Below are 115343 nucleotides of genomic sequence, written 5' to 3' on the forward strand. Positions count from 1 at the left end.
GTGTGTAACCCTCAACTCTGATAAAGTAAGTGAGGAACACACCGTCCTGTTCTGCTGAGTCAATTGAACCAATACTGAGTGACATCTGAAAATACGGAGCCGGATAGATAGAGGCAGTAAATTCTGCTACATCCGGGGAAATGCATATCAATTGGCCCGAGTGAGTAAATAAATGCATCCCCTCGTTTCCGTTGCCTGCAATGACTATCCTTTCTTGTCCCCAGAGGGAGAAGCGATAGGTGCCGAGGGCTTCCTTGCGGTTTAAGGTGAGGAGGGTAAAGGTTCTTCCATCCTTCATGGTGATATTTACTTGATTGCTTTTACCGACCGCAGGGGCAATGATCCATCGATCTCCGTTAAGCTCCGCAGATCCCTCGCCTGAATCGATGCTCAGAATCTCCTCAGCGTGAAGAATGATCTCTGCTTTCATTCCTTCATGCGCAAACAAAACAATGGTGGTATGAACTCCATCCTTCAGGCTGGTAAGCAATTGGGTTGTAGCGCTGACCAGCCGCAGCCCGTCCAGGTTGAGATTGAAGGGAAGGGTTACCCCCAGGCCATTTCCCAGATTGAAGGTGCCGCTGTGAGGGAAATTAACGGGTCCCTGTTTGGTAAGCAACTCAATACGCAGATCCCTATTAGGCATTTCTACATGATCCTGAAAGTTATTCAGAAACACAAAACCAGAGCCGTTTTTTTGCCGCAAACACCAGCGGAGAGAAGAGGTATCTGTCGGATGAAGTTCATTTTGACCTTCTGGAATAACCGTACCCATAGGAGCAAGGAGTTCTCCAAAGGCTTCAAGAAAGAGAGAGAGCGTGCGGATACGATGATATGAATTACCCACTCGTCCGAATTCGCCAAGCGGCGACTGATAGTCATAAGTGATCTTGGGCAGGGAAGTTTCATTCATATAGGAATGTTTGCCGACGGGATTAGAGCCGCCATGATACATATAATAGCCCAGCATATTGCTGCCACTGGCCAACTTCACTAGAGTCATCGCTTCAATGCTTGCCTCAGGTACATAAGGACGCGCAGTGTAGCTTACTTGCATCCCCCCCGCCATCTCACAATAAGCAACCGGGTAATCCGTCGTTTCGAAATCCATAGATTCCACTGGGGTAAGGTGAAGATCCTGATAGATGAATTCTCTGCTTGGCGGCTGATTGGGAATCCATGGAGTGTAGGCGTAACCTGCAAGCATGGGAAGCGCACCCTCCTCAGGAACTGCTGCACCGCCCCAGGCGGTAACGGTGAATAGAAACGGAGAAATTCCGCTTTCCAGTGCAATCCGTTTGAGTTCGCTCAGATGCTCTCTGCCACCAGTTCCCGATGACAAGTAAACGCCGCCCTTATAACCCCAGGAGTCAAAAGGTGCTCCGCAGTGCATGAACTCATTATCGAGTTGAACGGCAATGACAGGACCGCCCTCTTGAAAATAAAGGCCTTTAATTTGTCTGGCAATTTGCCGGTAGAGACGGGTAGCTAATGCGAGATATGCAGGATCGTTGGAACGGATTTGGATAGGAGAATGAAATACCCAGTCAGGGATCCCTCCATTACGCACCTCACCATGGCAGAAGGGACCAATTCTTAGAATCAGCGGGAAATCAATTTTGGAGCAAAGATCTACAAAATGTCTAAGGTTGCGGTTCTCAGACCAATTGAACTTGCCCTCTTCCTCTTCATGGAAATTCCAGAATACATAGGTGGCAACGATATGTACGCCGCCCGCTTTCATCTTCAGCAATTCTTCTTCCCATTGTAGATAGGAGAACCGGGAAAAATGGAATTCACCGACGACTGGGATATAAGGAAGTCCGTTCTGCGTCATGTAATAATTCGTGAAGCCGAAGGATTTCCCAGCCGGATTACTGCCTCCTTGGTTCGACAATTTTCCGGGAGTAATCTGCTTGTCTGGGGTATCAAGCGTATAGGATACGGTTTGGCGGATAGTGTTCATACCTGTTTCTTCCTCCTTGATGTCATGGGTGGTTTTCGGTATATTCTCTTGTGTGAACAAGAGGACTATAATTCGTTATGTCTTTATTTAACCGTATTATTTGATGAGGAGGAAGTGCGGATATGGCTAAAAAACCGACGGATTATGCTATAGAAGAATTTCGCCCTTATGGGATTCTCGTGTCCGGACATTACACGGAACAAAGTCCATATTATATTCACAGGCCATCGGGGAGCATCGATTGGCTGCTGATGTATACCCACTCCGGCAGCGGGGAAATTGTAATCAACCAGAAGACTATGAAGTGTCACGAAGGTGAAGTTGTCATTCTGCTTCCGGGAATTCCTCATCACTATGGAGTCAGCAGTGAAGAGTGGTCCTTCACTTGGGTGCATTTCATCCCCAATCCGGAATGGAGCAGTTGGCTTCGCTTGCCGGGACAAGCCGGCCGGTTTGTTCATCTGCCTGCTCATTCTTCCCCTAAGGATCAGGCTTTCCCGGAAGCCATGGGACGGATGCTGTATTATGGTGAACACAGCGGAAGGGAGCTCAGCCGAAGACTTGCGCTGAATGCTCTGGAGCAGGCATTGTTGCTCTTGTGCGCCGACTGTTCGGAAGAGCAGCATCAGATGGATCCCCGTATCATAGAGGTTATGGAGTATTTGCGGCAATCCTTCCGTGAGAAGCCCACACTGGAAGAACTGGCGAGAATTAGTTGCCTGTCCCGCTCACGCTTGTCCCATCTGTTCAAAGAGCAGGTTGGTGATACGATTGGAAATACACTCAGTAAGCTTCGTTTGGAGAAGGCAGCAGAGCTCTTACTGTATACCAAACGGCAAGTCAGTGAAATTTCAGAGGATGTAGGCTATGAGAGCAGCGACCACCTTACACGCATGTTTCGTTCGCATTTCGGAATAACTCCTGTGAAATACAGACAACAAAATCGGAATTAGTACATATTTCTTGCAGAACCACGGCGCTCACTTTTGGACGTAGACAATTAGGTTATGTGAATTTTAGCCTTTCGGGATTTTCCGGTAACCGGAGGGGGAGCAACCCGAAATCTTCTTGAAGAGCCGGGAGAAATAGTAGGGATCACTAATGCCCACTGCAGAGCTGATCTCCTTAATGCTCATCTCGGTAAGATCAAGCAGATGACCTGCTCGCTGAATTTTGAGCCGCAAGAAATATTCGATTGGGGAGACTCCAGTTTCGGAATTAAATAAATAGATCAGATGCTGTTTGGATACCCCGACATGATTAGCCAGTTCGATAAGAGAAATGGAGCTGCTCATATGTCCATTCATGTATTGAATCGCCTGCTCCAAATAAGATTCGCGTTTCTTCCCCTGTGTCGATTTCCCTGCATTTAAGCCGATTCCAGAGAGCAGCTGTCTTGTGGTCTGGGCCACATGTACATGGGTAGTCAAGGCATATGTCCGCTCGGCCAGCATTTCAAAGGCAGGTACGAACCATTCAATTAAACGGGCTTTGCCGCTTGGTGATAAAGAGGTTGGAGCGTTAGACAATCCAAACAGCTTCACCAGTCTATTCGCGTGGTTGCCTTTGAAATGAAACCAGTATATGCTCCAGGGTCTCTCCTGCATTGCCCCATAACGGTGTGCGATTTCGGGAGGAATAATCATCATGTCTCCCTGCTGCAGGTTCATCCGTTCTCCATGGTTCAGCTCAATCCAGCCCTCTCCTGCTTCGCAAAAGATGAATATATGCGACGAACTGCCTTCCAGGCGTTCCCTGAAATGATACTTAGCATTAGGGAAATAGCCAATGTCTGTAATAAACAAAGAAGAAGTCAGTTCCTCCTGTTCCAGTTCCTTCATCCAGTATTCCGGGAGCACGTATAACTTCTCCTCGACAAACCCTTCAGGCTTGCGAATATGGTCAGGACTCATTCCTGTCACCTCTTAAATGAAAAATATGAATAAGAATATAATCCATCACTTTCCGCATTTCGTCAATTGGAACCTTCCCTGTCAGAAGATAAAGTATAACTATCAAGACTAGGGAGGCAGTTTAAAGATGAAGAATGAAGCTATGGACCATACACGGCAGGCGGCTTCAACTGGATCTGACCAAGTAAAAGTATGGGAAACAAGTATGTTGATTCCAACATATGATGCGGGTGAAGCAGACCCTAATCCTATGTTTCTTGAGAAAAGAGTCTACCAAGGAAGCTCCGGCCGTGTGTATCCGCATCCGGTGATCGAGAGCATCTCGGATGTGAAGCATGATAAGAACTACAAGTTGGTTATTCTGGAGAATGAATATATCCGTATTGAGATCATGCCAGAAATCGGGGGCAGAATCTATCGCGCGCTCGACAAGACGAACAATTACGATTTCGTCTATTATAACCGCGTAATTAAACCTGCGCTGGTCGGTCTTGCCGGCCCTTGGATCTCCGGAGGGATTGAATTTAACTGGCCGCAGCATCACCGTCCGAATACGTTTGGTCCGGTCGAATACAAATTCGAAGCAACCGACAATGGCAGCGCTACAGTATGGGTGAGCGAGATTGACCGGATGTACGGCACGAAAGTAACTGCCGCATTCAAGCTCTATCCGGGCAAGGCTTACTTGGAAATCAACGCTCAATTGTACAACCGGACACCTGAGTCGCAGACTTTCCTGTGGTGGGCAAATCCGGCGGTAGCGGTTAATGACCATACGCAATCCGTGTTTCCTCCGGACGTAACTGCTGTATTTGACCATGGTAAGCGCGATGTTTCCCGTTTTCCTATCGCTACCGGAACCTATTACAAACAGGATTATTCGGAAGGCGTAGATATTTCCCGCTACAAGAACATCCCGGTTCCAACCTCATATATGGCCTATAAATCCGATTATAATTTCGTCGGCGGATATGATCACGGCGTAGAAGCCGGTTTGCTGCATGTGGCGAATCATCATATCTCTCCCGGCAAGAAACAATGGACCTGGGGGAACGGAGAGTTCGGCCAGGCGTGGGATCGTCAATTGACAGATGAAGATGGCCCTTACATTGAACTCATGACTGGAGTGTACACAGACAATCAGCCTGACTTTACCTGGCTGCAGCCCTATGAGGAGAAGACATTCACCCAGTATTTCATGCCTTACAAAAACATTGGTGTCGTCAAAAATGCATCAATTGAAGCAGCCATCAATCTGGAGGTTGATGCTGAAGCAGGGCAGGCCGTGATCAAGGTGTATGCGACATATGTACTTGAACATGCAGTCGTGGAGTTAAGCGGAGCAGCAGGCAGGTATCTGCAGGACACAGTTGATTTGTCCCCGGTGGATGTATACCAGACTGTTGTAACGCTAAATAGCGGGGAGCAGGAGTCTGATTTGAAGCTGTCTGTCCGGAATGCAGAAGGCAGACTGCTGATCTCCTATCAACCGAAACGGCCGGATATTGAGAGGGTCCCGGAAGCTGCTAAACCACTAGCAACGCCTGAAGAGCTGCGTTCGACGGAGGAACTATATCTGGCTGGCCTGCATCTGGAGCAATACCGGCATGCTACATTTGAGCCCGAAGCCTACTATCTGGAAGGGTTGAAGCGGGACAACGGCGATATCCGGCTTAATGTAGCTTATGGAACCTTGCTGCTTCGCCGTGGATTATATACCGATAGCGAGAAGTATTTCCGCAAAGCGATCGAGCGTCTGACCTGGCGTAATCCTAACCCGTATGACAGCGAGGCATATTATCAGTTGGGAGTGGCGCTCCGTGGGCAGAAGCGGTTCGATGAAGCATTTACTGTTTTTCACAAAGCGGTATGGTCGGCAGCCTGGCAGGATGCAGGATACTTCTCTCTTGCTCAAATTTCCAGCCTTAAAGGCCAGTATGCCGAGGCACTGGAGCAGGTTGAGCGCTCGCTCATCCGCAACTCACGTAATTACAAAGCGCGGAATCTTAAAACAGCTATGCTGCGTAAGCTTGGTCAAGTTGATAATGCCAAGAGATATGCGCTTCAAACGCTCGAATTGGATGTCGCTGATTTCGGAGCTTTTAATGAGCTGGCGCTGGCCCATATAAGCTTGGGAGATAGTCTCGCTGCGCAAGGCATTCTGTCTGAACTGCAGCTTCTGATGAGAAATGACGCTCACAACTATCTTAATGTCATCGCGGATTATATGAACTGCGGTCTTTACGAAGAAGCCATTGCCGTAGGGGAAAGATTGAGTCAGGAAGATTCTTTCTATCCGATGCTGCACTATGCCCTAGGTACATTATATGAGCATACAGGACAACATGAACAAGCTCAGGCCGCCCGTCGCAAAGGACAATTGGCTAATCCGGCGTATTGCTTCCCGAACACCCTGTTTGAAATTGAGCTGCTGGCAAGCGCAGTTCATACAAATCCGGAGGACGATAAGGCCCATTACTATCTCGGGAATCTCTATTATGACAAGAAACGGCCGGTTGAGGCCATTGCAAGCTGGGAGCAGTCACGCAGGCTGCGTAACGATTATCCGACGGTACACCGCAACTTGGGTCTGGCCTATTACAATAAGCAGAACAATCCGCAAGCGGCGTTAGCCTCGCTGGAGCAGGCGTTTGCCTGTGCACCGGAGGATGTGCGTATCCTGTTTGAACTGGATCAGTTGCGCAAGAAGCTGGCATGGTCCACGGAGGAGCGCCTTCATATCCTTGAAGAACGGCGAGGGCTGGTTGAGAAGCGGGACGATCTGTATGTGGAATATGTAACCCTGCTGAACAATCTTGGACGTTATCAAGACGCTATTGCTGCCCTGTCTCAGCGTAATTTCCATCCGTGGGAAGGTGGAGAGGGGAAAGTGACCGGACAATATAAGTTTGCCCATACCGAGTTAGGTAAGCAAGCGCTGCAAGAGGGGCACTATGAAGCAGCAACTCAGTATTTACACCAAGCGCTGGTCTATCCGCTAAATCTGGGTGAAGGTAAGCTGGAAGGAGCCCAGGAGAATAATATCTATTATTATCTCGGCATGGCCTACGAAGGTCTTCAGAAGGAAGAAGAAGCCGTCGCCAGCTACACGATAGCTTCACGGGGACTGGCTGAGCCGACAAATGCGATGTTCTATAATGACCAGCCGCCGGAGCTGATTTTCTATCAAGGGCTGGCCTGGTTGAAGCTCCATAATGAGAAGGAAGCCAAGCGCCGATTCAATAAACTGATTGATTATGCCGAGAAGCATATTTTTGACGATATCAAAATCGATTACTTTGCCGTATCCTTGCCGGACTTCCTAGTATTCGAGGATGACCTGAACCGGCACAATGTCATCCATTGCCGGTACATGAGAGGGCTGGGACTTCTGGGGCTAGGCCGCGACGAAGAAGCAGGAACCGAACTTGAATTAGCTCTGGAAATGGAACCTAATCATCAAGGGGTGATGGTTCATAGACGAGTAAGCAGCAGTACGGCGAATTAGGGAGATTTCGAACAAGGAGGAGGACTGAATATTTTGCTTACTAACGGGCGTCAAGTGGTGAGTATGGACGAAGGCTGGAGATTTCAACCGGACGCTGCAAATTTGGGGGAACAAGGTGAGTGGCAAGCCATAGGCTTGCCTGCTCCTTTGAACGTTACCGTTCCGCACACATGGAATGTGCAGGAAGGTCTGGAGGATTACCGGGGAACCGGGTGGTATGAGTATACCCTTAGTATTCCGGAGGAATGGCAGAGCTGCCGGATCCGTATACACTTTGAAGCTATATATCGCGATGCAGTGATCTGGGTTAATGGACATCAATCCGGTTCGCACTTCAATTCGGGTTATACCGCATTTGAAATAGACCTGACAGCAAATATTCAGTGTGGCGTGGAGAACCGGATTACGGTAAAAGTGAATAATTCGAATAGTGATCAGGCGCTTCCTCTAGGGAATAGCTTTGATTGGGCGGATGACGGCGGGATAATCCGGCCCGTAAAGCTCATAGTAACCGGGCAAACAGCAATTAAACACATAAAAGTCAGCCCGGAAGTCCAATTCGGACAAGGTGATAATAAGGCTACTGGAAAGGTAAATGCAGAAGTATATCTGTGTGAACCATCCGCTGCTGCGACTGTGGAGATCGGGATATTTAAAGATGGAGAGAGAATCTGGTATGAGGTACGGCCTTTACCTCCCCAAACGATGACCTGGCAGCTTACTGATGTTCAGTTATCTCCGGTGGATCTATGGCACTTTGATCATCCGCATTTGTATCGGCTTGAGCTCACGCTTCGGGAGAAAGAGCAGATTAAAGACCGGGTGGCTGTGAATTTTGGTTTCCGTGAGATCCTGGTTAAGGGGCGTGAGCTTTGGTTAAACCGTGAGCCTGTCCGCCTGATGGGAGTAGAATGGATGCCAGGTTCTAATCCGGTGACAGGATTGGCCGAGAAGCAGGAAGACCTTATTGCAATGCTTGAGATGCTAAAGGAAGCCAACTGTGTGATCACACGTTTCCACTGGCAGCAAGGCAGCGAGCTGTTGGATTGGTGTGACCGTAACGGGATTCTGGTGCAGGAAGAGATCCCGCATTGGCAGCAGCCTGATGAGCCGGATCAGAACACTTTTACATTAGCGTTATCACAAGCGAAGGAGATGATTGCGGATCATTCGCACCACCCTTGTATATTTGCCTGGGGTATGGGAAATGAACTGAATGGCCAATCGGAGATCACACTTCGGTACATGGAGCAGCTGAAGCAGGAGATTCTGCAACTGGACTCAAGCCGGCTCGTCAACTATGTAAGCAACACGATTCACTTCCAGCCGGGCACTGATGCTACCGGAGCAGGGGACTTATTAATGTGGAATGATTATATCGGAACATGGCATGGTGATTTGGACGAGCATGAGGTGATTAAGAAGATTATTTCCGATTATCCGGATAAGCCCATTGTTGTGGCAGAGTACGGACTCTGCGAGCCAATTTATGAGGGAGGAGATCCTAGACGAACCGAGATACTTTTGGGGAAAACAGAAATTTACCGTCAATATCCTCAGTTCGCAGCGTTAATCTTCTTCAGCTTAAATGATTACCGTACGCAAATGGGAGAAGACGGTGAAGGGAAATTGAAACAGCGGGTACATGGTTCGCTGGATATCTATAACCGGGTGAAGCCTTCATTTGCAGCCTTGCGTGAGATTTCTTCACCGCTCTTGCTGGCGGGAGCACCTGTGTGGCACGAAGGTGAGCTTGAGGTAACACTGAAATGCCGGAATGATATTCCCAGCTATGCCGTACAAGACTACTACTTAACTGTGTCTTCGGCAGATGAAAGGGTAGTCCAGCAAGTAATTCCTGAGATGCAACCGGGAGATATTCTGACAATGAACATCACTGTATCAGTACATCCTCTGCCGGAAGAAGTGCTTGTCATCTATCGTCCGAATGGATTCAGTGTACTTGAACAGGAATTGAACAAATAAATCTAGCAAACTACCTGGTGATCGCGAAGATCCGCCGGGTAGTTTGCTAGGGCAACAATACTCTTATAATGTGACAACGCTCCCGAGTGTGATATCCTGCTGCTCATTTGTCACAGTATTCTTTCTTTGCTTGTTCTCCCGGTAATCAAACGCTAAGGAGTGATAAAAATGAATTCAGTACATAACAATTTGCCGCGCAAACTGACCATCACGATGTGGGATTTCTCCTGGTATACGATGACTTTGCCTGGAGAGCCTTACAGTGATCTTGCAGCAAGATTTAAGGAAGCGGTGGATCGAGGATACAATACAATTCGGATCTGTGCGATGCCTTTCTTATTGTTCACTGCGGAAGGCAAGCGGCCGGGGCCGCTACATTTTGGGAGTCTGGGGGAAGTGGGGCAGCGGACTCGATGGTACAACTGCCGCGGCGGAGCTGAGCTGGACGGACATGCCCATTTGCTGGAGTTGTTCAGACAGGCCAAAGCGCATGGGTGTTATATTATGCTGTCTTCATGGGAATATCAGCAAAGCCCCAGCTTCCTGGCCTATCCCGCTCTGCGCGACGAACTGGCCTCCATTGCTCCTAAGGAACGTTTTATGTCAATTGCCAGGTCTATGGATCAGCTCATCCGGTATATTAAGCATGAAGGGTTAGCCAGTCAAATCGTTTATGCCGAGCTTCATAATGAGGTGGAATTCGGCCAGCTTACCGCAGTGGGCGTTGAACAGGGTATCGGGGAAACAGATACGCCTAAGCAGGTTGAAGCCATGCAGCCTTATATAGAGGAAGCGATTGATTATCTCCGGAAGCAGCATCCCGATATACTGATGACGGCCAGCTACACGCTAAACGAAGCTTATCCGAAGGCTTATGTTGCCCGCAATATGCAGGTTGCTCACTATCATCTCTATATAAAGGGCGTATTGAATGAACTCATGGATGCGGCAGGGTTAAATGATGAGCGAATGTCATTTCCTAACACCTTTGTCCAGTCTTTATTAAGAGAGGATGCGCCTCCATTTGAGGAGTGGACGCTGCCGGAAGGGCAGGAATGGAGAATGGAGGGCAACCCGGTCGGGATGAAGCTCATATACTTGCATGACTGGGCTGATCCTGATCAATGGGACCTATATTTATATGATCGTTACGGTGCCCATAAGCTGGCTATGCTGCAGAAGATCGATTTCCGCTTTGAGGAAATTCATGACTGGGTACGTCATTCAGGAATTCCAGTCGTTATCGGTGAGGGTTATGTCGGCTACACGCCGCTGCATACTGGTTTCGAGGAAGGTCCTGTCGGGAAATTCATTGCCGAGTATGCACTGCGAAAAGGGAAGTCACTTGGCTTCTGGGGAATGACGTTATGCTCCAACTGTGCTCCGCATCATCCGTTCTGGGACGATATTGCATGGCAGCAGAAATGGAACCGGTTTATTCTTGAAGCGGAATAATAAGTAGAAGAGAAAGGTTTACTATTCAAACTGACTGTGTAATGTTAGGAATTCTAAGTCTATCGTAACTTTGACTGGTACCCTCCCCACGCAGGAATCACTAGAATTAAATTGTAAGGAGAATTAAGAATATAAAGGGAGGTTTCAAAGTGAAAAGGTTAAAGAAAAACACAGTTTTCTCTCTTGTAATCGCTTTAATGTTCGTGCTCTCTCTTTCCGGATGTGGTGGCAACAACAACAATACGAATAACTCGGCTAGTGAAATGTCAGAACCAGAGGCAACCAATTCAGCGGCATCGGCAGACGAGCTTCAACATACAGCTGTTAGACGATGGTATTGGTATGGATTCTGAAGAACTGGGTGCCATCTTCAAAGGGGACAACAGAAAACGAAAAGGTGGAGGGTACGGCGTCCGCAACATTGATGAGAGGTTAAAGCTTGCCTATGGTACAACATACGGATTGAAATTCGAGAGTATTTCCAAACAGGGTACTTGTGTGTATGTGCGTATTCCTCTAAAGAGTGATAGGCTTAAAGCTTAAATTCGGCGCCAATTTTGTGATAGGACGATTGGAAATTTAGAGACTACACACAAAATAACCCGTCAGACATTAACCTGACGGGTCAACTTACCTATTAAGGGATATAATTGAAGTCCATAGTTGTATATAAATATGTTTGATTATAAGTATCATAAACTATTTGATCAACTAGTGGTTGGGTATACTGAGCATCGTCGCTATTCTTCTTATGAATCCAGGAAAACTTACTCAAATCTAAGGTTCCGCCAGCTTTTTTAATTGGAACAGCAATTGAAAATTCTGCGCCGTAAAAATATGCTCTTTTGGTACTGTTAGTGTTTGTTAATTTATGATAAAAGGTTGAGGCATATTCGGCTTTGGGAACTAGGTTTAATTCATACCCAACGGTATTGAGTCCAGCATAATATGGATTTTCTGCCAGCCATCCGAGTGGCGCATCACCAGCTATTGAGTTTTTGTCGAGGGAAATACTGTAATTAGTTCCATCCACAGTTAATGTTAGTTTTACGATATATTCCCCTCTATTATCTACTTCCCCTCCAAATTTGAGATCTACCGTTTTTCCGGTGATATTAGGTAGAGATTTTGGCCACCATCCACTATGCCCGAATATAACTAACTCCCATTCATCACCATCGTAGATCACTCCTCCATCAAAGGTAACTCCGTTTTTTGAATTAATTGTAATGAAATATTCAGCAAGTATTTTGTCTTTTATTGGGTTGAGATTTGAAGCACTCGGTATTTTTAGTTTTGCCTGGCCACCAACGACAGTTTCTTGAAAATCTTTTTGCGTAATTGCTGATCGGAATCCATCTCCAGTATCTTCTGCAGACGCTACTGATGCAGTTGATGCAAAACATACGATTAAAAGTAAAACCAATAAAATCCTTTTCATTGTATACCTCCCAAAATATAGAAAATATATAACAACACTAAACATACAACTATAAGGTAAATTTGGCAATAAATTTAATTATATGGATTGGACAAAAGGGAAGAACCTTACAATAAATGAGCATCGGCCAAATAGTTGAAATTCTGTAACAAGATCAATCTGGCAAAATCACACAGCAGAGTAAAATCGAGCAGCAATGGAGGGATCGTACAAATCCAGTGCGGATACCCAGGCGTTGAATCTGTTTAATCAGGGCCTGAACTACTCTCTACAGCAGAAGGAGTAAATCACGATTACCTTGTTCAGACCTGCAGGAAATGTTAAGCTACGTAGAGTAGTTGTTAGAATAGCTCCTTATGCGAAACAGCTGAAGTTCGGTTGGAGGAACATAATCACTACGCTCTTTTCACCGCTTAAGTGTAATTGCTATAATTAACTCGATAACATCCATGAGCGAGTAAAAATGACATTCACTTTATATGGAATAACACATGGAAACAGTCTTATTTTAACGGAGGAATAGTGTGGCAAAAGCGAAGGTGGCCAAACGGCCGACAAGAGATGAATTTGTGCTGGAGGAAATCGGCAATCAACTGACGGAAGCGATGCAAGAGGCCTCTGAAGTGCTATTGACGGTTTGGGGCAAGGAAGATCAGGTCCGGGGGCAGATTGTCGGCATGGACTCGCGTACGGGCAAGGTGCATCTCAGCTGTAAGGAAGAGCTGGTCAAGGTGCCTTTTATGGATATAATGGCAATGGATTATCCAAGAGATTAAAGCATGCGAAGATAGATTTCCAGAACTGGCACTCCGGCTACAGCAGGAAAGCCGTGCTTAAGCCGTCTTGGCAACAGAGAAAAGAGCATTCGGGGAGAGTCCTGGTGCTCTTTTTTTTCGGATATATAGGATCTGCCTACAAAAAAGAGCATCCCAAAGGATGCTCGATAATCTAGTTCGCAGGATGCCTGCTACTGCACTAGCTTTAGCATAATCCGGTTACAGCACACTGCGCAAAAGCCGAATGGCGATGGCATTTAAACGCAATGCTTCTCTGATGGCTACTCTCGCTGCCAAAAGTTCCCGTCTGGCCCGGCTGGGATTAGGCACTCTGCGTAGATTCTCATTAATTTCTTCCAGCTGTTCACGCAGAATGGCTCTTTGCGCACGCAGTGCAGCAATGGCCCTGCGAATTCTTGCACGTTCCGTCATAGTTAACACCTCTTTCCGGTTGGATAGTATAAGAGATGCAATGACTATCATTTCTGTTTGTGTGAATGGGTAGCTTTATAACTTTTTGATGAAAGTATCTTCCTTGCCCAGCGGCACAATTCGTTGTTCGCAGGGATGCCCGTAACTGAAGCCCGGGTGTAAGCTTGAAGAGATGTAGAGGAGGTATTAAGCATTATGAATAATATCGAAAATATTGCGCATGTCTGGACTCCGGCTTCACTGGGTGGAGGCGGATACATCACGGGGCTTATTCAGCACCCGGACATAAGCGGGATTGTGTATGCCCGCTGCGATGTAGCGGGTGTCTTCCGCAGCTCTGATGGCGGGGAGACATGGGAAACGCTGAATGGCGGGCTGACGAAGGCGTATCACCATCAGGTGCAGAGCTTTGCGATCAGTCCGCATCACCCGGAGGTGCTGTTTCGCTGCTCCGGGGAGGTCAGGAGCCGGAAGTTCTACGGATCGGTCCATAAATCTGCTGATGGCGGGCACAGCTGGCGGGAAGTCTGCACGGGTATGGGATTCTATGGCAATGGTCCCACCAGGATGTACGGTGAGGTGATCGCGGCAGACCCTCATCACCCGGACATAATCGCTGCCGGAGGGTATACCGGCGGCTTCTGGATCAGCCGGGATGAAGGCGAGACCTGGAGACGCACGGGGCTTCCAGAGGAACGGTTTGGCTGCGTTGCGTTTCACCCGTCTGTTCCCGGTGTCTTGTATGCCGGAACAATAAGCGATGACGATTTGAACATGGATTATGTTGAAGTTGGCGAAGGCGGCGTATTGGGTCTGCTTCAGGATCAGCCCCGGGGCAGGTCAGGCAAGCTGTATGTCAGCTCTGATCTGGGAGAATCCTGGGAGCTGCTGCAGGAAGGGGCCAGCTTTGCCGAGCTGACATTCGACAGTCTTGATGACCAGCATCTGCTGGCGGCTACGATCTGGGGCGGAATCCGGAGCAGCACCGATGGCGGCAGGACTTGGGCTTCCACGGAAGAAGGTCTGCTGCCTGGCAGACAGAGATACGGGACCGTTGTGCAGGACTGCCATCACACGGAAAGGTGGTACACGGCCCCGGATCTGCGGCCGCATATGAAGGAGTGTCCACCGATTCCACTGTATGTTTCCTGTGACGGGGGTGGACATTGGCAACTGCTCCATCATCATTCCGATGAAAACCTCAGCGGCTTTCCGGCGTATATGGACCATTTCAGCGGAGGATCCCGGGCGGCGGCAACAGGCTGGGCGATCTCCAAAATCATCGTTGACCGCTTCAGCAAGGACCGCCTCTATCTATGCAACTGGTATGGAGTTGCAATCAGCGAGGATGGGGGGAAGAGCTGGCGGGCGAATCATTTCCGGGGGCTGGAAACGACCTGCATGGAAGCGGTGATCGCTGACACGGTGCAGCCGGGGAAGTTCTGCGTCACGATGGCAGACCATCCGCCCAAGATCACGGAGGATGGCGGGCAGACCTTCCGCAATTTACCGGGACTGGATGGCTACTCAGGCAGTACTGCTGCCGTCATGTCCGGAACAGACTCCAAGCATTATCTGTACGGGCTTGTCGGGCATGGGCGAACGGCCTGCATTGCACGGAGCCGTGACGGAGGTGACAGCGCGGCAGCCGTACTTTCCCTTGGTCCGGGGCTGTTCGTCCAGGCATTGCGGGAAGATAGGGGCAACCCAGGAACTTTTTATGCTTATGTGGACGGTGAGATGGCCGCCGGAGCTGGAATCTACCGCTCCAGAGATGGGGGAGAATCCTGGGAACAGACGTCATTCCGTCCTCCGTCGCATCTAGCAACTTTGCCGCATCAGAAGAAGTGGATTGAAGCCGAGCTGCTGTCAGTGGTTGTCTATCAGGTCAAAAATGCCTGTGGAGCCAATCAACTGCTGGACACAGATTACAATCAGGCAGGACATCTTATGCTCGGGGAATGGACGGAGGGAATCTGGAGGTCGGAGGATAGCGGGGACACTTGGCAATCCATCGGTACAGGACTTCCTTTTCAGTACAGCAGCCCGTCCTCTGTATTAAATGCAGTGGCGTTTTCGCCCACTCATGCAGGCACCCTGTATGCGGGATTTATTTCGGAAGGGTTATGGCGCAGCGAAGATAACGGGCAAAGCTGGAGCAAGCTGTTCCCGGCCGGGGAGGGAGAACGGTTCAATGTTTCGGCGCTTGCTGTGGGGAAGGGAAACTCCGGCAAAGACCTGCTGATTCTGGCCTGTGAGCCGATGGTTCGTACCGGAACGGAGGCCCGGGTCGTCTGCAGCCGGGATGGAGGTTTGTCCTGGGAGGAGTGGGAAAATCTATCTTTTGGTGCCCCACGCTGGAAGGGGATTGCTGTCGATTGCGCAGGTGGACAGGTGCTCGCCGTCTCCTGCGGCAACGGAGCTTTTCGTATATCGGCAGTTACGGACAGGGATAAACAGCAGCAGGGGTGACCTTTTCAAATTAGTCGTTGCTAAAACAAACTTTTCGTTGCAAATGCTTCTTGTTCAGTTAAATGGTAACGCTTACATTGAAGGGGCCGGACGATGCCAACATCGAATATAAACCGGCTTTTTCAAATGGAGGCCTGAACAAAGTGGTTGCACAAACGGGCAAAAAATGGTTCCATGGTTGGCTGGCCGTCGCTCTGTTTATTGCATCGATCGCTGTGTTTCCTGCTCCATCGCGTGCGGCAGGAGAGAATCTGCTCGGTAATCCGGGTTTTGAGTCAGGTGATGTCGGGTGGGAGAAGTGGGGTAGCCCTGTAGTGACTGCCAGTGAAAAGCATGGAGGGGATAAAAGTCTTCAGGTGAAACGGAATACCGGGGGAGCCTCGGCGTCTGTGGCGGTGCAGCAAGGCAAAACCTATCGTGTCGGTTTATGGGTCAAATTCGCCGGAACAGGAGTGACCCATGCTGTAATTGATATGAATTCATTCGGCACGCAGCAGGGCAAACAAAGTCTTCAGTTCTCGGGTTCGACGAGTTGGGAATACCGTCAGCTGCTGTATACCCCCGCTCCCGGGGATCAGCATGTCCGTCTATCGTTCTGGAACAGCACCAGCAAGGATTACTATATTGACGATGCAGTCATTCGTGAAAATGTGGATATCGAACGGCCGACAACGCCTGGTGTCTGGCAGGCCGAGCATGAGCCGGAAGCGTTGAAGCTGACTTGGGCGGGATCAACGGATGATATGGGCGTAGCATCCTACCAGCTGTCGTACAAAAAAACAGACGCGCCGGACTGGAGCACAGTGACCGTACCCCATCAGGAGACAGTCACAATGCACACTTATACGCTAAGTCAGCTGGATCCATTTTCAGTGTACGCCATTATGCTGCGCTCCAAGGATGCGGCAGGCAACATTTCAGATGCGGTGATGGGACTCGAAGCAACTCCGGGGACAAACCTTGTCTCTAATAGCGGTTTCGAGAGCGGAAGTACAGAACCTTGGGAAACCACGGGGACCGTGCAGACGGTAACTTATGACACGTACTCGGGAGGGTATGCGCTGAAGCTCCTGAACCAATCAGGAATTAAGACCGCTGAGATGGCTGCCGAAGGCGATGCCTCTTATCTGGTTTCGTACTGGAGCAGATCTTCAGCTGAGGCGGCAGTCCCGCCGGCTACAGTAAGTCTTGCCGTCTATCAGGACAATGACACAATTACGCACCCGCTGCCAGCGGAGGCGTCTTTAGGCTGGAAACGGCTGGAGCAGCAGGTACTCACCGGCGCAGAAGCCCAGTCCATGCGGTTTGCAGTGAGTAACACTACTGGTGCGGAGCTGTTCCTTGATCAGGTTGTTATCGGCAAACTTCCGCAGCTTCCGCTGGAGCTTGCACCCGGGGCACCCGCGGGATTCTCAGTGACCGGTAAGGATGGTGTATCCGCCAATCTGGAATGGGAAGCTTCTTCAGGTCCTTTTGGCGTAAAGTCTTACAAGATTTCGTATAAAAAAGCAGCTGATACCGAGTGGCAAAATGTAACGGTGCCGTATGTTCCCGGTCAAGCACTGTATGCATACAAATTGGAGGGCTTGTCGCCGGAAGGTTTGTATGACGTCGAGGTGAAGGCGGTCAGCGAAGGTACTGCGGTGTCAGCTGCTAGTGCGCTCCAGGTGACCACAGAAAAGATGTATCCGGTGAATCCGAATGCTTCGGAAGAGGCAGTGGAGCTGCTGGACCGGCTGTACGCCACGGTGGGCAATGCCGTTTATACGGGGCAGCATAATTACTACGAACAACCCAGCCTGTGGTATGACACGGCAGCAGAGCTGACCGGATATTACCCGGCATTGTGGGGTTCGGATTTCGCCTATTACACCGGCGGGGACTTCAGCGCATTGCGCCAGGCGATGATCGACGAGGCCATTGTGAAAAGCGAATCGGGAGCCATGGTGACGCTGACCTATCATGAGCCTAGGCCGATGGATGCGCCAACGGCTGGCTGGGAAAGTGTCACGGGCGATGTTACGGTTGCCCAGATGACGGATATCGTAACTCCCGGTACAGCCTTGTATGATCAGTGGGCGGCACAAATGGACGAAGTAGCCTGTTATCTGCAGCAGCTAAGGGATGAAGGGGTCCCGGTGCTGTGGCGGCCTTATCACGAGATGAACGCTGAATTCTTCTGGTGGGGGGCGCGTCCCGAGCTGTTCCGGCAGCTGTGGCACAATATGTACGACCGTTTCACCAATCTGCATGGGCTGGACAATTTAATCTGGGTGTGGAGCCCGAATGCGGAAAGCTCCTGGGCCTATGATTCCGCCCCTTATTATCCCGGACATGATGAGGTGGATGTGCTGGCGATGGATATTTACAACAACGATTACCGTGATACGTATTACAACAAGCTGGTGCAGCTGAGCGGCGGCAGACCCATTGCGATCGGGGAGAACGGGGAGCTGCCGGATATGGAGATGCTGCAGGAGAAACAGCCGCGGTACGTATATTTCATGACCTGGTCCGGATATTTGACCGATAAAAATTCTCTCAGCGGCATTCAATCACTTTACAGCCATCCCCGCGCATTAAACAACGGTGAAACCGGCAACGGTCCGTTTGTTCCTCCGCCGGTGGACAGCTATGTGATTGATGATTTCGAGGATTACGGCGGTTCGAACAGCAGTCTGCGTGCGAAATGGCAGCGCAACGTCTCAGGCAACGCAGCGACGGTAACACTCGACACCTACCATACGAACAGCGGAACCTACGGCCTGAAGCTGGATTATACGATTGGGAATCCCGGTTACGCGGGGGTCTACCGCAGCATGGGCAAGGAATGGCCGGGGATGGAAGCGATATCCTTCTGGCTGCAGCCGGATGGCTCGAACCGTCAGCTGGCTGTCCAGTTCCATGAGACGAACGGTGAAGTGTGGGAAACCAGCTTCAAGATCCAAGGTACTGCACCGGTGCTGGTCACTCTTCCATTTACCGGTTTTGCCAAACCGGGGTGGGCTACCAGCGGCAACGGTGTGATTGATCTGGGCTCTATCAAGGAATTTGCTTTCTATGTGGCCCAGGGCAGCGGAACCCAAGGCAGTGGTACGTTGTACATTGACAACGTGAAGGCCATCAAGCTGCCGGAGGAAGAGGAATAGATGATTGGTCCGCATACAAGCTGCTGATTGTCATCATTGCCAGACCACATTTTTCGTTGACCACGGTACTGGTACGTCCTTCCTGTGCGACATAAGATTAAGGTGTAAAGCAAAGACACAGGAAGGATGACAATTGTGGAAATCGAACCAAGGGCCTTATCTTACAAGAAAGGGAATTCTGTTTCTTCCTGGTCCAGATGGATCAGGCAATGGGATCTTCAGCTGATGGTTGTACCGGCAATGATCTTTATCTTCGTATTCAGCTATCTGCCGATGTATGGGGTGCTGATGGCCTTTCAGGATTATCAGCTGTTCGGCGGTTTTTTTCAAAGTCCTTGGGTCGGGCTGAAGCACTTTGAAGCATTCTTCAATTCGCCCGACTTCTGGACGGTGATGCGCAACACGATTGTCATCAGCCTGCTGAAGCTATGCTTCGGATTCCCGGCACCCATCCTGCTGGCGCTGATGCTGAATGAGGTGCGGAGGATGGCGTTCAAGCGGATCATTCAGACTGTCAGCTATTTGCCGCATTTTCTCTCCTGGGTCATAGTCGGCGGGTTCGTAGGGTCGATGCTTTCGACGGATAATGGAAGCGTAAACATGCTGCTGATGAGCCTGGATCTTACCTCAGAGCCGATCAGCTTTCTGTCAGTGCCGGAATACTTCTGGGGCATACTCGTTGGAACGGGGGTGTGGAAAGAAATCGGTTTTGCGGCGATTGTCTATCTGGCAGCCATTGCCGGTATTGACCCGCATTTGTATGAAGCCGCTTCCATTGACGGGGCGGGCCGCTTCCAGCAAATTAGGCTGATCACGTTGCCCTGCATCCGGCCGGTTATTATCATCTTTATGATTCTGGCAGTGGGCAACATTCTGAATGCCGGTTTTGAGGACATTCTGATTCTGGCTACCAATCCGATCCTGCGGGATGTATCGGATGTTATCGACACTTATGTCTACCGCATGGGGATTCTGAACAGCCGTTTCTCTTATGCGGCGGCAGCAGGCTTGTTCAAAGCGGTTGTCAGCGTCAGCTTGCTGGCTATCGCCAACAAAGCGGCCAGAAAAATGGGCTCAAGCCTATGGTAAGCAAAGGGACGGCGAATGGGCTTTTGGAAACTTGGTCTAGTATCGGTACAGTCTATCGAAAAGCGGGGAACAGGTTATGATGAAGCTGTCGCGGGGAGATAAAGTGCTGCAAGTGATCATCTATTTCCTGCTGATCCTGCTGGGCTTCGTCACCCTGTATCCCTTCTGGAATTCACTGGTGATCTCCTTCAATACGGGCGCGGATACGGCGTTTGGCGGCATTACATTCTGGCCCCGCAGCCCGACGCTCGACAATTATGAAGTGGTGTTACATGACAGCCGGATTAGTCAGGCGTTCCTGGTCTCCGTTCTGCGGACAATAGTCGGGACGATTCTGTCGGTGCTGTTCACAGCCATTCTGGCTTACGGGTTATCCAGGCAGGAGCTGATGGGCCGGAAATTTTTCATGGTGTTCTGCGTCATTACAATGTATTTCAGCGGCGGACTGATTCCAACTTACTTGCTGCTGCGCGAGTTTGGCATGATGGACACCTTCTGGGTACTGGTGATTCCCGGATTAATCAGCGTATATAACATGATTATTTTCCGGACGTTTTTTCTGGGGCTGCCCGCAGGTCTGGCCGAGTCGGCACGGATTGACGGCTGCAATCACATCGGTGTGCTGATCCGGATTATTTTACCGATTTCCGGACCTGTTGTGGCGACTCTGTCACTGTTTACGGCGGTATGGCATTGGAATGACTGGTTCTCCGCCAGTATTTATATCAATAATCCGAATCTCATTCCGATCCAGACTCTGCTGAAGCAAATTTTGAATTCCAATATCGTGACGGATCAGCTGCAGTCCATCGGTGCCAATGCGGCGGCTCAGGACCGGCTGGCGCTGATGAAATCGGTCACATCCAAATCACTGATCATGGCCACAACCATGGTGGCTACCTTGCCGATAATTATGGTCTATCCGTTCCTGCAGAAATATTTTGTCAAAGGTGTGCTGATCGGTTCATTAAAGGAATAGGCGGCTTCATATGAAGTGAATGGTTTGCTTATGATTCAGAGTTTGCGTGCGTATAGTAAGCATTAGAGAGGGGTTACTCATTTGAAGCGTAACAAGAGCTTGCCGGTAATGACGGCTGTATTGTGTTCGGTGCTGCTGATGTCGGGTTGTGGCGGAGGAAACAATGCAACTGTTCAAAGCACCGCTGAACCGACAAAAGAACCTGTAGCTGCGGAAACTGCCAAAGCTACTGATACTGCGCCTGCCGTAGCGGTAGGAAGCACCGTAAAGCCGGTCACGTTCAGTTACTACAGCAATTACGATTGGGACACTACAGAGCCGTGGGGCAAGGATTCCACAACCGCCTGGATTAGAGATACCCTTAAGGTAAATATGACACCCATCCAGTCCAGCGGTGCCGCAGAAACCAAGTTCAGCACGATGATTGCCTCGGGCAGTCTGCCGGATGTTATTATGATGGACCGTGGTGCCAATGTGGAGCGTTTGCGGCAGGCAGGAATGCTTGTGGCGCTGGATGAATACCTTGATCAATATCCGAATCTGAAAAATAATGCCGGTGAAGCCACGCTGGGCATGCTCCGCTCCGACGACGGCAAGCTTTACCAGTTCCCGAATTGGTATACCTCAAGTCCCAATGGCAATGGCGGGTGGATTATTAACCGGAAGATTTATAAAGAGCTGGGTTCCCCGAAGCTGGAAACCTATGATGACCTGTATGCCTACCTGAAGCAGGTCAAGGAGAAATACAGTGATGTGATCCCGCTGGAGATTGGGGCTAAGGGCCGGGGCATTGATACGATGTATGGCGGCTTTGCCGAGAATAAGCCTTATCTGCCTAAAGCGAATCCGGTGGGAAATGCACTGGAGTCAATTTTTGAGGATCCGATATTCACCGAGAACATGCTGTACGCCAGCAAGCTGTTCCGCGAGAAGCTGATCACCCAGGATGCATTCACACAAACGGGCAATCAAGTGACAGAGAAGCTTGTGACGGGCCGGGTTGCTGTATTCGTGGAGGGTGATGTGGTCAATCCGGGCCGGGATGCGAATAACGCGCTGCGGACCCTTGATCCGGAGTCCGGGTACGACATCATCTGGCCGATTCATAAGGCAGGGCTTGACGCGAAGAAGATCACTCCGAACAATTACAGCTCGCTCGGCTGGAATGTGCTTGTGATTACGAAGAAAGCGAAGGACCCGGAAGCGATCTTCTCCTATTTGGACTGGGTAACGGGTGAAGAGGGACAGCGTATCCTGAATTTTGGACGCCAGGGCCTGTACTGGGATGAATCGGATGCTGATGGGGTGCCGATTCAGAATGAGGCCGGGCTGAATACTCCACAGGCTGATAAAGACAAGGAGAGAATCGGCCGTTTCAATTGGGTGGGCAACACCACCTTCATTGATCAGACCAAGGCTTTGATGGATGCGCAGCTGCCGGAAGAGAAACAAAATTGGACGACATTGGCCCAGAAAAAAGTCACATGGAATACTTCGAAGAACTTTACGGAGTTTGCGAATCTGGACCCGCTGCCGGATTCCGAAGAGGGAACGATTGCGACGGCTGTCAACGATATCTATCAGGAGGTTTTTGCTAAAGCGCTGTATGCCAAAAGCGATGACGAAGTGCACTCCCTCTTAAGCAAAGCCAATGAGGACGCTAAACGTGCCGGCTACGGCAAGCTGCTTAAATTCCAGACGGAAAGATGGCAAAACAACCTCAGCAAGATGAAATAAATAACGCTAGAGTCTGCTGTACCTGTGGGGTATACTGTAACCAAGTATACCCTTTTTGCTAAAAAATGTAAGGTTGGATAAGGAACTGCGGGCAGAGTATGGGTTAAGCTCATCTATACAGATTTGAAGGATGGGATGATATGTACAAGGTGCTGCTGGTTGACGATGAACTGCTGGATTTGGAAGGACTGCAGCGCTTCATGAACTGGGAGAGCCTGGGCATGGACGTTTGCGCAGCCGCAAGCAGCGGCTTTGAAGCACTGGAGGTGCTGAGGTCACAAACCGTGGATATTATCGTCACTGATATCAGAATGCCGATCATGTCGGGGATGGAGCTGGCCCGCAGAGCACTTGCCCTGGAGCTTAACCCAAAGCCGAAGATCATTTTTGTTAGCGGCCATGAGGATTTTCAGTATGCCAAGCAAGCGATTTCGATGAGTGCTTCCGGCTATGTCCTGAAGCCTGTAGATGATGCAGATATGCGCAGGACGCTTGAAGAGGTGCGGGGCATTCTGGACCGGGAACAGGCGCAATCCCATTTGCAGCGCTGCTTCTCAGATTCGGAGCCCCTGTTGAAGCGGGAGCTGTTCATGCAGCTGCTGGATGACGGCATGGCGGATGCAGACAAGATGCTGCCCTTGCTGCAGCAGGTTGGGATTACCTGGCATCGGACCGTGCTGTACACCGCGCTGCTTGAACCGGATGATTTATCCTGGAAACTAAACGGCTTTGGGGAAGAAGTCAAGGCGGAGATGGAGAAAAGGCTGGAGACAGCGGTCGAGCAATTTTGTGCACAGGAACGGATACAGTTCTGCCGGCTGGACCGGTTCCGGTTTGCCCTTATCGTGGAAGAACGGGTGGACAGCAGCCGGCTGCAGGGACTGATTGCTATGGCGGTCAGCGGGACACCGCTTACAGTGACTATTGGGGTTGGTCCGCCTGTGACAAGTCTTACCAAGCTGCATCTCTCCTTCCGGCGGGCCAAAGAGGCGCTGGGACTGAAGCTGTTTCTGGGCAAGGGCAAGCTGATTCTCCATACCGATGCCAAAGGTCCGATCTCGGCCACGGCGAAGGATCTGGATGATATTCTGCAGTCTTTATTTCTGGCGGTATCTTCTTACCGTCTGGTCGCTGTCGACGATTGCAATGAGGAACTGTTCGTATGGGTCGGCAAAATGGAAACCAAGCTGGAAATCTACCAGTTGTTTCTGCACATTGTCTCCAAACTGGATGCTTTTTTGCATACGATTAACGAGGACTTTTATATTCTGCTGGGGCTGGACAGAAAACATCTCAGCATTTTATATCAATTTGAGACAACCCAGGATATGAAATCCTGGCTCCGCCGCCGGATGTTCGAGCTCTCTGAACGGCTTCAGCGGAAACGGCAGGGCAAGAAATACAAGCTTATCGAGGAAATTAAAGCCTACATCGAGGTGGAGCTGGAAAATAACGTCATGCTGCGGGATGCGGCGATCCACTTCTCGTTCTCCCCTAATCACCTGGGTCAAATCTTCTACGATGAGACAGGCATTTATTTCTCCGATTATGTCTCTATAAGGCGGCTGGAACGTGTCAAGCTGCTGCTCGGAGATCCCAAGCTGAAGGTCTATGAAGCTGCACACCAGGTCGGATATAAGAATCTGTCTCATTTCAGCAAGCAGTTCAAGGATTATTATGGCGTCAGTCCGGGCGATTACCGGAGGCATCTATAACATGCGCCGTATGCTGAATGTGCCTTTTGGATATAAGCTGATTGTACCTTATGTACTCTGTCTGCTGGTTGCCGTCCTTACCGTCGGGATGTTCGCCTATGCGCATTCCGTGAACTCACTTAGAGAGAAGACACGGGAAAATATACAAGGCACGCTGCAGCAAATACGGGACAATATTCGTTACCGCACGGATGATGTTGAACGGATTTCCAAAATGCTGTATTACAATTACAGTCTGCAGAGCGCTCTGCGCCGTTACGAGCAGGGATGGTACAGCTATGAGACGATGACGAAGACACTGATGCCGGCGCTTGAAAATCTTCTGAATTACACAGCCAGCAATATCGGCTTGTCCCTTTACCTACAGAACGATACCCTTCCGGAATTATACTACACAGATATTGATCAGAATCCGCTGCTTTCGATTAAACGTTATGAGATTTATCATCTGAAACGGATACAGGAGACAGACTGGTACCGTGGATTGGAGTTCTCCGGTAGCATGGCGGACCAAAGAATCTGGCGCCAGATTCTGCGCGATGAGAGCTATGGCAATATCTCGCTGCTGCAGCGGCTGGACGATGTCCATCGGGGGCAGAACATCGGGCTGGTTCGCGTGACCGTCCAAATAAGCGACCTGCTGGACTCCGTGGATTACCACAAGATTGGAGAGTACACGACTCTTGAGGTGCTGGACGGCAGCGGAAACGTGGTGCTGGAATCAGCCCCGGAAGCGGAGGGATTGAAGGGTTCCCGGACCGGAAACCGGCTGCTGCTGAGTGAACCGCTGGACGGCCTGGGATGGGAGCTGCGGGCCTACATTCCGAACAGCCTGTTCGACGAAAGTGCGAATAACGTGCGGAGGATGACATTGATCGTCTGCCTGATCAGCGCTTTTGTGCTGGCTTTCCTGGGTATTGGTGTTTCCAGTTATTTTTCGCGGCGAATCCAAAAAATTGTAGGTTCACTGAATGCTTTTCGCGATGGCGACTTCCAGAAAAGAATCCATTATAAAGGCAACGATGAACTGGCACAGATTGCTGCAGCGTTTAACCGGATGGGCAGCAATATCGAAGAGCTGATCCACAAAAATTATGTTGCCGGTCTCCAGAAAAAAGAAGCGGAGCTGGAATCGCTCCAGGCGCAGATCAATCCCCATTTTCTATATAATACCCTGTCCTCGATCAACCGTCTGGCACAATTCGGAGATATTCAGAAGCTGCATATTCTCGTTCAGGAATTGGCGAAATTCTACCGGCTCTCCTTGAACCGCGGGGAAATTCTCACTACGGTCGGCAAGGAAATTGAACATGCCAAAGCCTATATTGCCATTCAGTGCATCAAATACGGCAACCGGCTGTCCGTCTATTACGATATTGATCATGCGGCGCTGGATTATATGACCGTCAAGCTGATTTTGCAGCCGATGCTTGAGAATGCGCTAGAGCATGCCTGGTTCGGAAGTACGATCGGAATCCGGCTTGTCGTGGAGAAGCGGGAAACGGACATTGTATTCAAAATTATTGATAATGGTGTGGGCATGAACGCAGACACCATAGAGCAGATTCTGGCACCGGAAGGACCCCGGATCGGCTACGGCATCCGCAATGTCGATTCCCGGATTAAGCTGCATGGAGGGAACGGGTATGGCGTAGCCATCGCCAGCCGATCTGGAATCGGCACCTGTATACAGATCACCATTCCCTGCCGGATGTAGCCTCCTGATGGCTTCATCCGCTATGAAGGAGTTCGGATTTCATTGAAGATCATAACCACGGATTGTTATGAAATTACACTGGATGGCTATGCTGACGGTTTCCATACTTCGCTTGCTCTTGAGAGCGGGGAAGACGGCCTGCAATATGTCCGCCTAACGCTGCAATCTCCCGTTCCGGCAGTTCCCACTGCTCTTTCACTGCGCTGGAGCTGTCCCGCGCTGGATGTTCAAGGCTTATGGCATCCGGCAGCCGGACGCAGCAGAGAACTGATTCCCGACTGGCTCGAAGGTTTTCCTTCGAGGTCCACCTCTTCTGCGCCAGTTGTATGTCTGTACGGTAACAAGGGTAACAATGTCCTGAGCTTCGCTTGCTCAGATGTCTTGCATCCGCTGCGGCTGCATGCGGGTCTCCATGAGGAGACGGCCAGCTTCCATTGCGCTGTGACGCTGTTCACGGAGCCTTGCTCTCCCTTTACAGATTATGAGGCTGTCTTGCGTCTGGATTCCCGCAGCATCCCCTATTATGATGCGCTGGCGGGGGTGGCAGAGTGGTGGGCTGGCCTTCAAGGAAACAAGCCGTCATCGGTGCCGGATGTTGCCAGGGAGCCGATGTACTCCACCTGGTACAGCTTTCATCAGCAGCTGACGGCAGCAGAGATAGAAGCCGAGTGTAGAATTGCGGCAGAATTGGGCTGCAAGGCAGTTATCGTAGACGACGGATGGCAGACCGAGGATGAGGCAAGAGGTTATGCCTATTGCGGAGACTGGCGAATTAGTTCCGGCAAAATACCGGATATGAAAGCCCATGTGGCCGTGGTCCATGAGCTGGGACTGAAATATTTGCTGTGGTATGCCGTGCCATTCATCGGCAAGCATAGTGAGGCTTGGCAGACCTTCGGTGACAAGCTGCTGTATTACGACGATGGGTTTGGCGCCGGAGTTGTCGATCCGCGCTATCCGGAAGTGCGGGCTTACCTGACCTCCATCTATGAACAGGCGCTGGTGGACTGGGATCTTGATGGCTTTAAGCTCGACTTTGTAGATAGCTTTTATGCGGTACAGACCCTGGATGCTCAAGCGCAGAACGGGGGCGGACGGGACACCTATTCTGTGCCGGAAGCCGTTGATATGCTGCTCAGCGGCGTGATCTCCCGCCTGAGGCAGCTGAAACCGGAGATTATGATTGAATTCCGCCAAAATTATATCGGACCGCTGATGCGCAAATACGGCAATATGTTCCGTGCCGGCGATTGCCCGAATGATGCTCTGCAGAACCGGATCAAAACACTGGATATCCGCCTGATCTGCGGCGGCACTGCGGCTCATGCCGATATGCTGATGTGGCATCCGCAGGAGTCTGCGGCAAATGCCGCGCTGCAGTTTATCAATGTGCTGTTTTCTGTTCCGCAGATTTCTGTCCGGCTGGATCGGCTCCCGCAGCCGCATTTGGAGATGCTGGCCTTTTGGCTGTCCTTCTGGCGCGAGCATCGGGATGTGCTATTAGCCGGATCTCTTGAACCGTATCATCCCGAACTGCTGTATCCGCTGGTCATTGCCCGCACGCCTCAGAAGTGGGCAATGGCTGCCTATCAGGATACGGTTATTCCCTTGAGCGGGGACCTGCCAGATCTGGTCTTGATTATAAACGGTACCTTGCTCTCCCGTATCGTAGTGGAACTGGACCGGGAATCCGGTCAGCGGGAGGTCATTGTCCGGGATTGTCAGGGAAACGTGGTTTCGATACAATCAATGGCTTGGAACAGCGGGGTTTACGCCATGGAGGTTCTGGCGGCAGGGGTTATCACGATTCGTGCTGTTCTGGCGGAATGACGAGCAAGTACACGGTACAGTCCATAGGGATAAAATCGTATTATAACCGCTGATCGAATCAATGCCGTGGAATGAGCATCGATGCTGCCGATCCAGTCAATGCGGTGGAATGAGCATAGATGCTGCCGATCCAGTCGATGTGGTGGAATGAGCGTGGATGCTGTGATCCAGCTGGAGTGGTGGAATGAGTGTGGTTGCCTTGATCCAACCGATGTAGTGGAAAGAGTGTAGAAGCCGCTGGCACAGCCCTTTGTAGCTGGGCAGCGGTTTTTTGTTATACGGAGGCGGTTGGGAGGCAGGCATGCGATGTGCGGTTGTATAACATCAAACTACTGTCTCATAACACATTTAAGCATTGAGTTATGATGTCTATGGTTTGTATATCTGTACAATAGATAGCTTTCGAAGAGCCCGTATTGGCCTTCAGGCACAGACTTTATCGCTTCATACATACTGCTCGGGTATCGCTACCGATCTTTTTAACGGGAAAAGTTACCGCTAGGTAAAACCGAACAATCTGAATTGAGTGACTAGCGGGAATTTTGCTGTTAGAGTTAAAAGTGGACACTCGTTAAGAGAACAGGAATAATGAGATTAACGAGGAGGTGTCCACATGAGTGGAACACGAAAAAGCTACAATGATGAATTTAAAAAACAGACGGTAAAGTACATCCAGGAGCAGACTAAGACGGTGGCGGAACTGGCCCAGGAGCTGGATATCCCCGCTAAAACCCTGCATCAATGGCTGGGCAAGTTCCGGCAGTTCCCAGACGAGCCCGTGGCCAGCGCCGAAAGGGTACGAGAACTGGAGCGACAGTTGCGGGAAAAAGAACAGCAACTAGCCGATATGGCGGAGGAAATGGCCATCGTAAAAAAAGCAGTGCACATCTTCAGCAATCCAAAGAACTGAGATTTCAGTTCATCGAAGATCATCGCTCCCGGTTTCGTGTGGAGAAGATGTGCAGTGTCCTTGAGGTATCGCGGAGCGGCTATTACAAATGGAGAACGGCAAAACCAAGCCCACAAGCGACCCGAAAGGCGTTGCTTCTTCAGCGAATTACGTATCATTTTGGCGATACAGGAGGCTGCTACGGCAGTCCTAAAATCACGATTCTTCTCCAGCGCGAAGGCCACAAGATCAGTGAGCGTACCGTAGGGAAATACATGAGAGAGCTGGGCTTGCGCTCCTGTGTAGCAAAGAAATTCCGCGTAAACACGACCGACTCCAACCACACCTTACCGGTTGCACCTAATCTGCTAAACCAACAATTCTCCACCGAAAAGCCAAATCAAACTTGGGTCGCGGATATCACCTACATTCCCTGCCGGGAAGGACGGATGTACCTCGCCAGCGTGCTTGACCTATGCACCCGGGAAATCGTAGGCTGGCGGCTGGACGACCGGATGACCACAGATCTGGTAATGAGCGCTCTAGAAGACGCCTACAAGGCCAAACGCCCAAAGAAAGGTCTCATTCACCATTCGGATCGAGGCTCACAGTATGCCTCAGCCGACTACCGTAAACGTTTGGTGAAATACCGCATGAAGGCCAGCATGAGCCGCAAAGGCAACTGCTACGACAATGCTTGCATTGAATCTTTTCACAGCCTATTGAAAAAAGAGTTTGTGTACTGTACCCGATTCAAAACGAAGAAACAAGCCTATGATGGCATCTACCAGTACATTGAATTTTTTTATAACCGCAAGCGAATCCATGGTGCTCTGGGCTACGTATCGCCGGTTCAGTTTGCAGCTAGATTCAAACGAAAAGCAGCCTAATTTCATTTTTTAGTGTCCACTTTCTTGACGGAGGTCCATTTTGCCTGCTAATAATTCTTATAACAATGGAATTCGAATATTCATCAATATTAGCGGTACGGATTCCCGCTAAATTGTTCAGAAGAAGGATATATACATAATTAGCGGGAGGTATTCCCGCTACAAATGTATAAGCAGTTTTGATTGGGTGGTGGATGATTTTTACAGGTTGGACCTTATCTATATTGTTGTTTTTGACAATTGGTGTTGTTAATGTTCGAAGTTATTGATGAAGTTGATGAAGTTAATAGGTTGATGAAGTTAATAGGTTGATGAAGTTGATGAAGTTGATGTCCATGATATAATAAATAGAAGCAATTACGCTGCAAAAACTCGGTAGCTATGAGGGGCTGCCGGAAAGGCTGATGAAGGATGCAAATAACCAAAACGAATGCCATGCGGATGCTGGATGCCAAGGGAATTGGCTATGAAATACATACCTATGATAATGAGGACGGGGCCATCCACGGAACTGCGGTAGCGGAGAAGATTGGCAGACCGCCGGAAACCGTATTTAAGACGCTGGTCTCGCATAGCGGAGCAAACCTGTATGTGTTTGTCATTCCGGTTGCCGAAGAGCTCGATCTGAAGAAAGCCGCAAGAGCTGCGGGTGAGAAGAAGATTGAAATGCTTCCGCTGAAGGATCTGCTGAAATGGACCGGTTATGTCCGGGGCGGCTGTTCGCCGGTCGGGATGAAAAAGCTGTATCCGACCTATATCGAGCAAAGCGCGGAGGAATTGGAGAGCATAGCGGTTAGTGGCGGCAAGATCGGCATGCAGATTGAGCTTGCACCGGACGAACTCGCCGGAATGGTCAATGCGAAGTATGGCGATTTGATTAAATAAATGAAGCAGAAAAAGCAGCGGCCCGGGGAAGCTTGGGCCACTGCTTTTTTGTGTCTGCTCTTAAAAATGCGCTGCCAGTATCCCCAAGTATTCCTTCAGCGCGATTCCGGAGTTCTCCGCTGAACCGGGGGAAGGGGAGAACTTGCCTAGATAGAAGGAAGATTCCCGGCTGGCAATGTAATCAGTGGGAAAGGCCAGCGGAGACAGCCCGGCATGTTCAAACTCGAGCATGGCACGCGCCATATGGAAGCCTGAGGTTACGAGCACGGGACGGCTAAAGCCGTGAGCCTTCATCAGCGCAGCCGTATTTACGGCATTTTGCTCTGTGTTCAGCGACTGGTTCTCCGCCAGTACATCAGCCTCGGGGATTCCTAACCCGATTAACTGGCGTTTGGCGATGTCAGCTTCATTCCCGCTATCGGTATAGACCTGTCCGCCGGAGAATAGAATCGGCAGCCCGGTCTCGCGGTGCAGCCGCGCGGCGGTCAGCAGCCGGTTCGCTGCCGGTCCGAGCAGGTTGCCTTCACCGTCCAGATCCCGGTTACCGGAGGAAGCGCCGCCGCCCAGCACCACAATAACATCGCCGTCAACGGTGTTTGGCTGGTCATATTTCCGCTCCAGACTGCCGATTAACGGATCGGCAACCAGGCTGGTCATGGACAGATAGAGCAGCAGCGTGATGCCCAGCAGTACCAGGGCGGGGCGGCGGTTTTTTCGCCATAACCACACGGCTACCGCGGCGAACAACAGTACAAACAGGCCCGGCGGCAGAATGAAGCTGTAGACGAATTTAATAATATAGATCAGCAGGATCAACCTCCGTTCCCTTTATATGTATACTCTATAGCCGTATTGTACCACGTAAGCTCTCCATATAGATGCTTAAGGCAGAAGGATGATGCCTCGCCGAGCCCCTTTTTGAATACGTGACTAAGTTGATAAAGTTTCCCCTATAATCCCATGTTCGAACAGGCATTTGCAATAGGTAGATTTTGAAGTGCACATATACATATTTCTTAAAAAACTGCGCTTATCTGTTAAAAAAGCGGCACCCGGTATTCCTTCCTTCCGTGGTAAAGTATAGGTGGATCAATCTGGTTATAATGACACTGTACAATAGGGGAAGCTAGTCTGCTAAGATGGGAACTAACGAACGAGTATACAAGCGGAGGGAAAGCGATGAACAGAAATATTCGGGTGCTGCTGGCGGATGATGAACCGGTAATTCTGCGCGGGCTCAAAAAGCTTATTTCATGGGATGCGCTTGGTCTGGATATTGTCGGAGAAGCGTGTGACGGCATTGAGCTGAAATCAATGATAGCTGTCTGCAACCCCGATCTTGTAATTAGCGACATCAGCATGCCGGGATTTACCGGAATTGATATTATACGCGATATTCATGAGTCCGGGCTTTCGATCAAGGTGGTGTTTATCAGCGCCTATCAGGAGTTTTCGTATGCGCGTCAAGCCCTGCAGTACGGGGCTCTTGATTATCTGGTAAAGCCGGTGAACACCGGTCAGCTGGAGCAGGTCGTGAGCAGAGCCGTCGCTGTAATCCGCCAGGAAACGGAAGAAGAGCGGAACAAGGAAATGCTCAAATCCTATGAACGGAAGAATCATTCCGTAACCATTGAAGAATTGCTCGAACAGATTACCGACGGCAGCAAAGGAGCGGCGGCGGCACTGGCCCGCATGGGCAATATAGCCATCAGCCGTTATGCCACCGTATGTGTCGTGGAGATTGACGAATACAGCGGGATGCCCACCCGCTGGGAGGAACGTGAACGTAAGCTGGTAGAATTCGCTTTGTCCAACATTATCAAGGAAACCGTCGAAGAGGCTGGCAGCGGTTATGTGTTCCGCAAAGGAGAGCGTTTCGGGATTCTGCTTCAACACGAGCATGAAGGGGAGCCGCAGCGGTTGATGGAAGATCTTCACCACAAGATCAACAGCTTTCTGAAGCTGCAGGTGTCTATCGGTGTCGGCAAGTCCGTGAGTGGCATCGAAGAGGCGGTGGAATCTTACCGCAGTGCGCTCAAAGGCCTCAAGGCCCGATATTTTGCCGGATTAAACCGGGTTATCCCGGATATTGAGGAGCGCCAGGAAACCTCGTTCCCATTATCCGAATTGATCTCCCTACAAGGTTCACTTTCGGAAGCGCTTAAATCGCTGGATAAGGAGCAGCTTGCTGCAAGCTCCGGGAAACTGCAGGAAGCGGTACAGCTTCTGTCGGGAGACAGCCGGAATCAGGCGGTTTCCCATATCTACAATGCCATTATTCAGCTGGAGCAGGAGCTTGCCGACTACGGTGTGGACGCCGGGCTGCTGGTTCAGGACGACAAGCCGCTGCTGGAGAAATTGACCGATGCGCCAACCTATGCTGAGCTGCAGCAGGCATTTGAGGATGTCGTCAATAAAATGTATGACCAGCTGGCCTGTAAGGCGGGCGGGAAAGAGATGCCCCAGCTCATGCAGGTGAAGGCTTATGTGGAAGAGCATTATGCGGAGAACATCACTCTGGAGTCAACAGCGTCACTGGTTTATATGAATCCGTATTATTTCAGCAGTTTCTTCAAAAAGCATACCGGGCAAAATTTTAAATCCTATCTCACAGAAGTCAGAATGGGCCATGCACTGCGCCTGCTGCTGCAGAGTGACCTGATGGTGTATGAAATTGCCGAGCTGGTGGGCTATAATAATGCCCGGCATTTCAGTGATATGTTCAAGAAGAAATACGGCAAGCTGCCGCAGGAATATAAATATTCACTCAGAAATTAACAGACATTTTTCTTAGGGAAAAGAGGGGTGTTCGTGCTGATCTGGGGACGCAGATCCAAGAGCATTTTCGTGAAATTTTCCGCTTCCTTTTTATTGGTCGGGCTGATACCGCTGCTTGCACTCAGCTTCTTCTCCGTGAAGACCTTCTCCGGCTATGTGGAGCGCTATACTACCAGTAATTTGCAGCAGATGGTTCTGTACATGAGCTACAATCTGAATACCGCATTTAATCAATATAATGAAACCTCCAAGCTGATGTATACCGGCCGTTATGAAGGTTTTATTGAGAGCTATACACAGAACCAGGCGACCAATGTCAATGAGCGGGAGCAGATCAACACCATACCGATTGACTCCTTTCTGAAGACGCTGCTATTCAGCGATCCTTATATTACAGGAGTGCAATTTGTCCGCCAGTCTGACGGCAAGATTTATTCCCAGGAGAAAGAGAACCGCTCGTTGTCCGGTGAACCGGTCCCAATCCCGGCCTGGCTGGCGAAGATGGAAGAGAACCCCTCGAAGGTGGAAATCTTCCCCACACATACAGATAATTATTTCTTCCAGTCGCAAAGACAAGTGTTCACCATCGGGCGCAGTCTGATTGACACCTCAGGGCGTGTGACCAAAGAACCGAAGGTTGTAGGAACGCTTTTTCTCGATATCGATACCGCTTTGTTCCAACAGTTCTTCAGAGAGCTGAATCTTGGGGAGAAGGATGAACTGTATTTGCTGGACGGTGAAGGCAGAATCTATTTCAGCAATCAAAAAGAGACTTCAGGCATCATCGCACAGCCAGACAAGCAGAACAATGAAATGATTATCCTCAGCGAGGATATCCCTTTTTTGCAGGGGAAGCTTATCGCCAAGATCCACCGGGGCAGCTTGTTCGAACAGCTTCTGTCTGCCAGAACCACCGTATACATCGCCATTCTGATCTGTGCCTTTGTAATGATTATTATGGGGGTCTGGTTTTCCCGCAGGCTTGCCGCTCCGATCCGTGAGCTCATAAAACAGATGACGGTGGTGGAATCGGGCAAGCTGGACATTCAGGTCAGCGTGAATACCAATGATGAAATGGGCCGGCTGGCGCATGGATTCAACCGGATGGTGGAGCGGCTTCAGGTCTATATTGATGAGGCGTACGTGGCTCAGATCAAGCAGAAGCAAACAGAGCTGAATGCGCTGAAAAGCCAAATCCGCCCTCATTATTTATATAACACGCTTGAAGTTATCCGTATGAATGCGGTGGACAAGGAAGCCGGAGAAGTGGCCGATATGATTCTTGCCCTCTCCAACCAGCTGAAATATGTCATTGATTACGGGGAAGACCGTGTAAGTCTTGGCAGTGAGCTGGAGCATTTGCAGAATTACTTTTATATTATTTCCGTACGTTTTGAGAACCGGTATGAGCTTCATCTGGACATCGCTGCTGACATTCAGATGGATTGGCCGATACTGAAACTTTCGCTGCAGCCCATTGTAGAGAATGCAGTCCAGCATGGCCTGCGGCTTAAAGGGAAAGGTACGGTAGGCATCACGGTGGAACGTCGGGAGAATGTCCTTGCGGTCACCGTGTACGATGATGGCATCGGCATGAACAGGGAAGAACTGGCGCGTATTACCCAATCATTGAATGACGCCGAGGCCCCCAGCAAAAATGTTGGTTTGAAAAATGTGCATGAGCGGATCCGTTCCAGCTTCGGTGAGGCGTACGGGTTGTCCGTCAGCAGCCGCGAGCATATCGGAACCTCCATTACACTGCTGTTTCCGATTAGCGAATAATCCCACATTATACCCGGGAGGTCACTGCTTATGTTCTGCAAAAAAATGTTTACTCTGCTGTCTTTACTGCTGCTAATGACCACCGGCATACTAACAGCTTGTGAAAGTAATCGTGGCTATAACGGTAATTCTGCGAATCATGGGGCTGACGTTACAGGAGCTGACGATATTGAAGCAGACAGCGGGAAAAAGGTTCAATTCAGCATCGCTTATGCAGCCGGCGACCCGGCAACCAGACAGGCCATTGCGGCGGCGATCAAAAGCTACATGCAGCTTCATCCCGATGTGATGATCAATGATGTGGCCGAGATGTCCTCAAACGCTTACCTGGATTGGCTGAAAATCAAGGATGCGGTGGGCGAGTTTCCGGATTTGGTTGAAATGCGCGATACCGAAGCCTTTGCTGCTGCCGACAAAATTGTCCCGCTGCCGTCCGATTTAGTGGAACTGTTCGATCACCCGCCGCTGGTAGACGGCAAGGTCTGGAACGCACCGCTTTTCATAAACGTGCCAGAAGGGATTATCTATAGTAAAAAAGCCTATGCCGCTGCCGGGATTACCGAGCTGCCGACAACCTACGATGAATTTCTGGACAGCCAGGAAAAGCTGAAATCGAGCGGCATTACTCCCCTGGTTGTCGGCGGTAAGGATATATTCCACATGGGCTTCTGGGTGAATAAATTTCTGATTGATGAGGTGTACGCCAAGGACCCGGACTGGAACTCCAAGCGTACTGCGGGAATCGTCAGCTTCACGGATGATAATGTGATTCAGGCGATGAGTGATTTTAAGGATCTGTTCACTAATTATGTGAATAAAGACTGGCTCAGCACCGGAGATAACCAGACGGCTTCCATTCTCGTATCCGGCAAGGCGGCGCAGCTTTTCTCCGGAACCTGGATGTTCTCGCAGATAGAGGAAGCCGATCCAAGCTTCGAATACGGCTTTTATGCTGTGCCTGACCGTGAAGGCAACATAAATGTTGTGGGACTGCCGTCTCCCTCAGGCTGGTCCTTGTCGGCGGAAGCTGCAGGTGACCCTGACAAAAGAGAGGCGATTAAAGACTTTATCCGGTTTTTCTTTGCCCCGGAACAATATTCCAGCTTCCTGGCCCGGCTGAACGTGATTCCCTCTACCACAGACAAGATTACCTACAATACGGGTGAACAAATGAAGGCAGCGCTGGACCTGATCAAGGATCCGAAGGTGACCAAGTCACTGAAGATCAACAACTGGTGGGGCAGCAACCTTATTCCTCAGCAGTTCCGCAACTGGTACTACAAGCTGTTGCAGGATATGATAGTGAAGGGTGGTAGTGTAAGGGATTATATGAAGCTAGTGGATGCAGAATACGACAGACAGGTAAAGGAAAACTAGCCTTAGTGAGGGGTAAGTCTCTTGAAGAAACTTGATGATAAAGTAGCCTTTTTATACAGACGGAGGTCCCCGGACCTCCGTTTTTTTGTACTTTTTGAGAATGCCCAACCACTTCTGCTTGGGTTTTTCTCTTAAATTTACCGCACATGAGCCTTAAGAAACTTCATTCTAACCCGAATAGGCGGGTGCTATGCTAGTAGCAAGGAAACGCTTTCGAAAAGATGATGCGCACATCAAACCCCAGTTTCCAGTCAGTAACCAACTTACGGTTCCACAGCAGTGTTCCCAAAATTCATACTCCGTTTTGTACGAAGGTACGAAGTGTTTTCCCGTAGTGATGCTAACAAAATTTTAGGGGGTTGTTCTACAGATGATTACAAAAACAATGACAAAGCTGTCTGTGATGCTGCTTGCTGCTACGGCTATCCTGTCGGCTTGCGGCAGCAACAACAATAATAACGGAAATGCCAATACCGGTGATAAGACAGCGGCATCCAATGCTCCGAGCGCGGCAGCGGCAGATACGAAGAAAGAGGTTAGTTTCACCATCGGTTACGCCGCCGGTGACCCTGCAACGAAACAGGCGATTGCCAATACGGTCAAAGCCTTTATGGCAGCTAATCCGAATGTGAAGATTAAAGATCTTAGCGAAACGACCTCTGCCGCTTATCTCGATTGGCTGAAGACCAAAGATGCGGTAGGCGAATTCCCGGATTTGGTGGAAATGCGTGATACCGAGGTTTTTGCCGATGCCGGTAAAATTGTTGAGCTGCCAACCGACCTGCTGGATTTATTCGATAATCCTCCGCAGGTAGAAGGCAAGGTCTGGAACGCTCCGCTGTCCGTCAACGTGCCTCAAGGCATTATTTACAGCAAAAAAGCTTATACCGATGCCGGAATTACTGAACTCCCCAAAACCTATGATGAGTTCCTGGCGATCCAGGAGAAGCTGAAATCTGGCGGAATCACCCCGCTGGTGGTTGGCGGTAAGGATATTTTCCACATGGGCTTCTGGGTGAATAAATTCCTGATTGACGATGTGTTTTCAAAGGACCCGGATTGGAACTCCAAACGTACGGCCAAAACAGTCAGCTTTACGGATGCCAATGTGGTTCAGGCCATGACGGATTTTAAAGACCTGTTCAAGAATTACGTCGACAAGGGCTGGCTAAGCACCGGTGACAACCAGACGGCATCTATTCTGGTCTCCGGTAAAGCCGCTCAGCTCTACTCCGGCACATGGATGTTCTCGCAAATTAAAGAGGCCGATCCAAACTTCGATTTCGGGTTCTATGCGATTCCTGACCGCGAAGGTAAAGTGAACGTAATTGGCCTTCCGTCACCTGCCGGCTGGTCTCTGTCCGCTGAAGCCGCCAAAGACGCCGACAAAACACAAGCCATTAAAGACTTTATCCGGTACTTCTTTGCACCTGAACAATATTCACCGTATCTGGCCAGCGTCAATGCCATTCCATCCACAAAAGAGAAGGTAACCTACGAGACGGGCGAGCAAATGAAGATAGCCCTGGATTTGATTGCTGATCCTAACGTTACCAAATCCCTGGCGATCAACAACTGGTGGGGGGATAACCAGATTCCGCCGCAGTTCCGCAACTGGTACTATAAATTGCTGCAGGATTTAGTTGTGAATGATGAAGAGGTTGCTAGTTATATGAAACAAGCCGATACCGAATACGATGCACAAGTGAAGGCTAACCAACAGTAAAGAAAGAGCGTCCGGAAGAGGAGTGCCTTCGTTCAAGGTGAACCACTCCTCTTTACCGGCGCATCTCCGGGAGGGAGAGTAACTATGGCTACAGCAATAGAGAGAGCAGACAAGCCGCTGGCGGCAGCCGTTCCGAAGAAAAAGAAGAAGTGGCAGTCCTATGCATTCATGTTTATTTTGCCATCATTTTTGATTTATACATTGTTCGTTATTGTTCCTACTGTAGGAAGTATATATTTAAGCTTCACCTCATGGGATGGCATCAGCGAAGATGTGAGGTACATCGGGTTCGCTAACTTTGTGGAAATCTGGAATAGCCCCCGCGTTCACAACGCGCTGAAGAATACTTTGCTTATGACGGTCAGCCTGGTAGTGCTGGAGAATATCGCCGCTATTGCCTTGGCCATTCTTGTAGATAAAGTGCGCTGGTTCCGCAATCTGTTCAGAAGTATTTTTTATTTCCCTACTCTGCTCAGCGGGATTGTAATGGGGTTTGTCTGGGCCATGATTTTGAACTACAACTTTGGTGTGTTTAATCAGATTCTGGATAGTGTCGGGCTGGGAAGCTGGATGGTAGACTGGCTCGGGAATCCGAAGTATGCGATGATTTCGATCATTTTGTCCACGGTGTGGAAAGGTGCGGGGTATTACATGATCATCTATCTGGCGGGGCTGCAGGGCATTCCTGCTGAGCTGAATGAAGCGGCGAGCATTGACGGTGCGAACGGCTGGCAGCAATTCCGCCACATTACCTTCCCGCTGTTAGCTGGATCGATGACCGTATGTATGGTGCTTTCCATGATCAGTGCGCTGAAGATTTTTGATCAGATTGCAGTAATGACCGATGGAGGCCCCGGCTTTGATACCGAGACATTGACCTATATTATTTATAAAGTCGGCTTTGGCGAACTAAGGCAGGGCTTTGGTACGGCGCTGGCAATGGTGCTGTTCCTGATCATTATGATCATTACGGTCATCCAGGTTAAATTCCTCCGGAAACGTGAGGTGCAGATGTAATATGACGATTCATACGAAAAAAAGACTCTGGGAGATTTCCCTGTTTATTGTAACGCTGCTGCTGGCGATCATTTTCTTTTTCCCGATCTTCTTTAACCTGATGTCCGCCTTTAAAAGCAACGCCGAAATTATGAGGGACGCCATCGCGTTCCCTAAGGGATTATATCTGGACAGCTTTAAATACCTGCTCACAGAAACCGAATTTCCCCGGGCGATCCTGAACAGTCTGATTCTAACACTGGTTTCGATTGTTGCTCAGGTCTTGATCATTCCTATGGCGGGTTACGCCATCGAACGCAGAAATGTCCGCTGGACTAAATTTATGTTCCTGTATTTCCTGGCCGGGATGATGATTCCGTTTCAGGCTTACATGATCCCTTTGTTCAAAGAGCTGAGAATGTTCGGATTGTACGGAAGTCTTGCCGGTCCGATTCTGGTCTATGTTGCCGGGGCTGTCGGCTTTGGCTGCCTGCTCTACACCAGCTTTGTCAAAGGCATTCCGCAGGAAATTGAGGAAGCGGCAGAGATTGACGGCTGCTCCCGTTACGGAATCTTCTGGAAAATTGTCTTCCCGCTTATGGGACCGGTTACGGCAAGCATGGTTGTGCTTAACGGTCTGGGAATCTGGAATGATTTCCTGCTGCCGATGCTCGTGCTTCCTTCAGGCGAAGCCAAGACGATGGTCGTGGAAATCTACCGCTATATCGGTGAATTTTCCTCCCGCTGGGATATGATTTTTGCCGGAACAGCGATGTCCGTTGTGCCTGTGCTGATTGTCTTTGTATCGCTGCAAAAGTATTTTGTAAAAGGCATCGCCGCAGGTGCTACCAAAGGTTAAGCATAATCTGTTGTTGAGGCTGCCCCTAAATCACAGGGGCGGCCTTGCTGCATTTTCATATATGCTCCTGATGTTTAGCTTAATTTATCTTTTGACAGCTCTGGATCAGCTGTAAGCCTGCGGTAGCCCATTGGAGGCAGGCTGGTCCAGCGCTTAAATTGTTTGCTGAAATGGGAGACGTCGCGGTAACCGAGCCGATGGGCAATCGCTTCGACGGACAGGCTGTTGTCAAGCAGCAGCAGCTTGGCATGGCGGATAATCAGATCGGAGAGATATTGTCTCGGAGACATCCCGTAGATCTGACGGAAGGCCCGGTTGCAGTGATTCGGGCTATAACCCAGCTGCGCTGCAATGCCTTCAATACCTTCACCACGGCTGCCTGTAGCTTCTGCCGTGAAGACGGATTCCTGCAGCAGGCCTTCGATGGCATTCGCCAGGGCAACGGTATTCTCCGTGACTCCCGGAAGTGCGCTTCCAGAAACAACAGGCATTTCGGCCAAGACCCAGCCGCTGAGTGCGGTGAATAGCTGCAATGAGGCGTTCAGTATCATCAACCGGTTCAACTGTGAATCGCTGGCTTCGGAGAGAATCACCCTGCTGATGATAATGTCCAGCGCAGAGCGGATAGACCGCAGCTCCGGGCTGCTCCCGCTGAGACTTACAGTATCCATCGTCATTAGGGAACGCCGCAGAATCAGATCATCAATATCAAAATGCAGGCAGAAATAAGTCATTTCATTGCCGGAATCCGCGCCGAGGCTGGAATGCTGCACGCCGGGGCGGATGAATAGAATATCTCCGCTTTCCTGAACGTAAGCGCGGCCGCCGACCGTCATTTGCTGCCTGCCTTGCAGAACTACATTGATTTCAAACATTGGGTGGGTATGTACTGGATACTGCCACTGCGTATTTACTTTGCGCCAGTGGGCGGCAAAAATATGAAAAGCTGCCTGGATGTCTGGTGACATCCGGCCGTCGAGGGAATGCTGAATGCCGGGATCATTTGACTTCATTGCCATCCTCATTTTCGAATAGAATATGGGTTTATTATAGCATAGCTTGCTCCAGGCGATTGATTTGCCCAAATAATAGGCGGCTTTGGCCCTGTCGCACCCAGGGCGGCATAGATAACATAGAGATAGAGCCCGGCCGCCGCCGGGAATCAGCCTGGAGGGAGTGTTTTTACGATATGCCGCAGAATCAGTTTTTTAACGCCCATCATTCACCAATCGGCTCTTTTGCCAGCTTTACATTAGGATTTAAGGGGGCTGGAGGCGGCTTTGATCTGGAAGCCGGGAAGCCGCCCAGACAGAATATATTTATCGGACTGCAGCGGAAGGATGGCAGCGACTTTGATACGCTGCCGTTTCACGAGCATGACGGAGAGGATGAGAGCAAGCGCTACGATATCGAGAATCCTGATCCTAAACCGTCTAAGCCGCGGATCCTCTTTCCGTTTGCGGACGGGGAAATTGTCCGGGATTTCAAGCTGACTACAGACAGCTGGCAGGCCGGTGATTTGACCTTCCGCATTTATTCGCCGGTGCGGTCCGTGCCGGACCCGGAGACGGCTTCGGAAGAAGAGTTGAAGGGGATTTTGCTGCCGGCACTGCTGGTGGAATTTGAAGTAGATAACACTGCCGGTGAAGTTGAGCGGCGTGCATTCTTTGGCTTCCAAGGCAACGATCCCTATAGTGCGATGAGAAGACTGGATGATTGCTCTGCAGAGCTTGCCGGTGTCGGGCAAGGAAGATTTGTGGCGATTGCCGCAGAGCAGGGAACGGCAAGGTCGGCCATGCATTTTAAATTGGAGGATATTCTGCTGTCAGAGCTGGAGGAGAATTGGACCTTTGGCCTTGGCCGGGTAGGAGCGCTTGTTATGGATGTTCCGCCTGGCGTCCGGAAGACATACCGTTTCGCTATCAGCTTCCACCGGTCAGGTTACGTTACCTCCGGTATGGATGCTTCCTATTACTACAACCGCTATTTCAGCAATGTGGAGTCCGTGGCGGAATATGCGTTGTCGCATTTTGATGAATTGAAGCAGCAGGCGCTGCAGGCGAACAGCCTGCTGGAAAACACCGGCCTTAGTAGGGATCAGACCTTTATGCTGGCCCATGCTATCCGCAGCTATTACGGCTCGACGCAGCTGCTGGACTACAAGGGCAAGCCGTTCTGGATCGTAAATGAAGGCGAATACCGGATGATGAACACCTTCGACCTTACCGTCGATCAGCTGTTCTATGAACTGAAGATGAATCCATGGACGGTGCGCAACGAGCTGGATATGTTCGTAGACAGATTCAGCTACACCGATACGGTCCGCTTCCCTGGCGACCAAACGGAGTACCCTGGAGGTCTCAGCTTTACCCATGATATGGGGGTGGCAAATGCTGTATCACGTCCCGGTTATTCCGCCTATGAGATGTACGGCATTGACGGCTGCTTCTCGCATATGACTCATGAACAGCTGGTCAACTGGGTTCTTACGTCGGCCGTTTACCTGGAGCATACAGGCGATCTTTCCTGGATGGAGCGGAATCTGACCGTGCTGGAGAGCTGCCTGCAAAGTATGCTGAACCGCGATCATCCGGACCCGGAGCAGAGAAACGGAGTTATGGGCCTCGACAGCTCGCGCACAATGGGTGGTGCCGAAATTACCACCTATGACAGCCTGGATGTTTCGCTTGGCCAGGCCCGCAACAACATCTATCTTGCCGGGAAGTGCTGGGCGGCTTATCTGGCCATGGAGAAGATTTTCCGGGAGAATGGAAACACGGAACTGTCAGAAACAGCCGGAGCTCAAGCAGAACGCTGCGCGGCAACTATTGTTGCCAGCGTGACAGAAGATGGTTATATCCCGGCAGTGATTGGGGAAGGGAATGATTCGAAGATCATCCCGGCGATTGAAGGTCTGGTCTTCCCGTATTTCACAGGCTGCAAGGAAGCACTGGAACGCGGAGGCCGGTTCGGCGCTTATATCGCGGCATTGGAGCGGCATCTGGAGGCGGTTCTTGTGTAGGGTGTCTGCCTGTTCGAGAACGGCGGCTGGAAAATCTCCTCCACCAGCAACAACAGCTGGCTGAGCAAAGTGTATCTCTGCCAATTTATCGCCAGACAAATTCTCGGGCTGGAATGGAATGAAGCCGGCCGGGAAGCGGATCGGGCGCATGTGGAATGGCTCACGCATCCGCAGCTTTCCATCTGGAGCTGGAGCGACCAGATTATCTCCGGGGAAATTACCGGCAGCAAATATTATCCTCGCGGGGTAACAGCTATCCTGTGGCTGGATGAACAATAAGCAGAGTGCTCCAGCACAAAGCGAATACTTGATATAGGGAATACCAGAATAAGCGGTTCCTCCGGTTAGCTCATGACCGGGGGACCGCTTTTTAATCATTTTGAGATACGGAAATCCTGTGAGAAAAATAAAATTCCCAAAAACTACTGCAGTAGTCTTGAAATGTGCAGACTATCGTAGTAGTATGAATTTACAAACTATTGCAATAGTCTGGAAGGAGATGATCCATATTCAAATTAAACTTTTTGACTCTGAGCTCAAGGTCATGGATGTCTTATGGAAGGAAGGGACTATAACCGCCAAGCAGCTTGCTGAAGTCCTGGGTGAGCAGGTGGGCTGGAACAAGAACACCACCTACACTGTGATCAAGAAATGCATCGACAAGGGCGCCATTGAACGACTGGAGCCTAATTTTCTCTGCCGGGCTATTCTCCCTAAAGAGCAGGTACAGGAACAAGAAACGGCTGAATTGATTAACAAGGTCTTTGACGGCTCCACCGAGATGCTGTTTGCTTCTCTTTTGAACACGAAGAAACTATCCGCTAAGGAGATCGCAAGACTCAAGCAGCTCGTGGAGCAATTGAAATGAGCTGGCTGATGGATATTTTTCAAATGAGCCTGACCGCGGCTGTACTTATTATTGCGATTGTGGTTATTCGTGCGCTGACCTTGCATAAGCTCCCGAAGAAAACATTTCTCGTACTTTGGGGCGTGGTGCTCTGCCGCTTGCTTATTCCGTTCTCGATCCCGTCTCCCTTCAGCTTCTACACAGCTTTAGAGAGGCTGGAGCGGGTATTTAGGACAACATCCTCAACTCCGCCTCCTGCGGAAGCATCAAGAATCTTACATACCGTGAATTTTTCAGGGACAGCGGAGTCAATTGGAAATGTCGCGTCATCGGGATCGACATCAGCATCAGCATCAGCATCCATTTCACCTCTTGTCATCATTGGGCTGCTAGGGATGTGTGCCTTTGCCCTGTTTTTTATCGTGACCTATATTAAATGCCGCAGGGAGTTTCAAACCTCTCTGCCGGTCGGGAATGATTTCACCGCCCGTTGGCTGCAGGAACATCCCCTGCGCCGGCAGGTACAAATCAGGCAATCGGATCAAATTAAAGCGCCGTTGACGTATGGCATTCTCCACCCTGTAATACTCATGCCTAAAGATATGGATTGGACTGATGAAACGAGGCTGCGGTATATTTTCACCCATGAATTTGTGCATATCCGGCGGTTTGACGCATTGACCAAGCTGGTGTTGACATTTGCCCTGTGCCTGCACTGGTTCAATCCAATGGTCTGGGTGATGTACATCCTGGTCAACCGTGATATTGAACTCTCCTGTGATGAAACCGTCGTGCGGACATTTGGGGAACCCGTAAAAGCGGCTTATGCTATGACGCTGATTGGGATGGAGGAGAAGAAAAGCAAGGTGACTCCGTTATTCAATAGCTTCAGTAAAAATTCAATTGAAGAGAGGATCATTGCGATTATGAAAATGAAAAAAACGACAGTTTTTGGATCTGCAGCGGCATTGCTGCTGATTGCGGGTACAGTCACTGCTTTTGCAACCAGTGCTGCTAAGCCGGTTTCTGGCAGTGGTTTTGAAGAGAATTCGCTGGCGGTTTATGAACCCTACGGTCTGGTCTACGATGCAAAAAGCCACGAATTAATGTATCAAAATGAAGAAGTCCGTGATTTCTTTGATGAACAGGCCGGAGTCGGCCAGTCCATGATGGATGGAACTGTGGATGTATATGCAGTCTATAAGAATGGCAAGCTGGCCGGAATCGAAAAGCGGAGCCCGGAAGAGTTCAGCAAGACAACAGCCGAGAAGAAAGCTTTGCAGAAGGAGTTCGCTGAGAAAAGAAAGGAACTCGGTATTGCGGACAATGAAGACTTCGCTTATTCGGATAATTCCGAGGGCCAGTCTGGCACAATGGGTGAGTCGTCTGATGCTGTGTATTCCTATAGCGATGAAACTGGCGCAGTTCAAATCAGCAACGATGACGGGAAAACGTGGATGAGTGAAGAAGCATATGAACAAGCGAATCCGACGCCAAAAGTTGTATGGTGGACCTATGAAGAATATAAAACATGGCTTGCGGAAGAAAAGAAATCGCTGCAATCCATCATCGGCGGAAAAGGCTGGAACCCGACCGACGGCTGGTATGAATGGACCCCCGAGAAGGTTAATGAGGCCATAGCCATGTATGAAGGAATATTGGAGGATATTAAGAAGGGAGTGAAGGTCTCAAAATCGGTGGACGGAAAAGATGACGTGATATTGTCGTATAACCCTGGAGAAATAGAGGTATCTTCAGCCCACGGAATGACAATTTCCGATGACAACGGAAATATATCAGACATCGGGCCCTATGACACCAAAGAAGAATTGCTGGCTGCAATAAAGCTTTATTGCGAAAGACAGGTGAAAGCTGGAAAGTTAACTCCAATAGAAGCTGAAAAACTGATCAATGAAGCGAATACTCAGCATAAATAAACTGTACGTATCAATACAAAACGCCTTGTCCTCTTAGGGAGAGCAAGGCGTTTTCTATGGTCACATGCTTCATTCTCAAGCTTATAAAATGCGATGTTTCCATCCGTTCAATTTCGAGACAGCTTCCACATAGTAGTAGTCTCCGTAAATCAGAGACACGTCGATGAAGGAGGTTCCGCTGCCCGTACCATGCAGCAGAATGGCTTCATGCTCCGGCTGGTCCCAGGTGGCGTAGTTCTCTGTCAGCGAGCGCAAGATCCGTTCTGCAGCATTAGCGTAAAGGCTCTTCTCGCCGGGCGGAACAACTTCAGCGAGTTCCAGCAATCCGGAGGCAGCGATGGATGCAGCCGAACTGTCTCTGAACATCCGCTTGTCATCCTCCAGACGGAAATCCCAATACGGCACCTGATCCTCAGGCAATGCCGCGATGAAATAATGGGCAATCCGCTTGGCCGTATCCAGAAAACGCTCATCCCCGGTGTGGCGGTAAGTGTTGATGAAGCCATAAAGTCCCCAGGCTGCCCCGCGGCTCCAGCAGGATTCGGCGGAATAACCCTGTCCGCCAAAGTTCTCGATGTATTCTCCGGTCTCTGCGTCGAAGGAGAGAATATGTTTGGTCGATCCGTCTTCATTGACGCCATATTTCATCGCCGTTTCGGCATGGCTCACAGCAATATGCTTGTACCGCGGATCGCCGCTGACCTTGCTCGCCCAGAACAGCAGAGAGATATTCAGCATGCAGTCGATAATCACCCAGCCGTATTTATCCTCATTCCACGCACGGATGAATTTGCCCACCGGATTGTAGCGTGCAGCGAGGAAATTGGCGGCTTCAAGTCCTCTGCGCAGCCCATCATCATCTCCGGTCAAAGTATTCTTAATTACGGCTGTCGGCAGAAATTGAAAACCTACATCATGATGCAATTCAACGGTCGGTTTAACAAACCATTCCTCGAGTTTGCCATCCCAATGCCAGGCGGCCTCCTTGTACAGGTCCTTTCCGGTCATATCATGCATAATCCACAGGAGACCCGGCCAAAAGCCCGTCGTCCACCAGTCTGAGCCGATATCGTCAAATTTGCCGTCTGCTCCGGCGAAATGCGGACATTTGCCGCCGATTTGCTCCACCATGCGCGTTACCTTTGTATCGAGTCTGTCCATGATTTCCTGCCAATACGTTTTACTCATCGCGAATCCTCCAATGGTTTAGATGTGCCCCCAGTATATCGCTATCCGTATTGTCAAAGTTGCGATTTGATATTCAAAAATATCGAAATATTGTCATGATCATAACTGAATAAAGATCATTCGTGAATTCCACAACTACTGCTAACGCGACAAAATATAAACATTTCCTTATAACGTTGCCAAACTTTTGTGCGCCCCCTGAACTTTATAATATGAATAGGAAAATTACAGGGGGGACTCAGGTCAATGAACCAAGTGCAAATTTATAACGCTCCCAATAACATACCGCTCAGGGAGGATTTCAGGGTTAAGGTTCGTCCGGTTGGAGGGGAATGGCAGCCGCTTTTGATTTACGAGGTCAAAGTGGACATGCATCAGGTCCGCCCGGCATCGCTCGCTTTTTTTGATCTGCAGGGTGTGGCTGAAGTGGGAATTACATGCCTCTATACAGAAATTACTCATGTGAACATTGCTCCGGCAGCAAGAAATATCAAATTTGAGCAGGATGGCCGCAAACTCTCTTTCCTGTTGAACGGCCCGCAAAAGCTATCGGTGGAAATAAACGGCGACCGTTTCCGTAATCTGCATCTGTTCGCGAATGAGCTGGAGGAAAATGTGCCTCAGCCTGAGTATGCCAGCGTGCACCTGATTCAGCCGGGCATTCACCGGACTCCCGATCTGTTAAACCTGCTCGAAACGACCAGAGAGGCCGAAGGCGGAATGCCGCAAACACTCTATTTTGCACCAGGCACTCATTACATCGAAGAAACGGCATTTCCGGTTCCCTCAGGAACGACCGTATATCTTGCCGGAGGGTCAGTCCTAGTAGGTTCACTGGTGTGTGAAGGAGTAGAGGATGTAACCATCCACGGGCGGGGTGTCATTTATTTGGCGGATTTCCACCGGTTTTCGGCTTTTCGCGGTGTACGAATTGTCTTCTCGCAACGGGTGAATGTGGAAGGGATTACAGTCATTGATCCGCCGCATTACAGTGTGTTTATCGGGCAGTCTGCTAAGATTTCGATCAACAACCTGAAGTCATTCAGCACACGGGGCTGGAGCGACGGAATCGACATCATGGCGAGCAGCGATATTGACATCCGTGATGTCTTCATGCGGAATTCCGACGACTGCATCGCCATTTACGGCTCCAGATGGGATTTCTATGGAGACAGCCGGAACATTAGCTTACGGGACTCCATTCTATGGGCCGATGTGGCTCATCCGCTGATGATTGGCACCCATGGAGATCACCAGCACGACGGGGATTTGATCGAGAACATTGTGTTCGAGAATATCGATATTCTGGAGCATCATGAACCTCAGGAGAATTATTGGGGAGCACTGGCGATTAATGCCGGGGACCGCAATATGGTGCGGAATATCCTGTATAGCGATATCAGGGTGGAACGGATAGAGCAGGGTCAGCTGCTGGATCTGCGTGTGGTGATGAACAAGGATTATAATCCGGAACCGGGCTCGGGCATCGAAAATATTACGTTCCGCAGTGTCCGTTATGACGGAGCTGACATCCAACCTTCCCGTATTTATGGATACGATGGAAAACGGGGCGTAGACGGTGTATCTTTTATCAATTTGCAGATCAATGGCGAAGTGATAGGAGAGGCGCGCACAGACAGAATGCTGATCAATGAATATGCGCGCAATATTGTTTTTGTGAGCGAAGATTCCCGTTAATTACTCTTCCGGTATTTTAGGGGAGTGGTGCCGAGGACTCTTTTGAACAGCTGGTTGAAATAGGAGGCATTCGGGAAACCCACCGTGATACCGATCTGCTCCACAGGCATATCCGTTGTGCTGAGCAGGCGGCAGGCTTGCTTGATCCGCCGGGCGGTCAGGTAGTCGACCAGGCGGCTTCCCGTTTCCTGGTGGAAGATCCGCGAGACATAAGACTTCGATAAATGGGTCTCCGCTGCGAGCTGCTCGAGGTTCACCTCTTCCTGGTAATGCTCCTCGATCCAGTTCATGATCTGCTCGGAATAGCGGAGATTCCGCCGTTCCTCCGGTTGGATCAACATGTTGCCGCCGGTTCCCAGGCAGCTCAGTAATTGCGTAAGCAGCATAGTAATATCCTCCGAATCCTCCACCGGGGAATGGGTCCGGCACTGATCATACTGGGTATAAATCCATTGTATGGCCTCATTCTGACTGCCGAGATCAAACCCGCAATAGGTGTTCTTACCCTGCCATAAGGCAGAGAAGAGCGCTTTGCGCTTGGGGAAGTTCTTCAGCAGATTCTCGGCGGAATGCGGGTCCACATAGAAAATGCTGCGCACGAATGGGCATTCCGCAGAGACCTCTGAATAAATCCGGTGCAGCTGATAAGGCTGGAAAAAAAACAGCATGCCGGAGCGGATATCATACATTTGCTGATTGACGACAACATTGCCCTGACCGTTGTGGATATACATGATCTCGCAGCACTGGTGCCAGTGGTAGTAGCCCTTGTAATAGCCATCAGTGTATAGCTGATAGTCCCAGATGAGCGACTTGTGGTCCGTGAAAATAACAGGTTCGAACAGCTGCTTCATAGTTCCTCCATCATGACAAAATACAAACATTTTATAATAACTCATTATAACTTTCAACCGCTGCAAGCGCTACAATATTAACTGTAAATCCAAATTTTAAATAGACAATCTTATTATCCCTGGAGGTTTAGAATTTATGGCGCAACCGATTGTGAATCCGGTATTGACCGGTTTTCATCCCGATCCGTCTTTTTTACGGGTTGGGGATGATTATTATATTGCTACATCCACTTTTGAATGGTTCCCGGGTGTCGAGATCCACCATTCACGCGATCTGATTCACTGGCACCCGCTTACCCGTGTACTGACGGAGTCTTCGCAGGTTGACCTGCGCGGCAACGTAAGTTCCGGCTCCATTTGGGCACCGGCGCTTTCATTTGATAACGGGTTGTATTATTTACTATTTACGGATGTGAAATCCCGCAGGAGTGTGTATAAGGATCTGCATAACTACCTCATTACAGCGCCCGATATTAGGGGGCCATGGAGTGAGCCGGTCCGGCTGAACGGCAGCGGATTTGATCCCTTTCTGTTCCATGATACAGACGGCCGGAAATGGCTGCTAAATATGCGCTGGGATTTCCGCAAGAGCCACAGCAATTTCTCCGGCATTATTATGCAGGAATATGATTTCTCAACCGGCAAGCTGACCGGTCCGGTGCACGAAATTTATAAGGGGACACCGGCCGGTGTTACGGAAGGTCCGCAATTGTACAAACGCAATGGTTATTACTATCTGCTTGTTGCGGAAGGCGGCACAGGTGTGAACCATATGGTCACCATGGCGAGAAGCCGCAGTTTGACTGGACCTTATGAAACGGATCCTGATTATCCGATAATGACGACGGCCCATGATCTGACCTATCCCTTCCAGCAGGCCGGTCATGGGTCACTGGTGGAAACACAGAATGGCGAATGGTATATGGCCCATTTGTGCACACGCCCGATTCCCGGGACAGGGACGATGAATCCGCTCGGCAGAGAGACGGCGATCCAGCACTGTGTATGGACCGAAGACGGTTGGCTGCGGCTGGCGCATGGCGGGAAGCTGCCTGCCCTTGTGACAGAGGCGCCGGACCTGCCGCCGCATCCCTTTGAATCATTGCCGGAACGCGATGAGTTCGATGGCGAAGAACTGGGGTATCCCTATCAGGGACTTCGTATTCCTTTTGATCCTTCATGGGTAAGCTTGACGGAGCGTCCGGGTTTTCTGCGTCTGACTGGCAGAGAATCGCTGGCTTCCCTGCATAATCAGAGTATGATCGCCCGCCCGATCCAGCATTTTGCCTGCAGGGTGTCCACCTGTATGGAGTTTAGTCCTGTTAGCATGTTGGAAATGGCGGGCCTGGTGCTCTATTACGATGACAGTGACTATTATTATTTGCGGGTGACGGCCGATGAGATCCGCGGCGTAAGCCTTGGCGTTGTGCTGTGCAGAGCTGGCAAATACGATGAAATCTCCTCCATGCAAATCTCGGTGAAGGCTTGGGAGCGTTATTATCTCAAGGCAGAGATCAACGGGCGGGATATCGTTTTTTACGCTTCTCTGGATGGAGAGGTCTGGACAGCGATGTGCACACCGCTTGATTTCGGCACGCTGTCCGATGAATACGGCGGTAAACTTGGGTTCACCGGCTCCTATGCAGGAGTCTGCGCCCAGGACCTGGACCAGCAGAGTAAAAAGGCGTATTTTGACTTTTTTGAATATAAAGCTCTGGAAGGATAATGGCGTAGGTAATAAGAGGAAATGGGGCTTGTGAATGAAACAGGAAGCTGAACGCTGGGGTTTGTTTGAATTGGAACTGAACGGGCCTTGCAGCGGTAATCCATTTGTGGATGTTGACCTGACCGCCGAGTTTAAATACAACAACCGCGTGCTCCGGCCAGATGGTTTCTATGATGGTGAAGGGCGCTATAAAATCCGTTTCATGCCTGACACCGTGGGGACTTGGACATATAGAACCCGCAGCAACATCGCGGAGCTGAATGGTATCAGTGGAGAATTTGTCTGCGTGGAAGCTGGAGAAGGTAACCATGGGCCGGTATGTGTGAGCAATCAATACCATTTTGCCTATGCGGATGGGTCGCCACATTTCTCCTTCGGCACTACTTGCTATGCCTGGACTCATCAGAGGGAAGATCTGCAGGAACAGACCCTGGCAACGCTGAAGCCCGGGCCGTTCAATAAAATCCGCATGTGCATTTTCCCCAAGCATTATGACTATAATCTGCTTGATCCAGCGGACTATGCTTTTCAGGGCTCTGTATCCGGGGGCTGGGACTTCCGCAGATTTAATCACGTCTTTTTTGCCAATCTGGAGCGGCGTATTCTGGATTTGCAGCAGCTGGGGATTGAGGCGGATATTATTCTTTTCCATCCGTATGACCGCTGGGGTTTCTCCACAATGGACCGGGAAAGTGATGACTTCTATTTGCGTTATGTCGTTGCCCGGCTGGCGGCTTTCCGGAATATCTGGTGGTCGATGGCCAATGAGCATGATCTGATGCGGGCGAAAAAAAACGGAAGACTGGGATCATTATTTTCAACTGGTGCAGGAGCTTGATCCATACCAGCATTTGCGTTCCAATCATAACTGGCAGGGCTTCTATGATCACGGCAAACCGTGGGTGACTCATTGCAGTATTCAGCATCCCGATCTTCTGCGGGTCAAGGAATGGCGCAATCTCTACCGCAAGCCGGTAGTGGTTGATGAATGCTGTTATGAAGGCAATATCAACTATGACTGGGGCAATATCACAGCCCAGGAGCTAGTGCGGCGTTTTTGGGAGGCGGCGGTGCGGGGCGGATATGCCGGGCATGGCGAAACCTATGTGCATCCCGGAGATATTTTATGGTGGTCTCATGGGGGAGAACTTCACGGGGACAGTGCGGAGCGGATCTCCTTTCTCCGCAGTATCATGGAGGAGGGACCTGGAGAGGGTATTGACCCGCTCCCCATGCCCATGCTGGATGGAGGCGCAGGGAAGGCGGGCGAATATTATCTCTATTACTACGGCAATCAGCGGCCGGCTTTTAAGAAGCTAATTTTGCCACCCGATCATGACTACCGGATTGAAATTATCGATACGTGGAATATGACCATCACCGCTGTGCAGGAGTTAGTAAGAGGAGACTACCGCGTCGAGCTGCCTAATAAGCAATATATGGCCTTGCGGATTACCGTAGTGAATTAGCTCAAGGACCTCCATTACTTGCGGTAAGCAAGGTGAGTGCAGTCTTCGCGTTTTTTAGATTCTGTACATGGATAGTTATCAAAGAAGCCTGCATGCGCATTTGTGCCTGCAGGCTTCTTTGATATAGCGATGACATGAATGTTTCCGTAATTATTTATTGCCACCTCGATCTATAATTGTCATCGGTTTTTGCTTATTTCTTCGATGAATCCTTTACTGAAGCGGATCACAGCGGTTCATTTCATGGTTTTTAATTTGCTGATGATTAATATCAATATAAACATAAAACGATTCATTTTAATATAAAATTCTAATTGACTAATTGCCGAATGTACCGTTAAAATAAAACCGTTCAAGCCGATTTATGATGGTTTAGTTTTTATTTATATGAAATAAACAAAACCTTACGGCGGAACATTTTTTTAATGACTACATGAAAGCGTTTTATTTATGGGCGATAAAAGGGGAGGTGCTGCATACCAGAAAGAAGTCCGCTAATTTCTTGATATTGTAATCGCAAGGCTAGGCATGACTATTTTTTAGAATCGGAGGATCTCACATTTGAACAAGATGACTGGCAAGCTAACGTCTTCGTTTCTTGCGCTGCTGCTGCTTGTACCTTCGCCGATCATGGCGGCTTCTGGGGCTGTGAACGATAACAACAAGGTGGGACAGCTTACCGCCAAAATCTCAGCACCTGACTATACAGGCCACTGGGCACAGGATGATTTTCAGACATGGGTAGATAATGGTCTGCTCACGGGTTATGGGAACGGTGTTTATAAACCGGAGCAGAACATTACCCGCGCAGAGTGGGTTTCACTTGTAGGCAGAGTATTTAATCTGCAGACTCTGAGCGAGAGCAGGTTTAGTGATGTTGCGGATGGAAGCGTTTATTATAATGATGTTATGAAAGCGGTATCAGCCGGTTTTGTGTCGGGTTACAGCGACGGGACCTTCCGCCCTGCCCAAACGGTCAGCCGGCAGGAAGCGGCCGTGATGCTGTACCGGTTGTTCCAGCTTGATGCTTCAACCGCCGCTGCCGCGCCGAAGGATGCCGCTGAGCTGCCGGAGTGGAGCAGGGAAGCTGTACTTACTTTGCTGGGAGACGGTTTCCTCAGCGGGTACGAGGATGGCAGCGTTAAGGGGAAACGTGCAGTAACGAGAGCTGAGGCACTGCGGTTAATCAGTAAACTGTCCGGGCAAATCATCCTCAAGAGCGGAACCTACAGCGATTTGACTGCCCGGAATGTTATTGTCAGCACAGCCGGAGTGGAGCTCAAGAACGCAAGCATCGCGGGCAACTTGTATCTTACCGAAGGGATTGCTGAAGGGGACGTTACCCTCGACAACGTAAAGGTCGCAGGCAAAATAGTTGTCACTGGTGGCGGTGAAAACAGTGTTGTCATGCACAATTCGACGGCTTCCAGGCTGGTGGTGAACAAAAAGAACGGGAAGCTGCGAGTCATAACCAAAGGCAGCAGCGCTGTAACGGACGTCATTGTTCAGTCTGGCGTCAAGCTTGAGGAAGATGCAGCTGCAACCGGGACGGGCTTCAGTAAAATTACAGTGGAACAGACATTGTCCAAAAATTCGGTGGTACAGCTTAGCGGCAGCTTCGACTCGGTAGTCATGAATGCGTTGGGTGAGCCGGCATTGGTATTAAATAGAGGCAGCATCACGGACATGACGCTTAACCGTAAGACGGGACTGCGTGTTGAAGCTGGCACAGAGATCAAAAATCTCAAGGTCGGCGTGAAGGAGCAGATTACTGTCCAAGGCAGCGGCAAAGTGGTTTTTGACCCGGTCTACAGCTCCCTGATCAAGCTGGAAACACCAGCGGCAACGGCAACTGCTACAGCGACTGCGGGCAGCGGGGGAGGGACCCCGATACCACCGACAGCGACACCAAGTCCGATGCCAAGTGCGACACCAAGTGCGACACCAACGCCGTCACCAACGGCTACACCGGTGGTTTCGCCGGAAGCGACCGCGCCGGTGTTCAGCAATGTATCTGTGCATGATCCCTCAGTTGTGAAGGACGGCGACACGTATTATGTCTTCGGTTCGCATATCGAGGCGGCTGAGTCGCAAGATTTGATGAATTGGAGCACTTTCACCAACGGCTATAAAACGCCGGATAATGTACTCTACGGTGATCTTTCCGCGAATCTGGCGGAATCCTTCGCCTGGGCCGGGGAGAACGATTCCGACAGCAAAGGCGGTTTCTCCGTTTGGGCACCGGATGTTTTCTGGAATGAGGACTATGTTAACGAGGATGGAACCAAGGGCACTTATATGATGTATTATTCCACTTCCTCCACCTATATTCGTTCAGCCATTGGCTACGCCGTTTCGCAAAATATTAAAGGACCTTACACCTACGGGGGAACCGTCCTGTATTCCGGCTTCACGGCAGGCGAAGCTTATGATGCGAACAGTGATGTCAACAAAAAATGGACGAATACCAACATTCAGACGCTGATTGATGATGGAACACTGGAGGCAATGAATCCGGCCTGGTTTAATACCGACGGTACGTATAACAATAAAATGTACACAAACGCAATTGACCCTACGCTGTTCTATGATAAGGACGGCAAGCTGTGGATGACCTACGGATCATGGTCGGGCGGGATTTTCGTGCTGGAGGTTGATCCTGCAACCGGCGGGCCCAAGTATCCCGGAGAAGACGGGACGACAGCGGACGGCAGAATCATCGACCGCTATTTTGGGACCAAAATCTCGGGAGGTAATTATAAATCCGGTGAAGGCCCGTATGTAATGTACGACAAAAATACGGACTACTACTATCTATATGTAACCTATGGCGGTCTTGCGGCAGATGGCGGCTACAGTATGCGGCAGTTCCGTTCCAGCAGCCCAAGCGGTCCGTACAAGGATGCAGCAGGGCAGGATGCGGTGCTCACCACGGATGGTGACCACTCGGCATACGGCAACAAGCTGCTGGGCAACTTCCTGTTCACGAACGTGAACGGCGATCCGGACTTCCCGGTCTATGGCTATGTCTCATCCGGCCATAATTCGGTATATTACGATGAAGACAGCGGGAAGACGTTCAACTTCTTCCATACCCGGTTCCCTTACCGGGGCGAAGCTCATGAGCTTCGCGTACACCAGATGTTCATGAACGAGGACGGCTGGCCGGTGGTCGCGCCGCACCGTTACTCCGGCGAAACTATCGGCAAAGTAGCGGCGGAAGACATCGCCGGTGCCTACCAGTTCATCAACCATGGCAAGGATATCAGCGCTAAAATCAAATCAAGCGCCGATATTGAACTCCTGGCAGACGGAACCATTACAGGACCGGTGACCGGGACCTGGAAACTGAAAGGCGATTATTATGCCGATCTGCTCATCAACGAGACACAGAACGGCACTGCCGTTGAACGGCTGTACAAAGGTGTCTTCGTCAAGCTGTGGGATTCCACGCGCCAAGATCATGTCATGACCTTCACTGCCATGTCGGATCAAGGTATTGCCGTCTGGGGCAGTGCGCTGGAAACACTGAGCGATGAGCAACTGGTGGCCAATGCTACAAGCGGCCTGACACTTGGCAACACAAGTAAAGTGTACAGGGATCTAACCCTGCCGAGCGAAGGTGTACGCGGTATTGCGATAACTTGGTCTTCGTCCAATGAAGCCGTTGTTGGAAATGACGGGAAGGTAACACGGCCGGAGGTTGGCAGCGGTGACACGTCTGTGGAACTGACGGCTACGATTCGGCTTGGCAATGCGAGCGCTACCAAAACCTTCACAGTAGGTGTTGTAGCACTTAGCGGCAGTCAACTGGAGGACGGTTTAGTAGGCGCCTATGACTTTGAGGGCAATCTCGAGGAAAGCGGCGGACGGCTTGAAGCGGGGACGGAAACGGGGAACCGGGTGAACAACACCGGCGGTACGGTCACTTATGTAAGCGGTGAAGACGGACAGGCAGCACAATTGGATGGCAGCTCCGGCATCCGTTTGCCAAACGGCCTGATTTCCGGAAGCTCCTATACCGTGGGCATGTGGCTGAACCCGGATGAATTGACCGCCTTTACGACTGCGTTCTTCGGAGCAAAGTCCGATACGAACTGGATCAGCCTGCTTCCTTACGGCAACGGTGTCACAACAACCCGCTTGTGGTTTGGCAGTGAGGCCTGGATGGATGCGGATACGGGCCTGCAGATTAAGGCAGGTGAATGGTCTCACGTGGCCTTTACCTACGATGCCGGCACAGTCAAAATGTATGTGAATGGCGTACTGAAATCAACGAAAAGCGGATTTACCAACGTATTTACAGATGATTCCGGCGTGTTTGCCCTCGGCGTCAACTATTGGGATATTCCGTACAAAGGCCTGGTTGACAAGTTCCGGGTCTATGAAAAAGCATTGTCTCCGGAAGCCGTGGGCTGGCTGGTGAATGGTGAGTCGGAAACGGATACGAAGGTGACCTCGATATCCTTCGGTACAGCAGTCCAACAAGTAGCTGCAGGCAACAGTTATACCCCGGTGGTCAGCATACTGCCTGCCAATGCCGGTAACCAGCAGCTGGAGTGGAGCTCAAGCACTCCCGAGGTCGCAGTTGTCGATGCTGTGACAGGTGTAGTAACGGCTCTGAAGGTCGGGGATGCAAGTATTACTGCAAAGGCGACAGATGGCAGCGCGGTTACTTCCAGCTATCAAGTGAAGGTTACAGATGGGAAAATAGCTTATTATGCGTTTGACGGAAGTTTACAGGATTCGCTGCAGCTGTCTGCGGCGGGCAAGGTAACCGGTGACAAAGTGGACAGTGCAACGGTCGGCAGTATTACCTATGGGACAGGTGTTGCCGGACAGGCGGCTGTCTTCGATGGTACTTCCGGTATCCGGCTGCCTGACGGGCTTTTGAACAGCAGCACCTACTCTGTCTCCATGTGGTTAAATCCTGCGCAGCTGACGGATTTCACGACCACCTTTTTCGGTGCAAGCACCATGGACAGCTGGATCAGCCTGGTCCTGCAAAATGCCGGCGGCCAGACGCTGCTATGGTCAGGAACGGCCTGGTATGATGCTTTGACCGGTCTGCTAATCCCGCTGAATGAGTGGACACATGTCGCTTTTACAGTACGTGAAGGTGAAGTCAAAGTGTACATCAACGGATCGGAGAAATTCTCCGGCACGGGCTTCCCGGATGTGTTTACCAATAAGAATGCCGTATTCACTCTGGGCATTAATTACTGGAATCCACCGTTCAAAGGGTTGATCGACGAACTGAAGGTCTATAACAATACGCTTTCGGCGGAAGACGTGCTGGCAGAGTACAATCTGAACAGTAATTAACAATTAACAGACATTTGCAAACAATAGTAACCCGAAAAGAGGGAGAACCGGAAGCCGTTAAGGCTTGGGTACTCCCTCTTTTTTACGGTAAGGGGCTGGAGTTATAACCATTTCATCGCCCATACCTCCACATGGCAGAGTGCTGCTCCAAGCTCCTGCCCTTTTTCCGTTAACGAATATTCCGTTTTTACGGGGCGGTCAGGGATGACCACACGATTTAGCAACCCGCACTCTTCAAGCTCCTTCAAGCGTTCATTCAGCATTCGTTTGCTTAAATCAGGGATGATGGCATGCAGCTCACTGAAGCGCTTGGGTCCTTCCATTAAAACGTGGATGATAAGATTAACCCATTTCTTCCCGATGATATGATAGGCATGTTCCACCTTGGCGAGCAACGGTTTGAAATCCTGCTTCATTGCCTTTCCCACCCCTCACAGTTATTATTAATATCCTCCTTACTATAGCATAGTGAAGAGTTCGTGAAAATAAGTACTTTTCGTAAATGTCAGAATGAGGTTGACGAATACTTTTTGCAGTCGTATGATGGGTGTTATAAAAGTTTGCGAGTAATAATAAGTAACCTCATAAACATTTGACAACAACGGGAGGAATGAAAGTGGAATCATCAACCTTTGTACTTTTTGGCGCCACAGGAGATTTAGCAAAACGTAAAATATACCCTGCATTATATAACTTGTTCGCAGATGGCAAGCTTTCCGGTCCTCTCTCGGTCATTGGTCTCGGCAGAAGAGAGCTCAGTAACGAAACCTTCCAGGCGCAAGTGCTGGATTCGCTGCGCACCTTTTCCCGGCGGAAGGTAGAAGAATCGGCGGAGCTGCAGGATTTCCTGCTGGCTTTTGAATATAGCGTGCTGGACGTTGGACGTCCGGAGGATTATAAGAAATTGCTGGCGCATGTGCAGCGCCGTGAGGAACTGCTGAACATTCCGGAGAACCGGATGTTTTATTTGTCTGTAGGTCCTGAATTTTTCGGGCCGATTGCCGGCAACATTAACACAAGCGGACTAGGTGACACCAAAGGCTGGAAACGCCTGATCATCGAGAAACCGTTCGGCAGAGATTTGAAATCGGCGCGGGAGCTGAATGACAGCCTGAATGCAGCTTTTACAGAAGAGGAAATCTTCCGGATCGACCACTTCCTGGGCAAACCGATGGTCCAGAATCTCGAAGTGCTGAAATATTCGAATCCGGTGCTGAGAGCGTTATGGCAGAACCGCTATATCGCTAATGTTCAGATTACAGCCGCTGAGACGGTTGGGGTAGAGGAACGGGCAGGTTATTATGACAAAGCCGGTGCTCTGCGCGATATGTTTCAGAACCATATGCTGCAGCTGTTGATGATGATGGCGATGCAGCTTCCCAAGGGCAGTACGCCGGAAGATGTCCGCAGCAAGAAGCGGCATGTGATCCGCTCGGTGCGCCCCTTGCTGAAAGAAGACGTGGCCCGGCATGTGGTCCGTGGACAATATGCCGCCGGTGAAATCCGGGGCAGGGAGGTAGCCGGCTATACTTCCGAGCCGGGAATTGAAGCTTCTTCGCAGAATGAGACTTATATCGCGGCCCGCCTTTGGATTGATGATCCATTATGGAGTGAGGTGCCATTTTATATCCGTACCGGTAAACGGATGAAAGAGAAATCAACAAGAATCGTTATAGAGTTCAAAGAACCGTTTAATGATTTGCATAACAAAAACAGAGGGAAGCTGGATCTTGATCCTAACCTGCTGGTGATCGAAATCGGTCCCGGCGAAGGTATCTCCCTGCAGCTGAACACCAAAAATCCGCGCCAGCACGGGCAGCTGGAGCCGGTCAGCATTAAGCATGAATCGGGTAATCCGGATCTGCCGGAAGCTTACGAGAACCTGATTTACGATGCTTTGCTTGGAGATGCTACTTTCTTTGCCCATTGGGAGGAAGTCGAGCTGTCCTGGCAGTGGGTGCAGCCGATTATTGAAGCCACTGAGGAAGGCACTCTGCCGCTTCATTCGTATGCTGCGGGTTCCTACGGACCGGATGCGGCCGATGAGCTGCTTGGAGAGGACCACTGGTGGTTGGATGATGAGCTCCCTGCGGAGCAGCATGAGCCGAATGGTGTTCATGAGACCGATCCTGTGGCCATCCGGCCGGGTGCTTGATTAAGCCCTTTGTAACTACTTGCCCACTTGGTTTTATAAGATCCAATTAATAATTTTCGGAGGGATATCTAATGAAAGTAGGATTAGTCGGTTTAGGAAAAATGGGCTTCAATCTGGGCCAGAACCTGCTGGAGCATGATCATGAAGTTGTAGCGTTTGATGTGAATGCCGCTGCGGTGGAGGAGATGGGTTCTAAAGGTGCGGCTATGGCAAAGAGTCTCGCCGAGCTTGTTAATCAGCTGGAAACCCCGCGGGTTGCCTGGATTATGGTGCCGCATCAGTTTGTCGATTCTGTTATTGCTGAGCTTACACCGCTGCTGTCTAAAGGCGATATCATTATTGAGGCCGGAAATTCACACTACAAGGAATCGATCCGCCGCCATGAGGCGTTGAGCAAGGAGGGGATCTATTTCCTGGATGCGGGAACCTCCGGAGGAATGGAAGGCGCCCGCAATGGCGCTTGTTATATGATTGGCGGAGACGAGGAAGCCTGGGCAGTGGTCGAACCGCTGTTCCGTGATACGTCTGTGGAGAACGGGTATTTGTACGCCGGAAAGTCCGGCAGCGGCCACTTCCTGAAGATGGTGCACAACGGGATTGAATACGGCATGATGGCTGCGATCGGCGAAGGTTTTGAGGTGCTGGAGAAAAGCGGTTATGACTTCAACTTTGAAGAAGTAGCCCGCGTGTGGAACAACGGTTCCGTCATCCGCTCATGGCTGATGGAGCTGATAGAACGCGCCTTCTCCAAAGACGCCAAGCTGGACGAGATCAAAGGGATTATGCACTCCTCGGGTGAGGGCAAATGGACACTGGAAACGGCATTTGACCTGCAGGCTGCGACACCGGTCATCGCCATGGCGCTGCTGATGCGCTACCGGTCGCTTGAAACCGATACGTTCACCGGCAAGGTGGTCGCCGCACTGCGCAACGAATTCGGCGGCCATGCAGTGGAGAGCAAATAAGAAGTTCTGGAAACACATAGGATAACAATAGGCAGCAAGACTTAATACCATCGTGGTATTGGGACTTGCTGCTTTTTTTGTAATGCCAAACAGGTTAAACCCGCCAGAGAAATAGCATGAGCCGGACAATTTCCAGAGAAGAAGGGTCGATCTCTCGGCAATATTCCTGTACTATATAAGAAATGCTCCGACAACAAGAGGAAATGGTGATATCGAACATGGTTAATTTATTGGATGTTTTGAAAAAGGAAGTAGTTCCGGCGGAGGGATGTACGGAGCCGATCGCCGTCGCTTATGCAGTCTCCTTAGCAGCGGAGCTGGTTCAGGAAGAAATCACGTCGATTCAGCTGTTTCTTAGCGGAAATATTATTAAAAATGCTATGGGTGTAGGCATTCCGGGTACCGGACAAAACGGTCTGCCCATTGCAGCTGCCTTGGGGGCGGTGATTCACCGTTCCCATAAGAAGCTCGAGATATTGTCAGGGCTGTCCCAGGCAGAGCTTAGTAAAGCCAACGAGATCATTGACCGGAAGCTGCTTGAAGTGGAGCTGAAAAACACGCCCGAGAAACTGTATATTGAGGCGCGGGTACACAGTGAGAGCCACACAGCTACAGCGATTATTGCCAAAGAGCATACACATGTGATCTTTCTGGCCAAGGATGGGATCGCACTTGATCTGCCAAAAGACAAGGCGGATTGTGAGAGATCCGAGGAATTGGACCCTGAGGTTTATGCGGTTTCACTGGACGGAATTTTTGAGTTCGTCAGGACTGTCGATTTCTCCAGCCTTCAGTTTCTTTTGGAAGGTGCGGTAATGAACAAGGCCATCTCCGATGAGGGATTGCGGGGAGATTACGGGCTGCAGGTGGGTAAAAAAATGTTGCAGCAATCGGCGGTCAATCTGTTTGGCAATGATGTGGCCAACAAGGTCATCGCTGCTACAGCTGCAGCCTCCGATGCGCGGATGGACGGCAGTGCAATGCCGGTGATGACAACGGCAGGCAGCGGGAATCAGGGCATAGCGTGTACGCTGCCGGTGATTGAGCTCGCCCGGCTCATGAACAAAGATGAGGAGACGCTGGCGCGGGCACTGGCCCTCAGCAACCTGATCACCGTCCATGTCAAACATTATATCGGGCGTCTGTCCCCGCTATGCGGATCGGGCATCGCAGGCGGAGTAGGGGCCAACAGCGGGATCATCTATCTGATGGGCGGGAGCCTGGAGCAGATTAAGCACGGGATACAGAATACGATAGCCTCATTGTCAGGCATGATCTGCGACGGTGCGAAATCCACCTGCGCGCTGAAAATCTCCACGGCTACTAATGCAGCAATTCAGGCAGCTACACTGGCCATGAACAATATTTCGCCCACCGATAGGGATGGGGTGATTTTTGAAGAGGTGGAAGATACGATCCGCAACATGGAGAGGCTGGTCCAGGAAGGCCTTGCCGCAACGGATACGACAATTCTTAACATCATGCTGTCTAAGGGAGAGGTAATGTAATCAGGCAGATTAGATAGTGAAGCGAGGCTGCTGTCTAACGTTATGGATGCTGCGAATGGTGTGTCTGTTGTGACTGACGTGGATTGATGCGACTGACGCGACTGATGCGATTGACGTGACTGGCGTGACTGGCGTGACTGGCGTGGATGATGCGACCAACGTGTCTGACGTGTCTGATGTGACTGACGTAGATGATGCAATCGACGTGAATTGATGTGACTGACGTGACTAATGTGACTGAAGAGAAGTGTGACTGATGTGACCGACGTGACTGACGTGAATTGATGCGACTGACGCGACTCATGCGACTATTGTTTAAGTTCAAACGATACAGCATTCTGCGTTGCCCAACCGGCTAACGGACCGTAAAGCCGCTATTCTATAATAATAGGCCGTAATGTCTTTCTTACGGACCGTATAGCCGTTATTCCTGGAAAAAACGGCGAAATGGCGCTGGGAATGAAAAATAACATCTCTGGAGTCCGCTTTGTGACCGGAAACAGGGTATTTTCCGAAATAACGTCACTGGAGTCCGATGCACATTGTATAGAACCGCCGCCATGCACATATTGCGCTGCAATTAGAATAAATAGTGGACACCCGTTAACGGACGGACTGATAATGATAGCAACGGAGGTGTGTTCACATGGGAGAACAAAGACAACGGTATAACGAAGAGTTTAAGAAGCAAACCGTGAAGTTCATTCAAGAACAGACGAAGACCTTAGGTGACTTAGCGGAAGAGCTTAACATCCCGAAAAGTACGCTGCATCAGTGGATGGGTCAATATCGGGAGCTAAAGAATGAACCGGCGGCGAGTATGGACCGGGTACGGGAACTCGAAGCACAGTTGAAAGAGGCGACCCGTCAGCTCCAGGAGAAAGAACTCAAACTTGCCGATACAGAAGAAGAACTGGCGTTTGTAAAAAAAGCTGTGCACATCTTCAGCAAACCAAGGAACTAAGATTCCAGTTTATGGAGGACCATCGCTCCGAGTTTCGCTTGGAGAAGATGTGCGACACCCTACACGTTTCAAGGAGCGGTTACTACAAGTGGCGGACGGGAGAAACCAGCACACAGAAACTCCGCAAAGCAGCGATCATGGAGCGAATCCAGTATCATTTTGCCGAGCATAAAAAGCGTTATGGAAGTCCGAAGATCACCCGTCTGCTGCACCAAGAGGGCTATACCGTTACTGAACGCACCGTGAGTGTGTACATGCGGCAAATGAAGCTCCGCTCTGTCGTGTCTAAACCCTACCGTGTACAGACTACCGACTCTAAGCATGAACTATCCCAATAAGAGCAGCCTTTCTCATCCTTAAAGGATGGAAGTGCTGCTCTTATTTTATAGAACACTCCTATTGCTGCCCTGTTATTGCCCCAGTAATATCCTCGTATTGCCCTGGGTTGTCCTTCCATTGCTTTCATACGTTTCCTGTTGCCACAACTATCTTCTGGGCGGCCAGGCTTTCCCGCAGAGTTTAGTACAGCACCTCAACATTCTCCTTCGCGAGCCGCTTGAGCCAGGCTTCTGACGGTTTGCGGTCTGTGATCAGCACGTCGATTCGGTTAAGCTGGACCAGCTGTGTAAAGGCGGTCTTGTCGAATTTGGTATGGTCGGCGAGCAGCACAACCTTTTCGGCCTGGCGCAGCATGTATTTCTTAAGCTCGCACTCCGGTTCGTTGGAATCGGTGATACCGCGTTCCATATCAATACCCTTGCAGCTGATCACGGCAGTATCTACGTTGTACCGCTGGATCGTGTCATGGGCGACAGGACCCACAAGAGAGAGTGAACGGTGGCGCAAGGATCCGCCGGAGGAAATGATATTCATACCGGAGCTGGCGAACTCATGCAAAATATTGATGGAATTCGTAATGACCGTCAGATTGTTTTTGTTGCCCAGCAGCTTGAGAAATTCAAAGGAAGTCGAGCTGGGATCGACCATCAACGTATCACCGTCATTAATCAGCTCAAGCGCCTTAAGCGCGATGTTGCGTTTGATATCAGTATTGATGGCACCCCGGGTGACAAACGGCAGATCCTCATTAGTATGCCTGTTCAGCATAGCCCCCCCGTAAGTGCGGCTTAAAATGCCGTCCTTTTCCAGCTTCTCCAGATCCCTGCGGATCGTTTCTTCCGTTACTTCAAACATGCGGCTTAAATCAGAGACCAGAACTCTTTTATCCTGATGCACCAAATCTATTATTTTTTTGCGTCTTTCAGCTGCGAGCATCATAATCACCTTTCCGGAGTTATATAGATTGAACTTGTGATTTTCTATTTTGGGGTTGGCCGTGACTCCAGAGAATGTTTGGACTTCCAGCCGCTGTTAGGTTTGGATTTCCTGACATAAACCGCGCGGTAGAAATCCAAACCTAAAGGCGGACGCTATCGCTCCTACAGTTCCAAAATTCTCCTCCGCCACTTTTCCCTAAGTGTATTTTCTCAAGTTCAATCTATATAGAACTATTTTATAAATATAGACCTAACGATCTGTGTTTTGCAATAAACTAAGGAGAAACAACATTAATTCTATTATAACCTTCGCGAAACAGACATTAAACAAATAAAAACAACATAATTATTATTTTAAATGTTGACAACAAAGATTCAAGGCGATACGATGAGGATATCATTATTCCTTTGAAAGCGCATGCCTCTTAGAGGAGCGCCAGAGCCGGTCCGCTGCGAATCTTCAGAGACCAGCCTGAAGTGCCACAGCCGAATGAAACCAAGCTTGCAGAGGAAAGAGTGTTAACTTGTAAACGCTGTATATAAATTGCCTGGGAGGCTGGTCAATCAATGAGTACTCATGTTTATTATGTTCCTTCTATCAACATTATGGGAAAAGGCTGTCTGAAGGAAATCGGGCCATACATTCAAGAGCTGAATTTGCAGAAAGCGCTTGTGGTCACCGATAAGTTTCTGGTCAAAAGCGGAATCGCCGGTAAGCTGCTGGCTGTTCTGGATGAAGCGGGAATTAATTATGTCGTATATGATGAAGTCAAACCTAACCCGACCTGTAAAAATGTCCACGACGGTGTTGATTTTCTGAAGCAGCATGAATGCGACTATCTGGTGTCCATCGGCGGTGGTTCGCCTCAGGATACAGCCAAAGCCATCGGTATCGTCGCTACCAATGGCGGACATATCGCAGAGTACGAAGGCGTACACAAGTCACAGCATAAATCGCTGCCTATTATTGCGGTGAACACTACCGCCGGAACTTCAAGCGAAGTGACGATCAACTATGTCATTACGGATGAGGAACGCAAGGTGAAGATGGTCATGGTGGATAAGAACAGCATTGCCACCATCTCGGTGAATGACCCTGAGCTGATGGTCGACAAGCCGGCCGCGCTTACTGCGGCAACAGGAATGGATGCCCTGACTCATGCCATTGAAGCATTAGTGACGCCAGGAGCTTATCCGGTCACCGATGCAACGGCATTAGCTGCGGTGGAGCTTATATTTGCCAATCTGGCCCGCACGGTGAAAGACGGCCATGATATTGAAGCGCGTGAGCAGATGGTTTACGCAATTTTCCTTGGTGGCTTGGCTTTCAACAATGCCGGACTCGGATATGTGCATGCCATGGCGCATCAGCTTGGCGGGGTATATGATTTGCCGCATGGGGTGTGCAATGCGATGCTGCTGCCATATGTAGAAGAAGAAAACGCCAAATATGTACCGGAGAAATTCAGAAGTATCGCCAAGGCGATCGGCCTGCAGGTGAACGGCAAAAGCGATAAGGAATGCGCCGATTTCGTAATCGAATCAATTAAGGCACTGTCCAAGGAAGTCGGCATACCGGCCAAATTATCCGAGCTGGGTGTAGATGAAGTTGATCTTGATCTGCTCGCTGAAAATGCGATGAAGGATGCCTGTGCACCAGGGAATCCATTCATTCCTACCAAAGAAGAAGTCATTGCCCTATTCCGCAAAATTCTCTAGAACATCTTTTAATAAGGAGATTCCCTATGAACTATCATATCGCCGTCGATATCGGCGCCTCCAGCGGGCGGCTAGTGCTCGGAACCATCGTGGACGGGAGTCTCACCCTGGAGGAGATTCACCGCTTCAGCAATGGATTCACCGAGCGCGACGATTCCTGCTTCTGGGATGTGGATTATTTACTGGAGCAGATCCTTACCGGGCTGCAAAAAGCAAAAGCAGGGGGTGTGACGAAATGCACCCTCGGGATTGACACTTGGGCGGTAGATTACGTCCTGCTGGATGCTGAGGGAAACCGAATCCAGGAGGTATATGCTTACCGGGACCGCAGAACGGATGGGGTCATGGAAGAGGTGGCGAAGCTCATTTCTCCGGAAGCTGTTTATGCCAAGACGGGGATTCAGCAGTTAACATTTAATACGTTATATCAGCTGTATGTCCATGACCGTGAGGAGCTGGCTAAGGCGGATCAGATTTTGCTGGTGCCCGATTATCTCTACTATAGATTGTGCGGCCGGAAGATCAACGAGGTCACCAATGCTTCGACCACTCAGCTGCTCAATCTTGCAAGCCGTGATTTCGATCCTGAGCTGCTTGCATTGCTTCAGCTTGAAAGAGCGCAGTTCGCCGGGCTGACCGAGCCCGGTGAAGATCTAGGCAGCATCAGTGATTCACTGATGCAGCAGTATGATCTGCCGGAATGCAGGCTCATTTGCGTGGCAACCCATGATACGGCTTCCGCCGTCCTTGGCATCCCGGCGCAAAGCGGGCGATCGTCAGCATATATCAGCAGCGGCACCTGGTCGCTGCTTGGCGCTCAACTGGCTCAGCCGCTTAATAACCGGAGTGCAAGGGAAGCTAACTATACCAATGAATGGGGTGCTTATGGCACCTACCGGTTCCTCAAAAACATTATGGGACTGTGGCTGATCCAGGAGGTGCGCAGGCTGGACGGCAGCCGCTACAGCTTTGCTGAGCTGGCTGAACAGGCCGCTGCCGCTGAAGGGTTCCGCAGCCTGATTGGCTGCAATGATCCGCGTTTTTTGAATCCGGATAACATGATAGAAGAAATCCGCCTATTCTGTGCCGAGAGCGGCCAGCCTGTTCCGCAGTCGCCGGGTGAACTGGCACGCTGCATCTTTGACAGTCTGGCGTTATCCTATCGCAGCTATCTGGAAGAACTCGAAGCGCTTACTGGCACAGCTATCGAAGTGCTGCAAATCGTCGGCGGTGGAGCGAACAACGAGCTGCTGTGCCAGCTGACCGCAGACGTAATCGGCAAGGAGGTCCTTGCAGGACCCACTGAAGCCACCGCACTGGGAAATATTGCGGTGCAGCTGATTCAGTCGGGCAAGGTCGCGGACATCCACGAGGCCAGAACACTGATCGGGCAATCGTTTGAAATCAAATCCTATCTACCCCGGCCAATGCCGCAGCTTGGCGAGCTGCTGGTCCGCTGGGAGGAGCTGAATGCAGCGGAAACGGCTACAAGTGAAGGCGCATAAGCTCCGCTTTGGAAGCGGGTTTTGCCCGAAGTAAACCGATGGAGCAGATGCTCACAAAACTTTTAGGAGGATGCGCCATGGATCAGAGCATCATGAACAGCTATAACGAAGCCAAGAAACTGTACGCCGCTCATGGCATTAATGTGGATGAAGTACTGGAGAAGCTGGCACAGATCAAGGTTTCACTGCACTGCTGGCAGGGAGATGACGTTAGAGGTTTTCTGTTTAAGGATAAGGAGCTTAGCGGCGGGATTGCCGTAACCGGAAGTTATCCCGGCCGCGCCGGCACACCAGAGGAACTGCGTCAGGATTTGGAGAAGGCCTTATCGCTGATTCCGGGCAAGCACAAGGTCAACCTGCATGCAATTTATGCTGATACAGACGAAAAGGTGGATCTGGACGAACTGGAACCGCGCCACTTTGCATCGTGGGTAGACTGGGCCAAGGAGCAGGGGCTTGGACTTGATTTTAATCCGACCTGTTTCTCCCATCCGAATGCGGCAGACGGGTTCACTTTGAGCCATGCAGACGAAGCCATCCGCAGCTTCTGGATTAAACATTGCAAGGCTTCCCGGCGGATCGCCGAGCATTTCGGGCGTGAGCTGGGACAACCCTGCGTCACCAACTTCTGGGTGCCTGACGGTTATAAGGATACCCCTGTGGACCGGCTGGCGCCGCGGATGCGGCTGAAAGAATCGCTGGATGAAGTGTTCAGTGAAGAGATTGATCCACAGTATAATATTGATGCCGTGGAGAGCAAGCTGTTCGGCATCGGCTCGGAGAGCTATGTGGTCGGATCGCATGAATTTTATATGGGCTACGGGCTGACCCGGGGCAAAGCGATTTGCCTCGATGCCGGTCACTTCCATCCGACTGAAGTGATTTCCAATAAGCTGTCCTCCATACTGATGTTCAGCGAGCAGCTGCTGCTGCATGTCAGCAGACCGGTCCGCTGGGACAGTGACCATGTGGTGACCATGGATGATGAACTGCTGGAGATTGCCCGGGAGCTGGTCCGCGGAGATTTGCTGCCGCGCACGAATATCGGTCTGGATTTCTTCGACGGCAGTATCAATCATATTGCGGCATGGGTTATCGGCACACGCAACACGATCAAAGCCTTGCTGCGTGCGATGCTGGAACCAGTAGCGGAGCTGAAGGCTGTTGAACTGGCCGGTGATTACACTTCCCGGCTCGCACTTGTCGAAGAATTTAAGTCCTATCCATTTGGCGCGGTTTGGGATTATTACTGCGCTTCGCAGAATACACCGGTCCGTGAACAATGGCTGGCTGAGGTCAAGAGCTACGAGCAGGAAGTGCTGGCGGCAAGATAGGCAACGGCTAACCAAGACGTGACTACATTAAGCAGTGTATATAAAGGAGAGAAGACATATGAGTACATCCGTAATGAAGTCCAAAGGATACATTGCCGGCATCGAGGCGCCATTTATTCAGGAAATGTCGGAGATTACCCATCACATGTGGTCGCTCGGCTGGGATGAGCTGAACGGCGGTAACGTTAGCTATTTGCTGGAAGAGGATGAGGTTGCTAAATACATTAACGTACGGGAGCCGCTGCGGACGATTAACCTGACCTTCCCGGTCGCTGAGCTGGCTGGAAAATATTTCATCGTCACCGGCTCCGGCAAATATTTCCGGAATGTGATCAAAGACCCGGAAGCCAATCTCGGTGTGCTGCGTGTCACGGACAGCGGCGAGAGTGTAGAAGTGCTCTGGGGTCTGCGCAACGACGCCGTGCCGACGAGCGAGCTGGCTTCCCATTTCATGAGCCATATTGAGCGCCTGAAGGTGGACCCCAACCACCGGATCGTACTGCATACCCACGCTACCAATGTCATTGCCATGACCTTCACGCATGATCTGGATGAACTGAAATTCACCAAAACCTTATGGGAAATGTGCACCGAATGTCTGGTGGTTTTCCCAGACGGCGTAGGTGTTATTCCTTGGATCGTTCCCGGCAGCAGTGAAATCGGCCGCGCCACAGCCGATAAAATGAAGGAATACCGGGTAGTGATCTGGCCGCAGCATGGCATTTTTGTGACCGGGGGCACGATGGATGCTACCTTTGGTCTGGTGGAAACGATTGAGAAAGCGGCGATTGTCTATAACCTGATCGGTAGCAGAGAAATCAAACAGAAAATTACCGACCGCCAGCTGGCGGATCTGGCGGCGGCTTTCCATGTCACACCCAAAGCCGGCATCCTGGAGTTATAAAATACATTTCATAGCGAAAGGCAACCGGACATGGGCAGATTATCTGCCTTTGTCCGGTTTTTTGCGCAGCAGCGGCTGTCCTGAAGATCTGATGCCAGAATTTGCATTTGCCTTCAACTAGCGTCATAATATCCTTACTTAAAGTAATTATATTATTAAATGGAGGTAGTATATGAATACTGATAAATTGTTTACACCTTTTCAGGTTGGAACGCTTTCACTTCAAAACCGGATCGTAATGGCGCCAATGACCCGGGCATATTCACCGAACGGGGTAGCAACTGAAGCAGTTGCCGAGTATTACCGCAAACGGGCAGAGGGTGGAGTGGGCCTGATTGTAACCGAAGGCACAGCGATCAACCATCCGTCAGCTGTCAGTCATCCGAACATCCCGAATATTCACGGGGAAGCTGCTTTGGCAGGCTGGGCTAAGGTTGTGGAAGAAGTTCACGCCGCCGGCGGCAAAATCATTCCGCAGCTCTGGCATGTCGGCATGGCCCGCAACATTGGCGAGCTGCCGAATGCCGAAGCACTGCCGATCGGTCCATCCGGGCTGAATTTGGCCGGCCAGCAGATTACAGAGCCGATGACGCAGCAGGAGATCGACGGTATCATCGCTGCTTTTGCCCAGGCGGCCGTAGACGCCAAGCGGATCGGTTTTGACGGCATTGAGCTGCATGGGGCACATGGTTATCTGATCGACCAGTTCTTCTGGGAGAAGACCAATCAGCGCACCGATCAATATGGTGGTGACCTTGAAGCGCGGACTACCTTTGCTGTCGAGGTTATTGATGCCTGCCGCCGTGCGGTTGGACCTGATTTCCCGATTGTGCTGCGCTTCTCGCAATGGAAGAGCGGGGATTATTCTGCTAAGCTTGCCCAAACACCGGAAGAGCTGTCCCGTTTCCTGACACCGCTCAGCAATGCCGGAGTCGATATCTTCCACTGCTCCACACGCCGCTTCTGGCTGCCGGAGTTCGAAGGCTCCGAGCTGAATCTGGCCGGCTGGACGAAGAAAATCACCGGCAAACCAACCATCACGGTAGGTTCTGTGGGTCTCAACAGCGAGTTCACCAGTGCGGTGAAGGAGAAGAATGAGGAAGATAACATCGAACGCCTGCTGGAGAAGCTGGAACAAGCGGAATTTGATCTGGTGGCGGTCGGCAGAGCGCTGATCAGTGATCCACAGTGGCCGGCCAAAGTGCAAAGCGGCAGAATGGATGAGATCATTCCGTTTACGTCCGAGTCCACAAAGACACTGAACTGAACGGCAGCCGGTTAACTTTAGGAGGAAGGCAATCATGAGCAGAGAGGGCTTCAACCGCATGGGAGAGTTTTGGACGGAGCATCCAAAACGCGCAGGTGGGAGAAGTCCTCTTTGTTTTTTTTCATTAATTATCAGGAAAAGGGTGGGGAACGATGAATAAGCGAATAGCAATTACCGGTTTTGGCGTGAAGGTTCCTAACGGAGAGAACAACAACGATTTGTTGGATCATCTGATCAGCGGCGAGTATGATTTCACGGCCAGAAATGATATTACACCGAATCAGGAGCCTTTATGGGTCGGTGAAGTTCTTGGGGATTTGGGGACGCTGGAGGATAAGCAGTACCGGGTTCTGCCGAGAATCTCCAAGCTGGCCATTAGTACAAGCGCCGAAGCACTAGCGATGGCTGGACTAGATCTGACGGACCCTGGGAATAAGACGGGGGTGTTCTTTGGGACCACCATGGGCGGTACAACTCCGCTGGAGGATATGGTCCATTACGCATCTGCCGGCAAGTTCAGAGAAATGCCTGTTTACTGCTGCGGGTTGGTGCATTATCACAGTCTGGCTTCCTCCATCTCCAGCTTTTTTCATCTGACAGGAATCTCGAAGACGGTAACGACCGGCTGCACTGCCGGACTTGAAGCGCTGGAAGACGCCATGCTGTACCTGCAAAGTGGGAAGATAAACACCGCGATTGTAGGTGCAGCGGACAGCAGCAACAATAAAGTGACGGTGTACGGGTTCGGAAAAATAAGAGCGCTGCCATTCAATCAAGAAATCTGGAACTCTGGCTCGCCGTTCAACAAAAAAAGCAAAGGCTTTATACTGTCGGAGGGGGCTGCCAGCCTGATTCTGGAAACCGAAGAACATGCGCTTAGCCGCAATGCAACTATTTATGGCTATGTAGACGCCGTGTCTACGAATAATGATGCTGAATCGGTGAATGGCCAGGACAAAACCGGAAGGAATATGAAGCAGGCGGTAAATGATGTGCTGGGCAACAGAAGACCTGACTATTTTAACAGCCAGGCCTTGGGTTACGACGCTAATGACAGAATCGAGGATATAGTCTCCAGGGATATCTTTCAGCATGAAGTACCGCTGACCTCGATCAAAGGGCTGATCGGCCATCCGTTCAGCGTCAGCGGCCTGGCACAGATTATTGCCTCCTTGCTCGGCTTTCAGCATCATTTTATTCCCGGAACCATCCGGACAGATCAACATGGCTATGAGCATCTTCCATTAATCACAAAGACTCTCCCGAAAGCCACATCCGAAGTGCTGATTACAAGTCATGGATACGGAGGCAACAATGCCTGTGTCTATTTGACGAAGCAATGATGATTTAACAATTTACATACTTTTGGTGTGCTGCAGTTGTTCCGCCTTGAGCCGCCATTTCTTCGCTTCATGCTTTTGCTGATTTTGTTCATACAGGTTAGCAATTTGCTCGTAGGCATCGAACTCTTCCGCATTAAATAAAAGTACATATTTTAAAAACGCTATAGCCGCAGTGAACTTGCCTTGAGACGCGAGATAATCTGATTGCTGATGGGCAAGTGTAACCAGTTGAATCTCCATTTTGGTTCTCAGGTGCAGGTTCCATTCCTGGTTTAGATTTCTGAATAGGTCAGGCTGGATTTGCGCAAAAACAGAATGAATCAGTGGTTCCTTCAGTTCAGGATTAGTTTCTTCATTAGCCCGGTTAATCTCCGCCAGCAGAGTCAGCACATCGGAGTCCACAGCAGTCTGCAGTGAAATTTGCTGTTTATCGCTGTAGATCAGCTTCGTGACCTCATTGTTCAGCAGCTGCTTCAGATGGGTGAGGCATACCCGAAGCTGACCTCTGGCTTTGACAAGATCCATATCCCGCCATAATTCTTCACAGAGCCGGTCTCTGGTGACGACGGGATTCAGCAGCAAATAAATCAGCAAATCCTTGGCGCTTCTCCTTCCCCAGCCGCTAATAATCGGTATATCATCTACGGCAACCGTAAACCTGTTGAGTAAACTGATCTTCAATTGTACGGATGGGGCGTTATCGGCCGGATTATTGTTAACCATGTCCAGAAATTCGGAATGCAAATTCAACAGCAAAGGGTCCAAAGGAGCCCTGTTTATCCACTTACTCTTCAGAAAGACTTCAATCTGTTTAAAGGTTTCCTCCGGCTGATCATAAAAAACCATGTTGGATGCATTGTATAAGGTCATAAACCGGCAATTCGGATTGGCGGATGCAATCAGGCTGGACAGATAGGGCGGATACATCGGGTCCTGTTCCCCAGTCAACATTAATGTCGGATGAGTATGCTGTTTGAATAGATCCATAATCTCGTTATGTGCATAAGCAAAGAAATCCAGCAGTTCCAGATAAACGTCAAAGGTGACTTTGGCAAAAGCGCTGTACAGCGCGTCCGTTTCAGCGCTATGGCGCGGATAAAGGGTCGCGTTAGGAATGACGTGGTCAGCAAGCGCCAGCATGGATTGATAAGTCATCAGCTTTTTGCGGTAATCCTTATATTTATTGGCTGTCCCCGACGAATTGAACAAGGGAAGCGACAAAAGAACAGTGCTTCTTACTCGGTCCGGATACGCTTTGGCAAAATACAGGGCGATAATGCTTCCTGCCCCATGGGCGATGATATGGAAGGTTTGAATCTGGAGATCATCCAGCAGCATTCGCAAATTTTCGACAAATAATGCGGCCAGTTTATCAAGGGTAGTCTTGGAGCTTCCGCTTAATCCATGACCCCGGAGATCATATCTTACAATATGGTAGTTATCAGTCATATATGGAACCATAAAGTCCCAGCTTCTCAGATCAAAACCCAGACCATGGATAAGTACCAAGGTTTCTGTGCGGTCACTGGTGTTTTTTGCCGTCTCGTATTCATAATGGACATCAATGTCATCCCTTGAAATATAAGCCATTACTGTACCCCTCTACGTTGCGTTATATAATGATTATATCTGAAAAATATATAATATTTTATCGTAATATGTGGTTTTTTGTAGAAATGTGTAACGTATGTGTAGCGGTGCTTTGCTAAACTTGGAACAAGCAATACTTTTCAGGGGAGATGATGTGCAGCTATGAAGATGTTTTACTGTATTTGCGTCAAGGATTCCAAGTTCGATTTGGTCTATTTACGGATGTATATCCGCAGATAATAAATGTACAAAATAATAATTTTAGACGAACCTTCTTACTTGAGCATTTTGCATTAATCTAAGCCCTTGGTACACAAAGAGATTTTGAGCATAAAAAAGGACTTCACCCCAACTTGGAGAAGTTTTTTGGTAACGACACCAAAACACTCAAGAGGAGGAAGTCCCCTTTGTATATTCTCCAAGAAAGTCTATTTTCCTTTGAGGAGCTTCAAAAAATCGAATCAAAAGAGCGATTGCCCATCTTTTTCAGCGCACTGGACCTGCGACCTTACGCGAGACAATTGAGAAATCCTTCACCCCGAGGAGCGGACGGGCACTGCCGTCAAGGCATTCTTCGCGCATTACTCGCGGCTCCCTTAGAGAACATCGATACGTTCACCGGCCTAGCGCGCAGACTGGAGTTTGACCTTCGTTTCCGTTACCAATGTGGACTTCGGCTGGACATCCCCGCCCCTTCAATTTCCACGTTAAGCCGGGTTTTTGCCGAGTTGACTCGCAAAAGCCTTGCCAAGCAGTTGTTTGAGGATCTTGTGGCTCAGTGCCAAGAAGCTGGAATCATCGACGGCACTCATGTCGCCATCGACAGCGCAGCCATTCACGCCTACGAGAAAAAAGAACCCAAGCGAAAAAGCGAGCTCACTGGCCATGCCAACTGGGGTGCAAAGTTCGACACCTTCGGCAACAAAGTCAAGTGGTTTGGCTATAAGCTGCATCTGGCCGTCGATGCCAAGAGTGAACTTCCTATGGTGCTCCAGGTGACTCCTGCCCATGTGAACGACGGAGACGAAGGGCCTGCACTCATGACGATTGTCGCTGCAAAATCCAAAGTGAAATTCTTCATGCTGGATGCGGGCTACGACCAAATGAAAAACTACGAGGCGGCCCGGAACGTCAAGGCGCAAGCCATTATTCCGCTGAATCCACGAAATGAAAAGGAACCGCCAGCGGGGATCACCCGCAAAGGCACGCCTTGTTGTTCGATGGGATTTCCTATGACGTATTGGGGACAGGAAAAGGTACATTTGAAATTTCGTTGTCCACATGCGACAGGTCAAGTGGATTGTCCTTTGGGTATGGTCACTTGTTCGTCGTCCAATTATGGAATGGTGGTTAAAATCAACAGTCAAACGGATCTCCGGCGTTACGCGTTGCCGCATCGGGAAAGCCGAGGCTGGAAGGAACTTTACAATAAACGAACCAGTGTAGAACGCTGCAACTCTCGAATGAAGACCTATTTAACTGCAGACCAGCTTCACGTCTGGGGGATTCAAAAAGTGACAACACACCAATATTTGAATGCGATTGTGTTACTTGCCTCTGCACTTGCCATCGTCAAGCAACGAGTCCAAAACGCCGCTTGAAATTTCAAATTCATTGAAATTCTGCCCGTCTGTCCATTTATCGCTCCGCTCTCACAACACTGAGATTTCGCTGTGGCCTAACCATGGACTCTCAATCGAAATATGAATTATGCAAAATGCTCACTTATTAAAGTAGGAGGGTTTATTAGTATGTAGAATTCTAATTGTATCAGGGGATTTAATTTATTCTACCAGATTGCCTTTTAAAATTGTAAAACTTGGATTGCATTTTATCCTTATGCTATAATTTTTTATTAGCAAGAATAAAATTCTAGAGTTTATTTTACAAAGCTTCAATATAAAGGACGTGGAATAATGACAATGGGGAATAACTCACCGGACTTAAAATTCGGCAAGGGTGGTTCGAAAGATTACTCGAAGTATTTTGATTTTTCTGATGCCAAAGTCATCAGTGAAGAAGAAGGCAAAACTACGTATAGAATCAAAGGACGTACCGTACAGATCAATTCCAACCCGGACTACAAAGAGGGCAAGCGCAGGGGCAAGCAGGAAATAGAAGTTATCAACTTTGAAGATACCGATACAAATCAGGCCATGGAGCAGTTCCGGGAGATAAACCGCCACAAACAGCATTATTATTTCATCGCCACCTACGGCTGCCAGATGAACGAGCATGATACGGAAACGATGAAAGGTATGCTGGAGCAAATGGGTTATCTCGCTGCCGAAGACCGCAATGAGGCTGATATTATTCTGCTGAATACTTGTGCGATCCGCGAGAATGCCGAAGATAAGGTGTTCGGGGAGCTGGGCCATCTCAAGACGCTGAAGCTCGAGAAGCCGGGTCTGCTGCTTGGGGTCTGTGGCTGCATGTCACAGGAGGAAGGCGTGGTTAACCGCATCATGTCCAAATACGGCTTCGTTGACATGATCTTTGGCACGCACAATATCCACCGGCTGCCGCAGCTTGTTAAGGAAGCGGTTTATAGCAAGGAGCTTGTAGTGGAAGTCTGGTCCAAGGAAGGCGACATCATCGAGAACCTGCCGAAGAAACGGGAGGGGATGCGTGCCTGGGTGAATATCATGTACGGCTGTGATAAGTTCTGTACCTACTGCATCGTACCGTTTACGCGGGGCAAGGAGCGCAGCCGCCGTCCGGAGGATGTCATCGCCGAGGTTCGGGACCTGGCCCGTCAGGGCTTTAAGGAAGTAACTCTGCTGGGGCAGAATGTGAATGCATACGGCAAGGATTTTACGGATTTGGATTATACATTCGGGGACCTCATGGACGATATGCGCAAGATCGACATTCCGCGCATCCGCTTCATGACTTCGCATCCCCGCGATTTTGACGATAGATTGATTGAAGTACTGGGAAAAGGCGGAAATCTCGCAGAGCATATTCATCTGCCGGTACAGTCCGGAAGTACTGCTGTTCTGAAGAAAATGAGCCGTAAATACACACGCGAGGCTTACCTGGAGCTTGTCCGCAAGATTAAGGCCAGTGTGCCGGCTGCCGTGCTGACGACGGATATCATCGTGGGATTCCCCGGTGAAACCGAGGACCAATTCGAAGAAACACTGTCGCTGGTGCGTGAAGTAGGATATGATATGGCTTATACCTTCATTTATTCACCGCGCGAGGGTACGCCTGCGGCCGCGATGGAGGATAATGTACCCGCCGAGGTGAAGAGCGAGCGCCTGCAGCGGCTGAATGACCTCATTAAAGAGCAGAGCCGGATCAGCAATGACCGGATGCTGGGCGAACTGGTCGAGGTGCTGGTGGAAGGGGAGAGCAAGAATAACGCTCAAGTGCTTTCAGGCCGTTCCAGCGCCAACAAACTGGTGCATTTTGAAGGTTCGAAGGATCTCATCGGCAGTTTGGTGCAAGTCAGAATTACCGATACGAAAACATGGTACATTAAAGGGGATTGCGTGGCGGAAGCCGCGGCTGTCCTCTAATTATAGAGGAATGGAGCGATGTCAGTGAGCCAGGAAGAACCGCGTTTGAACGAATACGGCATGCCGACCTACAATACCCGCGATCTGATCGTGCGCGAGGATATTATGGGCAAAGCCAAGGAGCTCGCTTCACTCATTTCGACAAGTGAAGAGGTGCAGCATTTCCAGCAGGCCGAGCAAAAGATTCTGAATCATGAACGGGTGCAGGGACTGATCGCCACGATCAAGAAGAAGCAGAAGGAGATTGTGGCCTTTGAGAGCTTCAAGAATAAAGAGATGGTGGCCAAGATTGAGCGTGAAATTGAAGTGCTGCAGGATGAAATTGACGGCATACCGGTCGTGAACGAATTTCAGCAGAGCCAGAGCGATATTAACTATCTGCTGCAGCTCGTTATTTCTGTAATCCGAGACACCGTATCGGAAAAAATCAATGTGGAAGCCGGCACTGAAGCGCCTCCGTCCACATGCGGTGATTAAATAAATTTCGGGGGGCGGATGCAGATCCGTCCCTTTTTTCAGGTAGGACATCATAATTAATTGATTTTAGAAGTTCAGGTTTGGTACATTAAAAGATACGAACAGTTAAATTAAAGCTGCAGCAAAGGATGATCTAGAGTGAGCGAGAACGCGGAACAAAACTATAACGCCAAAAAGTACCGTACACCGGACGGAGTTCCGGCCGATATTGTCATGTTTACCCTGACCAAACGGGAACGGAAGACGGTCACGAAGACGCTTCCGCTGCGCGAACTGAAAGTCATGCTGATCCGTCGGAAGAAATGGCCTTGCGAGGGCATGTGGGCCTTGCCGGGTGGCTTCTGCCAGGAAGATGAATCTATATATGATGCAGCCACACGTGAACTGAAGGAAGAAACCGGTGTGGACGGCGGACATTTGGAATACCTTGGTGTCTACAGTACACCGGGCCGGGATCCGCGCGGCTGGATTATCAGCCACGCCTTTTTCGCACTTGTGGAGGAGTGGATGCTGGAGCAGAGACAAGCCTCCGATGACGCGGGTGAGGTAGGGCTGTTTACGCTGCAGGAAGCGCTTGAAGAGCTGGAGCTGGCTTTTGACCACCGTGATATTATTAACGACGCCTATCTGCGGATTCAGCAGCAAATGCTGCAGACGACGATAGCCAGACAGTTTTTACCGCGGCATTTTACGCTGAGCGAGTTATATCAGGTCATTCAGACCGTAGTGCCGGAATTTAAGGAACCGAACTTTATCCGCAAAATTACGTCAACCCGCAGCCGGCAGGGTATATTAAAAGAAGTGAGCGATGAAGCAGGCAATCCGCTCAGCTCCAACCAATACTCCCAGCGCCCTGCCCAGCTCTATATGTTTACGGACCACGAGCCATTATTATCAATTTATACTTAAAGCAGATACTTACAAAACCAGACGGATGCTTTCGAAGCAGTTTTGTACGAAGCTATTCAATGGAGTTGATGCTCACAAAACTTAGCGTATGCTTTCGAAGCAGTTTTGTACGAAGTTATTCAATGGAGTAGATGCTCACAAAACTTTTAGGAGGTCACTAAATGAAGGCATTGATCGTGATCGATTTCACCAATGATTTTATTGACGGCAGCCTGCCTGTTGGACAACCCGGCATAGAGATTGCGCCCAGAGTGAGCCAGTTGACGGAGCAATTTGTGAAGAGTGGCGATTTCGTGGTGATGGCGGTAGATTTACATGAAGCCAATGATCCTTATCATCCGGAGAGCAAACTGTTTCCACCGCATAATCTGCGCGGCAGCCGGGGGCGTGAGCTGTATGGGGAGCTGCATAACGTATATGAAGCCAACCAGAAAGACATCTATTGGATGGACAAAACCCGTTACAGTGCCTTTAGCGGCACCGATTTGGAGCTGAAACTGCGTGAACGCGGGATTGCCGAGCTTCATCTGATAGGGGTATGTACAGATATTTGTGTGCTGCATACTGCTGTGGATGCATATAACAAAGGTTTTGAAATCATCATACACGAAGACGCTGTGGCGAGCTTCAATGCCGATGGGCATGTCTGGGCGCTGGGCCATTTCCGGGGCAGCCTCGGAGCAAAAGTGGTTACCGTAAAATAGAGAAAACTATAGCACCTGCAGATGCAGCAGTGAAGATATTAGGAGATGAGGATTTGAGGAGAGAGCTTGCTCTACATACGGACAAATATCAGATTAATATGATGTACGCCCACTGGGTAAATGGAAGCCATAAACGCAAGGCTGTATTCGAAGCCTATTTCCGCAAGCTTCCCTTCGGGAACGGCTTTGCTGTGTTCGCAGGCCTGGAGCGGATCGCTCAGTACATCAGTGAACTGCGTTTCACTGAGGAAGACATCCGTTACTTGTCCGAGCAGGAGGAGAATTATGCGCCTGCTTTTCTGGAGGAGCTGCTGCAGTTTCATTTCCAGGGCAGCATCCATTCCATGAAGGAAGGAGCGCTTGTCTTTCCCGATGAGCCGCTGATCCGTGTGGAAGGAACCATCATGGAGGCTCAGCTTGTGGAGACAGCCATCCTGAACTTCATGAACTATCAGACACTGATCGCCACCAAAGCTTCCCGTATCAAGCAGGTGGCGCCGGATGATATTCTGCTGGAGTTCGGCACGCGGCGTGCTCAGGAAGCCGACGCGGCGGTGTGGGGAGCGCGTGCGGCTTATATCGGCGGCTTCCATGCCACCTCCAATATGCTGGCCGGTAAAATGTTCGGCATACCCACGAAGGGCACACATGCCCATTCCTGGGTACAGAGCTTCGCCAGCGAGCAGGAGGCGTTTGATGCCTATGCCAAGGTGCTGCCGGATGGTGTTACGCTGCTGGTGGATACATTTGACACGCTGCGCAGCGGTGTGCCGCATGCGATTAACACTGCGAAGAAGCTGGAGGCAGAGGGTAAACGTATGAACGCCATCCGGCTCGACAGCGGAGACTTGGCCTATTTGTCACGCCAGGCACGTAAGATGCTTGATGAAGCCGGACTGCAGTATGTCAAGATCGTCGCTTCCAATGATCTCGATGAGAACACGATCATGAACTTGAAGTCGCAGGGAGCTGCCATAGATACCTGGGGAGTGGGAACGCAGCTGATTACGGCATCCGATCAGCCTTCCCTCGGCGGAGTGTACAAGCTGGTGGAGATTGAGTCCCCTTCCGGTGAAATGGTACCGACGATCAAAATCTCCTCCAACCCCGAGAAAGTATCTACGCCGGGCAAGAAGGAAGTGTTCCGGATTGTCGGCACCAATGGTAAGGCGCTGGCCGATTATATCAGCTTCCCTGAAGAAACTGGCCCGCGCAGCGGTGCCCGGCTGAAGCTGTTTAATCCGCTGCATCCATATATGAAGAAGCATGTGGACCGTTACGAGGCGCTGCCGATGCTGGAGCCAATCTACGTCAATGGTTTCCAGGTTTATAAATTACCGGAGCTTGATGAGATCCGCCGCTACCATCAGGAGCAGCTCGACCTGTTCTGGCCTGAGTATCTGCGCATACTCAATCCTGAGGTGTACCGCGTGAATCTCAGCGAGCAGGTGTGGGACCGCAAGCAGCAGCTGATCGCTGAGCATATGCAGCAGGATATCGAGTAGAAGAGGCTTTTTAAATAGAATGTGATGGACGAGCTGTCCCCTGCAGGCAATCTGCGGATGGGGGCAGCTTTTTAATTTGGTATCCAAGACACAATACTGATTGACAGAAAATAACAGGGATTATATATTAAAGATGTTCTTACTTTCATGACGAATTCAGGAAACTGAATTATCTTTTTTGTTGTGAAAGTTAAAGCGCTTTAACTTTCATTGCTGTTGCCGGAAAGGTTCATGGATTTATTTGAGAGGGGGGAGCTCTGGTTTCGCCGGTTTATTTTCGCAATTGATTCTTATTCTACTATTGAGGAGTGAATCATTTATGAAAAGACAAGGCAAGCATAAACTTGGCTGGAAAAGCTTCTTGTTACTCTGTCTGGCGCTATTTATCCTGCCGGCTGGTTCCGCATTTGCTGCTGTAAACAAACCGTTCCCTCAGCATACGACTTATACGAGCGGCACAATCAAGCCTAACCATGTCACACAGACAAGTATGGACAACTCGGTAAAAACAAAATGGAATGCCTGGAAAGCGGCTTATCTGAAACCGGCAGGCACAGGCAAATATTACGTAAAATATAATTCGGCTGGCGAAACTGTATCCGAAGCCCATGGCTACGGAATGCTGTTCACGGTACTTATGGGTGGTTATGACAGCAACGCACAGACTTATTTTGACGGACTGTATAATTATTACACCGCACACCCCAGTTCTCTAAATCCTTACCTGATGTCATGGAAGCAGAACAGCAGCTTTGAGAATATCGAGGGGGAAGATTCAGCTACGGATGGTGATATGGATATCGCCTACTCGCTCCTGCTCGCAGACAAACAGTGGGGCAGCAGCGGCACAGTTAACTATCTGCAGGCAGCCAATCATATTATAAATGCAATTATGGACGATGAAATCAATCAGACGCAGTGGACCATCCGTCTCGGCGATTGGGCGAACAGCGGCTCTTACAATACCGCTACCCGGCCATCGGACTTTATGCTGAGTCATTTAAAGGCATTTCAAGCGGCAACCGGAGATAACCGCTGGCAAAATGTTACAGATAAAACCTATACGATCATCAACAGCCTGTATACAGGCTATAGCTCTACCACCGGTTTGCTGCCCGACTTCGTGGTCTACTCTGGAGGGGGCTACAAACCGGCGCCAGCCAACTTCCTTGAGGATGCGAACGACGGGCACTATAACTATAATTCCTGTCGTACCCCATGGCGGATTACAACCGATTACCTGATCTCGGGAGACAACCGAGCCTTGTCCCAGCTTAACCAGCTGAATAGCTGGATCAAGACTAAAGTCAGCAATACGCCGGGCAATATTAAGGATGGCTACAAGCTCAATGGGACTACCTTCGGAAGCTATAACAGCGGTGCTTTTTATGCTCCGTTCGGGGTAAGTGCCATGACCTCTTCGGCTAACCAGAGCTGGCTGAATTCACTTTGGAGCCATACGGCAGGCAGCGCAGCGGAAGATTACTATGAAGACAGCATCAAGCTGTTCTCGATGATTGTGATGTCAGGTAACTGGTGGACTTACTAAACCTTTGAGAATTACAGCAATCCTGGCCCATCTCCGGATGGGCTTTTGCAATTTTCAGACGCGTTTTTCGCTGGGGAGAGTATGCTAACTGTGATATTTATCATGATTAATGTGATAAATTTAACATCTTAATTTTTAATTTTATTGCTAAATTAAGGGTGACCTTGTATCCACGAAAACCTTGGGAAACACGGATTTTTCACACAATTTTCACATATTGTTGCTTGTATGGCAGATTACCTTCTATTAAAGTAACGCCGCTCTGTCGCGTATAAAGAAATCATCTAAAATCCATAAATAAATGTGATTCCCAAAGCGTGGAAAATGCAAGATATGTCACTTCGCGACTTGCAAAATCAAGTTACAATCGTTGAAAAAGTCAAAAGGATGTTATTCTACTTGACACTAAGGAAGGGGTTATGTCGGTGGTACAATTACCAAAATTGAACGATCTCGGTTTCTTTGAGATTCGTCTGGAGTCCATTGGAGGGCTGGGAGCGAATCTGGCCGGTAAGATGCTCGCAGAAGCGGGTGTAGTGGGCGCAGGTCTGAACGGCGTCAGTTTTTCGTCTTACGGCTCGGAGAAGAAGGGGTCAGCAGTAAAGGCCCATATCCGTTTCTGTGATTTGGACACACATATCCGCGATACTTCGCCGGTTGAGCGTCCACACGTCGTTGGGGTTTTCCATGAAGCACTGGCCAAAACCGTCAATGTGACCAGCGGCATTTATGAGCACAGTACCGTTCTTGTGAATTCGGCCAAGACGCCGGAGGAGCTGAAAGAGCTGCTCAAGATGAAGGCAGGCACGATTGCGGTGATCGATGCGACAAGCATTGCCCTGAAAGAAAAGAACCGGGTCAATATGGCAATGCTGGGTGCATTGTTCCGGCTTTGTCCTTTCCTGGATACCGAAACCATGAAGGGCGTAATTGAGAAATCTCTTGGCAAAAAATATCCGCAAGCTGTACAATCGGCGATTACCACCTTTGAACGGGGCTTCAATGAAGTGAAGTTTATGGACTTCGAGCTGCCGGAGGGCGAAAGCATGCCGGAATATGTACGTTCCGACATTTCAGCGCTGGGCTATGAGACCCAGCCGATGGGGGGAACCATCATTAATCCGGGCAGCAGCTTCCTCAAGAATCTGAGTATTTCCCGTTCCGGAATGATTCCTGCATATGAGAATGAATCCTGTATCCACTGTGCACAGTGTGATACCGTTTGCCCCGATCAGTGTTTTGTCTGGGAAGAACGGCTCGACCGCAAAGGCCGCTCGCAAATGTTCCTGCTGGGCATTGACTATCAATATTGCAAGGGCTGCCTGAAATGTGTAGGCGCCTGTCCGACCTCTGCGCTGTCCATTCTGCGTGAGAAGGAAGGCTATGCGGACAGTCATACGGTGCACCATCAATTCGATCTTATATCGCAGTCTTAATCTTCTGAAGAAAGGTGGAATGAACAGTGGCTATTGATTATGAAAAAGAAATAGGTTCCGCCAAGGTGGAACAGAAATTCCTGTATGAATCAGGAAATGAAATGGCGGCATATGCTGCACATCAGATTAATTACCATGTCATGGGTTATTTCCCGATCTCCCCGTCGACGGAGGTTGCCCAGTTTCTTGATACGATGAAAGCAAGCGGACAGCATGATATTATGCTGGTTCCTTCGGACGGCGAGCACAGCTCGGCAGGGATTTGTTATGGTGCTTCTACAGCAGGCGGACGCGTATTCAACGCGACCAGTGCTCAAGGCTATATGTTCATGCTGGAGCAATTGCCTGTACAAGCCGGTACGCGGATGCCTATGGTCATGAACCTGGTCTGCCGCTCCATTTCCGGTCCGCTGAATATTCATGGCGACCATTCGGATTTGTATTTTGCCCTGAACACCGGCTGGCCGATCCTGATGTGCCGTGATCCTCAGTCCGTCTACGACATGAACCTGATGGCGCTGAAGCTGGCAGAACATGCCAAGGTCCGTCTCCCGGTTATGGTTGCTTCTGACGGTTATTTCACCTCCCACCAGAAACGCCGCGTGCAGGCTTTCGCCCACCGCGAGGATGTTCAGAAATTCGTAGGCGAACAGCCGCCAACCGGTTTTACCGATACATTGGACCGCAACAATCCGGTTACGGTAGGCCCTTATATGAATGAACCGGATTATATCAACAACCGTTACCAGCAATCGGTAGCGATGTACAATGCCGGTGAAGTGTTCGAGGAAATCGCCCAGGAATTTGCTGAGCTGACCGGACGCCATTACCCTATGATTGAGGAATACCGGATGGAGGATGCCGACGTAGCGGTATTCCTGATGAACTCCGCTTCCGAAATCATCAAGGATGTGGTAGATCAGCTTCGCCTGCAAGGCATCAAAGCCGGTGCGATCTCGCCGAATATGATTCGTCCTTTCCCGCAGAAGCAAATTGCCGAAGCGTTGAAAAACGTTAAAGCGATCACTGTCGGGGACCGCGCTGACTCTGTTGGCGGACACGGCGGCAATATGGTCAACGAAATTAAGGCGGCCCTGTTCACTTACGGCAACACCACTACCAAGGTAATCAGCCGCATTTATGGACTGGGCGGTAAGGATTTCTTCGCTGAAGATGGACATCATTTCTTCCAGCTCGCCATGGACGCTGTGGTCGCGGATCGCGTAGAAGTGCCGTTCGATTATTATGGACATAATCCTGGTGAAGCGGAAAAAGCTCCGAAACGATTGCTGAAACCGATGAATTTCGAGTCGCTCAAGACCGGACTGATTACGGTGAAGCAGGATGAAGTGACCGGCAAGCTGAGTGTGAAGGTGCCTCCGGTCCGTAGCCTGATGAAGAAGCCTAGACGGTTGTCACCGGGTCATGGTGCTTGTCCGGGCTGCGGTATTTTCTCGGGCCTGGAGCTGTTCTTCAAAGGGATTGAAGGAGATATCGTAGCGCTCTATCACACGGGCTGCGCAATGGTAACCACAACAGGTTATCCGTACTCCTCCCATAAATCAACGTTTATTCATAACCTCTTCCAGAACGGTGCAGCTACGCTGTCCGGTGTCGTGGAAATGTTCTGGGAACGCAAACGCCGCGGTGAGCTGGATGGACTGGGCCTGCAAGAGGACTTTACCTTTGTCATGGTTACCGGCGATGGCGGTATGGATATTGGTATGGGACCGGCCATCGGCGCAGCGCTGCGCGGCCACAAGATGATCATCGTAGAGTACGATAACGAAGGTTATATGAATACAGGCGCACAGCAATCGTATTCTACGCCGCTCGGACACCGTACTTCGACATCCAGCATCGGGAAAACCCAGCAGGGCAAAGTAACACAGCATAAAGACACCGCGCAAATTATGGCGGCTACGAACATTCCTTATGTGTTCACCGGCTGCGAGGCTTACCCGCAGGATCTGCTGAAGAAAGCGGCCAAAGCACAATGGTATGCTCAGAATGAAGGTCTGGTCTATGGCAAGATTCTGATTGCCTGCCCGCTGAACTGGATGTCCGAAGACAAGGATGGAACCGACATCGTATCCCTGGCTGTCGAGTCTTGTTTCTTCCCGCTCTACGAAGTAGAGCAAGGAGCGACGAATATTACGTACAATCCGGAAGACAAAAATAAACGGGTAGAGGTCTCGGCTTGGCTGAAGACGATGGGCAAAACCCGCCATCTGCTGAAGCCTGAGAACGAGCCTGCGCTGCGCAGCTTCGAGAACGAGGTACAACGCCGCTGGAACCGCCTGAAAGCGAAACATGAGCATCCAGACTTGTAAACAATGTTAAGCCAAGTAGTTTATGTCCAGTAAAACTCAATATGAGGGTATAGACAGTCCTATAATCATCTCCCAAGATGGTTATGGGACTGTTCTTTTATTTTTTTGTTAAATGTAATTGAAACGGACGACAGCGTTGCGTTAAGATGGCATTATTCTCTCGGAATTCATTTTTGAGGAGGTTAAGCCGTTTGTTTTGTAACCGCTTTAAATTTAGCACCAAGCTGATAGCCGCGTTGTCAGTGGCAACACTTATCATCTCGGGTATAACCGGACTGATTACATACAAGGTGCATCTCTCGCTGTTTAATCAGGAGATCAGCCGCCAATACAGACAGACTACAAAACAAGTGCTGGCTCGTCTCGATTCCCGGGTAAAGGACATGTACAGGATTACAGACTATATCACACTTAATCCTTCGGTGAAAACAGCGATTCTTAATCAGACGGCAGGGGCAACTTCTTTTGAAAGAATGCAGGTTGAGAGAGTATTGGATGAACAGTTATACCAGGTCCGGCTAGACGCTCCGGAAATGATAGGTATGCGAATCTATGATCTCAAGGGTAATATTATGAACCTGGGAACTTTATCCGGTTCTTTCCAGCGTCTGGACCCAACCTGCTTGGAAGACATGATAGACAGGCTGGAAGGAACCGCTGGGGAATATGTCTGGAGCCGGGTCAAACTTGACCCCGGGAGCCAGATGGAACCTACAAATTGGGTAATGGCGGGCAGATTGATGCGTTCTGTTGATCTGGAGACCTATGGAATGATGCTTATTCTGTTTAATACCTCTTTATTTGAGTCTCATCTTAAAGATTTGCGCGTGCATGAGGATGCGAATGCTTATCTGTTCGATGGTGACGGTAAGCTGCTGTATTCATTGAGCGGGGACGCAGAATCTGTTCCGGATTTGCCGGAATTGGGCACTGATGCGAATCTGATCCAGAAAGAGGGCGGAATCTCCTATTTATATACGAATCAAGTAGCGGACAAGGTAAATTTCTCGCTGGTGAGCAAGGTTTCGCTTGAACAGATCCAAAGCCGGAGTAAAGTGATTTTACAAGTGGCCATTATATCCGCCCTGGCTAGTCTCTTCTGTTCCTGGTTAATCATTACCGTAATCAGCAGAAGGCTGCTTCGCCCGCTTGGAAGCCTTGTGCAAGGAATGAGGCGGGTGCGTGAAGGGAAGTTCGACACACGGGTCAGCATCAGGACACGTGACGAGCTGGCTTTTATTGGGGACAGCTTTAACCGCATGACTTCCCGGATAGAAACGTTGATACATGAGGTTTATGAACGGGAGATCAGTGAGAAGGAAGCAGAGCTGAAAGCTATTCAGGCACAGCTTAACCCCCATTTTCTGTACAATACATTGGGTATGTTTTTTTGGAAGTTCTACATGCACGGCGATGAGAATTCAGCGCAACTTGTCAATAATTTGTCGGAGATGCTGCAGTATACGTTGGAGCCGGTACAGCATTTGACGACCTTGCATGATGAAATCAAGCAGATTAACAACTACCTTGAAATTCAGAAGGCGCGTTATCAGGAGGCGCTCTCAATAGAGATTGATCTTCCAGACGAGCTGTTGAACTGCCCGGTTATCCGGCTGCTGCTTCAACCCATTGTGGAAAATGTGTTTGTGCATGCTTTTCGTAACAAAAAAAACGACCGCCGCCTAACGATCAGCGGATACCGGATGCTGGCGGCCGGAGAAAATCCGGAGCAGCTGGTTCTGGAAATCGCCGACAACGGCAGCGGTATGGATCAAGCTCTGATCCGGAGCATTTTGGAGTTGCCAGGCATCGCGGACGATGGCGGCCGGCATATCGGTACCAGGAGCGTCATCCGCCGTATTGAATTGGTGTATGGCGCTCCTTACGGGGTGGATATTCACTCAGCAATAGGGAAGGGGACGCTGGTACGCCTGCGTCTTCCATATCATTCTGCGGGAGGGGGGAACGGATATGATCGGAAAGCTGCTCGTCGTGGATGACGAAGCTTGGTTCCGCGAAGGGCTGATGAAGTTGATCAGCACCAATGAGCTGGGATGGGAAGTGGTCGGCGAAGCGGCAGACGGGGAGGAAGCTCTGGCTGCAATGGAGCTGTGCATGCCCGATTTGGTCATTACGGATATTAATATGCCTGTTATGGATGGTCTTTCGTTGACGGAAAGGCTCTCGGACAGCAATCCAAACGTCATGGTGATTATTCTGACCGGTTACCGGGAATTTGAGTACGCACAGCGGGCGGTACGGTACGGTGCAGTCGAGTTCCTTCTGAAACCGTTTTCTCTGGATGAAGTTTACCGCGTCCTGCGCAAGGCCTATGAGAAGTTCCGCCTGAACATGCTGGAAAAAAAGGTCCGGCTCAAAGAACGGCAGATCAATCTGTTCCGGGCGGCTCTCTACGGATGCTCCCACGATCTTGAGGCGTGGGAGGCCTGCAGCAGGGAGTGGGCAGGCTTCTCCTTCTGTATTCTAAGAGTCCGAAGCTATTATCCGCATGAGAAAACTTATACGCAGCGGGATGTAGGGCTTCTGCATTATGCGGTATCCAACATTATAACGGAGTTGATGGTGAGGCATGGTGTGCGGGGAATATGGTTCCCATTGAGGAGTGAAGAGTTTGCCTTCCTGCTGGAGCCGGGGCCCGTTGCCGCCGCTTATCAATCGACAGTTCGGAGCACGGTAAGCCGCTATACTGGTATTCAGGTCTGCTGGCTGGATGGAGGAATTCTCCGGCAGCTTGACGGCTTGGCGGCACAATACCAAAAAATCGGGAAAGCAGCCGGCGGGGAAACTCCCCCCGACGGGATGAATCCGCAGCGCTCCTACCCGTTCAAGGAAGAATTGCTGTCCTTGTTGATCACAAGTAACCTGCAGGGGGTAAGGGAAAGGATAACAGCTTATCTTCAAAAAGCATCAATCATGGACCTTCAGTCCGGAAAAACGGAGGTCTACACGATGATGACCGCTTTCTCGGATATTCTAATGAATGACTTCAGGCATTTGAAAGCTGCCGGATATGAAGCCCTGAATCCTGGAGCGATCCTGATGCTTCGCTCTGTACCCGAGCTTATGGAATGGGCCGAGGGCAAGAGCAGGGATTTCATCGCCTTATTCGTACAGTGGCTGCAGGAGAAGCAGGGTGATGTCGTCTTACGGGCGAAGCAATACATTGACTCTCATTACCGCGGGGTATGCACGCTGCAGACAGTGGCCGGGCATGTGCATGTGACGCCTAATTATCTCAGTAACCTGTTTAAAAAGGAGACAGGCATAGGGTTTACCAGCTATGTTAGCCACCTGCGGATTGAGCGGGCAAAATCGCTTTTGGCCGGAACTAAACTAAGGATGCTGGGAATTGCCGAGGAGAGCGGATTTGATAATTCCAGTTATTTCACGACCGTTTTTAAACAGCTTACCGGGAAATCGCCCAGCGAATACCGTAAACAAACAGGTGAAGGCTTGATTGATTAATGTATAAAGGACTCCACACAATAACATCCAAAACTCAGCCATTGGCTGGGTTTTTTTGGGTTGCAAGAGATTGAATATTTCTGCAATCAATCCGTTTTGTATTTCTCAGATAATGAGGTACACCTCGTTCAGAGGACGGCAAACCTGTTCTACTTGTGTAGAATTTCAATAAATCATCGGTAAATATCAAATGATTGCGTTTGCAGATGTCACTAGAATAGATTACAGATGGATACAGCCTTGAGAGGAGAGAAGAGATGAAGGCAGCACGCACAGTGAGAGGCCCGGTATTCCGGCCGGGAGATAAGGTCGCGAAGCACAGAACAAGACAGCAAGCGTTAAGACGGTTCAAATCAAACATTCCCCTGCTGATCATGTTTGTGCCCGTCATATTATTTTATGTGATTTTTCGGTATGCGCCAATCGGAGGGTTGGTTCTTGCGTTCAAAGATTACAATTTTTACGATGGAGTTTTGAACAGCCCGTGGGTGGGATTTCAGCATTTTCAAACTTTGTTTCAGGATTCCAGGACACTTGAGATTATTCGAAACACTGTGGGTTTGAGTTTGCTGAGCGTTGTATTCGGATTTCCCATTCCGATTATTTTGGCAATTATGCTTAACGAGGTAAGGAATATGGGATTCAAACGTACAATTCAGACGATTGTCTATATGCCGCATTTTCTCTCGTGGGTCATCATTGCCATGATGGTCACGACAGTTTTCTCTATGGAGCATGGGATAGTCAACAATCTGGTGGAAAAGATCTACGGTGAACCTTTTGCCTTCATGTACAGCAAAGGCTCTTGGATCGCGATATTTGTCGGCTCCGGCATATGGAAGGATATGGGGTTTAATGCCATCATTTTTCTGGCGGCCTTAACAACCATTGACCCGAGCCTCTACGAGGCCGCAGGGATGGACGGAGCAAGCAAGCTGCGCCAGATCTGGCATGTAACCATTCCGGGCATCCGGCCGACCATTATCCTGTTGCTGATCCTGTCGATGGGGCGTGTCATGGAAGTGGGCTTTGACCAGGTCTACATGCTCCAGAATTCAAACGTTAACCAGATCGCGGATGTAATCAGCACATACATTTACCGGACCGGTCTGCAGGGCGCCCAATTCAGTCTGACCACCGCCATGGGGCTGTTCGAATCGCTGGTTGCGTTCCTCCTGATTTTCAGTGCCAATTATATCGCCCGCAAATTTAACGAAGGATTATGGTGAGGAGGGGATAGCTGTGAAAGATACAAGAGGTGAACAAGTTTTTTATACGCTCAACTATATTGTCCTGTCCCTGATTGCCTTAAGCTGTATACTGCCGCTGCTGAATGTCACAGCATTATCTCTCAGTGGTGCTAATGCTGTGATGGCGGGACGTGTAGGACTGTGGCCAGTCGACTTCAGCTTATTCTCTTTCGAGAGCCTGTTCAAGGGAACGCCGATTGTGCGTTCATTCTGGAACAGTGTGGAGATTACATTGATCGGTACTGCGCTCAGTATGGCTGTAACAATCATGGCTGCATATCCGCTTTCCAGAAAACAATTCTACAGCAGAAGATTTTTCACCATGGCTATGGTATTTACAATGATTTTTAACGGCGGTCTGATTCCGACTTATCTGGTTGTCCAAAAGCTCGGCTTGGTCAACAGCTACGGGGCATTATGGCTGCCTGGACTGGTCAGCACGTACAACATGCTTATTATGCGTTCTTCATTTGAGAATTTGCCGAAGGAAGTGGACGAAGCGGCACGTATCGATGGATGCAGTGAGCTGGGGCTACTATTCCGGATTGTCCTCCCGCTATCCAAACCGATGCTGGCTACGCTGGCCTTATTTTATGGAGTGGGCTATTGGAATTCATTTATGAGTGTGATGATTTATATCAATGACACTGTCAAATTCAATATGACGGTACTGGTCCAGAATATGATCAAGTCTACTTCGCTGGTCCAGGATTTCTCCGATCCTACGATGGTTTCCAACCTGACACCTGAGGGTGTAAGATCAGCGGCGGTCATTGTTATGATTGTTCCGATATTGGCCGTATATCCATTTCTGCAGAAATATTTTGTGAAAGGTGTAATGCTTGGCTCCATTAAAGGCTGAGTGTTGTTATAAATTCCATAAGAAAGAGGGGCTTATGTATGGCTGACGGATTCAAGAAATGGATGAAAGGTTTGATGGTTGGAGCATTGGGAGCTGGACTACTGGCCGGATGTTCCGGCGGCAATGGTGGAGAGGCAGACGGCAAGCAAGCGAAGGAGGAAAGTGGGGAAAAACGGGGCAATATTTCATCCACCATCTATGACCGGGGAGCAGTACCCAGCGGTATGGGGACGATCGAAGATAACATGTGGTCAAAGTGGATCAACGAAAACGGCCCAGCGAATGTGAAGTTTACCGCAGTCCCACGCTGGGAATCACAGTCCAAGCTCAATGTGCTACTTGCATCGGGAAGTGCACCGGATTTAATTTTTGAGTTCGGCACCAGTATCCGCAATACGCTGTTTGATCAGAAGCAGCTTCTGCCGCTCGACGATCTGATTGAAAATACCAGTGTCGAGTATAAGGCGCTGCTTGTGAAATATCCGGAATTAAGAAAAGCCGGTACCAAAACGGATGGCAAATTGTATGAAGTAGGGCGCATAAATGAGGTATATCCATTAATGAGCTTCTTCATTCGTGAGGACTGGCTGAACAAGCTTGGACTCCAGCCTCCGGCAACCGAAGAAGAGATGATTGAGGTGGCCAAGGCTTTTACCGATCAGGACCCGGACGGTAATGGCAAGAAGGATACGTATGGGATCGGCGGCCTGCAGTTTGGAGACACAGCGGGGCTGTTCCGCTATATGTTTAACGCTAACTGGGTGAATGTGGATAAAAATAATGATATCGTCGTGGGGCTTAACAATATGAAAGAATCTACTGCGTTTAAGCGCAGCCTCTATGAAGCGGGAGTGGTGGACAAGGATTTTCTGACGGATAAGGATGGCTCTAAAACCAAACAGGATTTCCTGAATGGGAAAATAGGCATGTATGCCTTTATGACCGGCGATTACACTGGCTTTGCAGCTAAGGAGCTGGATACGCTTACGCAGAATGTTCCAGGTGCAAAACTTAAAGTGATACCGCTCCCTACTACGAGTGTAGGACAGTATACGATGGTATGGAACAATCCGGTTCAAATGACGGCTGTGGTGAATGCGAGAGCAAAAGACCCGGAGGCGGTCATGAAATATATAGATTTTATGACTAAAACCGAGACTGGACGAACGTTTAAAAACGGTTTCGAAGGCACTCATTATAAAGTAGAAGCCGATGGCCGGATGGTGATTACCGATCAGGAGAAATACAAAAATGAAGTGAGCTGGGCGAGTGACTATGCAATGCTTTACAGCCGTCTTGAGGAAGGCAAGGCCGGGTATACAGAGAGTCTGTTTAATGAGGATATTCCGGTACAACAAGAAGGGCTGCGCCTGTTCAGAGAGGCCCGCGATGTCTACATGAACCATTTGCAGGTAGGTGAAGGCCTCACCCATTCCGAGCATATGCCGCAGCTGCCCAAAGGGTTGCAGGTGAAATTCAACAATGTCACTACTGAGGTAAACGATATTTTCACCCGGTCCATTATCAGCGGCAGCAAATATACCGTCGAACAAGCAGCGGCGGATGCGCAAAAGAAGTGGGAAAACGGAGGCGGCAAGGAAATAGAAGACTGGTACAAGGAATGGTGGGGCAAGGAAAAAGATAATGTTCTGGTATGGAGCGATTTCTATAAGATTTACGAACAGCAACAGGCAGACTACAAGAAATAAGGGCTTGAACAGGCGGATAACATTGGGCAAGACCCAAAAGCCAGTAGTTAACCAACGTCGTTCCTGCATAAATTAGGTATTATTTTGCCACCACACCCGGCTTAATTTCAGCGCACAGCATTTATAAGCTTCATACCGCCGCAATGTTAGGTTATATTGTTGTTATGGTAATTTGTGCCTAGCAAGTTAATGGCTGATGTGAAAACGGAAAGTGGAGGTACCTAAATGGTAAAGACGAACAACTGGCAGGATGGGATATGGACCAATGAACCGAAGAGCTGTACCCTACAGGGAGATCAATTGATTGTCGAAGCAGTAGAGGGCAGCGATTATTGGCAAAAAACGATGTATGAATTTCAGCATGACAACGGGCATGCACTGCTGGCTCCATGGAAAGATGGAGAAGCGGTTGAAATCAGCTTTTCATTGCAGGGCATCACAGAACTATACGATCAGGCGGGAATTATGCTGTGGCATAGCCCTACAGTCTGGATTAAAGCAGGCATAGAGATGAATGATGGCGTGCCTCATGCCGGTGCAGTTGTAACTGACGGATTCTCCGACTGGTCGTTGTCACCCGTGGCAGAATGGGCCGGAGAGACCGTAACTTTCCGCGCTTCGCGCATGAAGGATGCAGTCATCATCAGAGCCAGAACGCAATCGCATCCATGGCGGACCTTGCGGGTTGCCCGTTTTCCTTATGAGTCCGGTGTACAAGCGGGACCCTTCGTCTGTGCTCCTACAAGGGCGGGATTAAAGGTTGTCTTTACACGCTGGATAACTACGGGTCCCGATAAAGATGTACATACGGATCCCCCGCTGCTCTAATCCTGCTGCATATTTTTTGAACTCCCAGCCATCCTATAGTTAACAGGATCTAAGAATACTTGGCTTAGGGGGTATCGGATATGAAGCGCTATATTGCGGGATGGCTTGCTGCTGTTTGGACTGTAGGGAGTATGCTGACAGGCACTAACCAGCCTTCACAACATGATACAGATCAATCATTCACCATCCGGGCAGAGCTGAGAGGCAATACTCCGGACGTATATGGAGCGGTCGCTCCAGGAGAAACGTCTGTGACAGAATCAGAAACGGGCAACAAAGCCGGAATTCCAATTGTGTATACCTCGATGGATAAAGAGAGGGGCAAATACTCTAAAAAGGTAAAAGCGTTTTTTAACGGACTTTGGGGACATATGGGTGCCCATTGAATTTGTGGTGAAATGCAAAAAAACTCAAACTGAGGGAGATCCCGCAACGCATAGAAACAGGCCAGCCCGATTCCCGGCTGGCCTGTTTCTATCTGTATTTCTTGTGTATGAGGTGAGCTAAACCCTATCTACGTGTAATGCTGCGATAGTATCAAAATAAAGTCCAGTTGCCTTTCATTCTGGCATGTCTTTCTGCCCGGTACAGCGTGTAGCGGGTGCAGCCGATCAGCGCGAGGCTGCCGATAATCAGGATGACGAGAGACCACCACCAGCCTGTGCCGATGTCGTTATAAAGTGCCCCGCGCACCAGAATCAAGCTGTAGGTGACCGGGAACAGTGCAGATAATCCTGTAGCCCAAGCCGGGAAGACCGCCGGAGGTATGCGCACGCCCCCGAACAGCTGCATCGGCGCCTGGAAGATATAGTACAGAAACGAAGATTCCCTGGAGAACAAGGATACCGCACAGAGCAATGCTCCCCAGACTATGGCCGCTGCCAGCGTTACCAGGAGGACCATTAGCAGCGCGAGCCAGTTTACAGAGGACATATCCGCTACAAAGATGAAGGTGAGCAGTGAAAAGGAGGCGAACATCCAGATGCCGTGAAGCAGAGAATACAGAGAACGCCCGTACAGAAAACCCATCTTTGAGGACGGGGTCAGGAAGACGGTCTCCACCGTTCCGCCTTTGCGCTCCAATTCGAACAACCATGCCGATTCTACCGCTGTCCAGAACAGCTGAAAGACCAGATAGCCGCTCAGCAAAAATAGGGGGATTCTGCCGTCAGGGATGACCTGCGAGAGCATGGAGCCCTCTCCGCTGCGATAAGGCTTCATCGAATAATAGGAAGTCAAGAAGGCGAGCGCCGGCCAAAACAGCAGGGAGAAAAACACAGTCCGGCCCTTCGTACGGTTCTGGTGCTGCTTGCGCAGCTCGGCTGCAACCGTCAGCCATAAACCGCCGGGCCTCATGACACCCGTCCTTCCGAGAGCAAAATGATCGCATCCTCCAGATTGGGCTTGTCGCAGGAAAAACCGGTGATCACCAGACCGTTTGCTGCGGTCCAGGGCAGCAGCTCCGTAATCAGCCTGTCGGCGGAAGGGGTCTGCACGGAGATACGGTAGAAGGCATCGCTCCCAAATGAGGATTCATCGCTTCGGCAGCTGCCCGCCAGCTCTGCCGGATGGCCCAGCTGGCCCAGATGCTCCAGCAGTTGCGGGCGCAAGGCTTCATCCCAACCGGTGACATCGAGATGTGCGGTCTGCGATCCGGCAACCTGCCGGACAATCGCCTCCGGCTTGTCGCACAGCAGCAGCTCGCCGCGATTCAGTACATACACCCGGTCACAGAGCTCTTCAACCTCCTGCAAATAATGGCTGGTCAGGAGGATGCCTTTGCCTTGCTCTTTGGCGAGCTGCCGCACAGTGCCCCGCAGCTGCCTGGCAATAGGCGCATCCAGCCCGAGTGTCGGCTCATCAAGAAATAAATATTGCGGGTCATTGATCAGACCGCGGGCAATCTGCAGGCGCTGCTTCATTCCTTTGGAATATTGCTCCACAGGCTGGTCTGCGGCTTCAGTCAGGCCGACTTCAGCAAGTAGTCGATCACTTTCCACACGAATTTTGGAAGCACTGAGACCGTATAATTTGCCGAAATATTGCAGGTTTTCTCTTCCTGTGAGTCTCCAGTAGAGCATCCGTTCTCCACCGGCAATCATGTTGACCTTCTGTTGCACATCACGCCGGTTTCCGGCTAAAGAAACGCCGTCAATCTGAATATCCCCTGAGGTGGGATCAAGCAGGGTGGATAACATACGGATGGTTGTCGTTTTGCCAGCACCATTCAGGCCCAGCAATCCGACAATTTCCCCTTTATCAATGTTCAGCGACAGGTTTTTAACGGCAGTCACTCTCTTTAGCTCGGAGCGGAATAAGCCAGTTCTGTTCCTCGTTTCGTACGTTTTGGTAACCTCATTCATTTGAATCATTTGCTATTCACTCCTTCACTGGCTAAAATCGCTCAAACATTCCACGCTCCACGCGCCGGTTGCACCATAAGCCTACTGCGATGTAAAGGAACGACAGCAGCAGGACCAGGGGAACATCACGCAGTCCAACTACCTCTCCGGTAAGCAGACTGCTGCGCAGAAGCTCAAGTGCAGAGGTCAGCGGAAAAATCTCGGCTGCCTGCTGCAGATAACCGGGCAAATATTGCCGCGGGAACTGAAATCCGCAGAGCAGCGTAGTTACCGCAAAAAAAGTGTTTTGTACGATGTATGTATCTCTTGTGTACAGCATGATGCTTCCCAGCACCAGAGCCATCGCATAGCAGGACAGCAAGAAAAGCAGTCCGCTGGTCAATACCGACAGCAGATGGGGGGTGGGGAGGCGAAGGCCTGCCAGATATCCAAACAACAGGATCGTGATCAGTTCAAAACCGCTGCGGTACAGCTGCTGGGCGGCGTTGCCCAGAAAATATCCGTTCCGTCTGGAGGGGGAGAGCAGCAGCGCTTCCAGGGTTCCTTCCCGCCATTCTGTCATCAGCGCGCGGGAGACATTCATGATCATGCTGGTGGAGAAAATGCTTAGTGCCCCTCCGATGATTACATAGGCCAGGTAGTTGCTGCTGCCTGCAAAAACAGAGAACTGCGCATCCAGTTCGCCCCGGATCAAATAGTAATACGAGAAATAAGAAATTAGGACAAGATAGCCTCCTTCAATAATATGACCGAAGGTAAAGGTCCAGGGGTAAGCTCTCAGATTGGATCTCTGGTTCCTGACTGCGGTTGCGATTGCGGTTTGCCACACAAAGAAACAACTCCTTTTTCAGTAATCGGCGTTATTGTTCAAAAAACTGCCTTTGCAAGTTGATCAGACTGTCAAAGGCTTCCTTGTTGCAGAAGTAGAACAAGTAATTGCCTTTCCGCTCGGAACCCGCCAGTCCGGCCTCAACCAGTTGCTTCAACTGCTTCGATACAGCCGCTTCTGAGATGCCGAGAAGCGGGGCCAGTTGTTTCGTGCAATGCGGAGCCTGCCACAGCAGCTTTAGAATTCGCAGGCGGCTTCCATCACCGAGCGCCTTCAACTGGCGCAGCAGATCCTCCGGAGGTGCTTCGCTGTAAGGCAGGCCGGGAATATCCACGGCCAGCGGAAGGGTCAGTGTATCCTCGCTCCAGTCCATTAGCAGATGCGGGTGGATGAAGGTTGAAGGCAATACATACACCTGCTGCAGACGATCATAGGGGAAATAGTAGGTGACTGCCTTCTGGGCGGTAAAGGTTCCGCTCCCGGCGAGCAGGCGCGGGTGCAGCGAATTCAGTGCCTTTTCGGCTGAGCGGATTACATCTGCCTGAAACTGTGTGGCGGTTGTGCTGATCCACGGGGCGATGTAATCCCATTCCTTGCGGAAATACTCCCTCTCGTAGGTCTCCAGCACAGCAAGCAGCAGGTGGCGGACGTCTTTGAGATTCTTCAGCAGATACAGCCCGGCTTCATCCGGCTGTTCTCCGTGAGGGTTTGCTAACCTGCCCTGCTGCCATTCAAGAATCGTTCCAAGCGAGACCTTGCTGTTCAGCAAAAGGTGCATAAATTCTGCATCGGGCAGACTCTTGAGCAGTGCGATGCCTTCGGAGCATGTCAAGGAGGAGCCGGGACGAACTGGTGTCATCAGGGACAGCCATCCGTCCGATATCCTCCCGATAGTCTGAATCTCCTCGCACAACGAGTGCGGCATTTGCGCTGTAAGTTCCCTGGCCCAATGCAGCCGTTTCGGATGATGCTGAGGCTGATGCAGCACATGCAGACTGCACAGCAGTTCATGATACGGACTGATGACGGTTTTGATCTTGCGTTGCAAGGTTAAGAGTGAGCTCATCTCGTTCCTTTCCGATTAACCATCTGGTTAATCAAAAACCACTTTCGCGTAAAGTGTTCAATAGTATAAATTTCACAGCCCCGGTTGTCAACGGATTTTTCCACAGCTAAAAAAGGCGAAAGAACACCGCGTGAATACCGTGCACGCATTTGTTCTTTCACCTTTGAGGCCAGCATTATTGTGATTTGGAAGATCTGTTATCTCTTCTTGCCGCGCATGGAGCCGGAGATAGTGCACATCTCATCTCAGACAGAGTAAGTGTAAATATGCTGGGGATTGTTCATTAGTCCATACTCCAGTAAAAATGGGCATACCATTACTCTGTCTTATTTTTCAGTTACGGCTGTTTATATATTTCACGCATGACATGGCGCAGCTCGGGAATAATCAGCCGTTCCATGGCCAGCTTAATTGCACCGGTGGAACCGGGCATGGAGAAGATAGCTGTATTGCCGATCGTCCCGGCTATAGCCCGGCTGAGGATCGCAGCGGAGCCGATATCTTCCGTGAAGCTCAGCAGCCGGAAAATCTCCCCAAAGCCCGGCAGCGACTTGTCAAGCAGGGAAGCAACGGCTTCGTAAGTGGTATCCCGCGGTGAAATCCCTGTTCCCCCGGTCAGCAGTACGGCTTCGATGCCGGAGTGCACGGAGCTTTTGTAGACCAGTTCGCGGATATCTTCGTAATCGTCCTTGACGATGTCGCGGCCAGTGACTACAAATCCAGCCTCTTTAAGCATAGATTCTATCAGGGCGCCTCCGGTGTCGGTCTCCAGGGTACGCGTGTCCGAGACCGTTATAATATGGCAGGCCACCGTTTGGGGCGCTTCACGCCGGTGTTCCTCTACAGATGACATGCAGACCAACTCCTTCATCATTCATTATGGCTGACAGCTATCCAACGAGACGGCAGGGGCTCAGCCTAATCCTTCTTTACCCCATATTAGGGGAAGGATTACTTAAAGACAAGCTGCGGCCTTGACTGAAGTTGAAATCCCCCGCTCGCCTCCGGCCTCCTTGCGTGCATATGGGCACTTGTAGTACACTCGCTACCATAACGGAATTTTGTTGGGAGAGATGAAACTTGGAACAGGCATTGCCAGTTTACATATTGTCAGGATTTCTGGGGAGCGGCAAGACGACTCTGCTGCAAAGGCTGCTGGAACACTGGAAGACACAGGGACTCAGACCGGCAGTTATCATGAACGAGCTTGGCGAGGTGAACCTCGACGGGCTGCTGGTCGAACAATCCGTACCGATGGCAGAAATGCTGGGTGGCTGCATCTGCTGCACAAGCCGCGGTGATCTCAGTACGGAACTGACTACGCTGGTGAAGAAAGAATCACCCGATGTTGTTATCATTGAAGCGACAGGTGCGGCGAACCCGCTGGAAATCGTAGATGCCGTTACCGAAACCTCGCTGTACCAGCTGGTGGAGCTGAAGGGGCTGATTACCGTTGTGGATACCGCACATTTGCTGGAGCTGTACCGGTCCCAGCAGGGCGCTACCTACAGGCTGATGCAGGAGCAGATCCGCTGCGCATCCGTGCTTATACTGAACAAAACCGACCGCGTAACCACAGAGGAAGCGGAAGAGATATCCGCCGTGCTGCGCAAATGGAATGCCTACGCCCAGATCATGCCTGCGGTGCGCTGTGAATTGGAGCCGGAAGTGCTGCTTGGCAGCGTCGGCGGAGTTCATGCGGAGGCCCGTCCAGAGGATGAAGCAGCCGGTCCGGCGGACGGCGGTTTGAGTACGGAGAATGGGGGAGAATCCCATCATACCCATGATCATGTAATGGCATATACCCATTATTTTAAACGTGCGGTGAACAGTGAGGAGTTCGAGCAGTTCGTTAAGGAGCTTCCACGGGATGTATACCGGGCTAAGGGGATCGTAACTTTTAATGACACTGCGAGCCGCTTTCTGTTCCAATATGCCTACAGGGAAGCCGATTTCATGAAAATAACTCCTCAGGGCGATGTCCCTGATGTTGCTGTATTTATCGGTGAACACTTCTCATCAAGCGAGCTTCGCAGCAGGCTGCTTCAGCTGGAGAAACGTACATTGATCCGGCCAGGTACGGTGAAGAGGAGCCTTTAATCAAGCTTCCTTTGACAGGGGAATTGGTTCGTTCCTTTTCTTGCAGGTTAATAGATAGGCATACCCTATAATAATTGCAGGAGGTTTTAGGCTATGACCCGAATTCAATATCAGGAGTGCATTGACGCTTGTATAAAATGTATGAACGCCTGTAACTACAGCTATGTCTCAAGCCTGAAAGAATATGATCTAGCATCACTGCGGGAGAGCATCCGGCTTGACCGGGAATGCGCGGATATTTGTTCTTTCGCCGTTCAGGCAATGACCCGCCAGAGTCCATTTGTAGCGGAAATCCTTCGCTTGTGTGCTGAAATCTGCGAACGTTGTGCCGACGAGAGCAGCAGACATGAGCATACTCATTGCCAGGAATGCATCGATTCCTGCCGCAATGCCGCATTAGCTTGCCGTCTAATCAGCGATGTCGTTGAGGTATACGCGTAAATTTATAATTGCTGTTTTGCAGCAGATTATACAAGACCAGACCAACGCAGTAATTATACTGAGGGTTCTGGTTTTTTTGTATAGAATGGCTCCTCAATCTGTTCTTTCTCAAAGGAATTCAGTGCAGTTCCGGCGAATTATAGAGTGGAAGAACCAGTTGTCCATTAGATGCGCTAAGCAAGCATGGCTTCTGGCTAAGGGGGAAGACAGCCGAATGGCGTTTCGAAGTATTAGTGAACACCGACTGACGGACCGCAGCGGCCCTTTGATCGAACTTACCCGGGCTACCAAGGTTTATGGAGGGCGCCCGGTTTTACGTGAAGTCTCACTCATGGTGGAAAGCGGAACGGCTCTGGCTTTGATCGGACGTAACGGTTCCGGCAAAAGTACGCTGCTCTCCATTTTAGCTGGACTTACCCAGCTTACTTCCGGGACAATCCAACGCAGCAAGGATACGATTTCAATTGGTTATGCACCCGAGGCTTTCCCGGGTCTTAAATTTTCTGCTGAACAGTACTTACGCAGTATGGGCCGGATCGGCGGGATGCCGGAGGCGGGACTGAAAGAGCGCATAACAGCGCTATTGGAGGCTTTTCATCTGGAGCAGTTCCGGACGTATCCCATGACGAGCTTTTCTAAAGGAATGCTGCAAAAGGTGAATCTGATTCAAAGTCTGCTTCCGAAGCCAGAATTGCTGCTGCTTGACGAGCCTATGTCCGGCCTGGATCTTCCGGCACAGCATACGCTGATTGAACTTCTTCAAGAGTTGAAGCAAGGCGGTACAGCGATGGTATTCTCCGTTCATGAGCCGCTTTGTGTGGAAACCCTTGCCGATGGCGTACATGTGCTTCAAGCAGGCCAAACGGTCATAAAGGTATCAGAAACAGCGAGTCTGCAGGATAAGCCTTCCACATACATAATGTGCACAGCTATTGCTTCTCCACAAAAATCGGCTTTGGGGGAGATGCCCGGGTTGCTCTCTATAGAAGCGGTTCGGGATGAGTACGGGATGGAGTGTTCCGGTTTAACTGTGGAAAGGGAATGGACAGATCAATGTCTCAGGTATGTGCTTGATGCGGGCGGATCGGTGATTTCTGTAGAACGGCGCCGCGGCTTATCAGGGCTTATGCAATGGATGGACCCGAAGACTGTCCAGGAGGAACAACCTTTATGAGATCGCTGATCGCGTATTTTCTCCGCAGTTATACCTTTTCCCAGCGGTATTTCGCTCCCGTTGCCGGAACTCTGATCGCTGTGCTGATTCTCTACTCCTATAAGCCTAACCCGGTGATGAACAGCTATGCGGCGTCGGCAGTGATGTTATTTGTCGGTTGTGCCTGGCTGGGACTGAGCTTTCTGAATCATGAGCAGGCGGTGCAGCGGCAGGTAGCTGTAGTTCATCTGCGAAGTGCGGTTAAGCACAGCATTGGGGAAATGCTGACAATGGGGGTGCTTACTCTGCTGCTCAGCCTCGTGATTGTGCTGTATCCTATAGTTACGGGGAATTTTAGCGATCCCGTGGGAGGGTACCGTTTAATTCTTGCTTTAGCCGGACATGCGCTGCTCGGGTTCCTGGGAATTGCAATCTCGCTCTATTTGCAGTCCTCCTGGGTTTCCAAAAACAGCTATGCTGCGGGATCAATGCTGATCATCATCACGCTGTCTATAGGGGGTACCAAACTGCAGGAGCTTGTCCCGGGTCCTGTCATGCCGATCCTGCTGCCGCCAGTGTCACCGGTTATGGATGCTTTGATGAACGCGGATGATTTGCCTGCTTCATCACTGCTGGGGTCCTTCGCCCACACGCTGGCCTACATTTCCGTGCTGACCGGCTTTTATTTGTACCGCACCAGCCGAATGGATGTTAACAAAAACTTGTGAGAAACAGACTTGGCGTGAAGCCATTAAAATTCATTTTCTGAAAAACGAAGAGAGAGAAACGGGAGGAAAGATGAAGGATACACAAATACCGGAGAGTGAACAATCCAAAGAGCTATTTGCTTATTTCGGGCTGGCAGTCTATTATTGTCAGGCTCTGGAGCAGCAGTTGACCAATCTGCTGCTGCTTACGAAGCTGTCTCAGGGGAAGACACCTACTGAAGCGGATCTCGCAGATCTGTATCAGCGCAAACTCAGCAATTCACTCGGCCAGCTCATCAAAGAAATCCAGCATCATTTTCCATTCTCGGAAGAGGAGACGGTGCAGCTGCAAGCAGTCTGGAAGCAGCGCAACCATATTGTCCATGACTATTTCAAGGAACGTATTCAGGAGACCTTCACTCCGGCCGGCAGGGCCCACATGATCCGTGAGCTGAAGCGTTTCAAGAACAAGGCCAGAAGACTGGAAATCAAGCTGCAGGGCTACTGCACGGAGATGTACACGAAATTGGGTCTTGAAGAGGAGGATTTAATGTGAATGAAGTTTATAAGCAAATTCCACTGTACAGATACCTTAGTTTCTGTAATGAAAGTGACCTCGAACGCACTGTGCTGGATTGCGGAGCCGGTGGAGACAGCCCTCCACTTGGCTTGTTCGCCCAATATGGGTATGTGGCCAGCGGCATAGACTGTAATCCGGAGCAAATAGATATGGCTCAGACCTGGGCTGCAGAAAAGGGCTATGAACTGGATATACAGCAAGGGGATATGCGGCAGCTTGCCTTTGAAGATGAGTCATTCAGCTTCGTCTACTCCTATAATTCTATCTTTCATATGAGGAAATTGGAGGTCGCCCAATCCATAGAAGAGATGAAGAGAGTGCTGAAGCCTGGCGGGATCATGTTTGTTAACTTTTTGACGGTGAATGATTTCCGCTGCGGTGAAGGCGGCGATCTTGGACAGAACCAGTACGAGCAGTTTGACGATGATCTGCCGGTGATCCACTCTTACTATACCGCTACAGAACCGGATGAATTGTTCAGCGGGATGAAGTTGCTGTATAAGGAAGACAGGGTGCTGGAGCGAATATATGACGGTCAACTGATCACTCAGGGTTTTGTAGATTATATCGTGCAGAAACCGCTTCGATAACGTGCATACATAGAATGGCAAAGAGACTCTCCCAGATAGCAGAAATGCTGTCCATAGGAGAGTTCTTTTGTGTGTAATTAAGAGCTGGGCTACAGACTTGCAGTCTCCAGTGCTTCAAGTCCACATGTCTTGACTACCTCCGGGGGAAATTGGATAGCGGATGCTCCTGTGCAGCGCGCTAGGCAGGACAAAGCTTGCCGCAGTGCGGGAACCATCTCTGCAGTAAGCACCTCTTCAGGCTCCCACCACCAGCGGGTAATGGTAAGGATGCCGCTTTTTCTGTTCATGACCGGCTCAAACCGGCCGATAAAACGGTCACCGTACAGGAGCGGAAGCACGTAGTAACCATATTCCCGTTCCACCACAGGTTTGTATACCTCCCAGCGGTAATGAAATCCGAACAGCTGCCGGATCAGTTCTCTGTCCCACAACAGATTGTCCAAGGGAGCCAGAGCAGCGGCGAAATTCACCGTAGAATGACTTCTTCCGGAATCTTCTGCCTCTTCCTCCAGCTGCAGCACAGCTTCAAGCTCGGGCGCATCCATTGTCCGCATGTAAAGCGGCAGCTTAATACCCTCCACGTGCACCTCGCGCAGACTGTCAATCTGCAGCAGACGCTGCACTGCCGCGGTCCGCTCTTTGCTCTTCAGACCGGATATGCCAAGCCATCCGTCACCTGATTTATTCCACTGGAGTCCGATGCTGCCAATGCGCCGCTGCACGTACCAGTCATGGTATTGTTCGGTCGTGGGATTGGGATCGGCTGCTGCAACGACCTGCTCCGGCAGCAGTCGTGACGTAAAATCGTAGTAGCGGCGGGTGTGCACACGGTGATGAATGGACACTTCACCCCGGAAGTACATGGTTTCCAGAGCTGCCCGCGACAATCTGGCAGGGGCCCAGGCCCAGTCAATCTTCTCTTTGCCTTCCAGGTCCAGAGAAGAGAGGGGGCCGCGCTGACTCAGCGCATCACGGACTTGCAGTACCGTTGCTTCCAAAGGTTCATTTCTCTGGTGATGCCCGGAGGCTGCTTCCCTCAGCCGCTGAAAGCAGGGCCAGTCCTCCGTGCAATAGATCGACATGTTCTTGTCCCAGCCGTCGGTCAGCAGCCTGTCCTGGTACAGAAGCTCATTGGCTTGAGCGGGAATAAAGCCGGGAACCCGTGCCTGAAGCACAAGCTCATGATTATGCCCGGCAATATTCAGCGGATCATACTGAATACAGCCTACATGGCGTACGAATTCATAAATACCTGTCTTACCGCCAGGAAGACCACCGGAGATCAGCCCCTGATGCTGCAGCAAAAAAAGTCTGGCCTGCTTCTTGCTTATATTGTAAGTAATCATTATCAATCACTCCAATCATATGTATTAGTTCCCATTATATAGAACAAATGTTCTGTGCACAAATACAATTTAGCAGGACTAAGGGAAGTTTAGTGATAGACTGGAGAGTATCATTAAGTTAATATGACAATTGGTGGTAAAGGGGATTTATCGTGTGAAGACTGGTGGTGTATAAAATGATTCATTTAATAATGCTAATTCAAATAGTAAGCTTCTTTTTTATTTATCAATCGGTTTCCCGCTATCACTTTAGTGTCAAAGAAATAACAATTTGGCTAATGATATTCATAAGCATTGGAGTTGTTTCTACATATTTTATCGGAGTATGGGGGGCCGTTGCTCTATTTTTCTGTTTTGTGGGCATGTCTTATTTTAAAAATCAAAAAACGTTTACCTCTTTAGGTGTGTTTTACGGGGCGTATGCGTTGGTCATGAATTCATTTTTAGGTTATCTCGCAGCAGATCCGATTACAAACTTAATTGAGTTTGTTTTTAGACAATCATCGGCTAATATAGACTATCTTCCTTATCTTTTTACAGCTATGGCGCCCCCCATTATGAATGAAATCGGTCTTAGAGTAGTACGCCACTATGTTCCACAGCTCAATAAAGAAATTCTGCGGGAATCCAGCAAAGTGATTCTTTTTCCGGTGATCATTCTTTTAATCATCATCATCCTTTCGGTATATCCGATTTTAACCATTGGTAATAAGACCGGTGATTTTAGCTCATTTCATAGAACATTATTATTAGGGATGTGGCTGCTATTTATCATTGCTTTGCTGTATATGCAGTTTCAATACAATCATATCCGGAAAAGAGAAATTGAAAAATCTAAAAGTGAGCAATTGATACAATTAACGGATTATGCAACGCAGCTCGAAAAAATTTATGATGAATTCAGAAGCTTCCGTCATGACTACGCGAATATCCTATTGACTCTGGAGGAAGGGATTCATCGGGAAGATTGGGATCAAGTCAAGCAGGTATATGAACAAACAGTTAAGCCGACGGGGCAATTGATGCGTAATAATGAGTATAGCTTTGTCAAGCTGCGCAACCTGCATGTATCAGAGATCAAAAGTATCCTAGCCGCCAAAATTTTAATCGCCCAGCAAATGAAAATTGATGTTGCTTTGGAAATTGAAGAACCCGTTCACGCCATTCAAATGGAACTGATTTCATTTACCCGGATTCTCTCCATACTACTGGATAATGCGATTGAAGCAGCAACAGATACGGAGGAATCAAGAATTTGCATTGTGTTATTGGAGGATACGGACATACAGCTGATAAGAATTGAAAATAGTTGCGGAGAGGAAGTCAATTTGCGACGGTTGGGAGAACGCGGATATTCCTCAAAAGGCAAGGGCCGCGGATTAGGTTTATATAATGTGCAGCAAATTTTAAAAGAAAATAACTTTGCGTCATTAGAAACAGCGCTCCAATCTGGCCTATTCTCACAGACGCTTATTTTAAGAAAGACTGGGGTACAGAAATGAATATATTTATTTTAGAGGATAATATATTTCAGCAGCAACGTTTAGAACGGCTCATCAAAACATTAGCGCTGAAGCATCAGATTCGTTACCGGAGTTTAATTTCGACCGCAAGACCTGATGATCTGTTATCGCAAATCGAGAAAGTGGCTGACCATCAATTATATTTTCTTGATTTGCAGATCAATCATGAGGATCAGAAGGGGCTGGAGGTTGCTAAGGAGATCCGGAAAAAAGATCCTTTTGGGACGATTGTTATTGTTACCACACATTCCGAGTTAGCGCCAATAACTTTTACATATCGAGTGGCTGCTTTAGATTTTATTGAAAAGGATTTACCGGAAGCAGAATTTATTGAAAAGGTTACAGAGTGTCTTTTAATTGCTGATTCGCGCCGGACGGTTCCGGTAAGTTCTGATAACTTTTCTTTTGAGAATAAGTATACCAGCTTCCAAATTCCATTTTCGGATATCCTATATTTTGAGACCATGGAAATTGCACATAAAATAAGATTAATAACAAAATCCAAAGTTCTTGATTTTTACGCTGAATTAAATGAAATTGCAGGTTATGATGAACGTCTGTTCCGTTGCCACCGGGCATTTGTAGTTAATTTAGCTAACATTAGATCCGTGGATAAAAAGAACAAGCTGGTCTTGTTTGATAATGATGAAAGTTGTTCAGTTTCAAGAAGACTGCAAAAGGAAACCCTTGAAAAGATGGAAGCGTTAAGAAAATGAGTTTTGAGTTACATACGAAGTGCTGGCAGCTATATCTTATATGGCTGTTAGCGCTTTTTTTGTAAATATAAAAATTTATATGCTTTACGCTATAAATTATCCATCTATTTCTCGCTGAAACGGATACCGTCCTTTTGAGGACAGCGAAGCCGTTTCCACTTGATGAAAAAGTACCGTCTATGAAGGTTAAAGGACATTTGGTGCGATGAGGCTCTTGAATGGAGGGCAAAAGCCGTATGCTGTAAATGCACAACAACAATAGACCACACTTCATCGTTATCGTGGCTTGGAATTGTGAAATTTTATATAGAACGAGAGGCGGGGAACAATGGGGACCATGATCATGATTAACCAACTATCAAAGGCTTATAAGGGAAACGAAATAGTGTCAAATGTAACCATGCATATTGAATCTGGTGAAATCTACGGTTTCTTAGGACCGAACGGTGCGGGGAAAACAACAATTATGAAAATGATTCTAAATTTGGTGAAGCCAACATCCGGCGAGATTTTTGTGCTCAATCAACCTGTGTTACAAACCTCTTTTCAATACTTGGGACATATCGGCAGTATCATTGAATATCCCGTTTTTTATGAACGGTTAACGGCTGCCGAAAACTTACAATATCATTGTGATTATATGCAGATTCATGCTGAGGACCGGATTCACGAAGTCTTAGAAACGGTTGGCTTAACCGGTGTGGAGGATAAAAAAGTACATGAGTTTTCTCTAGGAATGAAACAGCGATTGGGTATTGCCAGAGCCATCCTCACAAAGCCGGAAATCTTGATTCTGGATGAACCGATTAATGGTTTAGACCCTGTGGGAATTAAGGATATTCGAATGCTTTTGCTGAAGCTTAAGAACGAGTGCGGTATGACAATTTTAGTCTCCAGCCACATTGTTTCAGAGATTGAATCGATTGCAGATACGATCGGAATCATTAATCATGGACAATTAATTAAGGAAGTTAAGATGAGTGAAATCATCAGCGAAAATGTTGAATACCTGGAGATAAAAGTGACTGACAGTAAGCAGGCTTCACTAGTGCTGGAGAGAAAATTAAACATCCATGACTATGAAGCGTTTGATCTGGAAACCATCCGGGTCTATCAACAAGATGTATCTCAATCGGTCATTAATAAAGAGCTGGTGCTCAATAATATCGTTGTAAATCGTATCGGAACACAGCAAAGCAACTTAGAAGAGTATTTCCTGGATCTCATTCATGGAGGCAGACAACATGCTTAGACTAATGAAGATTGAATGGAAGAGAAATAATCTGGCGGGATATAGTATTAGGGCCGTGATTAGTATGATGATTATATTTGGAATGGTTGCAGGAATGGCTGTCATGTCAAATGCTCAGGATGAACCTATGTTTTTAGATTTTACAGCCTTTATGTCACTGGCTAACATCTTTATTCGCGTTACCTTTGTCGTTTTTTCAGGGATTATTATTTCGAGGTTAGTGATTGATGAATTTAAGAATAAAACCATACAATTGTTATTTACCTATCCCATCCAACGCAAAAAAGTGATGCAAGCAAAGTTAATGATCGTATTAGTCTTTTGTTTCACATGTGTAGTGATTTCCACCTTCATCATTGAAATATTGACAGTGTTATTAAATCCGGCAGCTCATTTTTTTGAAACAACTGCATCAAAAGAAGATGTGTTGGCTACCTTTCCAGCCATTCTTATGGCTTCTGCAATGACGGCTGGTCTAAGTCTTATTCCATTGTCTTTCGGGATGCGTAAAAAATCTACTGCCACAACAATTACTAGTTCAGTAATCTTAGGGATTCTGCTAAATTCTATGATTTCTGATGGCAGCAGTTCTGTATCCATGTTTCAATTTATCGGCGTACCTATAGTTTTCTGCTTGTTAGGGTTGGCCGTAGCTTATTTATCCTATCGAAAAATTGACAGAACGGATGTTGCATAAACCATGAAAACTAATAAGTGGATTTGGATATCGATGGCGGTTGTTCTGGTGGGAATCCTTGTTGTTGGCTTGCAAGGTGGAGCTCAAGATTTTGAGTTGACAGAAGACTTCCCGGCGAATGAAATTCAGGGCATCGAAATGAATAATGATTCATGGGATCTTGTAGTGAAGGAATCAACAGACAATCAAGTCCATATAGACATTGAGGGTTATCAGACGGACAAGCAGAAGGCTCCTGTTGTAGTGACACGTAATTCTAATAACTTAGTTATACAACAAGATAAGCAAATTGGCGGGGCCTTTTCAGCTTTTTCTTTTCATAAAGAGGGAACTATCACAGTTTTTATTCCCAAAAATACAGTAGAAAGAGTCAGAATGGTCAACAATGATGGAGATATCAATATTCGAACGTTGGCAACCCATAATTTAATCGTTGAAAATAAAGCAGGCAGTGTGAAATTTAATCAAGTTGAAGCAGACTCGGGGGACTTAAATCTAATAGAAGGGGACCTGAATGTAAAGGATAGCTCATTTGATAGAATAGACGTAGCTGCCAGGGGGAATGACCTTTATTTTAAAAATGTAACCAGTTCTGTTATGAATCTTTATTCTAAAAGTGGCGAAATCGTTCTTGGAGGGGTAGCGGAAAAAGGTGAAATGAGAGTCGAAACATCAACTGGAGATATTCAAGTAGGGTATCAAACCGAGCCATCCAACCTGAAAGTAGCAGTGGAAAATGCAAAAGGAGATACGACGGTTCACTTGAAGAATCTCTTGACTACGAAGAATACAGACAAGAATGTAGATGGAACTATTGGCGATGGGGAGAATTTACTACAGGTCAAAAGTAAATCAGGAAGTATTAATATTAAGTAAATCAAAAAGAGACAGGCTCCTCAATACATGAGGAACTGTCTCTTTTTAAGGAGAAGCAGTTCAAACACTAGCCCTGCTTGAACGAAGGCTGCAGGACTGCGGCAGAGGCGGAAGAAGATGCGGAAGCCGAGTCGGCTGCAGCTCCATTTTCCGCACCGGCACCGAGTTGAAGCTGGTACATGCGGAAGTAGCGACCACCCAGCGCCATGAGTTCATCATGGCTGCCGCGCTCAACGATTTCGCCGTGATGCAGGACAAGAATCTGATCCGCACTGCGGATTGTGGATAAGCGGTGAGCGATGATGAAGGTGGTGCGGCCTTTCTTCAGCACCTCCAGCGCTTCCTGAATGATGCTCTCTGTCTCGGTATCGATGTTGGAGGTCGCTTCATCCAGGATAAGAATGGCCGGATCAAAGGACAACGCCCGGGCAAATGAAATCAGCTGACGCTGGCCGGCCGAAAGTGTGCTGCCTTTCTCCACCACTGGTTCATCGAAGCCTTTGGGCAGATGAGACAGCAGCTTATCCGCTCCGACTTCCCGCAGTGCCCGTTCCACCCGTTCCCTTGTGATCCGCTCGTCTCCGAGACTGACATTGGAAGCGATGGTCCCTGTGAACAAGTAAGGATCCTGAAGCACAATTCCCATATGGCTTCGCAGCCACTGCTTCGGCAGATCTTTAACTTCTTGACCATCAATGGTAATGCTTCCGCGCTGCGGATCATAGAAGCGGAACAGGAGATTGATGATTGAGCTTTTACCGGAGCCGGTATGTCCTACCAGAGCAACAGTTTCACCAGAACGGGCTTCAAAGGAAATGTCACGCAGGACGAAGTCTTTTTTGTAAGCAAAGGAAACGTCTTTAAACACCACATCTCCCTTGTAACGCGGCATGGAACCATCGGTCACCGGCTCGCCGGGTTCATCCATAAGTGTAAATACGCGGCCGGCAGAGACCATCGAGGAATCCAGATTGGCCAGTTGGTTGACCATTCCGGTAATCGGTTGGAACATCCGTCCGAGCACGTCGACGAAGGCGTACAGCACACCCAGCGACACAAAGGTAGAGCCATCCAGGCTGCCGAATCCAAAGTACCATAATACTAGTACAAAGGAGAGACTGCGCAGCGAGTTCACCAGGTTGTGGGAAGTGAAGGCATTCAGGTTGAGCATTTTATTCTGGTATTTCAGATAATCATCGTTCAGGCGCTCGAATTCTTCACTGCTCTGCTTCTGGCGGCGGAAAATGCGGATGATCGACATCCCTTGAATCGATTCATTGATGATGGCGTTGATCTCACTAAGCCGCGAGCGGATGATGGTATTGTATTTGGTGGCAACTTTGCGGTAGAGCACAATCCAGAGAATCACAATCGGGACAATGAACAGACTGACCAGTCCGAGGTGAATATCCAGCAGGAACAGGGCGACATAAACACCGATGATATTGATAATCCCTGTGCTGAAGTTGGATAATACCGCTATGAACAGATCCTTGACTGCTTCCGTATCGTTCGTAACCCGGGAGACGACCTTACCTGCAGGCAGATTGTCGAAGAAATAAACAGGCAGCCGCTGGATATGGGCGTATACATCGGTCCGCAGCTTGCGGATGACCTGATTGGCCGACGATTGCAGCCAGTAGGTTTTACCGAATTCCGCTATGATCGAGATGACCAGGAATATCGCGTACAGTCCTACCAGTTTATAAATGCCGGGGAATTCAGGTTTGTAAAAAGCGAATAATTCATTTGCCGAGAGCTTCTCGGCAGGATAGACACTCAGAGTGTCTCCGTATTGGATATGCATCTCTCCGTCACGGAAGGTCCGCTCGCCTTCAGGCTGCGCTACGGCTTCATTGATGAAGTAGAAGCTTTTTCCGACCTGAAGCAGGCGGATTTCCTGGCCTTTGGCTTCGCCTTCGGCAAACCGGTCACCGCGTTTGTAGAAGGAATTATTATATTCAGCGGCATCTTTGGAAGAGTCCGTCTGGAAGTAGGGCTTCTCTATGGCCAGCAGATGATTGTCAATCATGCTCTTGGCGATAAAAGGCCCTGCCAGCTCGGCTGCCACTCCGATAGTAAGCAGCAGTAGTGCTGCGATAAATGTTTTTTTGGCAGTTAATGCGTACTGCAGCAGGCGTTTGCCCGTACTTTGTGTCAACGGTGACACCTCCTAAACGTTTTTAGGGAGCTTCAAAAAGCCTATGCTCATCATTTATTCATTCGTTAAATTGTTCTCCACCTGCTGGCGGTCGAACTGCTCACGATACCAGCCGTTCATGTTCAGCAGCTCCTGATGGGTGCCCCGTTCTGTTATATGTCCGTTATCCAGCACAACGATCAGATCGGCATGCTCAATAGCAGAGAGACGGTGAGTGGAGATCAGCGTGGTTTTGCCGGCACGCTCCGAGCGGATGTTCTCGATGATTTTGGCTTCTGTACGTGCGTCTACGGCAGAAAGTGCATCATCCAGGATCAGAATATCAGGATTTGCGATAAAGGCTCTGGAGATCGAAACGCGTTGTTTCTGGCCTCCGGAAAGAGAGACACCGCGTTCACCCACTAGGGTATCAAGGCCGTCAGACAAGGTACCGAGGTCATTCTGAAAAGCCGCTGCCGTGATGGCTTCCATAATCCGTTCGTCGCTGGCGTTATTGTAGCCGAACTGGATGTTCTCACGAACCGATTTGGAGAACAGAATTTGCTCCTGCGGCACATAACCCATCCAGCCGTGCAGGCGGTCGAGGGCGATTTGCCCAATCGGCACACCGGAGATCAGGATGTCGCCTTTACCGGACGGATATTCATGAAGCAGCTGTTTCAGCAATGTCGATTTGCCGCTGCCTGTGCGTCCGACTACCCCGAGCGTCTGTCCCTGGGAGAGGGAGAAGCTGACGCCGCTTAGATTGTCGATGGTCGAAGTGGGGTAACGGAACGTTACATCCTTCAGCTCAATACGCGTCGGGTGTTCAACCGGAACCGGATGAGCAATATCCTCAACATCGGGACGGGAATTCAGCGTCTCATCAATCCGTTCTAGGGATGCTCCGCCGCGCTGCATAATATTGATCAGCTCTCCGATCGCGAACATCGGCCACACGATCATCCCCAGATACATATTGAAGGAAACCAAATCTCCGAGTGTAATTTGATTGCGGAATACAAGATAAATGCCGTAGGTAAGCGCGATAATGTAGCTTAGTCCCACACAAAAGCGGATCGTTGGTTCAAAAAAGGCATCAACGCGGGCTACCGCCATATTTTTGCGGTATACATCCTCCGTAATGTCGGAGAATCGTTTCTCGTCCATACGTTCCTGTACGTAAGCCCGGATCACGCGAATACCGGATACGGATTCCAGTACCTGGTCGTTCATATCTCCGAAGGCATCCTGTGCCAGGCTGTACCGGTCATGAATGGCCTTGCCATAGTAAATCATGGCGATGGCGATCAGCGGAAGCGGCAGCACTGCTGCGAGAGTCAGCTTCCAGCTGACCAGAAAGCCCATGGCCAGCAGCACAACGGTAAGGTAAACCGTTGAATCCACCAGAGTCAGCATCCCGAAGCCTACGGTTGCCGATACGGCTC

The 115343-nt window shown here is 49.6% G+C and carries 87 protein-coding genes and 1 pseudogene (2 of these 88 only partly in view); 69 read left to right on the forward strand and 19 right to left on the reverse strand.

What is annotated here, in order from left to right; translation table 11 throughout:
* A protein-coding gene (locus NYE29_RS24400; protein ID WP_076110038.1) for a beta-galactosidase crosses the window boundary here: on the reverse strand, positions 1-1966 show its 5' portion. The gene continues 371 nt to the left of window position 1, outside the view; the window shows 1966 of its 2337 coding nt (coding positions 1-1966); the start codon lies at positions 1964-1966; its stop codon lies off the left edge, out of view.
* A 122-nt stretch (positions 1967-2088) separates the two neighbouring features.
* On the opposite strand from NYE29_RS24400, the gene NYE29_RS24405 reads away from it, so the two are divergent.
* Complete coding sequence (locus tag NYE29_RS24405; protein WP_340897841.1) at positions 2089-2919, forward strand: helix-turn-helix domain-containing protein; 831 nt, start codon at positions 2089-2091, stop codon at positions 2917-2919.
* Positions 2920-2982: 63 nt separating this feature from the next.
* On the opposite strand, the gene NYE29_RS24410 is transcribed toward NYE29_RS24405, so the two are convergent.
* Positions 2983-3879 (reverse strand): AraC family transcriptional regulator, encoded by an 897-nt coding sequence (locus tag NYE29_RS24410; protein WP_340897842.1) that lies wholly within the window; start codon positions 3877-3879, stop codon positions 2983-2985.
* Positions 3880-4006: 127 nt separating this feature from the next.
* On the opposite strand from NYE29_RS24410, the gene NYE29_RS24415 reads away from it, so the two are divergent.
* From NYE29_RS24415 to NYE29_RS24430, 4 genes are all read left to right on the forward strand, one after another.
* Positions 4007-7387: a tetratricopeptide repeat protein gene (locus tag NYE29_RS24415; RefSeq protein WP_340897843.1), complete on the forward strand. Its 3381-nt coding sequence runs from the start codon at positions 4007-4009 to the stop codon at positions 7385-7387.
* 33 nt (positions 7388-7420) lie between these two features.
* Positions 7421-9373 (forward strand): glycoside hydrolase family 2 protein, encoded by a 1953-nt coding sequence (locus NYE29_RS24420; protein WP_340897844.1) that lies wholly within the window; start codon positions 7421-7423, stop codon positions 9371-9373.
* A gap of 168 nt (positions 9374-9541) precedes the next feature.
* Positions 9542-10828, forward strand: a complete 1287-nt coding sequence (locus NYE29_RS24425; protein WP_076109418.1) for a cellulase-like family protein — start codon at positions 9542-9544, stop codon at positions 10826-10828.
* 258 nt (positions 10829-11086) lie between these two features.
* Positions 11087-11371, forward strand: coding sequence for a sensor histidine kinase (locus NYE29_RS24430; RefSeq protein ID WP_340897845.1), 285 nt, complete (start codon positions 11087-11089; stop codon positions 11369-11371).
* Between the two features lie 94 nt (positions 11372-11465).
* On the opposite strand, the gene NYE29_RS24435 is transcribed toward NYE29_RS24430, so the two are convergent.
* Positions 11466-12269: a hypothetical protein gene (locus NYE29_RS24435; protein ID WP_076109420.1), complete on the reverse strand. Its 804-nt coding sequence runs from the start codon at positions 12267-12269 to the stop codon at positions 11466-11468.
* A gap of 524 nt (positions 12270-12793) precedes the next feature.
* Here NYE29_RS24435 and NYE29_RS24440 point away from each other — a divergent pair.
* Positions 12794-13045 carry a YolD-like family protein gene (locus tag NYE29_RS24440; protein WP_038593259.1) on the forward strand — a complete coding sequence of 84 codons (252 nt, stop codon included), beginning with the start codon at positions 12794-12796 and terminating at the stop codon, positions 13043-13045.
* 219 nt (positions 13046-13264) lie between these two features.
* Here NYE29_RS24440 and NYE29_RS24445 read toward each other — a convergent pair whose 3' ends face one another.
* Positions 13265-13477 (reverse strand): hypothetical protein, encoded by a 213-nt coding sequence (locus NYE29_RS24445; RefSeq protein WP_076109421.1) that lies wholly within the window; start codon positions 13475-13477, stop codon positions 13265-13267.
* A gap of 195 nt (positions 13478-13672) precedes the next feature.
* Here NYE29_RS24445 and NYE29_RS24450 point away from each other — a divergent pair, with 195 nt between their 5' ends.
* The 11 genes from NYE29_RS24450 to ybaK all read left to right on the forward strand — a co-directional run bounded on the left by NYE29_RS24450 (position 13673) and on the right by ybaK (position 30829).
* The gene (locus tag NYE29_RS24450; RefSeq protein ID WP_340897848.1) at positions 13673-15949 is read left to right on the forward strand and encodes a hypothetical protein; all 2277 of its coding nucleotides are present in this window, start codon (positions 13673-13675) and stop codon (positions 15947-15949) included.
* A gap of 62 nt (positions 15950-16011) precedes the next feature.
* Complete coding sequence (locus NYE29_RS24455) at positions 16012-19098, forward strand: glycosyl hydrolase (RefSeq protein ID WP_340897849.1); 3087 nt, start codon at positions 16012-16014, stop codon at positions 19096-19098.
* Between the two features lie 225 nt (positions 19099-19323).
* Positions 19324-20187 carry an ABC transporter permease gene (locus tag NYE29_RS24460; RefSeq protein WP_144024255.1) on the forward strand — a complete coding sequence of 288 codons (864 nt, stop codon included), beginning with the start codon at positions 19324-19326 and terminating at the stop codon, positions 20185-20187.
* Between the two features lie 76 nt (positions 20188-20263).
* Positions 20264-21166 (forward strand): carbohydrate ABC transporter permease, encoded by a 903-nt coding sequence (locus NYE29_RS24465; protein ID WP_340897850.1) that lies wholly within the window; start codon positions 20264-20266, stop codon positions 21164-21166.
* A gap of 108 nt (positions 21167-21274) precedes the next feature.
* Positions 21275-22903: an extracellular solute-binding protein gene (locus tag NYE29_RS24470; protein ID WP_340899791.1), complete on the forward strand. Its 1629-nt coding sequence runs from the start codon at positions 21275-21277 to the stop codon at positions 22901-22903.
* A gap of 140 nt (positions 22904-23043) precedes the next feature.
* A complete protein-coding gene (locus NYE29_RS24475; protein WP_340897851.1) occupies positions 23044-24618 on the forward strand; it encodes a response regulator in 1575 nt (524 codons plus the stop codon).
* Positions 24581-26335, forward strand: coding sequence for a sensor histidine kinase (locus NYE29_RS24480; RefSeq protein WP_340897852.1), 1755 nt, complete (start codon positions 24581-24583; stop codon positions 26333-26335). The genes NYE29_RS24475 and NYE29_RS24480 overlap by 38 nt, the downstream gene beginning before the upstream one ends.
* Positions 26336-26377: 42 nt before the next feature.
* Entirely contained in the window at positions 26378-28165 is a 1788-nt protein-coding gene (locus NYE29_RS24485) for a glycoside hydrolase family 36 protein (protein ID WP_340897853.1), read from the forward strand.
* A 613-nt stretch (positions 28166-28778) separates the two neighbouring features.
* On the forward strand, positions 28779-29075 hold the full coding sequence (locus NYE29_RS24490) for a transposase (RefSeq protein WP_340893796.1): 297 nt from the start codon (positions 28779-28781) through the stop codon (positions 29073-29075).
* Between the two features lie 11 nt (positions 29076-29086).
* Positions 29087-29944 (forward strand): IS3 family transposase, encoded by an 858-nt coding sequence (locus NYE29_RS24495; protein ID WP_340899793.1) that lies wholly within the window; start codon positions 29087-29089, stop codon positions 29942-29944.
* A 411-nt stretch (positions 29945-30355) separates the two neighbouring features.
* Positions 30356-30829, forward strand: a complete 474-nt coding sequence (ybaK, locus tag NYE29_RS24500; RefSeq protein WP_038593236.1) for a Cys-tRNA(Pro) deacylase — start codon at positions 30356-30358, stop codon at positions 30827-30829.
* A 60-nt stretch (positions 30830-30889) separates the two neighbouring features.
* Here ybaK and NYE29_RS24505 read toward each other — a convergent pair whose 3' ends face one another.
* Positions 30890-31636, reverse strand: coding sequence for a YdcF family protein (locus NYE29_RS24505; protein ID WP_340899794.1), 747 nt, complete (start codon positions 31634-31636; stop codon positions 30890-30892).
* A 372-nt stretch (positions 31637-32008) separates the two neighbouring features.
* On the opposite strand from NYE29_RS24505, the gene NYE29_RS24510 reads away from it, so the two are divergent.
* The 6 genes from NYE29_RS24510 to NYE29_RS24535 all read left to right on the forward strand — a co-directional run bounded on the left by NYE29_RS24510 (position 32009) and on the right by NYE29_RS24535 (position 40347).
* Entirely contained in the window at positions 32009-33607 is a 1599-nt protein-coding gene (locus NYE29_RS24510; protein WP_340897854.1) for a response regulator, read from the forward strand.
* A gap of 33 nt (positions 33608-33640) precedes the next feature.
* On the forward strand, positions 33641-35389 hold the full coding sequence (locus NYE29_RS24515; protein WP_340897855.1) for a cache domain-containing sensor histidine kinase: 1749 nt from the start codon (positions 33641-33643) through the stop codon (positions 35387-35389).
* A 30-nt stretch (positions 35390-35419) separates the two neighbouring features.
* Positions 35420-36766: an ABC transporter substrate-binding protein gene (locus NYE29_RS24520; protein WP_076109432.1), complete on the forward strand. Its 1347-nt coding sequence runs from the start codon at positions 35420-35422 to the stop codon at positions 36764-36766.
* 370 nt (positions 36767-37136) lie between these two features.
* Positions 37137-38492, forward strand: coding sequence for an ABC transporter substrate-binding protein (locus tag NYE29_RS24525; protein WP_340897856.1), 1356 nt, complete (start codon positions 37137-37139; stop codon positions 38490-38492).
* Between the two features lie 84 nt (positions 38493-38576).
* Complete coding sequence (locus tag NYE29_RS24530; protein ID WP_340897857.1) at positions 38577-39509, forward strand: carbohydrate ABC transporter permease; 933 nt, start codon at positions 38577-38579, stop codon at positions 39507-39509.
* Position 39510: 1 nt separating this feature from the next.
* Positions 39511-40347 carry a carbohydrate ABC transporter permease gene (locus tag NYE29_RS24535; RefSeq protein ID WP_197073602.1) on the forward strand — a complete coding sequence of 279 codons (837 nt, stop codon included), beginning with the start codon at positions 39511-39513 and terminating at the stop codon, positions 40345-40347.
* 74 nt (positions 40348-40421) lie between these two features.
* Here NYE29_RS24535 and NYE29_RS24540 read toward each other — a convergent pair whose 3' ends face one another.
* Positions 40422-41360, reverse strand: coding sequence for an AraC family transcriptional regulator (locus NYE29_RS24540; RefSeq protein ID WP_340897858.1), 939 nt, complete (start codon positions 41358-41360; stop codon positions 40422-40424).
* A 176-nt stretch (positions 41361-41536) separates the two neighbouring features.
* On the opposite strand from NYE29_RS24540, the pseudogene NYE29_RS24545 reads away from it, so the two are divergent.
* The 3 genes and pseudogenes from NYE29_RS24545 to NYE29_RS24555 all read left to right on the forward strand — a co-directional run bounded on the left by NYE29_RS24545 (position 41537) and on the right by NYE29_RS24555 (position 46153).
* Positions 41537-43648: pseudogene (locus NYE29_RS24545) on the forward strand (glycoside hydrolase family 52 protein).
* Between the two features lie 184 nt (positions 43649-43832).
* The gene (locus NYE29_RS24550; RefSeq protein WP_340897859.1) at positions 43833-44237 is read left to right on the forward strand and encodes a BlaI/MecI/CopY family transcriptional regulator; all 405 of its coding nucleotides are present in this window, start codon (positions 43833-43835) and stop codon (positions 44235-44237) included.
* Positions 44234-46153: a M56 family metallopeptidase gene (locus NYE29_RS24555; RefSeq protein ID WP_340897861.1), complete on the forward strand. Its 1920-nt coding sequence runs from the start codon at positions 44234-44236 to the stop codon at positions 46151-46153. Before NYE29_RS24550 ends, NYE29_RS24555 begins: the two co-directional genes overlap by 4 nt.
* 81 nt (positions 46154-46234) lie before the next feature.
* Here NYE29_RS24555 and NYE29_RS24560 read toward each other — a convergent pair whose 3' ends face one another.
* A complete protein-coding gene (locus NYE29_RS24560; protein ID WP_340897862.1) occupies positions 46235-47341 on the reverse strand; it encodes a glycoside hydrolase family 88 protein in 1107 nt (368 codons plus the stop codon).
* A 246-nt stretch (positions 47342-47587) separates the two neighbouring features.
* Between NYE29_RS24560 and NYE29_RS24565 the strand changes: the two genes are divergently transcribed.
* On the forward strand, positions 47588-49039 hold the full coding sequence (locus tag NYE29_RS24565; protein ID WP_340897865.1) for a glycosyl hydrolase family 28 protein: 1452 nt from the start codon (positions 47588-47590) through the stop codon (positions 49037-49039).
* Here NYE29_RS24565 and NYE29_RS24570 read toward each other — a convergent pair.
* Positions 49036-49893, reverse strand: a complete 858-nt coding sequence (locus tag NYE29_RS24570) for an AraC family transcriptional regulator (protein ID WP_340897867.1) — start codon at positions 49891-49893, stop codon at positions 49036-49038. The two genes, NYE29_RS24565 and NYE29_RS24570, sit on opposite strands and share 4 nt — an antisense overlap.
* Positions 49894-50029: 136 nt before the next feature.
* Here NYE29_RS24570 and NYE29_RS24575 point away from each other — a divergent pair, with 136 nt between their 5' ends.
* The 4 genes from NYE29_RS24575 (at position 50030) to NYE29_RS24590 (ending at position 58413) form a co-directional block, all read left to right on the forward strand.
* On the forward strand, positions 50030-51619 hold the full coding sequence (locus NYE29_RS24575; protein ID WP_340897869.1) for a glycoside hydrolase family 43 protein: 1590 nt from the start codon (positions 50030-50032) through the stop codon (positions 51617-51619).
* 34 nt (positions 51620-51653) lie between these two features.
* Positions 51654-52457 carry a DUF5060 domain-containing protein gene (locus tag NYE29_RS24580; protein WP_340897870.1) on the forward strand — a complete coding sequence of 268 codons (804 nt, stop codon included), beginning with the start codon at positions 51654-51656 and terminating at the stop codon, positions 52455-52457.
* Between the two features lie 13 nt (positions 52458-52470).
* Entirely contained in the window at positions 52471-53088 is a 618-nt protein-coding gene (locus NYE29_RS24585) for a DUF5605 domain-containing protein (RefSeq protein WP_340897871.1), read from the forward strand.
* A gap of 570 nt (positions 53089-53658) precedes the next feature.
* The gene (locus NYE29_RS24590; RefSeq protein ID WP_340899795.1) at positions 53659-58413 is read left to right on the forward strand and encodes a LamG-like jellyroll fold domain-containing protein; all 4755 of its coding nucleotides are present in this window, start codon (positions 53659-53661) and stop codon (positions 58411-58413) included.
* Positions 58414-58514: 101 nt separating this feature from the next.
* Here NYE29_RS24590 and NYE29_RS24595 read toward each other — a convergent pair whose 3' ends face one another.
* Positions 58515-58829: a winged helix-turn-helix transcriptional regulator gene (locus tag NYE29_RS24595; RefSeq protein ID WP_038593196.1), complete on the reverse strand. Its 315-nt coding sequence runs from the start codon at positions 58827-58829 to the stop codon at positions 58515-58517.
* 200 nt (positions 58830-59029) lie between these two features.
* Between NYE29_RS24595 and zwf the strand changes: the two genes are divergently transcribed.
* From zwf to NYE29_RS24620, 5 genes are all read left to right on the forward strand, one after another.
* A complete protein-coding gene (gene zwf / locus NYE29_RS24600) occupies positions 59030-60568 on the forward strand; it encodes a glucose-6-phosphate dehydrogenase (RefSeq protein ID WP_340897872.1) in 1539 nt (512 codons plus the stop codon).
* Positions 60569-60639: 71 nt separating this feature from the next.
* Positions 60640-61533, forward strand: coding sequence for a phosphogluconate dehydrogenase (NAD(+)-dependent, decarboxylating) (gene gnd / locus NYE29_RS24605; RefSeq protein WP_340897873.1), 894 nt, complete (start codon positions 60640-60642; stop codon positions 61531-61533).
* 239 nt (positions 61534-61772) lie between these two features.
* On the forward strand, positions 61773-63041 hold the full coding sequence (locus NYE29_RS24610) for an L-cysteine desulfidase family protein (RefSeq protein ID WP_340897874.1): 1269 nt from the start codon (positions 61773-61775) through the stop codon (positions 63039-63041).
* Between the two features lie 646 nt (positions 63042-63687).
* On the forward strand, positions 63688-64005 hold the full coding sequence (locus NYE29_RS24615) for a transposase (protein ID WP_340897875.1): 318 nt from the start codon (positions 63688-63690) through the stop codon (positions 64003-64005).
* 47 nt (positions 64006-64052) lie between these two features.
* The gene (locus tag NYE29_RS24620; RefSeq protein ID WP_340899796.1) at positions 64053-64343 is read left to right on the forward strand and encodes an IS3 family transposase; all 291 of its coding nucleotides are present in this window, start codon (positions 64053-64055) and stop codon (positions 64341-64343) included.
* 181 nt (positions 64344-64524) lie between these two features.
* Here NYE29_RS24620 and NYE29_RS24625 read toward each other — a convergent pair whose 3' ends face one another.
* Positions 64525-65280 (reverse strand): DeoR/GlpR family DNA-binding transcription regulator, encoded by a 756-nt coding sequence (locus NYE29_RS24625; protein ID WP_076109577.1) that lies wholly within the window; start codon positions 65278-65280, stop codon positions 64525-64527.
* 569 nt (positions 65281-65849) lie between these two features.
* On the opposite strand from NYE29_RS24625, the gene NYE29_RS24630 reads away from it, so the two are divergent.
* The 6 genes from NYE29_RS24630 (at position 65850) to NYE29_RS24655 (ending at position 73354) form a co-directional block, all read left to right on the forward strand.
* Positions 65850-67001, forward strand: coding sequence for an iron-containing alcohol dehydrogenase (locus NYE29_RS24630; protein ID WP_076109447.1), 1152 nt, complete (start codon positions 65850-65852; stop codon positions 66999-67001).
* Positions 67002-67027: 26 nt separating this feature from the next.
* A complete protein-coding gene (gene rhaB, locus NYE29_RS24635) occupies positions 67028-68506 on the forward strand; it encodes a rhamnulokinase (protein ID WP_340897877.1) in 1479 nt (492 codons plus the stop codon).
* A 77-nt stretch (positions 68507-68583) separates the two neighbouring features.
* Positions 68584-69840 (forward strand): L-rhamnose isomerase, encoded by a 1257-nt coding sequence (gene rhaA, locus NYE29_RS24640; protein ID WP_340897878.1) that lies wholly within the window; start codon positions 68584-68586, stop codon positions 69838-69840.
* Between the two features lie 58 nt (positions 69841-69898).
* Positions 69899-70744 carry a rhamnulose-1-phosphate aldolase gene (gene rhaD / locus NYE29_RS24645; protein ID WP_340897879.1) on the forward strand — a complete coding sequence of 282 codons (846 nt, stop codon included), beginning with the start codon at positions 69899-69901 and terminating at the stop codon, positions 70742-70744.
* 172 nt (positions 70745-70916) lie between these two features.
* Positions 70917-72011: an NADH:flavin oxidoreductase gene (locus NYE29_RS24650; RefSeq protein WP_340897880.1), complete on the forward strand. Its 1095-nt coding sequence runs from the start codon at positions 70917-70919 to the stop codon at positions 72009-72011.
* 152 nt (positions 72012-72163) lie between these two features.
* Positions 72164-73354 (forward strand): beta-ketoacyl-[acyl-carrier-protein] synthase family protein, encoded by a 1191-nt coding sequence (locus NYE29_RS24655; RefSeq protein WP_076109452.1) that lies wholly within the window; start codon positions 72164-72166, stop codon positions 73352-73354.
* 12 nt (positions 73355-73366) lie between these two features.
* Here the strand turns inward: NYE29_RS24655 and NYE29_RS24660 are convergent, their stop codons facing one another.
* Positions 73367-74944: an alpha/beta hydrolase gene (locus tag NYE29_RS24660; protein ID WP_076109453.1), complete on the reverse strand. Its 1578-nt coding sequence runs from the start codon at positions 74942-74944 to the stop codon at positions 73367-73369.
* A 407-nt stretch (positions 74945-75351) separates the two neighbouring features.
* On the opposite strand from NYE29_RS24660, the gene NYE29_RS24665 reads away from it, so the two are divergent.
* The 16 genes from NYE29_RS24665 (at position 75352) to NYE29_RS24740 (ending at position 95902) form a co-directional block, all read left to right on the forward strand.
* Positions 75352-76545 carry a transposase gene (locus NYE29_RS24665; RefSeq protein ID WP_076114670.1) on the forward strand — a complete coding sequence of 398 codons (1194 nt, stop codon included), beginning with the start codon at positions 75352-75354 and terminating at the stop codon, positions 76543-76545.
* Positions 76546-76860: 315 nt separating this feature from the next.
* Entirely contained in the window at positions 76861-78468 is a 1608-nt protein-coding gene (miaB, locus tag NYE29_RS24670; RefSeq protein WP_340897881.1) for a tRNA (N6-isopentenyl adenosine(37)-C2)-methylthiotransferase MiaB, read from the forward strand.
* An 18-nt stretch (positions 78469-78486) separates the two neighbouring features.
* A complete protein-coding gene (locus tag NYE29_RS24675) occupies positions 78487-78945 on the forward strand; it encodes a RicAFT regulatory complex protein RicA family protein (protein WP_439823154.1) in 459 nt (152 codons plus the stop codon).
* Positions 78946-79083: 138 nt separating this feature from the next.
* Positions 79084-79854, forward strand: a complete 771-nt coding sequence (locus tag NYE29_RS24680) for an NUDIX domain-containing protein (RefSeq protein WP_038593164.1) — start codon at positions 79084-79086, stop codon at positions 79852-79854.
* Positions 79855-80015: 161 nt separating this feature from the next.
* Positions 80016-80558, forward strand: coding sequence for a cysteine hydrolase family protein (locus NYE29_RS24685; protein WP_076109454.1), 543 nt, complete (start codon positions 80016-80018; stop codon positions 80556-80558).
* A gap of 53 nt (positions 80559-80611) precedes the next feature.
* The gene (locus NYE29_RS24690; protein ID WP_076109455.1) at positions 80612-82063 is read left to right on the forward strand and encodes a nicotinate phosphoribosyltransferase; all 1452 of its coding nucleotides are present in this window, start codon (positions 80612-80614) and stop codon (positions 82061-82063) included.
* Between the two features lie 319 nt (positions 82064-82382).
* Positions 82383-83612 carry a glycosyl hydrolase family 8 gene (locus NYE29_RS24695; RefSeq protein WP_076109456.1) on the forward strand — a complete coding sequence of 410 codons (1230 nt, stop codon included), beginning with the start codon at positions 82383-82385 and terminating at the stop codon, positions 83610-83612.
* Positions 83613-84037: 425 nt separating this feature from the next.
* Complete coding sequence (locus tag NYE29_RS24700; protein WP_038600037.1) at positions 84038-85048, forward strand: 2-oxoacid:acceptor oxidoreductase family protein; 1011 nt, start codon at positions 84038-84040, stop codon at positions 85046-85048.
* Positions 85049-85074: 26 nt separating this feature from the next.
* Complete coding sequence (locus tag NYE29_RS24705; RefSeq protein WP_076109457.1) at positions 85075-87381, forward strand: thiamine pyrophosphate-dependent enzyme; 2307 nt, start codon at positions 85075-85077, stop codon at positions 87379-87381.
* Between the two features lie 191 nt (positions 87382-87572).
* On the forward strand, positions 87573-89381 hold the full coding sequence (locus tag NYE29_RS24710) for a cache domain-containing sensor histidine kinase (RefSeq protein ID WP_076109458.1): 1809 nt from the start codon (positions 87573-87575) through the stop codon (positions 89379-89381).
* Positions 89353-90867 carry a response regulator transcription factor gene (locus NYE29_RS24715; protein WP_340897882.1) on the forward strand — a complete coding sequence of 505 codons (1515 nt, stop codon included), beginning with the start codon at positions 89353-89355 and terminating at the stop codon, positions 90865-90867. Before NYE29_RS24710 ends, NYE29_RS24715 begins: the two co-directional genes overlap by 29 nt.
* A 257-nt stretch (positions 90868-91124) precedes the next feature.
* Positions 91125-92096: an ABC transporter permease gene (locus tag NYE29_RS24720; RefSeq protein ID WP_038593140.1), complete on the forward strand. Its 972-nt coding sequence runs from the start codon at positions 91125-91127 to the stop codon at positions 92094-92096.
* Between the two features lie 13 nt (positions 92097-92109).
* Positions 92110-92979 carry a carbohydrate ABC transporter permease gene (locus NYE29_RS24725; RefSeq protein ID WP_038593138.1) on the forward strand — a complete coding sequence of 290 codons (870 nt, stop codon included), beginning with the start codon at positions 92110-92112 and terminating at the stop codon, positions 92977-92979.
* Between the two features lie 38 nt (positions 92980-93017).
* Entirely contained in the window at positions 93018-94688 is a 1671-nt protein-coding gene (locus tag NYE29_RS24730) for an extracellular solute-binding protein (protein WP_076109460.1), read from the forward strand.
* A 225-nt stretch (positions 94689-94913) separates the two neighbouring features.
* Positions 94914-95516: a DUF1349 domain-containing protein gene (locus NYE29_RS24735; RefSeq protein ID WP_076109461.1), complete on the forward strand. Its 603-nt coding sequence runs from the start codon at positions 94914-94916 to the stop codon at positions 95514-95516.
* Positions 95517-95596: 80 nt separating this feature from the next.
* Positions 95597-95902 (forward strand): hypothetical protein, encoded by a 306-nt coding sequence (locus NYE29_RS24740; RefSeq protein WP_076109462.1) that lies wholly within the window; start codon positions 95597-95599, stop codon positions 95900-95902.
* A 151-nt stretch (positions 95903-96053) separates the two neighbouring features.
* Here the strand turns inward: NYE29_RS24740 and NYE29_RS24745 are convergent, their stop codons facing one another.
* From NYE29_RS24745 to NYE29_RS24765, 5 genes are all read right to left on the reverse strand, one after another.
* Positions 96054-96872: an ABC transporter permease gene (locus tag NYE29_RS24745; RefSeq protein ID WP_038593130.1), complete on the reverse strand. Its 819-nt coding sequence runs from the start codon at positions 96870-96872 to the stop codon at positions 96054-96056.
* On the reverse strand, positions 96869-97888 hold the full coding sequence (locus NYE29_RS24750; RefSeq protein WP_076109463.1) for an ABC transporter ATP-binding protein: 1020 nt from the start codon (positions 97886-97888) through the stop codon (positions 96869-96871). The genes NYE29_RS24745 and NYE29_RS24750 overlap by 4 nt, the downstream gene beginning before the upstream one ends.
* Before the next feature lie 22 nt (positions 97889-97910).
* Entirely contained in the window at positions 97911-98708 is a 798-nt protein-coding gene (locus NYE29_RS24755) for an ABC transporter permease (RefSeq protein WP_076109464.1), read from the reverse strand.
* A 31-nt stretch (positions 98709-98739) separates the two neighbouring features.
* Positions 98740-99756, reverse strand: coding sequence for an ArsR/SmtB family transcription factor (locus NYE29_RS24760; protein WP_340897883.1), 1017 nt, complete (start codon positions 99754-99756; stop codon positions 98740-98742).
* Positions 99757-100111: 355 nt separating this feature from the next.
* Positions 100112-100627: a MogA/MoaB family molybdenum cofactor biosynthesis protein gene (locus NYE29_RS24765; RefSeq protein WP_179091686.1), complete on the reverse strand. Its 516-nt coding sequence runs from the start codon at positions 100625-100627 to the stop codon at positions 100112-100114.
* A gap of 227 nt (positions 100628-100854) precedes the next feature.
* Here NYE29_RS24765 and NYE29_RS24770 point away from each other — a divergent pair, with 227 nt between their 5' ends.
* The 6 genes from NYE29_RS24770 (at position 100855) to NYE29_RS24795 (ending at position 105345) form a co-directional block, all read left to right on the forward strand.
* A complete protein-coding gene (locus tag NYE29_RS24770; RefSeq protein WP_076109466.1) occupies positions 100855-101874 on the forward strand; it encodes a CobW family GTP-binding protein in 1020 nt (339 codons plus the stop codon).
* 93 nt (positions 101875-101967) lie between these two features.
* On the forward strand, positions 101968-102315 hold the full coding sequence (locus NYE29_RS24775) for a four-helix bundle copper-binding protein (RefSeq protein ID WP_038593119.1): 348 nt from the start codon (positions 101968-101970) through the stop codon (positions 102313-102315).
* A gap of 214 nt (positions 102316-102529) precedes the next feature.
* Positions 102530-103489: an ATP-binding cassette domain-containing protein gene (locus tag NYE29_RS24780; RefSeq protein WP_076109467.1), complete on the forward strand. Its 960-nt coding sequence runs from the start codon at positions 102530-102532 to the stop codon at positions 103487-103489.
* Positions 103486-104196 carry a hypothetical protein gene (locus NYE29_RS24785; protein ID WP_076109468.1) on the forward strand — a complete coding sequence of 237 codons (711 nt, stop codon included), beginning with the start codon at positions 103486-103488 and terminating at the stop codon, positions 104194-104196. Before NYE29_RS24780 ends, NYE29_RS24785 begins: the two co-directional genes overlap by 4 nt.
* A 70-nt stretch (positions 104197-104266) precedes the next feature.
* A complete protein-coding gene (locus tag NYE29_RS24790) occupies positions 104267-104731 on the forward strand; it encodes a hypothetical protein (protein ID WP_038593114.1) in 465 nt (154 codons plus the stop codon).
* Positions 104728-105345, forward strand: a complete 618-nt coding sequence (locus tag NYE29_RS24795) for a class I SAM-dependent methyltransferase (RefSeq protein ID WP_340897885.1) — start codon at positions 104728-104730, stop codon at positions 105343-105345. The genes NYE29_RS24790 and NYE29_RS24795 overlap by 4 nt, the downstream gene beginning before the upstream one ends.
* 89 nt (positions 105346-105434) lie before the next feature.
* On the opposite strand, the gene NYE29_RS24800 is transcribed toward NYE29_RS24795, so the two are convergent.
* Positions 105435-106691 carry a winged helix-turn-helix domain-containing protein gene (locus NYE29_RS24800; protein WP_076109469.1) on the reverse strand — a complete coding sequence of 419 codons (1257 nt, stop codon included), beginning with the start codon at positions 106689-106691 and terminating at the stop codon, positions 105435-105437.
* A gap of 176 nt (positions 106692-106867) precedes the next feature.
* On the opposite strand from NYE29_RS24800, the gene NYE29_RS24805 reads away from it, so the two are divergent.
* The 5 genes from NYE29_RS24805 (at position 106868) to NYE29_RS24825 (ending at position 111755) form a co-directional block, all read left to right on the forward strand.
* Entirely contained in the window at positions 106868-108193 is a 1326-nt protein-coding gene (locus NYE29_RS24805; RefSeq protein WP_076109470.1) for a sensor histidine kinase, read from the forward strand.
* On the forward strand, positions 108190-108930 hold the full coding sequence (locus NYE29_RS24810) for a response regulator transcription factor (protein WP_076109471.1): 741 nt from the start codon (positions 108190-108192) through the stop codon (positions 108928-108930). The genes NYE29_RS24805 and NYE29_RS24810 overlap by 4 nt, the downstream gene beginning before the upstream one ends.
* Before the next feature lie 328 nt (positions 108931-109258).
* A complete protein-coding gene (locus NYE29_RS24815) occupies positions 109259-110182 on the forward strand; it encodes an ABC transporter ATP-binding protein (RefSeq protein WP_340897886.1) in 924 nt (307 codons plus the stop codon).
* Complete coding sequence (locus tag NYE29_RS24820) at positions 110175-110879, forward strand: ABC transporter permease (protein ID WP_340897887.1); 705 nt, start codon at positions 110175-110177, stop codon at positions 110877-110879. The genes NYE29_RS24815 and NYE29_RS24820 overlap by 8 nt, the downstream gene beginning before the upstream one ends.
* 3 nt (positions 110880-110882) lie before the next feature.
* Positions 110883-111755: a DUF4097 family beta strand repeat-containing protein gene (locus NYE29_RS24825; RefSeq protein WP_340897888.1), complete on the forward strand. Its 873-nt coding sequence runs from the start codon at positions 110883-110885 to the stop codon at positions 111753-111755.
* Between the two features lie 67 nt (positions 111756-111822).
* On the opposite strand, the gene NYE29_RS24830 is transcribed toward NYE29_RS24825, so the two are convergent.
* The gene (locus NYE29_RS24830; RefSeq protein ID WP_340897889.1) at positions 111823-113916 is read right to left on the reverse strand and encodes an ABC transporter ATP-binding protein; all 2094 of its coding nucleotides are present in this window, start codon (positions 113914-113916) and stop codon (positions 111823-111825) included.
* A gap of 54 nt (positions 113917-113970) precedes the next feature.
* Positions 113971-115343 carry the 3' portion of an ABC transporter ATP-binding protein gene (locus NYE29_RS24835; RefSeq protein ID WP_076109476.1) on the reverse strand. The gene runs 376 nt beyond the window's last position, so 1373 of the gene's 1749 nt are visible here — the last part of the coding sequence; its start codon lies beyond the right edge, outside the window — the gene reads right to left on this strand; it ends in the stop codon at positions 113971-113973.

This window comes from Paenibacillus sp. FSL M7-1046 (assembly GCF_038007405.1).
GTDB lineage: Bacteria > Bacillota > Bacilli > Paenibacillales > Paenibacillaceae > Paenibacillus_AQ.

What these genes read in the sequence shown, in the direction of transcription:
- NYE29_RS24785 (WP_076109468.1), top strand. Translation starts at nt 103,486, where the DNA reads ATGAGATCGCTGATCGCGTATTTTCTCCGCAGTTATACCTTTTCCCAG.
- NYE29_RS24570 (WP_340897867.1), bottom strand. Translation starts at nt 49,893, where the DNA reads ATGAAGCAGCTGTTCGAACCTGTTATTTTCACGGACCACAAGTCGCTC.
- NYE29_RS24540 (WP_340897858.1), bottom strand. Translation starts at nt 41,360, where the DNA reads ATGAAGTCAAATGATCCCGGCATTCAGCATTCCCTCGACGGCCGGATG.
- NYE29_RS24475 (WP_340897851.1), top strand. Translation starts at nt 23,044, where the DNA reads ATGTACAAGGTGCTGCTGGTTGACGATGAACTGCTGGATTTGGAAGGA.
- NYE29_RS24805 (WP_076109470.1), top strand. Translation starts at nt 106,868, where the DNA reads ATGATTCATTTAATAATGCTAATTCAAATAGTAAGCTTCTTTTTTATT.
- NYE29_RS24715 (WP_340897882.1), top strand. Translation starts at nt 89,353, where the DNA reads ATGATCGGAAAGCTGCTCGTCGTGGATGACGAAGCTTGGTTCCGCGAA.
- NYE29_RS24520 (WP_076109432.1), top strand. Translation starts at nt 35,420, where the DNA reads ATGTTCTGCAAAAAAATGTTTACTCTGCTGTCTTTACTGCTGCTAATG.
- NYE29_RS24740 (WP_076109462.1), top strand. Translation starts at nt 95,597, where the DNA reads ATGAAGCGCTATATTGCGGGATGGCTTGCTGCTGTTTGGACTGTAGGG.
- NYE29_RS24450 (WP_340897848.1), top strand. Translation starts at nt 13,673, where the DNA reads ATGAATAATATCGAAAATATTGCGCATGTCTGGACTCCGGCTTCACTG.
- NYE29_RS24695 (WP_076109456.1), top strand. Translation starts at nt 82,383, where the DNA reads ATGAAAAGACAAGGCAAGCATAAACTTGGCTGGAAAAGCTTCTTGTTA.
- NYE29_RS24675 (WP_439823154.1), top strand. Translation starts at nt 78,487, where the DNA reads ATGTCAGTGAGCCAGGAAGAACCGCGTTTGAACGAATACGGCATGCCG.
- gnd (WP_340897873.1), top strand. Translation starts at nt 60,640, where the DNA reads ATGAAAGTAGGATTAGTCGGTTTAGGAAAAATGGGCTTCAATCTGGGC.
- NYE29_RS24775 (WP_038593119.1), top strand. Translation starts at nt 101,968, where the DNA reads ATGACCCGAATTCAATATCAGGAGTGCATTGACGCTTGTATAAAATGT.
- NYE29_RS24765 (WP_179091686.1), bottom strand. Translation starts at nt 100,627, where the DNA reads ATGTCATCTGTAGAGGAACACCGGCGTGAAGCGCCCCAAACGGTGGCC.
- NYE29_RS24575 (WP_340897869.1), top strand. Translation starts at nt 50,030, where the DNA reads ATGGCGCAACCGATTGTGAATCCGGTATTGACCGGTTTTCATCCCGAT.
- NYE29_RS24580 (WP_340897870.1), top strand. Translation starts at nt 51,654, where the DNA reads ATGAAACAGGAAGCTGAACGCTGGGGTTTGTTTGAATTGGAACTGAAC.
- NYE29_RS24415 (WP_340897843.1), top strand. Translation starts at nt 4,007, where the DNA reads ATGAAGAATGAAGCTATGGACCATACACGGCAGGCGGCTTCAACTGGA.
- miaB (WP_340897881.1), top strand. Translation starts at nt 76,861, where the DNA reads ATGACAATGGGGAATAACTCACCGGACTTAAAATTCGGCAAGGGTGGT.
- NYE29_RS24780 (WP_076109467.1), top strand. Translation starts at nt 102,530, where the DNA reads ATGGCGTTTCGAAGTATTAGTGAACACCGACTGACGGACCGCAGCGGC.
- NYE29_RS24790 (WP_038593114.1), top strand. Translation starts at nt 104,267, where the DNA reads ATGAAGGATACACAAATACCGGAGAGTGAACAATCCAAAGAGCTATTT.
- NYE29_RS24550 (WP_340897859.1), top strand. Translation starts at nt 43,833, where the DNA reads ATGAATTTACAAACTATTGCAATAGTCTGGAAGGAGATGATCCATATT.
- NYE29_RS24510 (WP_340897854.1), top strand. Translation starts at nt 32,009, where the DNA reads ATGAACAGAAATATTCGGGTGCTGCTGGCGGATGATGAACCGGTAATT.
- NYE29_RS24650 (WP_340897880.1), top strand. Translation starts at nt 70,917, where the DNA reads ATGAATACTGATAAATTGTTTACACCTTTTCAGGTTGGAACGCTTTCA.
- NYE29_RS24525 (WP_340897856.1), top strand. Translation starts at nt 37,137, where the DNA reads ATGATTACAAAAACAATGACAAAGCTGTCTGTGATGCTGCTTGCTGCT.
- NYE29_RS24490 (WP_340893796.1), top strand. Translation starts at nt 28,779, where the DNA reads ATGAGTGGAACACGAAAAAGCTACAATGATGAATTTAAAAAACAGACG.
- rhaB (WP_340897877.1), top strand. Translation starts at nt 67,028, where the DNA reads ATGAACTATCATATCGCCGTCGATATCGGCGCCTCCAGCGGGCGGCTA.
- NYE29_RS24595 (WP_038593196.1), bottom strand. Translation starts at nt 58,829, where the DNA reads ATGAAGCAGGATTTCAAACCGTTGCTCGCCAAGGTGGAACATGCCTAT.
- NYE29_RS24750 (WP_076109463.1), bottom strand. Translation starts at nt 97,888, where the DNA reads ATGATTCAAATGAATGAGGTTACCAAAACGTACGAAACGAGGAACAGA.
- rhaD (WP_340897879.1), top strand. Translation starts at nt 69,899, where the DNA reads ATGAGTACATCCGTAATGAAGTCCAAAGGATACATTGCCGGCATCGAG.
- NYE29_RS24815 (WP_340897886.1), top strand. Translation starts at nt 109,259, where the DNA reads ATGGGGACCATGATCATGATTAACCAACTATCAAAGGCTTATAAGGGA.
- NYE29_RS24820 (WP_340897887.1), top strand. Translation starts at nt 110,175, where the DNA reads ATGCTTAGACTAATGAAGATTGAATGGAAGAGAAATAATCTGGCGGGA.
- NYE29_RS24435 (WP_076109420.1), bottom strand. Translation starts at nt 12,269, where the DNA reads ATGAAAAGGATTTTATTGGTTTTACTTTTAATCGTATGTTTTGCATCA.
- ybaK (WP_038593236.1), top strand. Translation starts at nt 30,356, where the DNA reads ATGCAAATAACCAAAACGAATGCCATGCGGATGCTGGATGCCAAGGGA.
- NYE29_RS24465 (WP_340897850.1), top strand. Translation starts at nt 20,264, where the DNA reads ATGATGAAGCTGTCGCGGGGAGATAAAGTGCTGCAAGTGATCATCTAT.
- NYE29_RS24810 (WP_076109471.1), top strand. Translation starts at nt 108,190, where the DNA reads ATGAATATATTTATTTTAGAGGATAATATATTTCAGCAGCAACGTTTA.
- NYE29_RS24530 (WP_340897857.1), top strand. Translation starts at nt 38,577, where the DNA reads ATGGCTACAGCAATAGAGAGAGCAGACAAGCCGCTGGCGGCAGCCGTT.
- NYE29_RS24590 (WP_340899795.1), top strand. Translation starts at nt 53,659, where the DNA reads ATGACTGGCAAGCTAACGTCTTCGTTTCTTGCGCTGCTGCTGCTTGTA.
- NYE29_RS24460 (WP_144024255.1), top strand. Translation starts at nt 19,324, where the DNA reads ATGGTTGTACCGGCAATGATCTTTATCTTCGTATTCAGCTATCTGCCG.
- NYE29_RS24560 (WP_340897862.1), bottom strand. Translation starts at nt 47,341, where the DNA reads ATGAGTAAAACGTATTGGCAGGAAATCATGGACAGACTCGATACAAAG.
- rhaA (WP_340897878.1), top strand. Translation starts at nt 68,584, where the DNA reads ATGGATCAGAGCATCATGAACAGCTATAACGAAGCCAAGAAACTGTAC.
- NYE29_RS24685 (WP_076109454.1), top strand. Translation starts at nt 80,016, where the DNA reads ATGAAGGCATTGATCGTGATCGATTTCACCAATGATTTTATTGACGGC.
- NYE29_RS24410 (WP_340897842.1), bottom strand. Translation starts at nt 3,879, where the DNA reads ATGAGTCCTGACCATATTCGCAAGCCTGAAGGGTTTGTCGAGGAGAAG.
- NYE29_RS24620 (WP_340899796.1), top strand. Translation starts at nt 64,053, where the DNA reads ATGTGCGACACCCTACACGTTTCAAGGAGCGGTTACTACAAGTGGCGG.
- NYE29_RS24825 (WP_340897888.1), top strand. Translation starts at nt 110,883, where the DNA reads ATGAAAACTAATAAGTGGATTTGGATATCGATGGCGGTTGTTCTGGTG.
- NYE29_RS24660 (WP_076109453.1), bottom strand. Translation starts at nt 74,944, where the DNA reads ATGGCTTATATTTCAAGGGATGACATTGATGTCCATTATGAATACGAG.
- NYE29_RS24730 (WP_076109460.1), top strand. Translation starts at nt 93,018, where the DNA reads ATGGCTGACGGATTCAAGAAATGGATGAAAGGTTTGATGGTTGGAGCA.
- NYE29_RS24735 (WP_076109461.1), top strand. Translation starts at nt 94,914, where the DNA reads ATGGTAAAGACGAACAACTGGCAGGATGGGATATGGACCAATGAACCG.
- NYE29_RS24405 (WP_340897841.1), top strand. Translation starts at nt 2,089, where the DNA reads ATGGCTAAAAAACCGACGGATTATGCTATAGAAGAATTTCGCCCTTAT.
- NYE29_RS24555 (WP_340897861.1), top strand. Translation starts at nt 44,234, where the DNA reads ATGAGCTGGCTGATGGATATTTTTCAAATGAGCCTGACCGCGGCTGTA.
- NYE29_RS24455 (WP_340897849.1), top strand. Translation starts at nt 16,012, where the DNA reads ATGGTAACGCTTACATTGAAGGGGCCGGACGATGCCAACATCGAATAT.
- NYE29_RS24625 (WP_076109577.1), bottom strand. Translation starts at nt 65,280, where the DNA reads ATGCTCGCAGCTGAAAGACGCAAAAAAATAATAGATTTGGTGCATCAG.
- NYE29_RS24535 (WP_197073602.1), top strand. Translation starts at nt 39,511, where the DNA reads ATGACGATTCATACGAAAAAAAGACTCTGGGAGATTTCCCTGTTTATT.
- NYE29_RS24615 (WP_340897875.1), top strand. Translation starts at nt 63,688, where the DNA reads ATGGGAGAACAAAGACAACGGTATAACGAAGAGTTTAAGAAGCAAACC.
- NYE29_RS24630 (WP_076109447.1), top strand. Translation starts at nt 65,850, where the DNA reads ATGAGTACTCATGTTTATTATGTTCCTTCTATCAACATTATGGGAAAA.
- NYE29_RS24480 (WP_340897852.1), top strand. Translation starts at nt 24,581, where the DNA reads ATGGCGTCAGTCCGGGCGATTACCGGAGGCATCTATAACATGCGCCGT.
- NYE29_RS24745 (WP_038593130.1), bottom strand. Translation starts at nt 96,872, where the DNA reads ATGAGGCCCGGCGGTTTATGGCTGACGGTTGCAGCCGAGCTGCGCAAG.
- NYE29_RS24445 (WP_076109421.1), bottom strand. Translation starts at nt 13,477, where the DNA reads ATGACGGAACGTGCAAGAATTCGCAGGGCCATTGCTGCACTGCGTGCG.
- NYE29_RS24655 (WP_076109452.1), top strand. Translation starts at nt 72,164, where the DNA reads ATGAATAAGCGAATAGCAATTACCGGTTTTGGCGTGAAGGTTCCTAAC.
- NYE29_RS24565 (WP_340897865.1), top strand. Translation starts at nt 47,588, where the DNA reads ATGAACCAAGTGCAAATTTATAACGCTCCCAATAACATACCGCTCAGG.
- NYE29_RS24720 (WP_038593140.1), top strand. Translation starts at nt 91,125, where the DNA reads ATGAAGGCAGCACGCACAGTGAGAGGCCCGGTATTCCGGCCGGGAGAT.
- NYE29_RS24425 (WP_076109418.1), top strand. Translation starts at nt 9,542, where the DNA reads ATGAATTCAGTACATAACAATTTGCCGCGCAAACTGACCATCACGATG.
- NYE29_RS24470 (WP_340899791.1), top strand. Translation starts at nt 21,275, where the DNA reads ATGACGGCTGTATTGTGTTCGGTGCTGCTGATGTCGGGTTGTGGCGGA.
- NYE29_RS24800 (WP_076109469.1), bottom strand. Translation starts at nt 106,691, where the DNA reads ATGATTACTTACAATATAAGCAAGAAGCAGGCCAGACTTTTTTTGCTG.